This is a genomic window from Desulfonatronum sp. SC1 (assembly GCF_003046795.1).
In the GTDB taxonomy this organism is placed as follows: domain Bacteria; phylum Desulfobacterota; class Desulfovibrionia; order Desulfovibrionales; family Desulfonatronaceae; genus Desulfonatronum.
In genome coordinates this window covers 1-113,900 of sequence record NZ_PZKN01000004.1, presented here as the reverse complement: position 1 = coordinate 113,900, position 113,900 = coordinate 1, and the positions used below count along the sequence as shown (strand labels likewise).

Annotated in this window: 106 protein-coding genes, 1 tRNA gene and 2 pseudogenes; 49 read left to right on the top strand and 60 right to left on the bottom strand. The window is 57.6% G+C overall.

Annotated features, from left to right (window positions below):
- Positions 1-115: 115 nt before the first annotated feature.
- The 6 genes from C6366_RS03545 to C6366_RS19215 all read left to right on the top strand — a co-directional run bounded on the left by C6366_RS03545 (position 116) and on the right by C6366_RS19215 (position 7,758).
- Positions 116-1,600, top strand: coding sequence for a GGDEF domain-containing protein (locus tag C6366_RS03545; RefSeq protein ID WP_107735965.1), 1,485 nt, complete (start codon positions 116-118; stop codon positions 1,598-1,600).
- 41 nt (positions 1,601-1,641) lie between these two features.
- The gene (locus C6366_RS03540) at positions 1,642-1,986 is read left to right on the top strand and encodes a hypothetical protein (RefSeq protein ID WP_107735964.1); all 345 of its coding nucleotides are present in this window, start codon (positions 1,642-1,644) and stop codon (positions 1,984-1,986) included.
- 105 nt (positions 1,987-2,091) lie between these two features.
- A complete protein-coding gene (locus tag C6366_RS03535) occupies positions 2,092-4,692 on the top strand; it encodes a PAS domain S-box protein (RefSeq protein WP_158269627.1) in 2,601 nt (866 codons plus the stop codon).
- A gap of 25 nt (positions 4,693-4,717) precedes the next feature.
- Positions 4,718-6,427 carry an FAD-dependent oxidoreductase gene (locus C6366_RS03530; protein WP_107735962.1) on the top strand — a complete coding sequence of 570 codons (1,710 nt, stop codon included), beginning with the start codon at positions 4,718-4,720 and terminating at the stop codon, positions 6,425-6,427.
- Positions 6,428-6,463: 36 nt separating this feature from the next.
- Positions 6,464-7,558 carry a YhcG family protein gene (locus C6366_RS03525; RefSeq protein WP_107735961.1) on the top strand — a complete coding sequence of 365 codons (1,095 nt, stop codon included), beginning with the start codon at positions 6,464-6,466 and terminating at the stop codon, positions 7,556-7,558.
- The gene (locus C6366_RS19215; RefSeq protein ID WP_146164761.1) at positions 7,555-7,758 is read left to right on the top strand and encodes a hypothetical protein; all 204 of its coding nucleotides are present in this window, start codon (positions 7,555-7,557) and stop codon (positions 7,756-7,758) included. The genes C6366_RS03525 and C6366_RS19215 overlap by 4 nt, the downstream gene beginning before the upstream one ends.
- Before the next feature lie 60 nt (positions 7,759-7,818).
- Here the strand turns inward: C6366_RS19215 and C6366_RS03520 are convergent, their stop codons facing one another.
- From C6366_RS03520 to C6366_RS03495, 8 genes are all read right to left on the bottom strand, one after another.
- Entirely contained in the window at positions 7,819-8,460 is a 642-nt protein-coding gene (locus tag C6366_RS03520; protein ID WP_107735960.1) for a flavodoxin family protein, read from the bottom strand.
- Positions 8,461-8,545: 85 nt separating this feature from the next.
- Complete coding sequence (locus C6366_RS03515) at positions 8,546-9,277, bottom strand: NYN domain-containing protein (RefSeq protein ID WP_107735959.1); 732 nt, start codon at positions 9,275-9,277, stop codon at positions 8,546-8,548.
- A gap of 32 nt (positions 9,278-9,309) precedes the next feature.
- Positions 9,310-9,660, bottom strand: a complete 351-nt coding sequence (locus C6366_RS03510) for an addiction module antidote protein (RefSeq protein WP_107735958.1) — start codon at positions 9,658-9,660, stop codon at positions 9,310-9,312.
- Positions 9,661-9,668: 8 nt separating this feature from the next.
- Positions 9,669-9,959 (bottom strand): type II toxin-antitoxin system RelE/ParE family toxin, encoded by a 291-nt coding sequence (locus tag C6366_RS03505; protein ID WP_107735957.1) that lies wholly within the window; start codon positions 9,957-9,959, stop codon positions 9,669-9,671.
- A 108-nt stretch (positions 9,960-10,067) separates the two neighbouring features.
- Positions 10,068-11,624 (bottom strand): RNA-directed DNA polymerase, encoded by a 1,557-nt coding sequence (locus tag C6366_RS19210; RefSeq protein WP_146164760.1) that lies wholly within the window; start codon positions 11,622-11,624, stop codon positions 10,068-10,070.
- A gap of 73 nt (positions 11,625-11,697) precedes the next feature.
- Positions 11,698-12,105, bottom strand: a complete 408-nt coding sequence (locus tag C6366_RS19205) for a hypothetical protein (RefSeq protein WP_146164759.1) — start codon at positions 12,103-12,105, stop codon at positions 11,698-11,700.
- A complete protein-coding gene (locus C6366_RS19200) occupies positions 12,098-12,520 on the bottom strand; it encodes a hypothetical protein (protein WP_146164758.1) in 423 nt (140 codons plus the stop codon). Before C6366_RS19200 ends, C6366_RS19205 begins: the two co-directional genes overlap by 8 nt.
- Positions 12,521-12,777: 257 nt before the next feature.
- Positions 12,778-13,386, bottom strand: coding sequence for a DUF4145 domain-containing protein (locus tag C6366_RS03495; protein ID WP_107735955.1), 609 nt, complete (start codon positions 13,384-13,386; stop codon positions 12,778-12,780).
- Between the two features lie 921 nt (positions 13,387-14,307).
- Here C6366_RS03495 and C6366_RS03490 point away from each other — a divergent pair.
- The 6 genes from C6366_RS03490 (at position 14,308) to C6366_RS03470 (ending at position 19,822) form a co-directional block, all read left to right on the top strand.
- Complete coding sequence (locus tag C6366_RS03490) at positions 14,308-15,495, top strand: integron integrase (RefSeq protein WP_107735954.1); 1,188 nt, start codon at positions 14,308-14,310, stop codon at positions 15,493-15,495.
- 71 nt (positions 15,496-15,566) lie between these two features.
- Positions 15,567-15,740: a hypothetical protein gene (locus C6366_RS19510; protein ID WP_158269626.1), complete on the top strand. Its 174-nt coding sequence runs from the start codon at positions 15,567-15,569 to the stop codon at positions 15,738-15,740.
- A 226-nt stretch (positions 15,741-15,966) separates the two neighbouring features.
- Positions 15,967-17,253: an ATP-binding protein gene (locus tag C6366_RS03485; protein ID WP_031388242.1), complete on the top strand. Its 1,287-nt coding sequence runs from the start codon at positions 15,967-15,969 to the stop codon at positions 17,251-17,253.
- Positions 17,254-17,310: 57 nt separating this feature from the next.
- Complete coding sequence (locus C6366_RS03480; RefSeq protein WP_158269625.1) at positions 17,311-17,595, top strand: Uma2 family endonuclease; 285 nt, start codon at positions 17,311-17,313, stop codon at positions 17,593-17,595.
- 10 nt (positions 17,596-17,605) lie between these two features.
- Complete coding sequence (gene thrC, locus C6366_RS03475) at positions 17,606-19,069, top strand: threonine synthase (RefSeq protein WP_199221415.1); 1,464 nt, start codon at positions 17,606-17,608, stop codon at positions 19,067-19,069.
- Positions 19,070-19,072: 3 nt separating this feature from the next.
- Positions 19,073-19,822 (top strand): TlyA family RNA methyltransferase, encoded by a 750-nt coding sequence (locus C6366_RS03470; RefSeq protein ID WP_107735952.1) that lies wholly within the window; start codon positions 19,073-19,075, stop codon positions 19,820-19,822.
- A gap of 94 nt (positions 19,823-19,916) precedes the next feature.
- Here C6366_RS03470 and C6366_RS20585 read toward each other — a convergent pair whose 3' ends face one another.
- A complete protein-coding gene (locus C6366_RS20585; RefSeq protein WP_306460419.1) occupies positions 19,917-20,630 on the bottom strand; it encodes a RidA family protein in 714 nt (237 codons plus the stop codon).
- A 204-nt stretch (positions 20,631-20,834) separates the two neighbouring features.
- On the opposite strand from C6366_RS20585, the gene C6366_RS03460 reads away from it, so the two are divergent.
- Entirely contained in the window at positions 20,835-21,128 is a 294-nt protein-coding gene (locus tag C6366_RS03460) for a hypothetical protein (protein ID WP_107735951.1), read from the top strand.
- 164 nt (positions 21,129-21,292) lie between these two features.
- On the opposite strand, the gene C6366_RS03455 is transcribed toward C6366_RS03460, so the two are convergent.
- Positions 21,293-22,693 (bottom strand): hypothetical protein, encoded by a 1,401-nt coding sequence (locus C6366_RS03455; protein ID WP_107735950.1) that lies wholly within the window; start codon positions 22,691-22,693, stop codon positions 21,293-21,295.
- Positions 22,694-22,796: 103 nt separating this feature from the next.
- Here C6366_RS03455 and pgm point away from each other — a divergent pair, with 103 nt between their 5' ends.
- From pgm to C6366_RS03435, 4 genes are all read left to right on the top strand, one after another.
- Complete coding sequence (gene pgm, locus C6366_RS03450) at positions 22,797-24,449, top strand: phosphoglucomutase (alpha-D-glucose-1,6-bisphosphate-dependent) (RefSeq protein ID WP_107735949.1); 1,653 nt, start codon at positions 22,797-22,799, stop codon at positions 24,447-24,449.
- Positions 24,450-26,090, top strand: a complete 1,641-nt coding sequence (locus tag C6366_RS03445) for a radical SAM protein (protein ID WP_199221414.1) — start codon at positions 24,450-24,452, stop codon at positions 26,088-26,090.
- A 171-nt stretch (positions 26,091-26,261) separates the two neighbouring features.
- Positions 26,262-26,825, top strand: coding sequence for a chemotaxis protein CheD (locus C6366_RS03440; RefSeq protein WP_107735948.1), 564 nt, complete (start codon positions 26,262-26,264; stop codon positions 26,823-26,825).
- Positions 26,822-27,883, top strand: coding sequence for a chemotaxis response regulator protein-glutamate methylesterase (locus tag C6366_RS03435; RefSeq protein WP_107735947.1), 1,062 nt, complete (start codon positions 26,822-26,824; stop codon positions 27,881-27,883). The genes C6366_RS03440 and C6366_RS03435 overlap by 4 nt, the downstream gene beginning before the upstream one ends.
- On the opposite strand, the gene C6366_RS03430 is transcribed toward C6366_RS03435, so the two are convergent.
- The gene (locus C6366_RS03430; protein ID WP_107735946.1) at positions 27,837-28,490 is read right to left on the bottom strand and encodes a class IV adenylate cyclase; all 654 of its coding nucleotides are present in this window, start codon (positions 28,488-28,490) and stop codon (positions 27,837-27,839) included. The two genes, C6366_RS03435 and C6366_RS03430, sit on opposite strands and share 47 nt — an antisense overlap.
- 71 nt (positions 28,491-28,561) lie before the next feature.
- Here C6366_RS03430 and C6366_RS03425 point away from each other — a divergent pair, with 71 nt between their 5' ends.
- The 4 genes from C6366_RS03425 to aat all read left to right on the top strand — a co-directional run bounded on the left by C6366_RS03425 (position 28,562) and on the right by aat (position 33,430).
- A complete protein-coding gene (locus C6366_RS03425; protein WP_107735945.1) occupies positions 28,562-29,914 on the top strand; it encodes a tetratricopeptide repeat protein in 1,353 nt (450 codons plus the stop codon).
- 113 nt (positions 29,915-30,027) lie between these two features.
- Positions 30,028-30,342 (top strand): ATP-dependent Clp protease adapter ClpS, encoded by a 315-nt coding sequence (gene clpS / locus C6366_RS03420; protein WP_107735944.1) that lies wholly within the window; start codon positions 30,028-30,030, stop codon positions 30,340-30,342.
- 4 nt (positions 30,343-30,346) lie between these two features.
- Positions 30,347-32,623 carry an ATP-dependent Clp protease ATP-binding subunit ClpA gene (clpA, locus tag C6366_RS03415; protein ID WP_107735943.1) on the top strand — a complete coding sequence of 759 codons (2,277 nt, stop codon included), beginning with the start codon at positions 30,347-30,349 and terminating at the stop codon, positions 32,621-32,623.
- A 123-nt stretch (positions 32,624-32,746) separates the two neighbouring features.
- The gene (gene aat / locus C6366_RS03410; protein ID WP_107736009.1) at positions 32,747-33,430 is read left to right on the top strand and encodes a leucyl/phenylalanyl-tRNA--protein transferase; all 684 of its coding nucleotides are present in this window, start codon (positions 32,747-32,749) and stop codon (positions 33,428-33,430) included.
- A 118-nt stretch (positions 33,431-33,548) separates the two neighbouring features.
- On the opposite strand, the gene C6366_RS03405 is transcribed toward aat, so the two are convergent.
- Positions 33,549-34,046 (bottom strand): hypothetical protein, encoded by a 498-nt coding sequence (locus tag C6366_RS03405; protein WP_107735942.1) that lies wholly within the window; start codon positions 34,044-34,046, stop codon positions 33,549-33,551.
- Between the two features lie 170 nt (positions 34,047-34,216).
- Between C6366_RS03405 and uvrB the strand changes: the two genes are divergently transcribed.
- The 3 genes from uvrB to ligA are packed head-to-tail and all read left to right on the top strand — an operon-like array spanning position 34,217 to position 39,077.
- Positions 34,217-36,262 (top strand): excinuclease ABC subunit UvrB, encoded by a 2,046-nt coding sequence (gene uvrB, locus C6366_RS03400; RefSeq protein ID WP_107735941.1) that lies wholly within the window; start codon positions 34,217-34,219, stop codon positions 36,260-36,262.
- On the top strand, positions 36,262-37,020 hold the full coding sequence (locus C6366_RS03395; protein ID WP_107735940.1) for a hypothetical protein: 759 nt from the start codon (positions 36,262-36,264) through the stop codon (positions 37,018-37,020). Before uvrB ends, C6366_RS03395 begins: the two co-directional genes overlap by 1 nt.
- Positions 37,017-39,077, top strand: coding sequence for an NAD-dependent DNA ligase LigA (gene ligA / locus C6366_RS03390; protein WP_233248378.1), 2,061 nt, complete (start codon positions 37,017-37,019; stop codon positions 39,075-39,077). Before C6366_RS03395 ends, ligA begins: the two co-directional genes overlap by 4 nt.
- 13 nt (positions 39,078-39,090) lie before the next feature.
- Here ligA and C6366_RS03385 read toward each other — a convergent pair whose 3' ends face one another.
- Both C6366_RS03385 and C6366_RS03380 read right to left on the bottom strand, forming a co-directional pair.
- Positions 39,091-40,962, bottom strand: a complete 1,872-nt coding sequence (locus C6366_RS03385) for a YgiQ family radical SAM protein (RefSeq protein WP_233248377.1) — start codon at positions 40,960-40,962, stop codon at positions 39,091-39,093.
- A gap of 98 nt (positions 40,963-41,060) precedes the next feature.
- The gene (locus C6366_RS03380; protein ID WP_199221413.1) at positions 41,061-41,540 is read right to left on the bottom strand and encodes a nucleoside deaminase; all 480 of its coding nucleotides are present in this window, start codon (positions 41,538-41,540) and stop codon (positions 41,061-41,063) included.
- Positions 41,541-41,761: 221 nt separating this feature from the next.
- Here C6366_RS03380 and C6366_RS03375 point away from each other — a divergent pair, with 221 nt between their 5' ends.
- On the top strand, positions 41,762-42,838 hold the full coding sequence (locus C6366_RS03375) for an aminotransferase class I/II-fold pyridoxal phosphate-dependent enzyme (RefSeq protein WP_233248376.1): 1,077 nt from the start codon (positions 41,762-41,764) through the stop codon (positions 42,836-42,838).
- A gap of 314 nt (positions 42,839-43,152) precedes the next feature.
- Here C6366_RS03375 and C6366_RS03370 read toward each other — a convergent pair whose 3' ends face one another.
- From C6366_RS03370 to C6366_RS03365, 3 genes are all read right to left on the bottom strand, one after another.
- Positions 43,153-45,522, bottom strand: coding sequence for a PAS domain S-box protein (locus C6366_RS03370; protein ID WP_158269624.1), 2,370 nt, complete (start codon positions 45,520-45,522; stop codon positions 43,153-43,155).
- 189 nt (positions 45,523-45,711) lie between these two features.
- Positions 45,712-45,891, bottom strand: a complete 180-nt coding sequence (locus tag C6366_RS19195) for a hypothetical protein (RefSeq protein WP_146164757.1) — start codon at positions 45,889-45,891, stop codon at positions 45,712-45,714.
- A gap of 92 nt (positions 45,892-45,983) precedes the next feature.
- Positions 45,984-47,969: a S9 family peptidase gene (locus C6366_RS03365; protein WP_158269623.1), complete on the bottom strand. Its 1,986-nt coding sequence runs from the start codon at positions 47,967-47,969 to the stop codon at positions 45,984-45,986.
- Between the two features lie 36 nt (positions 47,970-48,005).
- On the opposite strand from C6366_RS03365, the gene C6366_RS19505 reads away from it, so the two are divergent.
- The 3 genes from C6366_RS19505 (at position 48,006) to C6366_RS03355 (ending at position 50,179) form a co-directional block, all read left to right on the top strand.
- Positions 48,006-48,311 carry a hypothetical protein gene (locus C6366_RS19505; RefSeq protein WP_158269622.1) on the top strand — a complete coding sequence of 102 codons (306 nt, stop codon included), beginning with the start codon at positions 48,006-48,008 and terminating at the stop codon, positions 48,309-48,311.
- Positions 48,312-48,474: 163 nt separating this feature from the next.
- Positions 48,475-49,632 (top strand): methionine adenosyltransferase, encoded by a 1,158-nt coding sequence (gene metK, locus C6366_RS03360; RefSeq protein WP_107735936.1) that lies wholly within the window; start codon positions 48,475-48,477, stop codon positions 49,630-49,632.
- 118 nt (positions 49,633-49,750) lie between these two features.
- Positions 49,751-50,179 carry a lysozyme inhibitor LprI family protein gene (locus tag C6366_RS03355; RefSeq protein ID WP_158269621.1) on the top strand — a complete coding sequence of 143 codons (429 nt, stop codon included), beginning with the start codon at positions 49,751-49,753 and terminating at the stop codon, positions 50,177-50,179.
- A 200-nt stretch (positions 50,180-50,379) separates the two neighbouring features.
- Here the strand turns inward: C6366_RS03355 and C6366_RS20635 are convergent, their stop codons facing one another.
- On the bottom strand, positions 50,380-50,631 hold the full coding sequence (locus tag C6366_RS20635; RefSeq protein ID WP_368731476.1) for a DUF4087 domain-containing protein: 252 nt from the start codon (positions 50,629-50,631) through the stop codon (positions 50,380-50,382).
- A gap of 148 nt (positions 50,632-50,779) precedes the next feature.
- Here C6366_RS20635 and C6366_RS03345 point away from each other — a divergent pair, with 148 nt between their 5' ends.
- The gene (locus tag C6366_RS03345; protein WP_107735933.1) at positions 50,780-51,661 is read left to right on the top strand and encodes a hypothetical protein; all 882 of its coding nucleotides are present in this window, start codon (positions 50,780-50,782) and stop codon (positions 51,659-51,661) included.
- A gap of 1,511 nt (positions 51,662-53,172) precedes the next feature.
- Here the strand turns inward: C6366_RS03345 and C6366_RS03330 are convergent.
- From C6366_RS03330 to C6366_RS03315, 4 genes are all read right to left on the bottom strand, one after another.
- Positions 53,173-54,417, bottom strand: a complete 1,245-nt coding sequence (locus tag C6366_RS03330; protein WP_107735932.1) for a DUF3089 domain-containing protein — start codon at positions 54,415-54,417, stop codon at positions 53,173-53,175.
- A 353-nt stretch (positions 54,418-54,770) separates the two neighbouring features.
- On the bottom strand, positions 54,771-55,238 hold the full coding sequence (locus C6366_RS03325; RefSeq protein WP_107735931.1) for a DUF1566 domain-containing protein: 468 nt from the start codon (positions 55,236-55,238) through the stop codon (positions 54,771-54,773).
- 189 nt (positions 55,239-55,427) lie between these two features.
- Entirely contained in the window at positions 55,428-55,640 is a 213-nt protein-coding gene (locus tag C6366_RS19500; RefSeq protein ID WP_107735930.1) for a hypothetical protein, read from the bottom strand.
- A gap of 85 nt (positions 55,641-55,725) precedes the next feature.
- On the bottom strand, positions 55,726-56,133 hold the full coding sequence (locus C6366_RS03315) for a pentapeptide repeat-containing protein (RefSeq protein ID WP_107735929.1): 408 nt from the start codon (positions 56,131-56,133) through the stop codon (positions 55,726-55,728).
- Positions 56,134-56,477: 344 nt separating this feature from the next.
- Between C6366_RS03315 and C6366_RS19495 the strand changes: the two genes are divergently transcribed.
- The 3 genes from C6366_RS19495 to C6366_RS03300 are packed head-to-tail and all read left to right on the top strand — an operon-like array spanning position 56,478 to position 58,374.
- Positions 56,478-56,615 carry a hypothetical protein gene (locus tag C6366_RS19495; protein ID WP_158269620.1) on the top strand — a complete coding sequence of 46 codons (138 nt, stop codon included), beginning with the start codon at positions 56,478-56,480 and terminating at the stop codon, positions 56,613-56,615.
- Positions 56,596-57,069: a LexA family transcriptional regulator gene (locus C6366_RS03305; RefSeq protein WP_107735927.1), complete on the top strand. Its 474-nt coding sequence runs from the start codon at positions 56,596-56,598 to the stop codon at positions 57,067-57,069. Before C6366_RS19495 ends, C6366_RS03305 begins: the two co-directional genes overlap by 20 nt.
- A 9-nt stretch (positions 57,070-57,078) precedes the next feature.
- Positions 57,079-58,374, top strand: coding sequence for a Y-family DNA polymerase (locus C6366_RS03300; protein WP_233248375.1), 1,296 nt, complete (start codon positions 57,079-57,081; stop codon positions 58,372-58,374).
- A 202-nt stretch (positions 58,375-58,576) separates the two neighbouring features.
- On the opposite strand, the gene C6366_RS03295 is transcribed toward C6366_RS03300, so the two are convergent.
- From C6366_RS03295 to C6366_RS03250, 11 genes and pseudogenes are all read right to left on the bottom strand, one after another.
- On the bottom strand, positions 58,577-58,858 hold the full coding sequence (locus tag C6366_RS03295; RefSeq protein ID WP_107735926.1) for a hypothetical protein: 282 nt from the start codon (positions 58,856-58,858) through the stop codon (positions 58,577-58,579).
- 438 nt (positions 58,859-59,296) lie between these two features.
- On the bottom strand, positions 59,297-62,374 hold the full coding sequence (locus C6366_RS20630; protein ID WP_368731475.1) for a PAS domain S-box protein: 3,078 nt from the start codon (positions 62,372-62,374) through the stop codon (positions 59,297-59,299).
- A gap of 33 nt (positions 62,375-62,407) precedes the next feature.
- A pseudogene (locus C6366_RS20625) lies at positions 62,408-63,043 on the bottom strand (PAS domain-containing protein); the annotation flags it as partial.
- 384 nt (positions 63,044-63,427) lie between these two features.
- Positions 63,428-63,514, bottom strand: a tRNA-Leu gene (locus C6366_RS03285).
- An 81-nt stretch (positions 63,515-63,595) separates the two neighbouring features.
- On the bottom strand, positions 63,596-65,581 hold the full coding sequence (gene tkt / locus C6366_RS03280; RefSeq protein WP_107735924.1) for a transketolase: 1,986 nt from the start codon (positions 65,579-65,581) through the stop codon (positions 63,596-63,598).
- Positions 65,582-65,597: 16 nt separating this feature from the next.
- Positions 65,598-66,047, bottom strand: a complete 450-nt coding sequence (gene rpiB, locus C6366_RS03275; RefSeq protein WP_107735923.1) for a ribose 5-phosphate isomerase B — start codon at positions 66,045-66,047, stop codon at positions 65,598-65,600.
- Between the two features lie 24 nt (positions 66,048-66,071).
- Positions 66,072-66,464: a hypothetical protein gene (locus C6366_RS03270; RefSeq protein WP_146164755.1), complete on the bottom strand. Its 393-nt coding sequence runs from the start codon at positions 66,462-66,464 to the stop codon at positions 66,072-66,074.
- A 95-nt stretch (positions 66,465-66,559) separates the two neighbouring features.
- The gene (locus C6366_RS03265) at positions 66,560-67,360 is read right to left on the bottom strand and encodes a hypothetical protein (protein ID WP_107735921.1); all 801 of its coding nucleotides are present in this window, start codon (positions 67,358-67,360) and stop codon (positions 66,560-66,562) included.
- Positions 67,361-67,391: 31 nt separating this feature from the next.
- The gene (locus tag C6366_RS03260) at positions 67,392-69,101 is read right to left on the bottom strand and encodes a tetratricopeptide repeat protein (protein WP_107735920.1); all 1,710 of its coding nucleotides are present in this window, start codon (positions 69,099-69,101) and stop codon (positions 67,392-67,394) included.
- A gap of 92 nt (positions 69,102-69,193) precedes the next feature.
- Positions 69,194-69,967 carry a hypothetical protein gene (locus C6366_RS03255; RefSeq protein WP_199221411.1) on the bottom strand — a complete coding sequence of 258 codons (774 nt, stop codon included), beginning with the start codon at positions 69,965-69,967 and terminating at the stop codon, positions 69,194-69,196.
- A complete protein-coding gene (locus C6366_RS03250; RefSeq protein ID WP_107735919.1) occupies positions 69,951-71,126 on the bottom strand; it encodes an RNA polymerase sigma factor RpoD/SigA in 1,176 nt (391 codons plus the stop codon). Before C6366_RS03250 ends, C6366_RS03255 begins: the two co-directional genes overlap by 17 nt.
- Before the next feature lie 275 nt (positions 71,127-71,401).
- Between C6366_RS03250 and C6366_RS03245 the strand changes: the two genes are divergently transcribed.
- The 8 genes from C6366_RS03245 to C6366_RS03215 all read left to right on the top strand — a co-directional run bounded on the left by C6366_RS03245 (position 71,402) and on the right by C6366_RS03215 (position 79,017).
- Entirely contained in the window at positions 71,402-73,849 is a 2,448-nt protein-coding gene (locus tag C6366_RS03245) for a homocysteine S-methyltransferase family protein (RefSeq protein ID WP_107735918.1), read from the top strand.
- A gap of 37 nt (positions 73,850-73,886) precedes the next feature.
- On the top strand, positions 73,887-74,378 hold the full coding sequence (locus tag C6366_RS03240; RefSeq protein WP_158269619.1) for a TlpA disulfide reductase family protein: 492 nt from the start codon (positions 73,887-73,889) through the stop codon (positions 74,376-74,378).
- On the top strand, positions 74,375-74,851 hold the full coding sequence (locus tag C6366_RS03235; RefSeq protein ID WP_107735916.1) for an N-acetyltransferase: 477 nt from the start codon (positions 74,375-74,377) through the stop codon (positions 74,849-74,851). The genes C6366_RS03240 and C6366_RS03235 overlap by 4 nt, the downstream gene beginning before the upstream one ends.
- A gap of 40 nt (positions 74,852-74,891) precedes the next feature.
- On the top strand, positions 74,892-75,419 hold the full coding sequence (gene hpt, locus C6366_RS03230) for a hypoxanthine phosphoribosyltransferase (protein ID WP_107735915.1): 528 nt from the start codon (positions 74,892-74,894) through the stop codon (positions 75,417-75,419).
- Positions 75,420-75,526: 107 nt separating this feature from the next.
- A complete protein-coding gene (locus tag C6366_RS03225; protein ID WP_107736003.1) occupies positions 75,527-76,375 on the top strand; it encodes a DUF3426 domain-containing protein in 849 nt (282 codons plus the stop codon).
- Positions 76,376-76,489: 114 nt separating this feature from the next.
- Entirely contained in the window at positions 76,490-77,848 is a 1,359-nt protein-coding gene (gene radA / locus C6366_RS03220) for a DNA repair protein RadA (RefSeq protein ID WP_107735914.1), read from the top strand.
- Positions 77,849-78,101: 253 nt separating this feature from the next.
- Entirely contained in the window at positions 78,102-78,512 is a 411-nt protein-coding gene (locus tag C6366_RS19190; RefSeq protein WP_146164754.1) for a DUF6144 family protein, read from the top strand.
- Between the two features lie 85 nt (positions 78,513-78,597).
- Positions 78,598-79,017 (top strand): DUF4019 domain-containing protein, encoded by a 420-nt coding sequence (locus tag C6366_RS03215; protein ID WP_107735913.1) that lies wholly within the window; start codon positions 78,598-78,600, stop codon positions 79,015-79,017.
- Positions 79,018-79,084: 67 nt separating this feature from the next.
- On the opposite strand, the gene C6366_RS03210 is transcribed toward C6366_RS03215, so the two are convergent.
- The 5 genes from C6366_RS03210 to C6366_RS03190 all read right to left on the bottom strand — a co-directional run bounded on the left by C6366_RS03210 (position 79,085) and on the right by C6366_RS03190 (position 85,208).
- Positions 79,085-79,951 (bottom strand): transposase, encoded by an 867-nt coding sequence (locus tag C6366_RS03210; RefSeq protein WP_107735912.1) that lies wholly within the window; start codon positions 79,949-79,951, stop codon positions 79,085-79,087.
- 76 nt (positions 79,952-80,027) lie between these two features.
- Positions 80,028-80,810 carry a class D beta-lactamase gene (blaOXA, locus tag C6366_RS03205; protein WP_107735911.1) on the bottom strand — a complete coding sequence of 261 codons (783 nt, stop codon included), beginning with the start codon at positions 80,808-80,810 and terminating at the stop codon, positions 80,028-80,030.
- A 139-nt stretch (positions 80,811-80,949) separates the two neighbouring features.
- Complete coding sequence (locus C6366_RS03200) at positions 80,950-81,492, bottom strand: class IV adenylate cyclase (protein ID WP_107735910.1); 543 nt, start codon at positions 81,490-81,492, stop codon at positions 80,950-80,952.
- Positions 81,493-82,293: 801 nt separating this feature from the next.
- The gene (locus tag C6366_RS03195) at positions 82,294-83,697 is read right to left on the bottom strand and encodes a sigma-54 dependent transcriptional regulator (RefSeq protein ID WP_107735909.1); all 1,404 of its coding nucleotides are present in this window, start codon (positions 83,695-83,697) and stop codon (positions 82,294-82,296) included.
- Between the two features lie 14 nt (positions 83,698-83,711).
- The gene (locus C6366_RS03190; RefSeq protein ID WP_107735908.1) at positions 83,712-85,208 is read right to left on the bottom strand and encodes an ATP-binding protein; all 1,497 of its coding nucleotides are present in this window, start codon (positions 85,206-85,208) and stop codon (positions 83,712-83,714) included.
- A gap of 261 nt (positions 85,209-85,469) precedes the next feature.
- On the opposite strand from C6366_RS03190, the gene C6366_RS03185 reads away from it, so the two are divergent.
- Complete coding sequence (locus C6366_RS03185; RefSeq protein WP_158269618.1) at positions 85,470-85,868, top strand: DUF4168 domain-containing protein; 399 nt, start codon at positions 85,470-85,472, stop codon at positions 85,866-85,868.
- 696 nt (positions 85,869-86,564) lie between these two features.
- On the opposite strand, the gene C6366_RS03175 is transcribed toward C6366_RS03185, so the two are convergent.
- From C6366_RS03175 to C6366_RS03160, 4 genes are all read right to left on the bottom strand, one after another.
- Positions 86,565-86,909: a tRNA-binding protein gene (locus tag C6366_RS03175; protein WP_107735905.1), complete on the bottom strand. Its 345-nt coding sequence runs from the start codon at positions 86,907-86,909 to the stop codon at positions 86,565-86,567.
- Between the two features lies 1 nt (position 86,910).
- Positions 86,911-87,120, bottom strand: coding sequence for a 2-hydroxymuconate tautomerase family protein (locus C6366_RS03170; protein WP_107735904.1), 210 nt, complete (start codon positions 87,118-87,120; stop codon positions 86,911-86,913).
- Between the two features lie 113 nt (positions 87,121-87,233).
- The gene (locus tag C6366_RS03165) at positions 87,234-87,818 is read right to left on the bottom strand and encodes a 4Fe-4S dicluster domain-containing protein (RefSeq protein ID WP_107735903.1); all 585 of its coding nucleotides are present in this window, start codon (positions 87,816-87,818) and stop codon (positions 87,234-87,236) included.
- Positions 87,811-88,890 (bottom strand): FAD-dependent oxidoreductase, encoded by a 1,080-nt coding sequence (locus tag C6366_RS03160; RefSeq protein ID WP_107735902.1) that lies wholly within the window; start codon positions 88,888-88,890, stop codon positions 87,811-87,813. The genes C6366_RS03165 and C6366_RS03160 overlap by 8 nt, the downstream gene beginning before the upstream one ends.
- A 205-nt stretch (positions 88,891-89,095) precedes the next feature.
- Here C6366_RS03160 and C6366_RS03155 point away from each other — a divergent pair, with 205 nt between their 5' ends.
- Together C6366_RS03155 and C6366_RS03150 are read left to right on the top strand one after the other, a co-directional pair.
- Positions 89,096-89,413, top strand: coding sequence for a carboxymuconolactone decarboxylase family protein (locus C6366_RS03155; protein WP_107735901.1), 318 nt, complete (start codon positions 89,096-89,098; stop codon positions 89,411-89,413).
- A gap of 28 nt (positions 89,414-89,441) precedes the next feature.
- Positions 89,442-90,794, top strand: a complete 1,353-nt coding sequence (locus tag C6366_RS03150; RefSeq protein ID WP_107735900.1) for an NAD(P)/FAD-dependent oxidoreductase — start codon at positions 89,442-89,444, stop codon at positions 90,792-90,794.
- Positions 90,795-91,079: 285 nt separating this feature from the next.
- Here C6366_RS03150 and C6366_RS03145 read toward each other — a convergent pair whose 3' ends face one another.
- Positions 91,080-91,604 carry a type 1 glutamine amidotransferase domain-containing protein gene (locus C6366_RS03145; RefSeq protein ID WP_107735899.1) on the bottom strand — a complete coding sequence of 175 codons (525 nt, stop codon included), beginning with the start codon at positions 91,602-91,604 and terminating at the stop codon, positions 91,080-91,082.
- A 137-nt stretch (positions 91,605-91,741) separates the two neighbouring features.
- On the opposite strand from C6366_RS03145, the gene C6366_RS03140 reads away from it, so the two are divergent.
- Positions 91,742-93,706, top strand: coding sequence for an ABC-F family ATP-binding cassette domain-containing protein (locus C6366_RS03140; protein WP_107735898.1), 1,965 nt, complete (start codon positions 91,742-91,744; stop codon positions 93,704-93,706).
- Between the two features lie 52 nt (positions 93,707-93,758).
- Here the strand turns inward: C6366_RS03140 and C6366_RS03135 are convergent, their stop codons facing one another.
- From C6366_RS03135 to hisS, 6 genes are read right to left on the bottom strand one after another with little or no spacing between them, the layout of a single operon-like run.
- Complete coding sequence (locus tag C6366_RS03135) at positions 93,759-95,090, bottom strand: RsmB/NOP family class I SAM-dependent RNA methyltransferase (protein ID WP_107735897.1); 1,332 nt, start codon at positions 95,088-95,090, stop codon at positions 93,759-93,761.
- 9 nt (positions 95,091-95,099) lie between these two features.
- Positions 95,100-95,939 (bottom strand): DUF116 domain-containing protein, encoded by an 840-nt coding sequence (locus C6366_RS03130; protein ID WP_107735896.1) that lies wholly within the window; start codon positions 95,937-95,939, stop codon positions 95,100-95,102.
- Positions 95,939-97,060, bottom strand: a complete 1,122-nt coding sequence (gene fmt, locus C6366_RS03125; protein WP_107735895.1) for a methionyl-tRNA formyltransferase — start codon at positions 97,058-97,060, stop codon at positions 95,939-95,941. The genes C6366_RS03130 and fmt overlap by 1 nt, the downstream gene beginning before the upstream one ends.
- Positions 97,042-97,545, bottom strand: coding sequence for a peptide deformylase (gene def / locus C6366_RS03120; protein ID WP_107735894.1), 504 nt, complete (start codon positions 97,543-97,545; stop codon positions 97,042-97,044). Before def ends, fmt begins: the two co-directional genes overlap by 19 nt.
- Positions 97,546-97,554: 9 nt before the next feature.
- Positions 97,555-99,354 carry an aspartate--tRNA ligase gene (gene aspS, locus C6366_RS03115; protein WP_107735893.1) on the bottom strand — a complete coding sequence of 600 codons (1,800 nt, stop codon included), beginning with the start codon at positions 99,352-99,354 and terminating at the stop codon, positions 97,555-97,557.
- Between the two features lie 47 nt (positions 99,355-99,401).
- On the bottom strand, positions 99,402-100,664 hold the full coding sequence (hisS, locus tag C6366_RS03110; protein WP_107735892.1) for a histidine--tRNA ligase: 1,263 nt from the start codon (positions 100,662-100,664) through the stop codon (positions 99,402-99,404).
- Positions 100,665-100,930: 266 nt separating this feature from the next.
- On the opposite strand from hisS, the gene C6366_RS03105 reads away from it, so the two are divergent.
- Genes C6366_RS03105 through C6366_RS03095 form a run of 3 tightly spaced genes read left to right on the top strand, consistent with a single transcriptional unit; the run spans position 100,931 to position 104,011 of the window.
- Positions 100,931-101,668: a molybdopterin-guanine dinucleotide biosynthesis protein MobB gene (locus C6366_RS03105; protein WP_158269617.1), complete on the top strand. Its 738-nt coding sequence runs from the start codon at positions 100,931-100,933 to the stop codon at positions 101,666-101,668.
- Entirely contained in the window at positions 101,665-102,957 is a 1,293-nt protein-coding gene (gene glp, locus C6366_RS03100; RefSeq protein ID WP_107735890.1) for a gephyrin-like molybdotransferase Glp, read from the top strand. Before C6366_RS03105 ends, glp begins: the two co-directional genes overlap by 4 nt.
- A 58-nt stretch (positions 102,958-103,015) precedes the next feature.
- A complete protein-coding gene (locus C6366_RS03095) occupies positions 103,016-104,011 on the top strand; it encodes a carbamate kinase (protein WP_107735889.1) in 996 nt (331 codons plus the stop codon).
- Positions 104,012-104,215: 204 nt separating this feature from the next.
- Here the strand turns inward: C6366_RS03095 and C6366_RS03090 are convergent, their stop codons facing one another.
- From C6366_RS03090 to C6366_RS03080, 3 genes are read right to left on the bottom strand one after another with little or no spacing between them, the layout of a single operon-like run.
- The gene (locus C6366_RS03090) at positions 104,216-104,668 is read right to left on the bottom strand and encodes an Hsp20/alpha crystallin family protein (RefSeq protein WP_107735888.1); all 453 of its coding nucleotides are present in this window, start codon (positions 104,666-104,668) and stop codon (positions 104,216-104,218) included.
- A gap of 51 nt (positions 104,669-104,719) precedes the next feature.
- The gene (locus C6366_RS03085; protein WP_107735887.1) at positions 104,720-105,088 is read right to left on the bottom strand and encodes an Hsp20/alpha crystallin family protein; all 369 of its coding nucleotides are present in this window, start codon (positions 105,086-105,088) and stop codon (positions 104,720-104,722) included.
- Between the two features lie 16 nt (positions 105,089-105,104).
- Positions 105,105-105,521, bottom strand: coding sequence for an Hsp20/alpha crystallin family protein (locus tag C6366_RS03080; protein ID WP_107735886.1), 417 nt, complete (start codon positions 105,519-105,521; stop codon positions 105,105-105,107).
- A 281-nt stretch (positions 105,522-105,802) separates the two neighbouring features.
- On the opposite strand from C6366_RS03080, the gene C6366_RS03075 reads away from it, so the two are divergent.
- The gene (locus tag C6366_RS03075) at positions 105,803-106,351 is read left to right on the top strand and encodes a class I SAM-dependent methyltransferase (RefSeq protein ID WP_107735885.1); all 549 of its coding nucleotides are present in this window, start codon (positions 105,803-105,805) and stop codon (positions 106,349-106,351) included.
- 15 nt (positions 106,352-106,366) lie between these two features.
- On the opposite strand, the gene tmk is transcribed toward C6366_RS03075, so the two are convergent.
- The gene (gene tmk / locus C6366_RS03070; RefSeq protein WP_107735884.1) at positions 106,367-107,017 is read right to left on the bottom strand and encodes a dTMP kinase; all 651 of its coding nucleotides are present in this window, start codon (positions 107,015-107,017) and stop codon (positions 106,367-106,369) included.
- A gap of 172 nt (positions 107,018-107,189) precedes the next feature.
- Here tmk and C6366_RS03065 point away from each other — a divergent pair, with 172 nt between their 5' ends.
- Positions 107,190-109,010, top strand: a complete 1,821-nt coding sequence (locus C6366_RS03065) for a hypothetical protein (RefSeq protein WP_146164753.1) — start codon at positions 107,190-107,192, stop codon at positions 109,008-109,010.
- Between the two features lie 135 nt (positions 109,011-109,145).
- Here C6366_RS03065 and C6366_RS19185 read toward each other — a convergent pair whose 3' ends face one another.
- The 7 genes and pseudogenes from C6366_RS19185 to C6366_RS03030 form a co-directional block, all read right to left on the bottom strand.
- Entirely contained in the window at positions 109,146-109,478 is a 333-nt protein-coding gene (locus tag C6366_RS19185; protein ID WP_146164752.1) for a hypothetical protein, read from the bottom strand.
- Positions 109,479-109,487: 9 nt separating this feature from the next.
- The gene (locus C6366_RS03055; protein ID WP_107735881.1) at positions 109,488-109,910 is read right to left on the bottom strand and encodes a hypothetical protein; all 423 of its coding nucleotides are present in this window, start codon (positions 109,908-109,910) and stop codon (positions 109,488-109,490) included.
- A 200-nt stretch (positions 109,911-110,110) separates the two neighbouring features.
- A pseudogene (locus C6366_RS20620) lies at positions 110,111-110,362 on the bottom strand (DUF1566 domain-containing protein); the annotation flags it as partial.
- Positions 110,363-110,374: 12 nt separating this feature from the next.
- Positions 110,375-110,560: a hypothetical protein gene (locus C6366_RS03045; protein WP_107735879.1), complete on the bottom strand. Its 186-nt coding sequence runs from the start codon at positions 110,558-110,560 to the stop codon at positions 110,375-110,377.
- Between the two features lie 55 nt (positions 110,561-110,615).
- Entirely contained in the window at positions 110,616-111,458 is an 843-nt protein-coding gene (locus C6366_RS03040) for an SDR family oxidoreductase (RefSeq protein WP_107735878.1), read from the bottom strand.
- A gap of 82 nt (positions 111,459-111,540) precedes the next feature.
- A complete protein-coding gene (locus C6366_RS03035) occupies positions 111,541-112,122 on the bottom strand; it encodes a pentapeptide repeat-containing protein (RefSeq protein WP_158269616.1) in 582 nt (193 codons plus the stop codon).
- 268 nt (positions 112,123-112,390) lie between these two features.
- Complete coding sequence (locus C6366_RS03030) at positions 112,391-113,587, bottom strand: hypothetical protein (protein ID WP_107735876.1); 1,197 nt, start codon at positions 113,585-113,587, stop codon at positions 112,391-112,393.
- Between the last annotated feature and the right edge of the window lie 313 nt (positions 113,588-113,900).

Sequence of the window (113,900 nt, the reverse complement as noted above, 5' to 3'; positions counted from 1 at the left end):
AGAACTTTTTTCAACTTTTCTTCAACCGATCTTCTGAACCATCCGTCCTCTTGGCTTCGCTTTTGCAAAAGCTCCTGGCAGAAACACTTCGTTTCTCAACCAGGAGTAAAGCAAAATGCTAATGAGCACCCCGCAAAGCCAATTCAGCATCCTCTCCGCTGGTCTGAGCCCAAGGCAGGAAGAGGATATCCAGGCCATCCTCGGTCCGGATTATTCCTTGGAACGATACCAGCCTTCAGGGAAGAACAAATCGACCAACACTAGACAGCGGCTTATGACCCTGATTTCCTGGAAAGGGGTCAACGCGCGGATTTCCGCTTTTCAACGCGGAGAGTTTCAGGAAGACGACGCGCCTCCTCGGGTGTTGATCCTGGACTCCGAAGTGGCCCAGGCCGACCTGGAGCGGGTCGTGGATGCCGGTTTCGCGGCTGTTTTACGCTACCCCTTCGAGTCGGAGCGGGTCAGGGAGCTTGTGAGGGATTTTCAAGAATCACAAGGATTGTACAAAGACCTGTTCCACATGGCCCGGGAAATCTGCCTGGAACGAGAAATCCTGTCTCGCCAGGCGGACTTGCTGCAATTTTTTAACAAGATCCTGACTAACGCCAGCTTTTCCTTGGACTCTGTGGAGATTCTGCATCAAGCCTATCAGGATCTGCAAATACTGCTTCCGGTCAAGGGCGTGGACGCGATATTCTGGCAGAAGAGCCGGGAACAACAGATGGAAGCGGAACTGTTCATTCACGAATATTCAGGAAAGGTCATTCAAGACAAAATGATCGGGTTTCTACTGGAGAATGCGGCAAAATACGCCGATGAGTCAATGGATAGTTATCACGTCAACTTTATGTCCAAAATGGACGGCGACGAGAAATTGATGGAAATTCGCGACGAGGATGTCCTCGTATTGCCTTTGCGCTTCGGAGGCAAAAGCTTCGGCTGCATCAGCATCGCCTCGGAAAGAATTGCCCGGTTGGGCCGAGATCGACTGCAGACCATCCTGGCTGCCGTGAACCATCTGGCCCTGGCCCTGCGGAATGCGCTGCTGTACCGGGAAATGCGCACTCGAGCAGACCGGGACGCCTTGACCCGCTTGCCCAATCGTCATTTTTTTGACGAACGACTGGTCCAGGAACTCAAACGCCATCAGCGTTACCGCAATCCCCTGTCTTTGATGGTCATGGACCTGGACCATTTCAAACGGATCAACGACACCTTTGGCCACCAGGCCGGAGACATGGTCCTGCGGGACGTCGGGCGCTTGCTGCAGGACATGCTGCGCAGCTCCGATCTCGCGGCCAGGTACGGAGGAGAAGAGTTCGTGCTGCTGCTCTCCCATACCACGGAAGAGCAGGCTTGGGTTCTGGCCGAACGCATCCGCGATGCCATTGCCAAACGTCGTTTCAATTTCAAGGGAAAATTCTTCAGGGTCACCGTAAGCATCGGCATTGCCTCCCTGGAAACAGGCCTTTTCGGGCAAAACGTCGATCTCTTCGCCGAAGCCGACGCCGCACTGTACCGGGCCAAGGCCGGCGGACGAAATATGGTCTGTTTGGCCGGCGAGGAGGACGACGAGGAGCCGTGCCGGAAATACGCTTGATCTGGTGACCACACCCTCAGAATGATCCGCCACGGAATCAATTGAACGGACTCACCCTTGGAAAGGGGGAGTCCGTTTTTGTGTTTATGGCTGACCAGGCATGGCTGGTCAGCCATAAACCGCTTGGAAAGTCCGGCGTGGTTCGGGATTGCGGGCCTTGTCGCTTCAAGGTATCCATGTATATTTTCCACTCGCATACCTTCAGCTCCCGACACAAAAAACAGCCATGCCCGACACCACCCCTCGACCTGATCCAGCGTTTCCCCTTGCACCGTGAGGTGTATAACTCCTCGGACTGCTTCGATATTTCCTCTGCAATGCTCTTGCGCAACGTATCGACCGAAGAAACGCTGGTTTTGGCCGGACTTGGTCTGGAAATCGGATGATAACGGTTTTACAGAAACGTGGAAGGGGGATTTGGCGAGGGGCGATTCCTGGAGTCGCGTGCCAAAAGATTGGGTACACCTATGGCAAAGACGATCGAAAGAGAAATGAGCGTGTTGCGTAGGCTGGCCGAGGAGCGCTTGGCTGAATCGGGTCGATCCTTCGAGGAGTTTTCTCCGGATCAGGTCAAGGCGCTTGTGCATGACTACCATGTGCGCCAGATCGAGTTGGAACTGCAAAACGAGGAGCTTCGAGACGCCCAGGTGAGGTTGCGCGTCGCCAGGGACCGGTACGCCAAATTTTTCAACGAGGCTCCCGTCGGATACCTGACCATTACGAGGCGCGGCGTGATCAAGGAAACCAACGCGACGTTCGCGACCATGGTCGGGCTTTCTCCAGACCAGCTTTTCGGCAAGGCGTTGTCGGATTTTTTGCTTCCCGAAGATCGCCCGTCGTTTTATGGCCGGTTCAAGGCCTTTTTCAAAATGCCCGAAGGCAAGCAGCTGGATTTTTCTCTGACCGGAAAAGACAAGCCGATCAATGTCAGGTGTATTGGGAGAATGGAGCATGATCCCAGGGACCAGCCTGACGCTGAAGATATCGAAAGTCTGATGCTCGTGATCACCGACGTTACCGAGCAGGCCAAGCTTGAAGAGCAATTACGGGCCAAGGAGACGTTCCTGAACGGCCTTTTCGAAACCATCCCCATGCCTGTTTTCTACAAGGACAGGCATGGGCGATACCAGGGATTCAACAAGGCTTTCGAAGACTTTTTCGGTAAAAGCAAGGACCAACTGGTCGGCAAGACCGTCTTCGACATCAGTCCGCCGGAACTGGCGCGGCTGTACCATGCCAAGGACGCCGAACTGTTCGAGAAGCCTGGCGTCCAGGTCTACGAGGCCCAGGTCACGGATGCGCGGGGCGGGGCGCATGACGTGGTCTTTCACAAGGCCGCTCTGGTCGACGAGTGGGGATCGGTGTCCGGTTTGGTCGGGACCGTCCAGAACGTTACGGAGCTAAAGCTCGTGGAAATGTATCGAGGGCTTTCCGTCGACGTGCTGGCCATTTTGAATGCGACAACGGAATTCTCCGAGTCCATCCGGCGCGTCCTCCTGGCCGTGAAGCAGGCCTCCGGCTGCGATGCAGTGGGGATTCGCCTGCAAGACCAGGGCGACTACCCTTACTACGAGCAGGCTGGGTTTTCCGAAGATTTTCTACTCATGGAAAATTCTTTGATCGCCCATGACGAGCAGGGGGGCATTTGCCGCGATCCCGATGGGGCGATCAAACTGGAATGCACCTGCGGCCTGGTCATTTCCGGAAAGGTCGATCCGCGGGAGAATTCCATGTTCACTCCCGGCGGAAGCTGCTGGACAAATGATGCCTTCCCGATACTCGACCTCTCAGCCGCTGATGATCCGCGCCTGAACCCGCGCAACCGTTGTATTCATGACGGTTATTCCTCCGTGGCCTTGATTCCTATTCGAAAAAGCCAGGAGATAGTCGGCCTGTTGCAACTCAACCACCGCGCCCCGGGCAAGTTCAATCCGGATCTGATCGCCATTTTGGAGGGGATTGCCAGCCATATCGGGGAAGCGCTGTTTCGCAAGAAAATCGAGAAGGATCTGCAGGAGAGCGAGGAGCGCTACCGTCTTCTCTCCGACCTGACCATGGAAGGGGTGGTGCTGCACAAAGGCGGCATTGTCAGGGATGTGAACGTGGCCATGGAAAAAAGCCTGGGATATGGGCGGGAGGAACTGCTCGGAAAAAATCTTCTGGAGCTGATTATCCACGAAGAGGACAGGGAGAATGTCCGCGAGAACATTGTCAAGGATTACGCGGCCCCATATATTGTCAGGTGCGTCAAGAAGAACGGAGAGGTCATTTTTACGGAAATCGAGGCCCGGAATTTTGAAGCGCAGGGCGAGCTGCTGCGCGTGGCCGCGATACGGGACGTCACCGAAAGAAAAAAAGGCGAGAACGCCCTCTTGGAGTCCCGAGAACGGCTGCGACAGGCCCTTGCCGAAAAGGACAGATTCTTCTCGATCATTGCCCACGACCTCAAATCCCCCATGTCCGGCCTGCTCTCGCTGTCACGGATGTTCGCCGAGGATGCCGAAAACTGGACGCTTAAGGAATTGCGGGAAATATCCGGCAACTTGCATAAAAGCGCCGAAAGGGTGTTTGATTTGCTGGAGAACCTGCTTGAATGGGCGCGGATGCAGCAAGGGCTGATCGAGTATGCGCCGAGGGAATGCCGATTGACGGATATTGTTGATGCCAACATGCATTTTTTGACATCGGTGGCGGAGCAAAAAGACATCGTCTTGTCGAGCCATGTTTCCAAGGACTTGACCGCGTGGCTGGACCCGTCAATGATCAGCACCGTGCTGCGGAACCTTTTGAGCAATGCGATCAAGTTCACGAAGAGAGAGGGGAAGGTGGAAGTTCGAGCCGAGCGCCAAGGATCGCGGATCGAGGTCAGCGTGCATGACGACGGCATCGGCATGGACCAGAAAATGCTGTCTAGGCTTTTTTCGCTGGACCAGAGAACGGCCCGGCCCGGCACCGAAGGCGAGAGCAGCACGGGGCTCGGGTTGATGCTCTGCAAGGATTTCGTCGAAAAGCATGGTGGGGAAATCCGGGTGGAGAGCCGGTCGGGGCAGGGAACGGGTGTGTTTTTCACGTTGCCGGTTGACCGGCAATAACCTTTGTCATGAAAGGAATAAAACCATGAATGTTGTGATCATCGGCGGAGTGGCGTTGGGGCCCAAGGCGGCGTGTCGGTTGAAGCGGCTGATGCCGGACGCCCGGGTGACCATCATCGATCAGGGGGCCAGGGTCTCCTACGGCGGGTGCGGCATTCCGTATTATGTTTCCGGGGACGTCAGCGACGTCAAGGAATTGCAGGCCACCAGCTTTCACATGATCCGCGACCCGAAATTCTTTCACGAGGCCAAGGGCGTGGACGTCCTGACCCGGAAGCGGGCCGAGCGCATCGATCGCGGGGCCAAGGTCGTTCATGCCCGTGACCTGGAATCCGGGGAAAGTACGACGTTTGCCTACGACAAGCTGGTCCTGGCCACGGGCAGCCGTCCGCGCAGGCCGGATCTGCCCGGAGTGGACCTGGACGGAATTTTCGTCGTGTCCAACCTGGAAGAGGCCGAGGGCATCCGCTCCCGGGTGGAGGCGGGCAAGGTAGGTAAGGCCGTGGTGGTCGGGGCCGGGTTCATCGGTCTGGAAATCGCCGAAGCGCTTTCAGACATGTGGGGCGTGGAGACCACGGTGGTGGAAATCGCGGATCAGATCCTGCCCGGCTTTGTCAGCCGCGAGCTGGCCCGGATGGCCCAGCATCACATGCGGGAGCAGGGGGTGAGCTTCCGGTTGTCGGCCACGGTCAAAGGGTTTGCCGGAGACAAGGGCGTGGAGCGGGTGCTGCTGGACGGGGAGGAACTGGAAGCGGATCTGGTGATCCTCTCCGTGGGCGTGATTCCCAATTCCGAGCTGGCCCGGGATGCCGGGCTGGACGTGTCGCCCCGGGGCGGCGTCATCGTGGATACCCATCTGCGGACCTCGGATCCGGACATTTACGCCGGGGGCAACTGCGTCCAGGTGACCAATCTGGTCACGGGCCAACCCGGATATTACCCCTTGGGTTCCCTGGCCAACCGCCAGGGCCGGGTGATCGGCACCAACCTGGCCGGCGGCGACGCCGAGTTCCCCGGGGCCGTGGGCAGCTTCGCGGTCAAGCTGTTCGAAATTTCCGTGGCCGGAGCCGGGTTGTGTCCGGAAGCGGCTCGGCGGGCCGGGCTGGACCCCGTCCACTCCCATGTCGTCCAGTCGGACCGGGCCCATTTTTTCCCGGACAACGAATTGATGCACCTGGAGATGGTCGTGGAAAAGAGCGGCCCTCAAAAAGGCCGGGTTCTGGGCGTGCAGGGGCTGTGCGCCAAGGGAGACGGTCTGGTGGGCCGGGTCGGGGCCGTGGCCGCGGTTCTGGGCGACCATCCGCATGTTTCCGTGATCGGCAATCTGGAATATCCCTACTCGCCGCCATTTTCCTCGGCCATGGACATCATCAATGCCGCGGCCAACGCGGCGGAAAACATCCTGGAAGGGCGCTGCGCCTCCATGACCGTCTCCGAGTTCGCCCGGCTCTGGGCCGACCCCCTTCGCAACTTCCAGGTCCTGGATTGCCGCGGACCCGCCAATGCCCAACCGTTCCTGGAAAAGCACCCAGACGTCTGGATGAACATCCCCCAGGACGAATTGCGGGTCAGGCTGGATGAAGTACCCCGGGACAAGCCGCTGGTCCTGGTCTGCAACGCCGGAGGCCGCTCCTACGAAGCCCAGATCACCCTGAAGGAGGCCGGTATCGAGGACGCCCTGAATCTGCAAGGGGGCGTGGCGGCGATACGCAAGAGCGGGATGGACGAGGTGTAGCGGTCCGGTGAAACACCTTGCAAAGGTGGTTCCGACGTGAGCGAAAAAAACGTTGCCTTGACCCAACCCCCTGAAGGCTACTTCGACTGGCTGGCGGAACTGAAAAACCGCATCCATGCGGCCCAGCAACGTGCCACTCTGGCGGTCAACCGCGAACTTGTCCTGCTTTACTGGCAGATCGGCCGCGATATTCTGGCCCGGCAGGCCAAGCAGGGCTGGGGGGCCAAGGTCATTGACCGACTGGCCCACGACTTGCGTAACGCCTTTCCGGAGATGAAGGGCTTTTCTCCCCGAAACCTCAAGTATATGCGGGCCTTTGCCGAGGCGTGGCCGGAACCGGAATTTGTGCAGCAGGCTGCTGCACAATTGCCGTGGTTCCATCTCTGCACCCTGATCGACAAACTGGCAACCCGCGAGGAGAGGGACTGGTATCTCGCCAAGGCCGTTGAACACGCCTGGTCGCGAAATGTGCTGGTAATGCAGATCGAAACCCGCCTGCTGGAACGCCAGGGCAAGGCGCTGACCAACTTCGACCAGCGTCTGCCAAAGCCGCAATCCGATCTTGCCCGAGAGTCGCTGAAAGACCCGTATCGATTCGACTTTCTCGGACTGACCGACGAAGCCCAGGAGCGGGCCGTTGAATCAACATTGGTGCAGCACGTCACGCAATTCCTGCTGGAATTGGGCGCGGGATTCGCCTTTGTCGGCCGTCAGGTGCTGCTTGATGTCGGCGGCGACGAGTTTTTCATCGACCTGCTCTTCTATCACCTCAAGTTGCGCTGCTATGTGGTGATCGAACTCAAGGCCGGGAAATTCAAGCCGGAGCACTTGGGGCAACTGGGTTTTTACCTGACCGCCATTGATGCCCAGGTAAAAAGCGAACAGGACAACCCCACCATCGGTTTGTTGCTCTGCAAGAGCAAGAACAAGGTGGTGGCGGAGTACGCCCTGCGTGACAACGCTCAACCGCTGGGTATCGCGGAATATAAACTCCTGGAGTCCTTGCCGGAACCCTTGCGGACCAATCTGCCGAGCATTGAGCAGATTGAGCAGGAACTTGAGGGGAAGCATGATACTGACCGCCGAAGACAAGCGGATGCTGGGAGAGTTGAGGGCGGAAAAACGGCGTGAGCGCCAAAAAGGTGTTCAAACTTCTGGATAAGGTGCGTGACTGCGAATCCAAGGAGCGTCGTACCGGAGTTTATGATGCACCGCGGGAAATTCTGAGGAGCGAACACGTTCTGGAAAGGCGACCAGCCCGTTCTGAACGACAAACTCTGAAAAAAGCGCCTTGGTTATCGGTCGAACGATCTGCTCACCTGCCGGTGTGAAACGACAGCGAAACACCGGTCAGAGTGCAGCAGGAAGGTTAGCAATTTGCATTTCATCTTTTAGGTTAATGATTTCGCCAAGTCCTTGCCGAACATAAATGCTTTTTCCAGTGATTCAGTATCCTCTTTAACCTTTCCCTTATCGAAAATCCTGAATACGGCTTGCTCCCTAATTACTTGATATCCGAGCGCTTCAATTGGGGTTCTCATTGCTTCAAGGGTAAATCCCATATCCTTCACATTTTCTTGTTCGCATACCGCGACCAAGACCGCTTTTCGGTCTTGATCGGCAAACTTACTCGACCAAGCTCTGGGACGGGTATTTTTAAAATTGTAAAAGCAGTAAAGCCGGTCAATAAACGCTTTCATCCATGAAGTAATGTTATAATTGTGAGTCGGTGAAACAAGAACAAGCCCTTTTGAAGTAATGATCTGGCTGTAGATTAAAGACATCCCATCATTTAAACCTGTACATATTTTATCTTTTCTGCACTTCTCACAACCGATGCAACCTTGAAAATAAATATCTCTCAATTGAATTAAGCTGCATTCGATGTTTTCCTGCTTAACACCTTTAAGCACTTGTCTCATTAACACATCTGAATTCCCATTTCTTCTTGGGCTGCCAGCAACTCCTAAAACTATATTTTCTGGTATTAAGTTTTCAGTATTTGCTTTGATTATTGAACTCAACATTTTCATGGTTTGTCCTATAGCCTGCTAATGTGGAGTTCTGCGGAAACCGCGTCGTTTGCGGGTTCCGCAGAAACGATTTGTTGGAAAAATATTATTTTTTATGGTCCCTGATGTACATAACTGAGTTGTCATTTTTAGTTTGAATTTCGAATAAATCACAGACTCTTATAAGGTCACCAAGTTTTTTATATCCATAATTTATTGGTGAAAAAGACGTGTTATTTGAAATATACTGTCCAACTCGGCCAAGATGAGACCAACCATCTTCTCCTGCCGACTGTTCTACTGCTGTTCTCAATAATTTAACTAAACCAGCATCTTGACGTAGTTCATTTCTTGACTTCTTAGAATTTACCTTCTCTAATTGCTTTAACCCCTCATTTTCTGCGGGCTCAAGATTCTCTGTAAAAATAAATTGAGAACATGCTTTTACAAAAGGCAATGGTGTTTTTTTCTCACCAAAACCATAGACAGTTATGCCGTTTGACAATATTCTCATAACGAGTGGAGTAAAGTCACTATCACTTGTCATGAGCGCAAATGCGTCAAGTTTCTGCGTATATAATAAATCCATTGCGTCTATTATCATTGCAGCATCTGTAGCATTTTTTCCTGAAGTATATGCGAACTGCTGAATTGGTTTTATTGCATGCGGATGAAGTTTCTCCTCCCATCCTTTCATATTTTCACTTTTCCAATTCCCATAGGCGTGTCTAATATTTACTTTTCCATATTTCGACAACTCATCTATGACACCTTCTATTGATTTGTGGCTAACGTTGTCGCAGTCGATAAGCAACGCAATTTTATTATCTTGTGTCATTTGACTCCTTTCTTTCATTCCAACGCCAGATCTCAACCGCGCGAGGTGCGAGCGACGGTTGGAGCGTCTTGTTGGGCATGATTTGGGATATGCACCGCTTCCGCATGCAACTTCAAACCCAGCGCTGCCATGACTTTCAGGATTGTGTCGAACCCGGGAGTTCGTTCTCCAGAAAGCGCCTTGTATAGGCTTTCACGGGACACGCCTGCGTCGCGCGCTACTTGCGACATACCTTTTGCACGGGCAATGTCACCAAGAGCTTTTGCTATGAACGCGGCGTCACCGTTTGCCTCCTCTAGGCAGGCTTCCAGATATGCAGCCATTTCTTCAGGGGTACGGAGATGTTCAGCAACATCGTAGCGGGAGGTGACTGTCTTTTTCATGGGATATCCTACAGATTACGGGCAACGCGTAGAGCTGTCTTGATGTCTCCTGTCTGGCTACTTTTATCACCACCAGCTAACAGGATCACCAGCTCACGCCCTTGCTGTTTGTAATACACACGGTAACCAGGGCCATAATTGATTCGTAACTCGGAGACACCTTCTCCTACGGGCTCGTCATCCCCCGCATTCCCAGCAGCCAACCGTTCAACTCTCGCCAGAACACGGGCACGCGCCCGAATATCGCGCAGTCCGTCAAGCCACTTGGCATAAACGTCCGTTTTGCGAATCTCCATCATCCTTCTCGGATGTATCCTCCTGGCTACACTTTGTCAATCAAGCCTTTGGCCCAACGTTGCGATAACCGGCGCGCAGTTTGCGCGTCCGTGTATATTGTCTTGTTATCTTTATATTTTCCATATTTCAATATTGTTGTTTTTTAACTCTTTTAAGAAATTGTCTTTTAAAACACTTTTCGGCAATACTTCATAGAGGAATATCCAGTTTTTTTCCTGCTCCCTTTCGGTGTTTAACACTATTTCATTTGCCTTATCCCGAAATAGATTGGTGGGATTTCCAGATTCTTTTAGATATTTATAAGCGATTGTCATTGCAATGCAATCATTGGTCTCAAGTATTTTATGCTGTTTTTCTATTTCAATGTCAATTTTTACAGAGTGTTTTAGAGCAAAGTAAAAAGAAAAAGCAATGCCGTCACCACGCCCTGTACTTATAGCCCTCGACATTAAAACATCTAAAAATTCCAACAGTAATTCTTTGGTCTCGTCTGCCATTGAAAAAACATACTCTTCCAGTAGCGGCAGTAGATAGAAATTATTTACTGAATAGAACATTATGCTTTTAACATATAAGCGTCGTGCTCTCTTAGAGAGTTTCTTTTTCGACAAGACCTTTATTGCGTAGTTGAGAACTGCTGAATCATCGTATTGCTTTGACAATGCGAAAGCGTAGTCTAGGTAAGATTTTACAGAATTAAAACCGATTTCGTCTTTGTTAGGGAAATAATATTGTGTTAAAGTATTTATCCAACCTACATGAGATAAATTTTCAGTTTTAACAATTTTTGTTTTTTTAGCATTTAAAGATAGTTCGAATTTCTTAAGTTCGATATCAAGTTGTCTCAAAAACAATTTAGCATCTTCTTCACTCGAAGCAAAATATTCATAATCATCTATATGTCTTACGAAATTCTTAAACCCGGAAACTTCTAAGCATCTATCAACGTTAGTTAGAATTATTTCTGAAATTATGTTAGATGTGTGAGGACCTATAAGTAAGCCGTTCGTTTCTCCATTCTTTGAATTCCTAACTGCTTCATCCAAGTCGTTGCACCACAGGTCTCCTATTTCATTAGGACATGCATCATTATATTTTTTGCAATGGAGGCCTTTGGCCTTATTCTTTTTTTGGGATGTGCACTGATGAACCTTTGACCAAGATGTACCTCTAATCGCCCAAGGCAGAGAGTGTGAATAAATGCTTGGAAAACAAGTAGAAATATCTGCAGATACAACGTATTCAGAGGCTAGGAGATAATCTAAAATGTTTTCTTCTTTATTATATTTATCAAAGCCAGAATAATTCATGTTAAAAATATTCTTTTTGCCTTGTATTTTTCGAACATGGCAATAATTATGCTTTCTTTCTAGCTTTCCTACTATTTTGTTTATATCCTCCCAATTTGCTAGTATTTTTTTGCATAAATTCCAGTGCGCTTTTGGGTGTGGAATTGATATTAATCGTGAAGAATTTGTATTCTTTGTTGCCCAGTAATCAACTGCGGCATATGGTTTTGTCTTGTCAAGTTTTTTGTTCTTTAAGTAGTTATAAATATGTTCAGAAGTGAAGCATGGAGGCAGTTTTTCGGAGAACATTCCATAACCCAACAAAGCCTCAAATACATAACTGCTGTCGGTTAAATCAGTATATGCCAACTTTTCCATATATTGTAACTTTGAGAAGATAACGGCCTGCATCACAGGCGCGAGTTTACGAGCGTCCTTGTGAATGTCGATGTTAGGTGGTTATGGCGCGATTAACAACTTTGCTCACACCTTTAACTCTTCTATTTAGGTCTTTTGCATCAATAGCTAATATCCTTGCTTCAGGAAGAGTGAAGGTGTTTCCTGCTTCTTTTTTTGGATATAAACACATGTTTCTATCGATTGACGCTATAATTATAGAAACCCTCTTAACACCATGCTCAATTCCCACTCGCTTTGATGCAGCGAGAAACTGGTTGATTTTAGCCATGTGACTCATGGAGTATGTTACACCAACATGAGAACACACAGCCCCTCCCAGTGACTCGAAGGCGTGATAGGAATAAAATGCAGATGCTTCTTGATGTGCCTGCTCTGCTAATTTCGCTGATGCATCAATAGACCTTTCAGCAACTCTCAAGTAAGCGTCTTTTTCATCCATAATGCAAATGCTCTGAATAACTGGTTATGCCATTATGACGTATTGCTCTATATAAACCTGTATCAAATTCCATTTGCTCTTTCCAAAATGATTTCTTGATTGGAAATATTCTTGGAAGGTACAATGTCTCAACGTAAAAATCCTCAAGAACCTCTGACATTGTTACTATAGCTCGGTACTCGCTTCTAAAACTGCCGCTTACTAAAAGATTTACTCCTTCATCGGCAGAACTATATTTCCAGCCCCTTCCAAAAGGAAGTGCAACGACATCCTTAATAATTGAAATGTCGGTCAATTTTGAATGAAGTTCTTTATCCATGTAAGTGAGGTTGTCTTTGGCAATTTTCCTAATCGAATCAGGTAATCGATCTCTATGAATATCAAATTTAGAGAATTCTGATGGTGGAGCATACATGTCTAATTATTCCTCACCTAACGGGCCGGGGCTGACCGGCTTCGGCCTGTTCTGGAGCAAGCTCGCTTGCGGAAGGACAGGCCGAAGTCCGGTCCAGTCGGTTGTTCTCGACGCGGCATCCGCGGCGAGGGCAACCGACTGGACGCAGTCAGCACCGGCCCGTTCCCGCGACGCGGATGCGTCGCGGGAACGCCTAGCTCACCGGAATAATGCTAGCGCAGCGAGTATTTTGTCCGGTGTAGCTATTTGTTATGCATTTACTCAGCTTCATCGGGGTTTGGCACCATGCTTGGAAACTCGTAGATGAACCGAAGAAGCATCTCTGTGAAGGCAACTAATTCCTTTGCATCAGTTTCTTGCATTACTGCAATTTCGTGCGTTGCCTCATTACCTTTTTTTCGAATGTGATCAACCCAATGTTTTCCGTTAGGAGGTGTATACCCTTTGCCAGATAAATAATTGACATACTCGATAAAACGTAGTCCCTCGTTTGCGCCTTGCTCGACAGCAATATTCATTAGCATTTTCCTGCAAAGTAAAACCGCAGCCGTAAAGCAACTTTGACTAGTGCACTTCCTTGCTTCTTCATAAAGTGAATTCAGAACTTCCGGTACATTGTTGACGGAGTTACCAAGCGATGGGGAGGGGAAACGGCCGCTATACTCCGAAAAAAAGGTTGGCCCTTGGCAATTAGGGCAAATGTAAATTCCCCCGACTTGCTGGCCACTAGCATCTTGATGTTGACCCAGTTTGTAACCGCGGTCAGAAGAAACACGGTGACTACAGTAACCGCAAACATAAGTTAGGTTTTCTATGGCCTGGAGCTGTTTCCATCCACGTTGTTTTGGATCAAAAAATGGTCGCATGTTCTTCCTTTACCTTGCATAACGGGCCGGGGCTGACCGGCTTCGGCCTGTGCTGGAGCAAGCTCGCTTGCGGAAGGACAGGCCGAAGTCTGGTCCAGCCGGTTGTTATCGACGCGGCTTCCGCGGCGAGGGCAAACGGATGGACGCAGTCAGCCCCGGCCTGTTCCCGCGACGCGGAAGCGTCGCGGGAACAGTGTTATTATGCGGAACTCACAAAAATCCGCCCCCCAAAATTCCAGGCCTTAACACCTGCTGATTTGGCAAGCACTTTTTGAAAAAATGGTCATCATTTGCCATGTTATTTCAATGTGTTAAAAAATGCCTGTCTAATTCTTCTTGACTCCGAGGTCAGCTTTATGCTTTGTGCTGAAGTTAGCTTTATGCGGCAGCCATATAATCACCACAAGGACGGGGCATAAAGCCAACCTTGGAGGAAATGATGGATGAAACCGTGATCACTTTTGACGACTGGGAGAAGGTCTTGAAGGCCAGTGTCCCACCGGAGCGTTATCACGCATAGTGGGAAGGCATCGTCAAATTCCGGTACTGGCTTAGCAGTCCGTTGAAAAACTCCCAATTGCTGCGTCGCCGCAAAAAGTTCAAACTCTCACGTATGAATAAATACGCTTCGACCTTGATTCGATTGCCAGGACGGCAAGTCGAAAATGTGGCGAAGCCACAGCCCGCAGGGGCCGGACACAGGACGTGTCCGGATAGCTTTTTTTGCTCCTTGCACTTGGGGTTTTTGAACGGACTGCCGGATAAGGACTTTTTCAACACTCAGTTAGGGAAATCGATAACGTACCAAATGCTGAAGCCATTAAACGACATTTGGAGTGGAAGCAATCGTATCTGGCTCCTGATCGTTTCGCGGTCCGTCGAGAGGCGCTGCGCTGGTATTACCAGGAAGGGCGCAAGCGAATGAAACAGGAAAAGGTGCCATCGCCGGGGAAAACAGAACCCGGCGATGATGATCGAGGCTCGAGAACAAACCCTCCTCTCAAGAAAGAAAAGAGCCCGACCCTGCCGCCCCCCTCAGGGAATCAGCTTCCGGAAACCGTCCGGAAGATCGGCGATTACCGCGTATACTCCATGAACGACGTGCCCACGGACGGAGCCCGGGATCTGGGCGGGCCGGAGTGGGAGCGGGCTCTGGTCCGACGAATCCGGGAAAAGAACCTGGCGTGGAACAGCGAGAAAACATATCGGTCATGGTGCAGGCGGTTCATGTCGTCCGTCAGCGACAAGCAGCTTTCCGAGCTGGATCATCGTGATGTTCGCGACTGGTTGTCCGATCTGGCGGTCAAGGAGCGGGTGGCGGTCGCGACGCAGGCCCAGGCGTTGAATGCCGTGGTTTTCTTTTTTCGGGAAGTCCTGGAGCGCGACCCTGGGGATTTCAGCGATTTTTCGCGGGCACGGCGCGGGCGGAAGGTGCCCACGGTCTTGTCGTCGGTGGAGTGCATGCGGCTTTTCGATGCCATGGACGGGACCAACCGCCTGATGGCGGAATTGATGTACGCGGCGGGGTTGCGGTTGACCGAGCTGTTGCGGCTGCGGGTGAAGGACGTTGATCTGGAACGCCTCCAGCTTTCGGTGCAATTTGGCAAGGGGAGCAAGAGCAGGTACACGATGATTCCCCCACAGCTCGTGGAACCGCTGCGAGCGCATCGCGAGCGGTTGCGAGTCCTGCACGATAAAGACCGTGAAGCCGGTCTGCCCGGCGTGGAACTGCCAGGAGCGCTGGAGCGCAAATGGCCCAAGTCAGGTGAGAAATTTACCTGGTTCTGGTTTTGGCCCTCGCGTAATCTTATGCGGGACCATCGCAACGGTATCATCCGTCGGCACCATGTGCTGGATGCGACGTTTCAGAAAGCGATCCGGCTGGCCGCGGAGAAAGCACGGATCGACAAGCGCGTGACGCCCCACACGCTGCGCCACAGCTTTGCCACGCATCTTCTGGCCAGCGGAACGGGCATCCGGGATCTTCAAGACCTGCTGGGCCATGCGGACATTTCGACGACCCAAATCTACCTGCACACAGCACAGCACACGGGCATCGGGATCAAAAGTCCGTATGAACTTGTCGCGGGTCTTGCAAGTTCGGGATGATGAACTGGAACGCACGGCCAAACTCAGCTTGATTCTGCATGCCATGAGCCGTCAAATAAGGAGCAAACAGCATGGGCCAACCCCAACCCATATCCCCATTAACAGCCCGGGACTATCTCGCCTGGGAAGTGGAGCAGGCGGGCAAGCATGAATATTATTACGGCGAAGTCTTTGCCAAGAAAAATAAACCTGGCACCATTCTCACTATGAACGGGGATCTTTCCGCAAAGACAAAGATAACCTGAAGGCATGATCGTTGATGGGGGAAGCAGCTTTCCGAGCAGCCAGCCGCCAAATTTCCGCTGCCGCCCAATGTGCTGAACCGCGGAACATTCTCTCCGCGCCGCATTTATCCGAATGATTCAGAGCCCAGAGCAAACCCGGCGAGCGTGTCAACGCCATGTGACCACTTATGTCCTTGACAGAAAGCATGCAATCTTTCATTTTTGTCCTTCCAGAAAAGGATGAAACGTGAAACAGCTTTTCAAGAAAATCATCACGGACTTTCAGGAGTCGAAAATCAAGCCGACTGTTCCCCGGGACATGAAAATCCCCCTGGAGTCCGGAAAGGTCGTTTCCCTGGTCGGGGTCAGGCGCAGCGGCAAGACTTCACTCCTGTACCAGATTATTGAGTCCTTGCGGGAACAGGTTGATCCAACCAGCATCGTGTACGTGAATTTCGAGGACGACCGGCTTTTTCCGCTGGAACTGCCGCATCTGGACGCCCTCGTGGAAGCTTATTACGAGATTTATCCATACAATAGGGACCACAAGGTCTGGCTTTTCCTGGATGAGATCCAGAATGTCCGGAATTGGGAACTTTTTGTGCGCCGCATTTACGATACCATGAACCTGGAAATCTTCATCACGGGCTCATCCTCCAAGCTGCTGGGCGCTGACCTTTCCACTGCTTTGCGGGGCCGGACCATCACCTACGAGGTCTTTCCCTTCTCGTTCAAGGAGTATCTGCGCGCCCGAGGCATTGAGATCACCCCGCATTCGTCCAGATCATCAAGCTTTGCGGCCAATGCCTTTGAGGACTACATCCTCCACGGGGGCTTTGCCGAGACCATTGCCGCCACGTCGGACGTCAGGACGCGGACCCTGTCGGACTACGCGGACCTGATCATCTACAAGGACATTGTGGAGCGCCACGGCATCAAGAACCTCGCCCTGATGAAGCACCTCGTCAAATACTGCTTGACGAACATGGCCACCAGCGCCAGCATGAACAGGCTTTTCAATGATTTTAAATCCCAGGGCTTCAAGGTCGGCAAGGACACGCTGTTCGAGTATTTTTCCTACCTGAGTGACGCGTATGCCGTGTTCAGCGTGCCGGTATTCAGGAATTCCGTGCGGGAAGAGCAGCGCAACCCGAAAAAAATCTATGCCGTGGACAACGGGTTCAAGTCCATCTTTGATGCCTCTCTGTCCCCGGATTACGGGAGGCTCTACGAGAATGCGACGTTTCTGCACCTGCGTCGCCATACCAGGGAGGTGTACTACTTTCTTCAGCAGCAGGAAGTGGATTTTTATTGCCGGATCCAGGGCCGTCGGGTCATTGCCAATGTCTGCCTCGACCTGCACGCCCCGGATACGCGCAAAAGAGAGCTGAACGGCCTTGCCGAAGCCCTGGCATACTTCGACTCCGACCAGGGATGGCTGCTGACCAGGAGCCACGAAGAAACCGTGATCCATGACGGCAGAACCATCACCATCCTTCCCTTGTGGAAATGGCTGGTGGAGGGTGAGGTTTGAAGATGGGAAGGCGGCCTAGCATCGACCCGGCGAACACTTCCAGCGCCGGATATGACCATGATTATCGGGAAGGTGCTTTCGCCTTCCACCGAAGCCTCTGGCCGGGGGGAGAAGTTTGCCACGTATCGCCTGATTTCATCCTTGCGGGAATATGTGCTGATCGATCCGGAGCGTTTGGCCGTGGAGGTTTATCGGCGTACGGTTGAGGGCGTCTGGACCTTGCGCGATGTGCCGACTGAAAAGCCGTTGCATTTGGACAGTTTGAAGCTGGAGATCGCCTGGCAGCGGGTGTTCCGGAACGTGGCGGAGGAGGGGGAGTGTTTTTCAACAATCAAACCATAGAGCCGATATCATGAACACAATGCTCGATCAGTTTCCGTCCCGTCGGGGGCGGATGGAATATGTTTGTCTGGGCTGCGGGGCCCGGCTGGATATTGATGAATTGTATTACACCTGCCCGGAGTGCAGCGAGGTTTTGCTGCTGGAAGACCTGGACTTCGACGAACTGCGGCAAACGAAGCCCGGGCAGTGGCGGGAGACCTTTGATTTGCGGGCCGCCACCAGGCGTCCGGAACTCAAGGGCATCTTTCGGTTCTACGAACTGATGGCCCCGGTGCTGGAGCCCGAGGACATCATCTGGCTGGGGGACGGCAATACGCCGATCATTCCCGCGTCTCCGGCCCTGGCCAAGCATGTGGGCCAGGAGCTGGCCTTCAAGAACGACGGGCAGAATCCCAGCGCTTCCTTCAAGGACCGGGGCATGGCCTGCGCCTTCAGCTATCTCAAGGCCCTGATCCGGCGGCATGGCTGGGACCAGGTGCTCACGGTCTGCGCCTCCACCGGGGACACTTCCGCGGCCGCGGCCCTGTACGCCGCCTATGTTGGCGGGGCCGTGAAGAGCGTGGTCCTGCTGCCCCAGGGCAAGGTCACCCCGCAGCAATTGGCCCAGCCCCTGGGCAGCGGGGCCGTGGTCCTGGAGCTGCCCGGCGTGTTCGACGACTGCATGAAGGTGGTGGAGCATCTGGCCGAGAACTACCGGGTGGCCCTGCTCAATTCCAAGAACGCCTGGCGTATCCTGGGCCAGGAGTCCTATGCCTTTGAGGTGGCCCAGCATTACGGCTGGGACGTGGCGGACAAGGCGGTGTTCGTGCCCATCGGCAACGCGGGCAACGTCACGGCGATCATGAGCGGTTTTCTGAAGCTGCGGAGTCTGGGCATCATCGAGAAGTTGCCCCGGATTTTCGGAGTCCAGTCGGCTCACGCCGACCCGGTATTTCGGTATTATCACGAATCTGATCCGGCCAGGCGGGCGTATCATCCCGTGACCGTCCGGGCCAGCGTGGCCCAGGCGGCGATGATCGGCAATCCGGTCTCCTTTCCCCGTGTGCGCCACCTGGTGGACCGGTACGAGCAGGCCGGCGGGCCGGGACTGTTCCATGTGGTCCAGGTGGAGGAACAGGCCGTGATCGAGGGCATGCTCTTGGCCAACCGCCACGGCCACATTGCCTGCACCCAGGGCGGGGAATGTCTGGCCGGGCTGTTGCGGGCCCGGGAGCTGGGCCTGATGCAAGCCGGGGAAACTGCGGTGCTGGACGCCACGGCCCACGCCCTGAAGTTCATCGGGTTCCAGGAAATGTACTTCGAGAACAGCTTCCCGCCGGAATACGGGATTACGCCCAAAGAGGAACTGATGAACGCGCCGCGACGGGTTCTGTCCCCGGAGGTCAAGGCCGAACTTCCGGCCCAGGAGTTCACGGTCCAGGCGGCCCAGGCCGTGGCGGGCGTGCTCGGCTTGCAGGTCAGGGAGCGAGGGTAGGCTTTGCCGGCCAAGGTTCGGGCCGACCAGGTCCTGGTGGAGCAGGGCCTGGTCGAAAGCCGGGAACAGGCCAAGCGGCTGATCATGGCCGGGCGCGTGACCTTGGTGCATGGCGGTTCAACCCGGCCAGTGGACAAGCCGGGACATGCGTTGCCCTTGGACGCGGAACTGCGCATTGCTCCAGGGGAGCGGTTCGTCAGCCGGGGAGGAGAGAAGCTGCTTACGGCCCTGGAAACCTTTGACCTGAATGTTTCCGGGCTGGTCGCCCTGGACGTGGGCGCGTCCACCGGCGGATTCACGGATTGCCTCCTGCAGCACGGCGCGGCCAAGGTCTACGCCGTGGACGTGGGGCGGGGTCAACTCCACTGGAAGCTGCGCCAGGATCCCCGGGTGGTCAATCTGGAAGGGGTGAACTTTCGCCATGCCGGGCCGGATCTGCTGCCCGGGCCCGTGGATCTGATCGTCGCGGACTGCTCTTTCATTTCGCTGCGGCTGATCCTGCCCGCCTGCCTGCAATTCCGCAAACCGACCACGGAAATCATCGCCCTGATCAAGCCTCAGTTCGAAGCCGGACCCGGGGCCGGGACCAAGGGCGTGATCCGCGACCCGGAGGTCCGGGAAAGGGTGGTCGCGGGTGTCCGCTCCCATGCCGAAGAGGTGTTGGGACTGACCTGCCTGGGGATCGTCCCGTCCGGGATTCTGGGACCCAAGGGCAACCAGGAATACCTGGCTCGCTTCGGATCGCGACGGTGAGCGCCGGGTGCGTGGGAATCGGCCTGGGGCTCACGCGAAGCTGCGAAGCTTTCTGAACCTAAGCGTCTTCGCGCCTTTGCGTGAGCCGAATACGCTACTCCTGTATTTCCGCGATCAACTCGATCTCCACCAAGGCGTCCAGGGGCAGTTTGGCCACCTGGAACGTGGACCGGGCCGGATGGTCGGAGGTGAAGAATTCGCCGTAAACTCCGTTCATCGCGGCGAAGTCGTTCATGTCCTTGAGCAGGACCGTGGCCTTGACCACTTGCTCCAGGTCGGAGCCGGCCGCTTTCAGCACGGCCCGGGCGTTGGTCAGCACCTGTCGGGTCTGCTCCGCGATGCCGCCGGGCACGAACTGCATGGTTTGCGGGTCCAGGGGCAGTTGGCCGGAGAGAAAGAGCAGGTTGCCGGTGCGCACGGCCTGGGAATAGGGGCCGATGGCTTTGGGCGCGTCGGGAGTGGCGATGCAGTGCTTCATGTGGGGCTCCTCGAAGGTTTCGGAAGATGGTTTGGTTGCGGGGATCAGAGCGGGCGATAAATCGGTTCGGACGGCCGGGAGTGGATCGCGATTGCGGACGTGGTCTCTCCAGGAATTCAGCGGAGCGCAACATCCCTTGCCCTGGAGCAGGGCCTTTCGTGACGCCCCGCCGCTGACGGGATCCTGCATCAAGCGACAATTATAGCGAACATTCTCCACATCCCAGACAATTTCCGGACAACGCGGCAGATAGCCGTGCTTGCGATGGGATTCCATGCATTGGTCCGTGAGACAACACCAGCCGCACCCGACGCAGGGTTTAGTCGGCATGGAAAACGCTCCCCCGGACGTTGATCGTCGTGATGATCCCGAGTGGACAATGCCGGGAGGAGGCAGGGCTGTTGCTGGTGGACACGATGCGGCTCTCAAAATGAGTGTTGTGAGGGACTGAAGTGTTGAGTATGCGCCTGTTTCGTGAAAACATCCAGCACCCAAACAACATAACCGGTTCACGCCGAAAAAGGAGTCGCCTCGATGGATCAGCAGGAAATCGTTCGCGTTTTTGAGGAATTTTTTGAGAAGTACAAGAAAACCGAAGGGGATCGGAGTTCCTGGTCCGCGCACTGGACCGAGCAAATGCCCTCCGGGGCCTCGGTGGAGGTGAACATGACCAAGTGTCCCAAGGGAACAACGTTCAAGGTCTTTAAGAACGGTTCCAAGCTGGGAGAGATCAGTGGGTGGGATGCGTTTTTTGCGGAGATGGAGCGGATGGTCGGAGAAGACTGGGACCCGGAGACGTTTTTCGGCTCCATGCGTGATTTTTCGTGAACAGGTTGCTTAGCTGATTGCTGAAAAAGACCTTTGTCGGCAGTCCGTTCAAAAACCCCAAGTGCAAGGAGCAATAAAAGCTCAAGGTCGAAGCGTATTTACTGATACGTGAGAGTTTGAACTTTTTGCAACGACGCAGCAATTGGGAGTTTATCAACGGACTGTCAGACCAGCACGTCCCGTTCCTCGGGAAGTAAGGCCAGGGCTAGTTGCATTTCCTGCTCGAAGCGGTTCTGGACCGCGGAGCGCACGGCCTGGGTGGAGCCGGTGAATCGGGTTTTCCGCTCGCTGTAGATGGCCTGGATCAGGTCGCTCTCCCGAGGAGGGCCGTTGGCGGAAACGTTATCCAGGGCGCGTTGGAAGATGTTTGCGGCTCCGTTGACGCCGTGCTGCACCGCCGTGCTCCAGAGTACTTCGCGCAGGGCCGGGGAAGCCTGGTTCGGATCGATGCCGGTGCGGCGATTTATCAGGTTGGCCGCGGGATCGTAGTAAGTTTTCTGGGTGAAGGCGTGCTGCAACCCGGCGAACCGTTCCGGGTTTTCGCGGTGGATTCGCTTCCATTCCGCGGGCATGGCTCCGGTGCGGCCTTTGGTGTTGGCTGGCCCCGCCTCACGTAGCCGCTTTGCCCATTGAGGGGCCTCGGAGTCCAGGAACTTGAGAAAGGCGTCCATCCCGCCCATCCTGGAGGACAACTGGTATGTCCCGTAGCAGGTGCCGCCCCGGCGATCATAGCCGATGGCGTTCGGGCGATTGGCGGACTCGAACCGGGCCGCCAGAATCCCGGGCTGGGACTGTGAAATGCTTTCCTCCGTTGGGACGGCATCCAACGTTCCTGTACGCCCGGCATGCAGTCGCTCGGTCGGTGTCGCGTGGCCGGGGTGGGCCGGGCCCAAATCCCTGCGTGTTGAATGGTCAATTTTTTGGCGCAAGCCATCCGCTGAATACTGGGGCGTATAAGCGGAAATGGCCCGGCGCAGGGTGGACGGGTTCGCGAGCGACGGCTTGGGGGAAGAGGGCGGTTGCTCCACCGCGGACTGGATCAGAGCGACCAGGGCCGCCGGGGAGCCGATCAGGGAACTTGCCGCGGGGGTTTGCGTGGAGCCGGTGACGTGGTTGATCAACTGGGAGAGGGGATCAGGGCCGCCAGTTCCTGGAGCGCCGGTTCCGTTCAGCATTGGGGCGAGAGAGTTCAGCACGGTCTTTTGCAGTGATTCCGGAATGTGTTCCGAGACTGTTTTCGAGATCGACTCCGGGAGTATTCCCGGGAGTTTTCCCGCAGGTGCTTCCGGGGCGGCATGTGTCGAGGCGTCTTTTCGGCTCATGTGCGACAAGGGAGATTGGCCCATCAAAAGTTGCGTTGTTGGGTCGGCGGATGGTCCACCCTTCTGTTGGGGAAGGTCACCTATGGATTGAATGGCCGAGGCGTTCAAGGACATCTTGAGCATCTCGGCCAAAAAGTCGGCGTTCTGACGCTGCTCCGATCCCGGCGATTGCCCTGAGAGCGGGGACGGGGTGTGCTGTTGGCCGGGGAAGAGCAAAGGCGGCCAGGGTTGATTGACGATCATCTCCTCATCCTTGGTTGTGAAATGTTCCCTGAAGTTCTACAAAAATCGGGCCAGCCGTTGTTGGCGTCGTCTTTTTTCCCTTTTAATAATTCCAGGAGGCTCCATGCCCGTTCATCCTTTGGCCGGAAAAATCGCTCCTCAAAACATGCTCCCTAATATTCCCCGCGCCCTTTCCCGGTACTACACTCTGGAGCCGGACCCGAGTCGTGCCGAGGAACGAGTGGCCTTCGGCACCTCGGGACATCGCGGCGTGGCCGAGGCGTGCTCCTTCAACGAGGCGCACATCCTGGCCGTGGCGCAGGCGGTCTGTGAGTACCGGGCCGGGGCCGGAATAACCGGGCCGCTGTTTCTGGGCATGGACACCCACGCCCTGTCCGAGGCGGCTCTGGCCACGGCCCTGGAGGTGTTCGCGGCCAACGACGTTCAGGTCATGATTCAGAAAGGGTTGGGCTACACTCCCACCCCGGTGATTTCCCACGCGATTTTGACCTTCAATCGGGACCATGCCGGAATTCGGGCCGACGGGGTGGTGATCACGCCCAGCCATAATCCTCCGGAACATGGCGGATTCAAATACAATCCGTCCCACGGCGGCCCGGCGGACACGGACGTGACCAAGGTCGTGGAGAATCGGGCCAACGAACTGCTGGAGCAGAATCTGCGCGGCGTGAAGCGCGTGTCCCTTGCGCGGGCTTTGGCCGCAAAGACCGTCCAGGAATATGATTATATCGCGCCGTATATCGCGGACCTGGCCAATGTGGTGGACATGGAAGCCATTGCCCGGGCCAAGCCTCGACTGGGCGTGGATCCCATGGGCGGTTCGGGGATCGCCTTCTGGGCGCCCCTGGCCGAGCGCTATGGCCTGGACCTGACCGTGGTGAACACGGACCTGGACCCGCGCTTCGCCTTCATGCCCCTGGACAAGGACGGGGTGATCCGCATGGATTGCTCTTCTCCCTATGCCATGGCCAGGCTGCTGGACCAAAAGGACCGCTTCGACCTCTGCTTCGGCAACGACCCGGATTATGACCGCCACGGCATCGTCACCCCGGCGGGGTTGATGAATCCGAACCACTATTTGGCCGCGGCCGCGGCCTATCTCTTCGCCCATCGTCCGCAATGGAGCCCCAAGGCGCGAGTGGGCAAGACCGTGGTTACCAGCTCCATGTTGGACCGGGTGGCCGCATCCATGGGCCGGGAGGTGCACGAAGTCCCCGTGGGCTTCAAATGGTTCGTGCCGGGCTTGCTGGACGGCAGCCTGGGGCTGGGCTGCGAGGAAAGCGCCGGAGCGTCGTTTTTGCGAAAGGACGGCACGGTCTGGACCACGGACAAGGATGGGCTGGTCATGGATCTCCTGGCCGCGGAAATGCTGGCCGTGACCGGTAAGACGCCTCAGGAGTTGTACGACGAACTGGCGGACAATCTGGGTCGTCCGGTCTATGAGCGGCGTTCGGCCCCGGCGGATCTGGCCCGGAAAAAAGCCTTCAAATCCATGACTCCGGAAATGGTCCGGGCGGACACCCTGGCCGGAGAGCCGATCACGGCCGTGCTGACCAACGCCCCGGGCAACGATGCCTCCATCGGAGGGCTGAAGGTGGTCGCGGCCAACGGCTGGTTCGCGGCCCGGCCGTCGGGAACCGAGGACATCTACAAGATCTACATCGAAAGCTTCCGCGACCAGGCCCACCTGGAGCAATTGGCGGAAGAGGCCCAGGCCCTGGTGGACGCCGCGTTCCAGGCGGCCGGGGCGATCTGATTGCCTTCCATCCTTTTCATCCACCCCCCGGTGGCCAAAGCTTGCGAACCGCCGGGAGGCATTGCCGCGTTGGTCGGAACCCTGGAGCGGGCCGGGGTGGAGTGCGGAGTTCTGGATCTGAATCTGGAAGGGCTGGAGGGACTGATGCGCGGCGAGGTGGCTGGGGAGGACCCCTGGACCCGGCGGGCCGTGCGCCACCGGGACCGGAACCTCGACGCGATCCGCCGTAAGGAGACCTATGACTCGCCGGATCGCTACTCGCGGGTGGTCGCGGATCTGAATCGCCTTGTGGAGCGATCCGTTCCGGACGTTCCAGGCTCGGGCATCCGGATTTCCCTGGCCAACTATCAGGATGATCGGCTGGCTCCCACGCGAACCCGGGATCTGCTCCGGGCCGCGGAAATACCGGAAGCCAATCCCTTTATACCGGTTCTCGCGCCCCGGCTGATCCGGACCATGGAGACGTTTCAGCCCGATGCCGTGGGTATTTCCCTGAACTACCTGAGTCAGGCCCTGTGCGCCTTCGCCTTGATCGGATTCATCCGTCGCCGCTGGCCGGATACGGCGATTCTTTTGGGCGGTGGGCTGGTCACCTCGTGGGCCGGGAGACTGGCCAAAGCAGATGGACGACTGACGGGTTGTGAGCTGAAGCCGGCGAGCGACTCTGTGGCCGGGGCGACCTCGGAATTCACCTTAAAGGGCACCTTGGGTACTCTGGGTGCTCTTTTCTCCGGACTGGTGGATGCGGTGATTTCCGGGCCTGGGGAAGCCCCGCTGCTTCAATGGCTCGACAAGGCCGCACTCGGGAAGGTTCCATCCGGACTCCCAAAATATGGTCTTTTTCCCTTGAAGAATTATTTCGCGCCGGGGCTGATTCTGCCCTATGCCGCTTCCCGAGGGTGCTACTGGAACCGATGCGCCTTTTGCCCGGAACCGGCGGAGGGCAACCGGTACGCCCCAGTGGGTCGTGGCCGGGTGGTGGGTGACCTGCGGACCTTAGCCGAAGGACATCGGCCCGTGCTGCTGCATCTGGTGGACAACGCCCTGAGCCCGGCCCTGCTGGACGAACTGATCCGCACTCCGCCAGGGCCTCCCTGGTATGGGTTTGTCCGCTTTTTCCCGCGTCTCGCGGACCCGGAGTACTGCCGCGCCCTGCGTCGGGCCGGTTGCGTGATGCTCAAGCTGGGGCTGGAGTCCGGCAGTCAGGCCGTCCTGGACCGGGAAAACAAGGGCGTGAACCTGGACTTGGCCGAGCGGGTTCTGGAAAACTTGCGCTTGGCCGGGATCGCCCGCTACGTTTATCTGCTCTTCGGTACGCCCTCTGAGTCCGAGTACGAGGCACGGGCTACGTTGAAATTCACCGTCCGGAACAGCCACGCCATCAGCTTTCTGAATCTGGCCTTGTTCAATCTGCCGTTGGCCGGACGGGGACGAGCCGGATTGGAGGTTTTGCCCTACGATGACGACCTTTCCCTGTATGCCGGCTTTCGGCATCCCAAAGGCTGGGATCGGCATTTGGTGCGCCGATTTCTGGATCGGGAATTCCGGCGCCACCCTGCCGTGGCCGCGATTCTGCGCCGCGACCCTCCCGTGTTCACCTCCAACCACGCCCCTTTTTTTGGGGATTGTTCGGATACGTGAACCGATCCTGGGCTTGCCGATGCGAAGGGTATTTTTTTTGCGAATTGATAGCCTTGAAAAAGTCGGGTAGCTTTGAGGTGCGCCGCGATGTTTCTTGCCGTATCCACCTTGCGGTGATGTCGGTGTAGCGAGTATCCTTCCGCGCATGAGGGGAAGGGCAAGGTACAATATATGACGGATTTTTCGAACTATCCGGTTTTTCATCTCCATATCGGTGAATGCTTCCTGTCCAAGGATCCGACGCTGGTCTGCACGGTACTGGGCTCCTGCGTCGCGGTATCCTTTTATCAGCCAGCCATTCGCCTGGGTGGCATTTTTCACGCCCTGCTGCCGGATTCAGCGGAGCACAACGACGAGCATATCGCCAAGCAACCCTGTCGGTTCGTGAACCATTCCATCCAGAACATCCTGTCGGCGGTGGAACGCCATGGAGGGCGACGCAAGGACATTCAGATCAAGGTCTTCGGCGGCGCGGAACTGTTTGGGTTCACCGGAGGTAAAAGTTCCTCCGCGGGCAGCGTCGGTCGCAAGAACGTCCAAATGGCGATCATGGAATTGGAGCGGGCCGGGTTGCGCGTTTTGGCCTCGGATGTCGGCGGCCCCGTGGGGCGAAAATTGTATTTCTTGAGTCACACGGGCGAGGTGTGGATCAAGCGGATCAAACGGTCAGTTTTTCCGGATGATCGAGCAGTCTGCTCCCGTTCAACGATCCAGCAAAACGAGTTAAAGCGATGAAACAAAAAATCAAGGTGCTGATTGTGGACGATTCCGCCTTGGTTCGGCAGGCGCTGATCGAACTGCTTGCCTCGGATCCGGGCATCGAGGTGGTCGGGGCCGCCGGGGACCCGTACGCCGCGGTGGAACGGATGAAAGAGATCGTTCCGGATGTGATCACTCTGGACGTGGAAATGCCGCGTATGGACGGGCTGACTTTTCTGCGCAAGATTATGGCCCAACATCCGATCCCGGTGATCATCTGCTCTACGCTGACCGAACAGGGTGCTGAGACCACCCTCAAGGCTTTGGAATACGGGGCCGTGGAGATTATCCAGAAGCCCAAGATCGGAACCAAGAAGTTTTTCGAGGAGTCCCGGATCAGGATTTGCGACGCGGTGAAAGCCGCGGCCAGCGCTAAGTTGCGGGTGTACACGCCGGTCATTGTCAAACCCAAGCTGACCGCGGACGCCGTGATTCCCCTGAGCCAACAGCCCAAGGCCATGGTCAAGACCACGGAAAAGGTCGTGGTGGTGGGAGCGTCCACTGGTGGAACCGAGGCCTTGCGCATCCTTCTCGAGGCCTTGCCCATGGATTGCCCGGCCATCGCCGTGGTCCAGCACATGCCGGAGAATTTCACCGCGGCCTTTTCCAAGCGCCTGGACGGGATCTGCCGGGTCACGGTCCGGGAGGCCCAGGACGGCGACACCATGCTCCGCGGACAAGCCTTGATCGCGCCTGGAAACAGGCACATGCTGCTCAAGCGCAGCGGGGCAAAATATTATGTGGAAATCAAGGACGGGCCGTTGGTTTCCCGGCACAGGCCCTCGGTGGACGTGCTGTTCCGCTCCGCGGCCCGGTATGCCGGGGCCAACGCGGTGGGCGTGATCATGACCGGGATGGGGGATGACGGGGCCAAGGGCATGCGCGAATTGTTCGACGCCGGGGCTCATACCGTGGCCCAGGACGAGCAGACCAGTATCGTGTTCGGGATGCCCAACGAGGCCATCAAGCTGGGCGGAGTGCGCAAGGTCATGCCCCTGGGAAGTCTGGCCGGAGAAATACAGCGTATGGGGTAGGGTCATTGCCGGCCTCCCGCATCGCGGCCTTGGCGGCGGTGCGTTGCGTCTCGGAAAAAAGAAACCTATCCTGTTCCGAAACGCCCAGGGCCTGACAGTGGTCCTTGTACAGTTGAACATAGTTCCCGGTTGACGGCTCCAGCTTGTCCAGGCCGAGTCGACGGGCGGTGAGCTCTATGGACTCCGGCGTCCCCTCAAGCTCCACGACTTGGGTGAAGGGCAACGTATCCAGGCAGATGGTACATGATTGCCACTGCCATGTCGCCCGGATCTTCTCATATCGAAATACGATGACATACCCCAACATCTCCAGAATTATTCGCATCGATTTCGGGTCGTCGACCTTTGTCTCCAGTTCTTCAAGCACCTTGAATCGTGCTTCAAAGGCTTGTGAGGCATCCGGCTTCTTTTTCGCCGTCAGCGTTGCCCCGTCCGCTTGCCGCAATCGAAGCAGGGTGTTCGCGGCCCGAAGTCGCCGGTCCGGAGTGTCGAACAGCCAATTTTCCTCGAAATGGTTGGCGCAAAACGTCGCCCTCGCATCCACGAGTCGCTCGCAGACGCTTTGCAGGTTCGGATTTAAGTATTTTACTTCAATTTCAAGGGGCATGCGTTGATCCTTTGTTCAGCGACCGCGTCGCTTGGCGCTGGTTGAGCGTTTGTCTTTCAAGGAGGTTCTCGATGTATGAGAATCAGCTGGCCGCGGTTCAGCTACTCAAGAAATACGAGGTGGTGATCAAGGATTTTGTTCTGGATCAGCGTGGGTATTGTCTTGTTTTTACCGATGATACCATTGCGGTGAAAATTCTGCGCAATACATTTTCCAGCCACCTTCAGTTGAAGGACTGCATGCGGTTCGCGCTGCGCGAGGAGGAATTGCTTAAAGACACCCGCCGGATCATCGACATCAAGGGCAAGCCGCTTTTTTTTATAGAGCGCGTCGTCAACAGCCGCAGCAACAATCAGTTGATCAAGTTTTTGAAGGTTACGTATCCGGAATCCCATATCATCCTGATGACCACGGAAGCAGATCGTAATCTTTTGGTTTATTTGCACGAGATTGGGGCCGACAATTTTATTGTCAAGCCGGTTTCCGTGAATACGCTGGTCGAGAAGATCGCTCTGACCATCCGCCCCCAAGGACAGTTGCCCAAACTGGTGGGGCAGGGCAAGGACCTGATTCAAAAGGGAGACTATGACAAAGCCCTGGAAGTGGTGGAAAAGATTCTGGAGATCAAGCCTAACAGTTCCGCGGCCCTGATGATCCGGGGAGACGCCTTTCTTCGGCAGGGGCGGGACGACGAAGCCCTGCAAGCTTATCTCCAAGCGGCCCAGCATGCCAAGATGTATTTGGAGCCGTTAAAAAAGATCGTTGATTATTTTCGGGAAAAGAACGACGTTGGGGCTCAACTGGAATATCTGGAAAAGCTGGAACGCCTCAGCCCGATGAACATGGACCGCAAGATCGAGATCGGCGAACTGCACTTGGACCAGGGGAATACGGAGGAAGCCGATACGTACTTCAAGGAGGCCGTGAAGATTTCCAACAAGCAGGCCAAGGATATGATCGATCACGTCAAACTGACCGTGGCCGAGGCCTGCATGAAAAAGGACGCGTCTCTGGCCGAAAAGTATTTTCGTGAGATTTTGGAAGGTAAGTCCACCTTGACCCAGTCCGACGTCCATGTTTTCAACAGGCTGGGCATCGCCTTGCGCAAGCAGGGCAAGTGGGAGCAGGCCGTCAAGGAATTCAAGAAGGTGCTCAACGTGGCCTCCGACGCGGAGATCGTTCACTACAACATCGGCATGGCCTACATGGAAGGCGGCCGATTCTGGGACGCCCACGATGCGTTTGAGAAGGCGATGAAGATTAGCAAAATCAATATGTTCTCCAACGATATCACCGCGTTCAATATTGGGGTGGCCATGCAGCAAGTTCGGAAAAAGCAAGAGGCCCTGGAATTGTACCTCCGGGTCAAGGATCTGAATCCGGACTTTCCCGGAATTGACAAGCGTATCGCGGATGTTAGTTAGGAAACGAGGTAGCCCAAAGGAATCCGGAATATCCTGTTCCGTTCGCGGCGAATGACGGCGGGTTCTCGGATTCTCTTTTTTATCGAATGGATCGTTGAATAAAGGATGAACCGTTGAACGTGGAAATTTCCGATCCCCGGATCGAGGGAGACATTGAGGTTGATGACCTTCTGGAGCAACCGAAGCGATACAAGGTCTTGTTGCACAATGACGATTACACGACCATGGAATTCGTCGTGCATGTTCTGAAGGTGATCTTTGGAAAGAATGAGAACGAGGCCGCCGCGATCATGCTTAAGGTGCATCAGGATGGCGTGGGACTCTGCGGCGTTTACACCGCGGAAATCGCCGAGGCCAAGGTGGCTTTGGTTCGGCACATGGCCAGAAAGAATGGTTTTCCACTGAAATGTACCATGGAAGAGGAATAGATATATGGTGAGCAAGGAATTGCAACGCTCGTTTTTGGTCGCCGTGCGCGAAGCCAGGGTCCGCAACCATGAGTTTTTGACCCTGGAGCACTTGCTGTACGCAATGATCCGGAACTCTACGGCCAAGGACATCCTGGAGCATTGCGGCGTGGAGTTGGTCAAGCTGAAGGGGCAGTTGGAGCGGTTTTTTTTAGATCACATGCAGATCATGCCGGCGGGCGGAATGACCGAGGTTGTCCAGACTCCCAGCCTGCAACGAGTCATTCAGCGGGCTATTTTGCATGTCCAGTCCTCGGGCAAGGTCGAGGTCAGCGTGGGCGATGTCCTGGCTTCCATTTGTCAGGAACAGGAGTCCTACGCCAATTACTTTCTGCAATCCTATGGCGTGGATCGACTGGATATTCTGGAATACATCTCCCACGGCGTTCCAACCCACGACCATCAGGGACAGCCTGAGGACGAGTCCTGCACGCAGTGCCGAACCCAGAGTCAGAAACAGAAGAAAGAATCGTTTCTGGAGCAGTTCACCGTCGATTTGGTGGCCAAGGCCAAGAACGGCGAGATCGATCCTTTGGTGGGCCGAAAGCTGGAGCTGCTCCGGACCATGCAGATCCTGGCCAGGAGGCGCAAGAACAATCCCATTTACGTAGGCGACCCCGGCGTGGGCAAAACCGCCCTGGCCGAAGGTTTGGCGTTGCGCATCGCCGAAGGGGACGTGCCGGAGTATCTGGGCAAGGCCAAGGTGTACGCCCTGGACATGGGCGCGGTGTTGGCCGGGACCAAGTACCGCGGCGATTTTGAAGCCCGGATCAAGGGCGTACTCAAGGAATTGGAGTCCGTTCCGGACGCGATCCTGTTTATTGACGAAATTCACACCATCGTAGGGGCTGGGGCCACCAGCAGCGGGAGCATGGACGCTTCCAACCTGCTCAAGCCGGCCCTGGCCTCGGGTAAGCTGCGCTGCATCGGCTCCACCACTTACGAGGAGTTCAAAAATCATTTTGAAAAGGACCGAGCACTTTCACGCCGCTTTCAGAAAGTAGAGATCCCCGAGCCCAGCCGGGACGAGACCCTGCAGATATTGCAAGGGCTGCGTCCGTACTACGAAGATCATCACGGGGTGCGCTACGCGCCAAACTCCCTGGAGGCCGCGGTGGACCTCTCCATGCGCCACATCAACGAGCGGTTTTTGCCGGACAAGGCCATCGACGTGATCGACGAGGCCGGCGCGGTATTCAAGCTCAATCCCAAGAGTCGCAAGAAAAACCTGATCCGTCCGCTGGAAATGGAACAGGTCGTGGCCCGGATGGCCCGAATCCCCGAAACACGGGTCTCGGCCTCGGACAAAAGCCAACTTCAGGAACTGGAAGGGCGGTTGAAGGAAGTTATTTTTGGGCAAAACGAAGCCGTGGAGAGTCTGGCCCGGGCCATCAAGCGCTCACGAGCCGGACTGGGAGCGGAAAACAAGCCCACCGGCAGCTTCCTGCTCACCGGGCCCACGGGAGTGGGAAAGACTGAACTGGCTCGGCAGGTGGCCCAAATCCTGAACGTTAATTTTTTGCGCTTTGATATGAGCGAGTACATGGAAAAGCACGCTGTGGCCCGGCTGATCGGCGCGCCTCCAGGCTACATCGGCTTCGAGCAGGGCGGCCTGCTTACGGACGCCATCCGCAAGCACCCGCACACCGTGCTTTTGCTGGACGAGATCGAGAAGGCCCACCCGGACCTGTTCAACATCCTGTTGCAGGTCATGGACTACGCCACCTTGACCGACAACGCCGGACGCAAGGCCGACTTCCGGAACACCATCCTCCTGATGACCTCCAACGCCGGGGCCCAGGACATGTGCGCCACGAGCATCGGGTTCGGCGAGCCCGGCAAAGACGATCGGAGCCATCTGAGCAAAAAGGCCGTGGAAAAGCTGTTCTCCCCGGAGTTCCGCAACCGGCTGGACGCCACCATCTGCTTCCACTCCCTGACCACCGAGGTCATGGAAAAAATCGTGACCAAATTCGTGGAGGAGCTGAACACGCAGCTTAAGGACAAAAAGGTGGTCGTCACCCTGACCCCGCAAGCTCTAACTTGGCTCGCGGAACGCGGCTTTGACCAGTCCTTCGGGGCCAGACCACTGGGCCGCTTGATTCAAACCTCCATCAAGGACCCCTTGACCGACGAAATCCTGTTCGGTCGATTGCTCAAGGGCGGCACGGTGCGGGTGGATGCTCCCGTTTCGGATCAAGATCGAGGCGAGGACGAAGCCTTGGTGTTTGAATTTGCCTGACCGGCTCGTATTCGACTCCGGTACGAGGGCCGAGCCATGCTTGTGGCTCGGCCCTTTCGCATTGAGGCGCGACTTTTCCCGCTAATCGCCCAAGGCCCTACTGAGGTTTTTCCCTTTTCGATCATGCCCGTCCATGCGTTGCATCCCCAGATCATCTTCCCCCCGGTGGAGCAAGCCGAACCGGACGGATTGCTTGCCGTGGGCGGGGACTTGTCCTCGGAGCGGTTGCTGCATGCCTACAGTAAAGGAATCTTCCCCTGGTACGGCCCCGGTTCGCCGATTCTCTGGTGGTCGCCGGATCCCCGCCTGGTTCTTTTTCCGGAGGAACTGCACGTCTCCCGCAGCCTGCGCAAGGTTTTGCGCAGGGAACCATTTCAGGTTTCCTTTGACCGGGCTTTTCCCGCGGTGATCGGCCATTGCGCCGCCGCTTCCAGGCCGGATGGCCCGGGAACGTGGCTGGTGCCGGAAATGCGGCTAGCCTACATGCTGTTGCATGAGGTCGGCCTGGCGCATTCCGTGGAGGTCTGGGAGGACGGAGAACTGGTCGGAGGGCTGTACGGCGTGGCCCTGGGCCGCGTTTTTTTCGGCGAATCCATGTTTCACTTGCGTCCGAACGCGTCCAAAGTCGCTCTGATTCATCTTGTTCAGCGATTGCGACGCTGGGATTTCCGGCTCCTGGACTGCCAGCAGACCACGGCGCACATGCAACGCTTCGGCGCTCGGGAAATCCGCCGCGGGCAGTTCATGGCCATCCTGGAAGAGGCCACGGTCCAACCGACCATTTTCGGTCGGTGGACGGAGGGGTGATGTCGGGTGGAGAGGTTTGTAGGGGCGGACCTGTGTGTCCGCCCATCATGGCCTGAAGTGATGACGGCCTACCCACCGGGGCGGACACACAGGTCCGCCCCTACATTTTTGCCTCCCATCAGGCGGCTTCCCGCCCGTTGGCCTCCATCAGTGGCTCATGCTGGCTGAGGTCGTACAGACCGTGTACCGGGAAGGGCAGGGTGAATTGGGGAACGGTTTCCAGGCGGATTCGGCCCACGCTTTTGCCTTCGGGAACGTCGGACAGGGCGGCCAGCCCCTTGGGGATGGGGAAGTCCAGGGCGCAGGCCGAGATGGAGGCCAGCTTTTCCCCGTAGCGTTGTTGCAGGTAGGCGACCACCTGGTCCCGCTCCTCGGGGGTGAAGGCCTCCAGGAGTACTTTTTTGCTGTTCTCGTGGGGAATCGGGGTGTCCGCCTGCATTGGTTCCCCCAACAGGTGGTCCCAGTCGTAGGCGTCCATTTCCTCTGGCTTCCAGCCGACCCGATACAGATGCACTTCGACGTTGCGTCGCCCTTTGAAGCTTTTGATGGCCATGGTTATGACGTGAGCCCGGGGGACCGCCGGTTCTTTTTCAGGACAAAGAATGTTCAGTTCCATGTGGTTCCTCTCTTAACGCGTACGCGGCAGTGGTTTTTATCGGGCAAGGTGACAGCCTTGCGGGAAAGCTCTAAACTGCGACCGTTCGGCTCGCGGCGTCAACTCGCCGATGGGTTGAAAATGATCGTGAATCCAACCATTTTTCTTATCATCCTACGCCACGTACCGCAATGACGACCTCTTCCGGCCCTTCGCCAACAACTCCTTTTGAACTGATCAGCCCATACAAACCCCAAGGCGACCAGCCCCAGGCCATCGATGCCCTGGTGGCCGGGGTTCAGTCCGGTGAGGCGCACCAAGTTTTGCTGGGCGTGACCGGGTCGGGCAAAACCTTCACCATGGCCCAGGTTGTTGCCCGGTTGGGGCGTCCGGCTCTGGTCATGGCCCCGAACAAGACCCTGGCCGCGCAGCTTTTCAACGAGTTCAAGGAGCTGTTCCCCAACAACGCCGTGGAGTATTTCGTCAGTTATTACGACTATTACCAGCCCGAAGCCTATTTACCGCACAGCGACACCTACATCGAGAAGGATTCCTCCATCAACGAGGAGATCGACAAGCTGCGCCATGCCGCGACCCATGCCCTGCTCACCCGGCGGGACGTGCTCATCGTGGCCTCGGTGTCCTGCATCTACGGTCTGGGATCGCCGGAATACTACGCCAAGATGGTCATTCCCATCGAGGCCGGGCAACGGCTGACCATGGACGACCTGCTGGGCCGCCTGGTGGAGGTGCTCTACGAGCGCAACGATATTGACTTCCACCGGGGCACCTTTCGGGTCCGGGGCGACAGCTTGGACATCATCCCGGCCTATAGCCACGAGCGGGCCCTGCGGCTGGAATTTTTCGGCGATGAACTGGAGACCATCCACGAGATCGATCCCCTGACCGGGGAAACCCATTGTCAAATCCAGAAGACCGTGATCTTTCCGGCCAGCCATTATGTTTCGGATAAGGAGAACCTGTTGCGGGCCATGGCGGACATCCGGGGCGAACTCGGGGAGCGGTTGCGGCTGCTCAAGGCCGAGAACAGGCTGGTGGAGGCCCAACGTCTAGAACAGCGGACCATGCTGGACCTGGAGATGATCGAGGAGCTGGGCTACTGCACGGGGATCGAGAACTACTCCCGGCATCTGGACGGCCGCCGGGCCGGACAGCCTCCGGCCTGTCTGCTGGATTACTTTCCCAGGGATTTCCTGCTGTTTCTGGACGAATCCCACATCACCGTGCCCCAGATCGGCGGCATGTACCACGGCGACCAGTCCCGCAAGAAAACCCTGGTGGAATTTGGCTTCCGCCTGCCTTCGGCCCTGGACAACCGGCCGCTGAGCATCCAGGAATTCTGGGAACGGGTGGGGCAGGTGGTTTACGTCTCTGCCACTCCAGGACCTTATGAACTGGAGCAGAGCAACGGCACGGTGGAGCAGATCATCCGGCCCACCGGCCTGGTGGACCCGGAGGTGGAGGTCCGTCCGGTGCGGGGGCAGATGGACGACCTGCTGGCCGAATGCAAGCTGCGCGAACAACGGGGCGAGCGGGTTCTGGTGACCACCTTGACCAAGCGTATGGCCGAGGATCTGACCGAGTACCTGCAAAACATGGGCATGAGTGCCCGGTATATGCATTCGGACATCGACACCCTGGAGCGGGTGGCCATCATCCAGGCTTTGCGCAAGGGCGAATTCACCGTGCTGGTGGGTATCAACCTGCTCCGGGAGGGGCTGGACCTGCCCGAAGTCTCCCTGGTGGCCATCCTGGACGCGGACAAGGAAGGGTTTCTGCGCTCGTTTCGCTCCTTGATCCAGACCTTTGGCCGGGCCGCCCGCAATGTTCAAGGCCGGGTGATTCTCTACGCGGACAAAACTACGCGCTCCATGGCCGAAGCCATTGACGAGACGTCCCGCCGTCGCCAGGTCCAGCAGGAGTTCAACGCGGCCCACGGCATCGTCCCGACCACGATCATCAAGGGCATGGACAACATCCTCGGCCATATCTATGCCGAGGCCAAGGACAAGGACCAGTCCGGAACCTTTCGTGAAGTCGGGGGCAGATACGGAGACGCAAACCTCTCCCCCAAGGACATGGCCCGCCGGATCAAAAGCCTGGAACGGGAAATGCGCACAGCGGCCAAGGAACTGGAATTCGAACGCGCCGCGGCCCTGCGCGACGAAGTGGCTTTGCTGCGGCGCAAGATGCTGGACGGTGGGGAAGGGAGTTGATGTACCTTCCTGAGTTTGAGTCGAACAGTTCACCCGTGGTCATCATCCTGCATTACGGTCGACTCGAGGTGACCCGGCGTCTGCATCGACAGTTGCTTGGCAGCGATCCCGGTTGGCGGGAACGGATCATGGTTCTGGACAACCATGCTCCGGAGCCCTATCCGCAAGCCTGGCGGCGGCTGGACGAAAACCTGTTCTGGGCCGGGGCCCTGGATTACGTCCTGCATCTGGGCCGGGAAAACGGGTGGTCCCATGTCTGGTTCCTGAACAACGACGCTTTTTTCATCTCCAGGCCGCCCTTTCTGGAGCGGGCCTGGCAACGGCTCCGGCGCATGGAGCGGAGCATCGGCCCGGTGGGCATCTACTCTCCGGCATTCGAGCACCATCCGTATCATCCTCAGATGGTCGCCGATACGGCCCGGGCCTATCGCCGCGCCACCGTGGTGGACGGCGTGGCTCCCTTGATCAGCCTGGAGTGCTGGCAAGCCCTGGGCGGATTGGATTGCGCCGACAACCCTCGCGGTTACGGGGTGGATCTGTGGTTTTCCCTGCGAGCTTCCCAAGCGGGATGGCCGGTGGTCGTGGATCATCAGGTCCGGATGCGCCACGTGTATCATTCCGCGGCCAGGGACGTGCCAGGATTTCTTGAGGCCGCCGCGCGTCGGGAACGGGATTTTTTTTCGGCGCGTCTGGGTCCAAACCATGTCGAAATTCTGCGCCAAGCCCAAATCACTTTCATTGATGAGGATCGACTGTGACGTCATCTGATCACGACCCCGGCAAGCGCATGTACGAACTCGCCGCGCTGATCCGCCACCACGACCACCGGTACTACGTGCTGGACGATCCGGAGATCGACGATGCGGAGTACGACGCGTTGTTTCGGGAACTGCGGACTTTGGAAGAGCGGCATCCCGAGTTGGCGGACTTGGATTCGCCCACGAAGCGCGTCGGCGGTGAAGCGTCGCGGGCTTTCCGACCCTTTGTTCATTCCCTGCCCATGTACAGTCTGGACAACGCCTTTGCCCTGGAGGAATGGCTGGCCTTCGTGGCTCGTCTGGCCAAGGCGCTGCCCGGAGAGGATTTGGCCTTTTGTGTTGATCCCAAGCTGGACGGCTTGGCCGTGGAAGTGGTGTACGAGCAAGGACGCTTCCTTCGGGCCGGAACCAGAGGAGACGGCGTCACTGGCGAGGACGTCAGCACGAATCTACGCACGGTGCGTAATCTGCCGCTGCGGCTCAACACACGAGCAGGGAGGTTGAAGCTGCCGGATTTACTGGAAGTGCGCGGCGAGGTGATCATGCGCCGCGAGGACTTTGCGCGGCTGAATCGGGAACAGGCTGATGCCGGGCGCAAAACCTTCGCCAATCCGCGCAATGCCGCGGCTGGTTCGGTGCGCCAGTTGGCCCCGAGGATTACGGCGGAGCGGCCGCTTCGTTTTTACGCCTATGGCGTGGGGCTGGTGGAGTGGCCGGAGGGCACGACGGGCTGGTCCACGCAGCAAGACATTCTGGACGGCTTGCGGGCTTTGGGATTTTCCGTGCCGGAGCATTCCCGGCTTTGTTCCGACCCGGCGGACGTGGAGCGCCATTACGCCGACGTGGCCCGGCTTCGCGAAACCCTGGCCTATGAAATCGACGGAGTGGTGGCCAAAGTCAACGACCTGGAACAGCAACGCCGCCTGGGGGCCACGGCCCGGGCCCCACGCTGGGCTCTGGCCTGGAAATTCCCGGCCGGCCGGGCCGTGACCCGGTTGCTGGACATTCAGATTCAGGTGGGCAGGACCGGAGTTCTGACGCCGGTGGCCGTGCTGGAGCCGGTGGCCCTGTCCGGGGTCACGGTGTCCCGGGCCACGCTGCACAACGAGGACGAAATCCGGTCCAAGGACTTGCGGCTGGGCGACATGGTCGTGGTCCAGCGGGCCGGGGACGTGATTCCCGAGGTGGTCGGCCCTGTGGTGGAAGAGCGCACGGGAGGGGAACATGAGTTCACCTTTCCCCATGTCTGCCCGGCCTGCGCTACCCCGGCTGTACGCCTGCCCGGGGAGGCGGCCTGGCGTTGCCAGAACCTGGCCTGCCCGGCGCTGTTGCGGGAAAGCCTGGTTTATTTCACGTCCAAGGCCGGGCTGGATGTGGAGGGCCTGGGCCGAAAATGGGTGGAGGTTCTGGTGGACAAGGGCCTGATCCATACTCCGGCGGACATCTTTCGGCTTCGGGAAGAGCACTTGCTGACCCTGGACCGGATGGGGCCCAAGCTTGCCGGGAACATTCTCACTTCCATCGCCCAGGCCAGGGATCGGGCGGACCTGGCGACGTTGGTCCGCGCTTTGGGCATCCGCCATGTGGGAGCGCAGACGGCCCGGATTTTGGCGGACCATTTTCCGGACCTGGACGCTCTGGGCCGGGCTGATGGGGAAGCGTTGCAACGGCTCCCGGACATCGGCCCCGAGGTGGCCGCCTCCATCCATGGCTTTTTCACCAATCCTGACAACCAACGTCTTTTGGGCGAACTGCGCGAGTTGGGCCTTTGGCCAAGCGCCGGGGATCAGGAGAGAGCGGCTCGGAAGCCGGATTCCCCGTTCGTCGGCAAACGGGTCTTGTTCACCGGAACTCTGCCCGAAATGTCTCGCTCCCAGGCCCAGAAGCTGGTGGAACAGGCCGGAGGAACGGTGGTCGGGGCGATTTCCAAAAAGGTGGATTTTGTCGTTGTCGGAGGCGAGCCCGGGTCCAAGCTGGTCAAAGCTCGGGAGTTGGGGCTGACGGTTCTGGACGGGGCGGAGTTTTCGCGGATGGTGGACCGGGGCGACGAGGAGTGAAAAGCCTTGGTGCTCAGCCGCGTCCTTCACCATTGGGCTGTTTCCGTTTTCGCGGTCGAGGCCGGGATTGGGAATGGGGCTGGGGTTCGACCAGCATCCGATGTTGGGCCAGACGCTGGGCGTCGGTCCGGGCCACGAACAACGGGTGGCCCTGCTGATCCTTTCCGGCGTGGTACATGGCCGAGGCCATGGTGCCGGGAGTCGGCACGAAGCATTGGACCTGTTGCGGTCGCCAGCCTTTGCGGCGCAGCCAGTCCGCCAGGGCGGCCATGTCCTGGGTCGTGCATCCGGGGAAGGCGCTCATCAGGTAGGGCACGACGAACTGCTGTTTGTCCGCCTGGGCGGATTGGTGCTGGAACAGATTCAGAAACTGCTCGAACACCTTGAAGCCGGGCTTGCGCATCAGGTGGAGCACCTTGTCGGAGGCGTGTTCCGGAGCCAGTTTGAGCTGTCCGCCCACGAACCGACGAATCAAGTGATCAGCGGCTTGCGGGTCCTGCAAAAGCAGGTCGTAGCGCACTCCGCTGGCCACCCGAACGTGCCGCACCTCCGATAGATGGCTGACTTCCTCAAGCATGGCCAAAATCGCCTGCTGGTCAACGCGGAAATGGCGGCAAATCGTCGGATGCAGACAACTGGCCCGACGACAGGGGCTTGGTTTCCCGTCCCATCCTTCCTCCCCAGTCTTTTTTTTTCCATCATCCAGGGTACAAACGGCCCGCCACATGTTCGCGCTGGGGCCACCCACATCGCTGATCACGCCTTTCCAGTCCGGCGTTGCGCTCATCCGTTCAACCTCTTCCAGAATGGAGCGTTTGCTCCGGGAGCTGATCCGTCGGCCCTGGTGCAGGGCCAAGGAGCAGAACGAGCAGCCGCCTCCGCAGCCGCGATGGGTGGTGACGCTGGAGGCGATCATCTCCGCGGCGGGAATCGGCTTGTCATGGGACGGATGGGCGCGGCGGGCGAACGGCAGCCCGTAGAGCGCGTCCATTTCCGCTTCCGAGAGCGGGGCCGCTGGTGGGGTGAGCACCAGAAGCCGGTCCCCGATTCGGTGCAGGGCCGTATCCCGGCCCTGGTGGACATGCTTTTCCAGCATCACGGTGGCTTGCAACAGGGCGTCCGGTGAGGCCTGGATAGCCTCATGGGAAGGCAGCTCCAATGTGGAAGGGAGCGGAGGAAGTTCTTCCGGGCGGCAGGCGAAGGCCGCGCCGGGGAGCCGAAGCAGGGTATGGACGTCCGGCCGGTTTACGTCAGAGGGAGAGGAGGGAGCAGAGGGAGAGCCTGAAGTGTCGCCCTGATCCACATGCTGCGTCAGGCACTGAGCCAGATCCAGGATGCCGCGTTCGGCCATGCCGTACAGCAGCAGATCAGCTTTGCTGTCCAGGAGGATGGAGCGGCGGATCTTGTCCGTCCAGAAATCGTAGTGGGCGATCCGCCGCAGGGAGGCCTCGATGCCTCCCAGGGCCACGAAAAGTCCGGGAAAGGCCCGGCGCAACAGGTTGGTGTAGACGATGCACGCCCTGTTCGGCCGAGCTCCGGCACCCCCTCCCGGGGTATAGGCGTCGTCCCGGCGGATCTTGCGAAACGCGGTGTAGTGGGCCAGCATGGAGTCCAGTGCCCCGGCCCCGACCCCGGCAAAGAGCCGGGGACGCCCCATTCGCTGGATGTCTTCCAGGGTGTCCCAGCCCGGCTGGGCCACGATCCCCACCCGAAATCCATGGGCCGTCAGCCACCGGCCCAAAAGGGGCACGCCGAAGGACGGATGGTCGACGTAGGCGTCCCCGCTGACCAGCAGCACGTCCAACTCGTCCCACCCCAAGGCATCCATTTCCGCGCGGCTCATGGGCAGGAACTCCGGCTGAGGCCGCGGCATGGGACACGTCATGAGGTTTCCTGCAAAGTTGAGGGCTGTAGGTTTTCGATGGTCGGCGCGGGTTTCTTGCCTGCGGGATGCATAAACTCCGATTCTGGGCGCTTTCTCCGTCAGTACTCGATCTTGTCTTCCTTGGCTTCCCAGTCCGCGAAGGCCTTCCCGGCCTCCTCCGGCAACAGATTGACCATGGGAATGGCGCGTTTTCCAGGAGGAGCGTCCAACTCCTGATAAATGAAGGCGTCGTCAAAGCCAATGGCGGCCGCGTCGTTTTTGGTGTTGCCGTAGTAGATTTTTTCCAGGCGAGCCCAATAAATCGCACCCAGACACATGGGACAGGGTTCGCAGGACGTGAAGAGCGTGCAGCCTGACAGGTCGAACGTGCTCAGTTTCCGACAAGCCTGTCTGATGGCGTTGATTTCGGCATGGGCCGTCGGGTCGTTGTCGCTGGTGACGCTGTTGGAGGCTTGGGCGATGATCTCGCCGTGCTTCACGATCACGGCCGCGAACGGCCCGCCGCCTTGCCGGACGCTTTCCCTGGACAGCCTGATGGCTTCGCGCATGAAGCTCGCAAGTGCGTGGTCTGGAGACATGGACAGTTCCTTTTACGGGTTGGCTGACAAGGCGAAACCGGATATCCTCGAAACGTATTGCTGGTGTGGTCTTGATCGTCGTGTGAGGCCCCGAGTGGCCGGGCGTGATGGCCGGACGTATCGCCCAGAAGAGATGTTCGAATAGACGAAACCAGTCGAAAAAACAAATTATTTAGGATCAAAATGCCATGTATTTGAGACCTTTTCGTTTGGAGCGGTATTTGGCCAAATACGAATTTACGGCTCCGTACCTGATGTGTTCCTCGGACAGCGAAAGCATGTCCGTTGGAGACTTGCTGGCCATGGAACCGGACGCTTCGCGGCGTTTCCAGGAACTCTGGCTGGGCTATACGGAATCGCTGGGCAGTCCGGAGCTGCGGCGGGAAATCGCGGCGCTGTACGACACGGCATCCCCGGAGCAGGTGCTGGTTCATGCCGGGGCGGAAGAGGCGATCTTCAACTTCATGCACGTCGTCCTCAAGCCGGGGGATCACGTGGTCGTGCAGGCGCCGTATTATCAGTCCCTGGGAGAAGTGGCCCTGGGCATCGGCGCTCACGTCTCCCCATGGCGCGGCGATCCAAAACAGGGCTGGGCCTTGGAGATTGACGACCTCACGGAGTTATTGTCGCCGCGCACCAAACTGGTGGTGGTCAATTTTCCGCACAACCCGACGGGCTTTTTGCCGACCGAGGCATTTGCCCGGGAATTGGCCGCGCTGTCCAGGCAGCACGGATTCATCATCTTCGCCGATGAGGTCTACCGGGGGCTGGAGCTTGATCCTCGCCTTCAACTGTCCGGCTTCGTGGATCTGGACGAGCGGGCCGTTTCCTTGGGCGTGATGTCCAAGACCTATGGTTTGGCCGGATTGCGCATCGGCTGGATCGCCACCCGTGACCGGGAACTCTACGATCAAATGGCGGCCTTCAAGGACTATACCACCATCTGCAACAGCGCTCCCAGCGAGTTCCTGGCGACTTTGGCCCTGCGCAACGCCGCGCGACTGATTCAGCGCAACCGGAAAATCGTTCACGCCAACCTGGATGCCCTGGACGATTTTTTCGCGGACCATGCCCGCTGGTTCGACTGGCGGCGCCCCTTGGCCGGCACGGTGGCCTTTCCCCGTCTGAAAGAGGCTGACGTGGACACGTTCTGCGCCGACCTGGTGGAGCGGGCCGGAGTGCTGTTGCTTCCGGGGACGCTGTATGAGCCTGGGCTGAATCACGTCCGCGTCGGCTTCGGCCGCCGCGACCTTTCCCAAGCCCTGAACCAACTGGCCGCGTATTTGGCCGAAAGCTGAAGCCCATCCCCGAAGGGGTCTAGCCTTGATGGGCTTGGCGCTCGAGCCACCGTCAAGGGGGCGAAGAGAGCCTCCGGACACTACATGGCTCTGGGGGCAATTCCACAGTCAACGTCGAAGAACCAAACTCTTCAACCATCTCAGGGGAGAGCTTGATCCTTGTGTCTTTCAGGATTGCAGCGGCCAGGGCCTAACAGCAGCATATTGCCTGTGCGGGTGATGCCGAGGGTTGCCCAGGTTATTTTCGGGGGTGGATTGGGTTGGGCATCTGTTTGGTTATGGGGTTGCAGTTACTGGCGAATATCTCGGTGTGGTTATGCCTTTTCGTTGGAGACCGCCCGCTCCAACACCTTCGCCAAATCCTCCATTTTTGCCGGCTTGCCCAGATAGTCGTCCATCCCGGCCTCAAGGAACTTCTCCCGGTCCCCGAGCATGGCGTAGGCGGTCAGGGCGATGATGGGGATTCGTCGGGAGGGCTGAGGGCTGAAACCTGAAACCTGAGGGTCGGAGCTCTGACTTTTGACTCCTGACTCCTGACTTCTGATTCTTCTTGTCGCCTCCACTCCATTCATGACCGGCATCTGCACGTCCATCAGGATCACGTCGAAGTCTTGCGCTGCGAGCAGGTCCAAGGCCTGCTGCCCGTCCTCGGCCAGGGTCACGGTATGTCCGGCCCTTTCCAGCAGTTTTATCGCGGGAAAAGAGCTTGACGGCTCATCTTCCGCCAAGAGGATGCGCAAATTCTGTTTGGCTTTGGTCACCTGCTTTGATCCTTGTTCAGCGGCAATGCCCACTCCCTCGGGCAGCTTGAAGGGTAGAAGCACTTGCACTGTGGTTCCTTCGCCGACAGTGCTGGCCAGGGAAATTTTCCCGCCCATCAAATCAACGAGCCTTTTGACAATAACCAGTCCGAGGCCAGCACCCTGGAAACTGCGGGTGTAGGATTCCTCCACCTGAAAGAATGGATCAAAGAGGTATTTTGCTTTGTCTTGAGGTATGCCGATGCCCGTATCCGCAATGGTGAACAGCACATTGGCGCTTTCATCCCTGTCGGATGTCAACAAGGTCATTTCAACGCGGATATGTCCCTTGTCGGTGAATTTCAGGGCGTTGCCGACCAGGTTGAAGAGAATCTGCCTGACTCGCGCCTCGTCTCCGACAAGCTTGGGTGGTAAGGCGGGGTCGATGCTGCAATCGAGTTCCACTCCCTTGGTTCTGGCATTGAAGGTGAAAAGACCGGAAACGGAATCGGCAAGCTCCTGGACCATGAACTCGGCCTCATGGATCGTCATCTTGCCCGCCTCCACCCTGGAAAGATCCAGGATGTCCGACAGCAGCCTGGTTAACCGATCCGCCGAGGATGTGCATAGCTGGACGTATTTTCTTTGATCGGCATTCAGGGTCGTAGCTTCCAAGAGCTGCATCATGCCCACGATCCCGTTGATGGGTGTGCGTATCTCATGGCTCATGTTGGCCAGGAATTCACTCTTAGCCTGGTTGGCGGTCTCGGCCTGTTCCTTGGCCAAGAGCAGAGCGTGTTCGGCTTGTTTTCGCTCGGTGATGTCCCTGAATTCAACCACGCGAACCAGCTTCCCCTTGTAGGGAATATTTCTCGCTTCCAGGCGCACGGGATATTCTTCGCCATTCTTGCGTACCCCAAATGCTTCATAGGGCTTCTCATAGCCGGCGATAATATTGTTCATCACCAGTTCACGGGACTGCTGTGCGATCAATAGAAGTCCATCCATCCCGATAAGCTCATCATAGCTAAACTCGGTGATCTCCGAGAGCCCCTGGTTGCACTCCAGGATGATGCCTTTGTCGTGGATGGTAATGCCGCCAAATGATGCATTGTGCAGAGCCTTGAAGCGCTCCTCGCTTTCCTGCAGGGCCTCCTCGACTCGCTTCTTCCCTGTAACATCCTGGAAAATGCAATGCGTCCTCAAAAAACGGCCTTGGTCGTCACGTTGGATTTTGCCGCTGAAGTAGACAAGAATTGTCGATCCATCCTTTTTGACCATCTCGAATTCAACGCCCAGGATTTCGCCCACAGCTTTGAATTTGGGGAAATTCTCCTTGAAGTGATCCCTCCAGTCCGGATGCAGGATGTCGCCAAAGTTCTTGCCGACAAGTTCTTCACGGTTGTAACCAAGTACATCCAAAAAGGTCTGGTTGATGTCCAAGAAATTGCCCTGCTCGTCCAGGGATTGATAGGGCATAGGGGCGTTCGTGAACATCAACCGAAAACGATCTTCGCTCTCCTTCTTGGCCTGCTCGGCGGTTTTCCGCGGGGAAAAGTCCGTGACAAATCCATGAAGGCGCGTGATGTCCCCTTTTTCATCTCGAACCAAGTGGACCGATTCCGAGGTCCAGAACGTTGAACCGTCTTTGCGCTGATGGAGGGCTTCAAAATCCTTTACCGTCTCACTGGCATCGAAGCATTCGAACAACCGGCGTCGATCCGCCGGGTCGGCGTATATCATCGTAGTGATGTCCGTGACGGATTCGATCATTTCTTGGGCAGACTTGTACCCATACATGCCCGCCATTGCAGGGTTGACAGAAAGAAACCGCCCCTCCGGCGTGGACGTGAAAATGCCGATGGGCGCGTCCATCAGGATGTCGTGGGGGGCCTCAAATACTGCTTGGGTTGAGGGTGTTTCAGGGGCTTGCTTCTGGGACATCAAGGACTCCTGGGGCGGTGGGGCGACGGATTGGCTGCAAGCAGAGTGGCCAAGTGCGGCTGGCTTAGCCATGTTTTCGCTTAAAAGCATGCGCAGTTTGTTAATTTACCGCAAACTTTCTCCTTCTTTCCATCTTTGGCAACAAGGTCAAGCCCAAGTTTAGATCTGAGTCCTTAGCCGGGGAAGCCCTCAAGATCCAAGGGTTTCACCGGCCAATTGCCATGCTTGGAATGCTTGGAACAGCCTTTCTGCTTTTTTATAGTCGTTCACGTCGTCATGACCCAAGACACCACCCACGCGCCAGACCTTATCCTTTCTGGAGCTGCACGCATCGGAAACGGCTGGGGAAGACAAGGTTGTCATGGACATGCTTTCGCTGCTTGGTAAGCGCGTCCTTCAGGTCGTCGGTCAGATCGTCGGTCATGGAAATCCAGTTGAATTCAATGGGCCTTGTCGCCGAATCAGGGATTTGCGGTTATAGCCCCACCTCCCGTCCATTGATCCGCCCAGTCCAGAACGGTCCGATACCACAGGACGCTGTTCTGGGGCGACAGGACCCAGTGGTTCTCGTCAGGGAGATAGAGGAGTCTGGCTGGAATGTCGCGCAGCCTGGCCGCATTGAAGGCGCTGAATCCCTGGGATTCGGGAACCCGGTAGTCGCGGCCCCCGTGGATGACCAGGAGGGGCGCTGTCCAGTTCTGGACGAATCGGTGCGGAGACGCGGCATAGCTGCGTTGCGCAATTGGATTGTCCCTGTCCCAGAACGGCCCGCCAAATTCGGAGTTGACGAAAAAGATTTCTTCCGTTTCCAGGTACATTGATTCCAGGTTGAAAATGCCGTCATGGGCCACCAGCGCCTTGAAACGATTGTCGTGGTTACCCGCAAGCCAATAGACGGAATAACCGCCAAAACTCGGCCCCACCGCGACCAGGCGGTTGCTGTCCACCCATGGCTCCGTGGCCACATCGTCGATGGCCGCCAGGAGATCCTGCATGGGCAGGCCGCCCCAATCTCCCAGAACGGCTTCCTTCCACTGCTGCCCGAATCCCGGAGTACCTCTGCGATTGGGTCCGACGACCACGTAGCCTCTCGCGGCCAGAGTCTGAAGATTCCACCGGTAAGACCAGGAGTGGTCCACGGAAACTTCCGGCCCGCCTATGCAGTAGAGCTTGGCGGGATAGGTTTTTTGAGGGTCGAAATCCGGCGGCAAGACGACCAGGACGAGCATCTTCCGGTTGTCAGCGGTTTTCACCCAACGCTCCCGAACCTCGCCAAGGACAAAGGACGACGGAAAGTCGTCGTTGACGCGGGAGATGTCGGCCAACTCCTGATTGGTCGTATCCAGGCGGAAAACCTCTCCTGGTCGGGACAGGGTTGATTTGACCGCGACAATGGCGTTATCCGCGCTGACCAGTTGGGAGAAGGTCTGTTTGCCTTCGGTCAACGGGACGATCTCCCGGCTGGAGAGATCAAGGCGGTAGATCTGGGTTGAAGCGTGGCGCAGACTTGTAAAAAAGATGGCGGCACTGTCCGTGGACCAGCTAAAATCTTCGACGTCCTGGTCAAAGCCCGTTGTCAGGTCAGCGATGGTCTCTGAAAACAGATCCAGCACCAGCAGCCTGTTCTTGTCCGCTTCGTAGCCGTTCCGCTCCATACTCAACCAGGCAATACGTTTTCCGTCTGGAGAGAATTCCGGGTTGACGTCGTATCCGACTCCGGTGCTCAACGTCCTGGTTTGGCCGGTATCCAGGCTGTAGAGCATGATCCGCGAATTCGTGGACAAGGCGTAGGCCTTGCCATCAGTGCTTCGAGCGGAATAGGCGACGGACCTGCCGTCAGGGCTCCAGGAGGCCTGCTCCATTCCGCCGAAGGGCCTGAACGGGGACTCCAGCCCCAAACCCCGCATGATGTCCACGTGCTCCCCCAGTCCCGCATCGGAATACGCGGCCAGATGGAGATGGCTGAAGGATTCAATCCAGGTATCCCAGTGGCGGTACATCAATTCGTTCACGATCCTCGCGTGGGCCTTGTCCAGACCGGCGAACAGATCGTCATGCCCGGCTTTGGAGGGGACAGGGCTGGAAAAGAGGATGTTTTCCCGTGTCGGCGAGTACCTGAACCCCGTGACTTCGGCTGGGATGTCGGTGAGCCGCCTACGACCTGAGCCGTCAGGGTTCATTTCCCAGATTTGCCCCTGATGCAGAAAGCCAATCCGATTCCCGTCGGGTCTCCACTCCCCATGGCCGTCGTTGCCGTCCTCAGGCGAAATGCGCCGCCTATTGCTCCCGTCCATGTCGGTTACATAGAGGTGACTCCGGCCGACATTGTCCTCCAGGTTGTAATGCTTGACCGAGAACAGCACCTGGGATCCGTCCGGAGAAATCCGGGGATCGGAAACCCGTCCAATCTCCCACAGAGCTTCCGGGGTGAGCAGGTTCGCGGCCATGCTGTTCTGTTTTGAAATCGCCGTTGCCGGGAATATGTGGAAAAAGCCGAAAAATATGATGATGGCAGCGAAACCATGGCGTATCCATCCCCGAGTGGTTATTTTCTGATCATGCATGTTGACATTTCCTCCATGAGAATTTTGTCCGCGAGTTGGCCGTCCATCGAAGTGAAATGGAGCTTGGCAGGGATTGGTATCTGGTATCGTCCGGCAAGAGTTTGGGAGTTGACACGTTTGGGCAAAAGCAATATCAGACCCTCCAGCGCCGAGTTGATCTCAGCTTGCGGGGCGCTTAACAAGTACCAGCTAAAGCGAGATACCCCTATCCCGCCTTGGCTTTAAGCTGAGCGGGCTTTTTTTTGTCCGTGGTTCGATCGTCGCCGATTTAATCTACAACTTGCAGGGCGACTCAGAAATACTGCTAAAGCGTTGGCCCGCCGATTTCGCTCCCAGTGGCCGCCAAACGCGCAGCCAATTCACCAAGGAGCGAAGGAGGTGCGCCCTCATGCCATCCGTTTCTTCCACACGTTCCCACCTGTTCACGTCCGAATCCGTATCCGAAGGACACCCCGACAAGCTCGCCGATCGGATTTCCGATCGTATCCTGGACGAATTCCTGTCCCGTGACCCTCATGCCAGGGTTGCTTGCGAGACGCTACTGGCCGACCAGTGCGTTGTCGTTGCTGGTGAATTCAAAGCCACTTCCGAAGTATTTCAGCAAGTCCAAGCCATGACTGAATCACTGGTTCGCCAGGTTGTCCGGGATACGGGGTATCGCGACTCAAATACCGGCATTGATCCTGAAGCCTGCGAAATTCAGGTCCGCTTTAACGGTCAGTCCCGAGACATCAACCAGGGGGTCGACCGGGAGGACGGAGTGCTCGGAGCCGGAGACCAGGGCATGATGTTCGGCTATGCCTGCGACGAGACGCCTGAACTGATGCCTGCTCCTATAATCTTTGCGCATCGATTGGTCCAACGGCAGGCCGAACTCCGAAAAAGCGGCACCATTGCCTGGCTGGGACCAGACGCAAAGTCACAGGTTTCCTTTCGCTACGTCGACGGCAAGCCCGTTCATGTTGAGACCGTGGTCCTGTCGACCCAGCATGATGACAACGTCAGCATGGATGAGCTTCGGGCATCCGTCCTGGAACGGATCATCAAGCCCGTCATCCCCGAGAGCCACCGTTCACCGGATTTTAAGTGCCTGATCAATCCTACCGGGCGGTTCGTGACCGGTGGCCCCAAGGGTGATACCGGATTAACTGGTCGCAAGATCATTGTGGACACTTACGGAGGTGCGGCACCGCATGGCGGCGGTGCATTCTCCGGGAAAGATCCCAGCAAGGTGGATCGTTCCGCTGCGTATATGGCCCGCTTTCTGTCCAAGACCGTCGTATCCAGGGGCTGGGCCAAAAAATGCCTGACCCAGATTTCCTATGCCATTGGTGTGGCCAAACCAGTTAGCTGCCTGGTCAAAACCTCCGGTGCGGGGGAGCTGCCGGATCAAGAAATTGAGCGACTGCTCCAGGAAGAATTCGATTTGACGCCTGCCGGAATCATCGACAAGCTCAAATTGTTGCGTCCCCTCTATTATCCAACGGCGGCCTATGGACATTTTGGACGTGACGACCTGGACCTGCCGTGGGAAAAGGTGAGCTGATCGAGCCGATCCTTGTGAAAGTCGCCATGAAAGCAAAAGATCGGACGTTCATTTACTGAGGCAAGTGGATGAAAAACACTCATGCAGCATGATAAATAATTCCGAAGGACTGAAGAGGATGCCTGTTTACCGTTATATAATTTTCCCCGTATTGCTTTCATTCCTGCTTTTTTTTCCAGAAAATCATGGTATGATCGTCTTGGCCCAGACGCAGATGGAAATGAATGTCGATGCCTGTGAGACTTACAAAGATGCCGAGGGTATCATGGAAGATACGTATCTCCGTATTCTTTCTGAATACCAAGATGACGAAGTCTTTATAGAAAAATTCAAGGCTGCCCAGTCCGCCTGGATGGTTTTTCGCGATGCGCATTTATCGGCCTTGTTTCCAGAAGAAGACACATATGCTGAGTACGGTTCCATGTATCCGTTGTGCAGGTGTAATGTTTTGAGAAAAATGACGGATTACAGAGTTGAAATGCTGAAGATGTGGGAAGATGGAGCGGAAGAAGGAGATCTCTGCGTTGGAAGTGTCAGGTTGAAGTAGATCGGTTTTTTCATCGACGACCTGATAGTGCATGCATGGCTGGCATTGCTGCGTTTTCTAAAAAATGAAGACGAATTCGACAATGCCAGCTGTAATTTTCCGTTCATTCCAGCAATTCGCAATTTCTCGGAGTTTTGGAGACATATGACAATCCTGCAAAGACAAAGGGGTTAACAGTTGAATAACTCCAAATTGCTGCGTCACCGCAAAAAATTCAAACTCTCACGTATGAATAAATACGCTTCGACCTTGATTTTTTTTTGTTCCTTGCACTTGGGGTTTTTGAACGGACTGGTTGTGGTTGCCGTGACTTCGCCCTGGAGTTTTGCTTCAAACTCCATGTCCACACAACCGTATCCGTAATTCCCAACATTTGTCGTCACCCATTGGCTCGGAGCAAAGACCGGCCAGTCCCACTCCTGGTCCAACTGGTATCCGCTCTGGGTAGATATGGTCCATTCCTCAATGACGCTCCTGCCAACGACTTTGACGGATTTTGCGGGAGTATGTTAAATTCACTGGATAATAAAATGATTCCGCTGTAGAGATGCGGACTCCAAGTCACCAGATCCATTCCATTACAGCTAACAGGAGGCAGGCATGAAAACCGTGTTGACGTTCGTTCTATTTTTTTTCCTTGCAGGCTTGGCTTTTGCCCAGGACCAGGGCATCACCAGCGAGCTGCACGGGAATAATGTCGGCAAGATTGTCTGGGCCAAAGAGCGGATTACGTTCAAAGAGCAGGATCGCATCCCGCTGGCCGATGTTTTTGCGGCGGATGAACCGATCTACGGCCGCGTCTATCTGCCCAAGTCTCTGGTCCGGCTGGGAGCCGACGAGGACGGCGGCAGATGTCCCAACCCGGCGAGCCAATACCGGATTAAGATCCTGATCAACGGCGAATCCAGGGGCGTGCTCAACGAGCAATGGTTTGAAAGCGACAGCTGGACCACTGTGCAAGTCACACCAAGACTTGCTCCCGGCGATGATGGGGACCGGCAGAACCGCGGGGTTACAGATACATGGACCGCAATGGTCAATGAACTGCCGGACGGCGATCACGGGGTGGCCTTTGAGTTCTGGGGCGGTCCCGAGGATTGCGAAATCATGTTCGCCCAGGGTGGTTTCACCCTGAGCAAGGCCGGAGATGTCACGGCGACGCTGGGAATTCTGCCCGAGGCGAAGATGACCGATCCCCAGCTCAGCCAGGAAATGATCCAGGCGGTCAAGGACCAGGGCTGGACCAACGAATACCCCGTGGATGTCGTGATCATCGAGCCGGAATGGCGGCTGATCCGCGACCTTCTGGGCAATATCATCCGCCGCGAAATCAACACCCATGTGGTACTCAAGAAGAATGCGGACGGCTCCTGCCGGGCCAACGACATTTCCTTCACTCAGCAGCATCTTGGGGGAAACCAGTTTGGGAAGACCGAGTTCTACGGCCTGGGCCTGCGCAGCTATCCCGTGGCTTGTCCGTAAAGATCAGGGGGGATGTGTTTTAGCCCTACAGCAGGGACTTCTCCCAGGGTCAGGAGTTTTGCCTTACCCTCGAAGTTGAACCGAGACTTCCAAAGCTTGGAGCCTGTCGGCTTCACTCGAGGTAGAGGCCGTTGCCGTTGTACTTCTTGTATGACTTCCGGGTGACGGTTAGGTTCCGTATTGCTTTGTCGGGTAGGGGCATGCGGGTATCCTTTAGTAACATTTTGAATTGCATGTTTCTTGGAGAAGAATGGGGTATCGTTCGTACCCAAAGGGCAGTGTGTGGCGCCGATACCACGGGAAGTACCCCTCAAATCCCCCGGATGCCAAAGGACAAAAAAGACGAGGCCGGACAAACCGTTCAGCCTCGTCTTTTTTGATTTTATTAACCTTTTTTTACTGAGCTGGTCGCGCTCAAGTTGTTTTCTGGCTGGTCCGGGTTTCTGGCGACTCGATGGTCGACTCGATGAAGGACGCTGGGATTCTGGATGGGGGTATGCTGGTCGTGGATTGTGTCCACCACCCGGCCCGATTGATTGCCCTCCACGTGTGTCCCATCGCCACAACCAGGATAAAGTCAGACTCAATGGTGAAGATGATTGAATAGGGGAAGTTCGGTGCGAGGCAGCGCCTAAAGGGCGGATGAAATACTCGAAAAAGGAAGGGCGTCTGCCGAATATGCTCAATCTGTGTCTCGACCGCCTCACGGAACAGGCGACTGAGATCATTCTTGCATTCCTTGTAATACTCAATGGCCGCAAGGAAATCCACACGAGCGTATGGATCAAAGTGAATGCTGGTCACTTGATGAGCCGATCGGCCTCAGCAAAGACCTCTAGCGCAGAAACTGTTTGCCGCTTCCCCTCTTTGTATTCCGCGTAGAGCCGTTCATCTTCCTCAACTCACGCGAGATCAATGTCACCAAGGACTTCACTTCCCAAGGAACTGAGCAAACGGTCGGCAAGAAATGCGCGTTCCGTATCCGGCAGCTCAGCGTCTCACGCTCGATCCACTCAATGACTGCTGTCATCAGTCATCAGTCATCAGTTGCCTCCGATAAAAAATCTTGAAATCACAATACTGTATTACTGCGGCGGTGGAATATCGCCGTTGCCAAGTGGGGATGGTTCAGTTCTGATTGACACATTGGCGTCTTGTTCCAGATGATCGTGGGCATAATCGCGTCGTGTAGGGGCAGGCCTTGCGCCTGCCCTTCGCTCATATCAACATGGCGGCACGGCTGATCGTTTGTTCGTCGATGCACCTCGTTGCCCGCCCACCAAGGGCGGCCGCGAGGGCCGCCCCTACATTTGCGGCGAATTTTCACGGCAACAAAATGTGTCAACCAATTTTCCTGACAAGATGAACCATCCCGCCAAGTGCAAAAAAATAATCATTTAGAGTGTAGCAATCGGTGCATTGCTTTTGTTAAACAATAATAGATAGGATGCTATATACATATTTATGTTTTTACTTATTGAAATTGTCCCTCCAGTTTCGTGGCATCTACCTTAGTAGACTGTCCATTTTTTGGTGGCCACTTCATATCGGCCTATGTAATAGGATGCAATCCTGTCGATGACATTCAGTTCAAGGTTGAAAAAGAAGAAACTATAATCATAGTTGTGATACCAGCCCGGCAGCAAATTGTACGGTGCATTGAGATTTTGGTAATTCCCTGGTTTCGGCAGGGCGGTCGGGTCAATTACTAACGCGCCCTGATTGTTTTGTGCGCCTGTGAAGTTAGCGATCACTACGGCATCAACATCGACGCCCCCGATTAAATATTTTTTCCAGGTAGGCCAAACCTGGCCTTCTGCAAGTCGTCCGCCCGGAGGAGGCCCCAGTTGGGGATTAACGGGCGGCTGAAATTTATAGAAGAGAGCTCCGAGATTTTCTGTTGCGGGAACGGCAGTGGTCTCCATTTCATTCGGACCGCTTGCAGCCCAGGTTAGCGGATTAACGCTGTAAGCATTCGCTTGCACGATTCCGGTCGGCGAAGGACCGGTTTGTGAAAAATCACCTGGATTCTGCTGCGTGTTGTAAGTGATGATGCATCCGGTCTGTACCCTGCTGCTGCAGATGCCGAGTTGCGACAGAGCGGGGTAGTTTGATATATCATCGGCCGTGATAGACCAGCCGATCACGTAAGCGGCAACGAGTCTTTCGCGAAGTGTGGCATCTGAGAACCGCCTCTGTAAAAGCATAAGCAACAGGTTCGAACCTTGGCTGTGGCCTGCGAGAATAAATGGGCGAGGGTTATTCTTAGCGTCTTTGTTGTAATGCGACAGGAAATAGTCGAATGCGTCTTCTACATCTCTGTATGCGATTTCCAAAGCCATGGTCGCAGCCGCTCTGTTTGCTTCATTTGTTTTCCACAGCAGCGCCTCCAGAACGTTGAAACCAGCCGCTTGCTGAAAATAAGGCACATAAAGATTTGTGCCTGCTTTGTGAAAAACGCTTGATTTGGAAGCGACTTGAGTACTAATGCTCGGATCGGCTTGGGCCTGCCCGATGGTCTGGTTCCAAATCGGAGAATATACAGAACTATTGCTTTTTATATCCGGGAAGTAGGTTGTGGGATACAGGAAGAACACGTCCACAGCATGTGACGCGTTTTTCGGTAGAGTCTGCCAGTTTGTCGAAATAGAATACTTATTGGCGCCTGTTTCATTCGAAGATGCGTTCAAGGCAATAAGTGAATTCAGCACTACCAGCATAATAATCGTTTTAATCCAAATCTTCATGATTTTCATTGTTGATTCTCCCCTGGGTTAAGCATTTCTGATGCAGTAGCGCAACGTATTTTTGTATAATTAATTTTTTTTATTTAAAATTTCCTCCATTCAAGTTATCGTGAAAAAGCACCCAACCGGTGGAGGATGTCATAGCCAAGAATAAAGTGCAAGAGCCCATGCCGAGAACAAAGTTGAGGCCACCAAAGAGACATTGACCAGCCAGCCGGGTCGGCATCATTTTTTTCATGTTGTATGATTCAGGCACCGGTGATTTCCAATTGCATGGGGAGAGCCTATGCAAACGCATTTTGCTACTTCAACGGCATGTGTTTGGTGTTGAAAGACCAAATAACCCAAAGCTCCAAAGCATCTCACTGGCTGGCGCGGACGGGCCAAACGCCGAAGGCGCGGTGTCTGCTGACGTTGCCCCAGTCGCCATTGGACATGTTAATGGTACCCGCATAATCCGGAAACCTTACGTTCGTCTCACTTGACCAGTAGAGGGTCGATTGGACATCGGTGAAGGGATGTCCGCCACTCATTGCATGGTATATAGCATCAATCTCACCAATGCTCGGCAGCCTCCAGCCGCCAATTCCGGAGATACTGAAAGAGCTGAACCTGGTGAAGGTTTCATTCCAAGTCAACTCTCCAAGTGGATTGGCACTCTTGGTCCACATCAGTCCCGTCACCGTATCCGTATCCGTATCCGTAACCGTCCCGTTCCCATTGTCCACGAACCTCTCAGCCTGGGCTTCGCTTGTAATGACCAGCCAGGTCATGCAGAGCATGAAGGTCATGGCTGATGTTGTGAAAAGCTTTCTCCACATTTTCCGCATGGCGATACTTATTTTCGTATGGTTGAGGGAAAGAGCCTAATAAATGTGGCAATCAAGGCCACAGCTTGCGGATTTAGTCAATCCCGACTTATGAACATCCTCATTCCACTGCGGGCAATTGAAATCTCGTTTTTCCTGCATGAGACAAACGTGTTTATCAAGCATACATTGGTCGAGACAGCGTACATGTCAAAAACATCGCTCTTCACATCTTTTGTGCCAACTATTGCAGTTCGCCAAGATGCTGCTGAATGTCTCGTTGCAACATTTGTTGCAGACGAACAGTTCTGAGCAGCCGTGGATGCAATCGATGTAGGTGCCTCTCTCGGCGGCGTGAATGTTTAGCGTTGCGATGAACAACAAGGCCAGGGCCAGGGTCGCGGTCAGAATGATTTTTCGCATTTTCAATTTCTTCTTGTGGGTTGATGTCATGTTTTTATACGGTTTTTTCGCATGCATACAGAGGCCAAATTGGTTGTAATTTAGTCTAATAGCATGTCCCCCCAGGAGAGCATTCATCATAACAACCCCCAATGGAAGGAGTGGCACATGTGAGTTCATTATTAAACCAGGATTTAGCTCCGCTGAAATTGGCCCCGTCCAGGGTTGCGCCGTTCAGGTTGGCGCCCTGCAAGTCCGCCTGAACAAAACTGGAGCCAGTGAGGTTGGAGTTGCTCAAGTTGGCGTTTTTCAGGTTGGCTTTGTAAAAATTGTGCCCGCTCAGGTTTTTTCCGCTCAAGTCAGCTCCGCTCAAGTCGCATGAGGGGCAATGCCGAATTTTCAGCAGTTGCTCCAGGTGGTTGTCATTCCAGGCCCCGGCCTGGCCCATGAAGAGCAGGCAAGCCAATGCCGCCATTGCCGCTGCTCCCAAAATCTTTCTGCTCCAGATGTTCATGATATTCCGCCTTGGTTGGATGTTATTGATGTTTTACTGTCAGCACGATCCATGCCAGAGCAAAAATAGTACAATTTCAGTATGTTGAAAAAATATGCCAACCAATCAAGCCTCTGTTATTTGCGCCCATTTCGTTGGCACTGTCAACGCTTCTGGCAAGCATCACAGCGCCCTCATGCTGTTTGCTTATCACGCAGGGGTGGTGTGACTTCTGGGATGGATGTGAATATCAGGGTGCAGTTGGTGGGGCAATGAGGTTGGATGATCCAGCGCAAGCTTGTCCTTGGATCACTTTGCCTGGAGCCCGTCAGCCGCCTCATACTATGAACGGGAGCAACTCCCACGTGGACACCGAGAACCGCAAAGATCACTTCATCGTCCTCTACCTGAAGAATGCTTTGCTCTGTTTTCCCTGCCTGCAAACCATTGCCGCGCCTCTCGATGATCGCTACGATCATCCCCATGTCTCACGAAAATGCTGACACGTTGCGACAGGTTCCTCTGTCCAATGACTTGGCCCTGATTTCCGGCGTTGCCAAAGGTCTGGATGTCGAACTGCCGCTGTATTTGTCGCCTGTGACGGCGGGCTTTCCGTCTCCAGCCGATGATTTCCTGGAAAAGCGGCTGGACCTGAACGATTACCTGGTGAAGAACCCGGCGGCCACGTATCTGGTCCGGGCCACCGGCGATTCCATGCAAGGCGTGGGCATCCATGACGGGGACGTGCTGGTCGTGGACAAGTCCGCCGAAGTCACGGACGGGAAGGTGGTCATCGCCATTGTCTACGGTGAATTCACGGTCAAGACGTTGAAGCGGCGGAACGGGCACGCCTTTCTGGTCCCCGCCAATGCCGAATATCCCGAGATCGAACTCACGCCCGAGATGGACTGCGAGGTCTGGGGCGTCGTGACGAGCGTGATCCGCAAGATGCCCTGAATACGAGCCATGAAACAACTCAAGACCATGCCGCCCTCGACCTTCTTCGCCCTGCTGGACTGCAACAACTTCTACGCATCCTGCGAGCGGGCGTTCAATCCCAAGCTGCGAGGCAAGCCCATCGTTGTGCTGTCCAACAACGACGGCTGCGTGATTGCCCGCTCCAACGAGGCCAAGGCCCTGGACATTCCCATGGGCGCACCGGCGTTCACGTTTCAGCCTCTGTTTCGAAAGCACGGCGTCCACGTCTTTTCCTCCAACTTCGCCCTCTACGGCGACATGTCCCGCCGAGTGATGGATACGGTTTCCCGGTTCACCCCGGACATGGAAATCTACTCCATCGACGAGGCGTTCCTGCGCCTGGACCGGATGCACGACCATCCCCTGGACCTGGCTCGAAAGATCAGGGCCACGGTCATGCAATGGACCGGCATCCCTGTATCCATTGGCATCGGCCCGACAAAGACCCTGGCCAAGATCGCCAATCGGGTGGCCAAGAAACAGCCGGAACATGGTGGCTCGTTCAGTCTTGTGGACTATCCGGGTCAGGAACGGATTCTGGCGGGGATTGAGATCGAGGACGTCTGGGGGATCGGACGGCAGTACAGCAAGAAGCTGCGCGAATTCGGGATTCGCGACGCCCTGCAATTCAGCAAGTTGGACAAAGACTGGGTCAAAAAGCGGATGACGGTAAACGGGATGCATACCCTTCTGGAACTCCAGGGCATCCCCTGCATCCCCCTGGAACAGACCGTGGCCACGCCCAAGAGCATCGTTTGCTCGCGGACCTTTGCCAAGGCTGTTACGGACAAGGACAAATTGGCGGAATTGATCTCCGGCTACGCGGCCAGGACCGCAGAGCGCCTACGCGGCCAGAAATGCGTGGCGGGGCAACTTCAGGTGTTCGTGCTCACGGACCGCTTCCGGCTGGACAGGCCGCAGTACAGCAACGCGGCCACCGTCTCCCTGGCCGTGCCGTCAAGCCATACGTCGGACTTGATCCGAGCTGCCCGGAGGGTTTTGGAACAAATATTCAAGCCGGGCTACGAGTACCGCAAAGCCGGAGTGATGGTCTTCGGGATCGAGAAGGAACAGGGTCGCAGGCTGAACCTGTTCGAACCGTCGCCTGAGGAGAGGGCGCGGAGCAAGGCCGTGATGGACACCATGGACCGGGTAAACGCCAAGTGGGGAGCCATGACCATGCGCTTGGCGGCGGAAGGGACGGGGCAGCGGTGGGTGATGCGGCAGGCGCGTTTGAGCCCGCGGTTCACGACGGATTGGAGAGAGTTGCCGAAGGTTTTGTGAAATCCGGCTGGCTGGATCAGTACTCCGAAGGATCAAGAGGCCGCAAAGTATCCGGGTACAGCGCCTTCCACTCAGGGTGGTTGTTCCGGAGATTCCAGCCGATGCAACCCTCGATGTGCTTGCGCATCTTGGCGTCCACCTCGGTTTCGGCAAAGAATGCCGATTGACATCTTGCCGAAAGAACACTTTACACCGTACGGCCTCACTCACGAATGCAGCCCCAGCCGGAAACGGGGTCGTATACCTTTCCTGTTTTGACCAAGGTCTCGAAAGGCTGGTCGCCGATATAACCGCGCAGCCCTATCGGGTCTTTCGGGTCAATGAGCATATACATCTTGTGCAGGAAAACGAAATGATCCATGCAACGATGATTTCCAATTGCATGGGGAGGTCCTATGCAAACGCATTTTGCTACATCAGCAGCATGAGACGGGGCACAGAACGAACCTAGAACGAGAGCGGCAAGGAAAAGCATTTTTTTCATGATGTCTCCTTATGAGATGTTGTCAGCGGTTGAAAATGTGGTGAGTGGTATCGGTTGATTTTTTTCAGTCTCAAACCCCTCAAGTCGTGGCACTTCTGGGGAGAGTGGGCAATCCCTATTGAGTAACCATGCGGGTTGTCAATGCCTAAACCGGAGATTGATCGTGGAAGCCCTGGCATATTTGTTATCGTTCAAGCAAAAACATCAAGATCGTACCAGTACGTGGCATAGCCGTTGACGATCCACCGGATGCGCCAGGTTCAGATTTTTTTTTGCAAATTTCTCTTTCGTCATCCCGGCCTTCTTCCAGGGTCTGGCTGCGGTGTACTGCTTGCGGGATATGCCGAGGATGGCCCAGGGCTTTTCGGGGGGAGATTCGGGGTTAGGCATGGTTTTTGGGTAATGGGTTTGCCGTCCCTGGCGATTATCTCGGTGCTGTTATGCCTTCTCTTTGGATACCACCCGCTCCAGCACCTTCGTCAAATCCTCCATCTTCACCGGCTTGCCCAGGTAGTCGTCCATTCCGACAGCCAGAAACTTCTCCCGGTCTCCGAGCATGGCATAGGCGGTCAGGGCGATGATGGGAATTCTGGAATGCTGGGATCCTGGAATGCTGGAATTCTTCTCATCCTCTAACCTTCTAATCTCCTGCGTCGCCTCCACCCCGTTCAGCACCGGCATCTGCACGTCCATCAGGATCACGTCGAAGTCCTGTGCCGCGAGCAAGTTCAACGCTTGTTGCCCGTCCTCGGCCAGGGTCACGGTGTGCCCGGCCTTTTCCAGGAGTTTTCTCGTGGGAAAAGAGCTTGACTCTTCATCCTCGGCCAGGAGGATGCGCAGGCTCTGTTTGGTTTCGGTTTGCCGCCTTGGTCCTTGCTCGGTGGGAATGCTCACTCCCTCGGGGAGTTTGAAGGGCAGGAGCACCTGCACCGTGGTCCCTTTGCCGAGAGTGCTGGCCAGGGAAACACTCCCACCCATCAGGTCCACGAGGCGCTTGACGATGGAAAGCCCTAGCCCAGCGCCCTGATAGGATCGGGTGTAGGAGCCGTCCACCTGGGCAAACGGTTTGAACAGGCCATCCAATTTGTCCTCGGGAATTCCGATGCCGGTATCGGATACGGTCAAAAGGATGCGGCATTCGCTCGGCCTTTCGGAGGACATGGAGGTCATTTCTACCTTGACGCTGCCCTTGTTCGTGAATTTCAAGGCATTGCCCGTCAGGTTGAAGAGAATCTGCCTGACCCGCGCCTCGTCGCCGATAAGCCGTGTTGGGATGTCCGGATCAATGAAGCATTCGAGATGGATGCCCTTGTCCCTGGTCACAACCTGGAACAGGTCGGATACGGAATCAGCCAGCTCCTGGACCACGAACTCGGACTCATGGATCGTCATTTTGCCCGCCTCGACCCTGGACAGGTCAAGGATGTCGGAAAGCAGCCTGGTCAATCGGTTGGCCGAACCCTTGGCCATCTGCACATACTTTTTTTGCTCTCCATCCAGAGATGTCGTTTCCAGGAGTTGCATCATGCCCATCATTCCGTTGATGGGCGTACGGATTTCATGGCTCATGTTGGCCAGGAATTCGGACTTGGCCTGATTGGCGGCTTCGGCATGCTCCTTGGCCTGGATCAGGGCTTGTTCGATCTGTTTAAGCTCGGTCAGGTCGATATCGATGCAAAACAATTCTGGCGGCTGGTTGGGTCTCTGGACAATTGCATGGCTGGAATAGACCTGGATACGCGACCCGTCCTTCCGCTTCAGATGGAGTTCCGCCGCTGGAATTGAGATTCCGGTTTCAGACATGGATTTGATTTCTCGAACAACATCAGGTCGCATTTCGTCTGGAATAATCAGATCCAAAAGATTCTTTCCAATGGCTTCATCGGATGAAAATCCATAGAACATCTCAGATGCTTTATTCCAGAAGAGCGTTTTACCGTCCATTCCATATCCCTGAACCGCGACGGTGGGGACATGTTCAAAAAGATTGCGGAAACGCGCTTCGCTCTCACGAAGCGCCTCTTCGGCATGCATGCGGTCGGTAATGTCGGCAAAAATACAGGCGAACTGACCAGATGACGGTCTGAATGCCGTAGCCACGAAATGTTTTTGCAGCGCTACTGAAAAATTGTCGAAAACGACCGGCTCTCCTGTCAGAGCCACTTGTCCGTACGTCTTGATCCAGTGATCTTCAGTTTCAGGCAAGACATCCAGGACGGTTTTGCCTATAATGTCATCGCCTTTTAGTCCTGTAGCCCTCTCAAAAGCTGGATTCACGGCCAGGAATCGATAGTTCGCGGGCTCACCCGACTCATCGCAGATGATTTCATGCAGGGCAAAGCCGTCCAGCATTTCGCGGAATAGCATCTGATACTGCTCTTCCGCCCGTTTGCGCTCCGTAATGTCCTCAAAGGCGGCATAGACCTGAAAGGGCTTTGTTTCTCCAGGTTGGAACAGGGGAGTAGCAGTGATGGATAGCCAGACGTGAGCATTCTTGTCTGGATGAAACACCCCCCGGACAACAGGCCCAACGGTCTCGCCTGTGCGCAACGCGATCATGGCCGGATGATCCGTGCCTGGAACCGCTGTGCCGTCTTGCTTGATCATTCTCCAGCGCGGGTCCATGGATGTTTTGCCCTGCATCTGGTCCAAGGTGAGGCCAAGAATGCGCTCAGCCGCGGGGTTGGCCGAAATGATGGCGCCGTCGACTGCCTGGTAAATGACCCCCTGGGCCATGGTTTCGAAGAGACGGCGGTGTTTTTCCTCGCTTGCCCGGAGGGCTTCCTCTGCTCGTCTGCGATCGGTGATGTCCTCGGCAGCGCAAACCACGTACTCGACATCGCCCTGGCCATCCATTTTCGGCGTTTTGATGATGGATAGCAGCCGTTGCTCCCCTGCTGCATTGGGTACCCATTCTTCAGTGCGAATCTGCTGGCCCTTGGAAAAGACGTCTCTATTGCCTTGTCGACAGACTTCAACCACGTTTTGCGGTAAAAACTCATACATGTCTTTCTTGGCGATCTCTTTTGGGGAAAAACCCAGAAAGTCCGCATGGGCCTTGTTGACAGCCCCGTATGATTGTTCGCCTGACAGATACCATACTTGCGTTTGAATGTTGTCCAGAAGGATGCGCTGCTGCTCCTTGCTTTTGCGAAGCTTTTCCTCCGCTAATTTGAGGTCTGTAATATCCAGGGCAAAACCGATGGTGCCGATGATCTCTCCATTCTCGTTGAAATAAGGCAACTTTTCGGTCAGGCTCCAACCTTTCTGACCAGAGGATTTCATATGCCGTTCAGCGATATGGTGTATTGGATTCCCTTCCGCGATGACCCTGTCGTCGTCGCCACGGTACTTTTCAGCTATTTCCCGAGGGTGGACGTCAAAGTCGCTTTTTCCTTTCAAAGCGTCCAGTTCTATGCCGACAAGATCACAAAAAGCCTTGTTGGCATGAACGTACTTGCCGTCGGCATCTTTGCGCCAGACCATGGCGGGGACGGCATCCAAGATCGTGGACAACTCCTTGCGGGTCGTTTCCAGCTCAATCTCAGCCAGTTTTTGCTGTGAAATATCCGTGAGGACACCAACAATGCCAACGGCAGCGCCGTTCTTGACCAGCGGGCGGCTTGAGGTGCGCACCCAGAGGGTTTGGTCCGTTTTTGGACAGAGTCTGAATTCATCGGGTTCCAACCTGCCCTGCAGAAGATTTCGCCAAGCGTTTTTGACCAAAGGGAGGTCCCTGGGATCAATAAGTTCGAGAAAAATCCGGCCAAGTAATTCAGTGGCACTGTCCCCGAAGATATTCCTTGCGGAGGGACTGAGGTAGGTGATCCGGCCATCCATATCAATGGAAAAAACGACGTCATTAATGTTCTCTAAAAGGTCCTGGTGCTGCTGTTCGATCTGCTTGCGCTGGGTGATGTCGGTAATGAAACCCTGGTACTGGATGATCTTTCCATCAGAGTCGCGCATGCCCCGTCCGCTTCGTGAGACCCAGATCAATGAGCCGTCCCGGCGGACCATCCGGAACTCTTGATCCTTGACTTCACCGTGTTCTTCGACAAGACGCTTGAATGTTTCTCGATCGGCAGGGTCGGCATAGAGCTGCCCGCCGATGTCCACGATCGATGAGATGAGTTCTTCCGGGGTATCATAACCGAGCATCTTGGCCATTGTTGGATTGGCTGCAAGAAACCGCCCCTAAGGCGTGGACGTGAAGATGCCGATGGGCGCGTTCATCAGGATGTCGCGGGAGTTGGGGAAACTTGCTTGAGCGGGAAGTGTTTCGTGGGATTGCTTTTGGGCCATGCGGGGCTCCAGGGGCAGTGAGGGTTTGCAAGCAGGGCGGGCCAGGGGGGCTGCCCAATATTAACGCCTACAAGCATACGGACTATTCATTCTGTGACAAATTCGCTCTTCTTCCTCCATTCTCGACTACAAGGTCAAGCATGGGTTCAAAATGAGCCTTTTTTCGGTTTCGGCAAGTGTTCCGAAAGGTTAGATAATAGATGCGTGAGAAAAACAGAACAAAAAAAGGGCTTACAGTTTTCACTGTAAGCCCTTAAATTTTCTTGGTGCCGAGGGTCGGAATCGAACCGACACGGGGTTTCCCCCGCTGGATTTTGAGTCCAGTGCGTCTACCAGTTTCACCACCCCGGCATAAAGAGAGGCATCTAGCTTGGGAGTGGTATGCCTGTCAAGCTTGAAGGCGTTTGTTACCCATTGGTTCCCGTTTGACGGCTATGCGTATTTCGCTTGAATGATCGAGACGAGGTGTTCAGGGGTGAAGCCGTATTTTTTGGCCAATGCGCTCGCTGGGGCGGAGTCGCCGAAGTGATCCAGGCCCAGGACGATGCCGTCGAGGCCGACGTATTTGTACCAGGGATCGGAGCGGCCGGCTTCAACGGCGACGCGTTTTTGAATTCGGGGCGGCAGGATTTCGTCCTTGTAGGCCTGGGGCTGTTCCTCGAACAGCTCCAGACAGGGGGCGCTGACCACCCGGATTTTCTGGTCCGGAAGCATTTTGGCCGCTTCCAGGGCGAGGTGCACTTCGGAGCCGGTGGCAATGATCAGCATTTCCGGGGAGCCGTCGGCGGGGTCGTGCAGGACGTAGGCACCGCGGCGAGCGCCTTTGGCTGTTTGGGGGAATGCCTCCGGAGCCAGGACCGGGAGATCCTGGCGGGTGAAGAGCAGGGCGGATGGGCGCTTGTCCTGGGTCAGGGCGACTTCCATCATGATCCGGCTTTCCACGACGTCCGCCGGGCGCATCACCAGGAGATTGGGAATCAGGCGCAGGGACCAGGCGTGCTCCACGGGCTGGTGCGTCGGGCCGTCTTCCCCGACGTAGAAGGAGTCGTGGGTGTAGACGTGCAGGACCGGGAGGTTCTGGATGGCGGACATGCGTACGGCATTGCGCTGGTAGTCGGAAAAGACCAGGAAGGTCGCGCCGAAACCCACCAGGCCGCTGTGCAGGGCGATGCCGTTGAGGATGGCGCCCATGGGGAATTCCCGCACGCCGAAGCTGAGGTTGCGCCCGGTGGGGTTGTCCGTGCCGAAGACGCCGGTGGTGTCCCGGAACTTGGTCGTCTGGTTGGAGGGGTCCAGGTCCGCCGAACCGCCCACCAGATTCGGCAACTGGGCGATCAGTTCGTTCAGGCATTGGCCGAAGGCTTTGCGCGTGGAGACCTTTTTCGTGACGTCCAATTCCGGCCACGTGAAGGAACGATGGGAGGGCGGGGTGACGTGTTGATCCCAGGTCCGGGCAAAGGCGGCGTCCGTGGTCTTCTTTTTCTGGACATGCCGTTTCCAGGCGTCGACTTCCTTGGCCAGTTCCGGAAAGCGGGCTCGGAAGTGGTCCAGGGCGTCCTGGGGCAGGTGAAAGGTTTCTTCCTCCGGCAGACCGAGTTTGCGCTTGGTGGCCTTGATTTCGTCCGGGCTGAGCGGCGCGCCGTGGGTTTCGAAGTCCCCTTCCATGGAGGCCGTGCCCTTGGCGATAACCGTGTGGCCGATGATCAGGGTGGGGCGGGCGGTTTCGGCCTTGGCCCGGCGGATGGCTTCTCGGATCTGGTCGTGATCGTGGCCGTCAACTTCCTGAACGTCCCAGCAAAACGCCTCAAAGAGCTTGCGGTAGTCCGTGCAGTCGGATCGGTTGGTGGGCCCGGAGAGCTGAATCTGGTTGCTGTCGTAGAACACGATCAGCTTGCCCAGCCCCCAGTGTCCGGCCAGACTGGCCGCGCCCAGGGCCACCGGTTCCTGCATGTCGCCGTCCGAAGCCAGAACATAGGTGGAGTGGTCCACAACGTCCGTGCCGAGGCGGGCGGCCAGCATGCGCTCCGCTACGGCCATGCCCACGCCCATGGCCAGGCCCTGGCCCAGGGGGCCGGTGGTGGCTTCCACACCGGGGGTCATGTGTTCTTCGGGGTGGCCCGGAGTTCGGCTGCCCAGCTGGCGGAAATCTTGAAGATCCTGGATGTTCAGGTGCCCGACCAGGGCCAGCAGGCCGTAGAGCAGCATGGACTCGTGCCCGGCGGAAAGCACGAAGCGATCCCGGTTGAACCAGGCCGGGTCCCGGGGATCGTGGCGCAGGAACTCATGGAACAGGACATAAGCCATATCCGCGGATGACATGGGGCCCCCGGGATGGCCGGAATTGGCCTTGCGGGTGGCGTCCATGACCAGTCCCTTGATGACGTTGACGGCGCGTTGATTCGGTTCGGTGGTGTTCATGTGGGGCGATCCTTTCTTATGAATTGGCGTTCAGGGTTTCGATCTGCTTGATGCGGCGCTGGTGGCGCTCACCTTCAAAGTCAGAGGCCAAAAACACGTCGACGATGCTTTTGGCCAACTCGTCGCCCAGGACCCGCGAGCCCAGGCAGAGTACGTTGGCGTCGTTGTGCGCTCGGGTCATCCGGGCGAGGTATTCATTGGTGCACAGGGCCGCGCGGATGCCGGGAAAGCGGTTGGCGGCCATGCTCATGCCCATGCCCGTGCCGCAGATCAGGATGCCGGGATGTCCAGAGGTCAGGACTTCCCGGCAGACATCGCCGGCTACGAGAGGGTAGTCGCAAGACTCCTTGGAGCGTGCTCCCAAGTCCTTGATCTCGAAGCCCGTTTCTTGCAGATGGCGTGTGACGGCGGTTTTGAGATCAAATCCAGCATGGTCGGAACCGATGACGACCGTAGGTGACGACATATGTTTCTCCTTGCTCAGTTTGGGTCATGTAGTGGTCGATGTGGTTGATGAATCGGTGGACAATTTCCATTTTCGGACGCGGCGACCGACGTATTCGGCTCGCTCTTCCTTCAGCCGCGTCTTCAGGTAATCGATCTCATCCAGCAGAAAAGCGATCTGCTTGATGGCCAGTTCCTTCTCGTCGAAGATGTTCAATTCCTGATCGTTCTTGGCCAACTCCAAACCGGCTCCGGCGGCTTCGATCATGCCCAGGGCATGGTACTCCTGGCGCAACCGCTTGCGCAGCTGCGCGATTTCCCAGTTACGCAGCGTAAGCAGGAACAGCCAAGTCAGTTCGCTGCCAAGGACTTTCAGACCCAGCCAGAACGAACGGTGCAACGGAATGTTCGTGGCGTCGGGGGAGGTCGTGGTCGTCATGTTGCTCTCCATTGTGAGCAGTTTCGGTCTGCTTTTGTATTCCTTGTGGGTCATGAGGCGACCGAAAGGTCGCGGTTCGGCTCAATCCGTTGAGCTCAATTGGGGACGGTCCATACGGTGGAACCGGGGGGCACGTCCAGTCGCAGGTCTTCGCCCCGCCACGGCTCGACGTCGGTTTCCAGGCGCTGGACGCGGATCACCGCGGACTGTTCTTCCTGGATCAGGCTGATGCGACGCGGCCTGGACGGCGCGTCGCTTTCCCACTGGTTCACGGACACGGTCCAGCCTCCGTGGTCCGGACCGCGTAAGGACACTGGCCGTCCGTCGAAGGCCAGGGCCAGAGTCAGGGACGTGGAATGCCCGGTCACGTGGAATTCCAGCGTATCGTCGACCAGACGGACGGCCTCATATTCCAAAGGGACGAGAGTCCGCCAACATCCGAGAAAGATCTGAGCCAGGGTGTCCAGGCGTACCGGCATGAACAGCCCCGTGGACCGTGCACCGTCCTGAACATTGTCCGCGACGTAGGCCTCCCTGGACGCTGGAAGGTACCCGAGCCACCCGCCGCGGTCCTCCCGCCAGTGGGCCAGCATGGCGCCCACGCCGGCCTGAACGTCCAAGCGGATGGGGAAGTCCGTTCGACCCCACATGGAAACAATGAATCGGGAGTGCCGGTCAGGAGCGGAGAAGTTGACGCTGGCCCGCAGGGAGAAATCCTGGGGGTGACAGTCCTGAACGAATGAAGCCTGGAACAACGACCAGACGGCCGAGATTCGATCCGGATCGTCATATCCGGGCGGCGGCTTCGGGCCGCAAGCGCTCAGCAGGGCAAAAGCGGTCAAAGTCAGAAGCAATCGTGGCCAAATTCCCGAAACGACGCGGAAGACATAAATCATGAGGGGCGGCCCTCTTGACGCGGATCGACTCTCAAAGCGCGTTCAACTTTTGCCGTATCGCGTCAGGGTCTTCGGGCTGAAAGCGCAGGGCGTTGCGGTAGCCCTTGCGGGCTTCGGCGGTTTTTCCGAGGGCCGCGGCGATGTCGCCGTAATGTTCCCAGATGGTCGGATCGTCGGCCATGATCTCCACAGCGGACTTAATGTGTCGCCAGGCTAGGTCCAGGTTACCCAGCTTGAAATTCACCCAGGCCAGGGAGTCGATGATATGGCCGCTGCCTGGCTTGAGTTGCAGGGAGCGTTCGATGAGCACCAGGGCCCGCTCCAGATCGCGCTCCTCCTCGGACAAGGTGTAGCCGATGAAGTTCAGGGCTTCGGCATGGTCCGGATCCAGGACGATGATCTCCTCCATGGTCCGCAGGGCGTCTTCGCGTCGTTCCATCTGCTCCTGAAGAAAGCCCAGGCGATAGAGCACGTCCGTGTCTCCGGGCCACTTTTGACGAGCGATCTCCAGCAAGTCCGAGGCTTGGGAGGTTTCGTCCTCGCCCAGCAGTATCTCGGCTTCCAGCAGGAGAAAATCACTCATGTTCGGAAACAAGTCTTGCCCTTCCCGAGCCAGTAGCCGGGCGTCCTCATGGCGATCCAGTTGCAGTAGCAGGTAGCCTTGAAAGCTCAGCGCCCGGGCGTAATGCGGATGGTCCACCGGAATCCTGCCCAGGTAAAACAGGGCTTGCTCCGGATCATTGTCACCGTCGTAGGCGACCAAAGCGCGGTAGAAGTCGGCTTCCGGGAAGCCGTTTTCGTCGGGCAGGGCATCGAGCACGGCCCCGGCTTCCTGGAACAGGTTCTCCCGGATGAAGAGCAACGCGGCTTCCAGGGTGAAGCTCTCTCGCCCTTCTTGACCCAGAGCAAAGGAAAGCGCCTTGTCCGGTTGGTTCAGCTTGATGTTTACCTGGATCATGCGCAGCAGGATTTCCTCCGCGTCCGGGCGGATATCGAGAATGCGACGGTAGGTCTCCTCGGCTTGAACCAGATCGCCTTCGCTTTCATACAAAAAAGCCAGTTCGGCCATGGCCTCCAGAAATTTGGGGTCTTGTTTCAGGGCTTTTTTCAGGTATTCTTCAGTCTGCCGGACCAACCCGAGCCCGGAGTTGCTTCTGGCCAGCAACAACAACAACTCCGCGGTCCGCTCTGATTCAGGGATGACCTGGAGTACGTCCGCGGCTTGGGAAAAGCGGGAATACTGCAAGAGCAGGGCGGCCATGCTCCGACGCATGCCCCAATCCCGAGGGTGGCGTCGCAGGTATTCGTCCATGGTCGCGATGGCTTCCTCAACCATGTCGTCGGCAAGGTAGGCGTTGACCAGGGCGGAGGGCAGGGTCTGGTTTTCGGGGAATGACTCCATGGAGCGGCGCAAAGCCGCCCTAGCTTCGGCGTTCCGGCCTTCCCGCCAGTAAGAGTTGGCCAGTTCCATGGTTAAAAAAGGCGAAGGATCGAGAGCCAAGGCCCGAGACAAGGCTTCACGGGCGCCTTCCTGCTCGTCCGTGCGGGCCAGGTCCTGGGCTTCCAGGTAGGCCAGCACGGCCTGGGCCGAGGGCGTCAGTTCGTGTTCCGGGTCGGCGATGATCGCGGACGGGAAGGGTTCCGGAGTGAATTCAACCTTCGGGGCGCATGCGGTCATGGAAAAGGCGAAGGCCAGGCCGAACAGCAAGAAAAGACGCTTCAGCGGCGAATGGTCGGTCACGGAAATAAGTCCTTGTTACGGAGCGTTTGTCGAAGCGGATTGGAGCGCGAAGGTCCGTAAAGGGGAACGCTCGATCCGAGTGGGCGCGGTGGTCAGTTCGTCGCGGACATGGCCCGGCCCTGGGATGGGCAATGTCGCTGCAAGACCGAATACAGTCGGTTGCCGAGATGCAGCCCCAGCTCGATGAACTCTGGGCCGAAGGTCTTTCCGACCTCGGTGCGAAACGTGTTCGAGATCCCCCGAATACGTTCGACACCCTCCGGAAACTTGGCCAGGATCTCCCGCATGCACCATTCCTCGTAGTCGCAGATTTCCCAGAGCGTGGTGCCGAAGTTGTCCGGCCCCCACCGAAATTTGTCCGCGTCGTACAAGCAGGCCGCCAGCATCTCCTCCTGGTGGTCCGACGAGTTTTCCCGCGGACGGAAGGCTTCGTGGTTGCGGATGGCGAAGGCTATCATTTCCTTGTCCCTGTCCGTCAAGGGGAAGTTGGCCAAAATTTGAAAGGAAACTTCGGCTCCCCGGAGGGCGTGTTCGGGCTCCAGACGACAGATGTCGTGCTGCAGTCCGCTGAGCTGAGCCAAAAGGCACAGATGTCTGGCCTGATCCATGCCCCAGGGTCGGGCTTCTGCAAGGGCGATGGCTCCGGCTTCCACGGAGACCTTTTTTGCATGGTCGATTCCGTGGCCGTAGTCGTCGGCGAGAAAGGGCAGGACGTCCTCGGCGCACCGAACAACCAGAGGGTGATCGAAAAACAGTTCCTTGGAAAAGGCCAGTTCCGGCGCGAACCGGTCGTAAAATTGTGGAGGAGGTTGCATCCCAGCCAGATTTTTGGCTTCCAGTTTCATCAGCTCAAGTTCTTTCAACATGGTCGTCCGTTCCTTTGTCAGTAGCGGTTGCCAAGCTATGCGAAAAATTATCCCTGATTTTATCGATCAAACGGGCTTCGATCTGACGGACCCGTTCCCGGGTGATGTTGTATTTTTCTCCGATTTCACGAAGCGTCACGGGCTCTTCGTTCATCAGACGCTGTTCCAGGACGTCCCGTTCCTTGTCGTTGAGCGCGGGGATCATTTTCTGGATTTGGCTCTTGAGCAGGATGACCATTTCTTCTTCAGCCAGGAGGTCGTCCACGGGTGTGCTCAGGGCGGGCAGCATGTCCATGCGGGTCATGCTGGTGTCTTCGGAAAACGGGGCGTCCAGGGACATGTCCGAACTGCCCAGCCGCTGGTCCATCTCCGTGATGTCCTGTTCGCTGACGTTGAGGCTCTTGGACAGGGAAGCCGTGCTGGCGTCAAAACCCTGATTTTGCAAGCGTTGCCGCTCCTTGCCAAGGTTGTAGAAGAGCTTGCGCTGGGTCTGGGTCGTGCCGACCTTGACCATGCGCCAGTTGTCCATGATGAACTTGAGAATATAGGCTTTGATCCAGAATGAAGCGTAGTAGGAAAACTTGATGCCCCGTTCCGGGTCGAACTTCTGTAAGGCCTTCATCAGGCCGACGTTGCCTTCCTGGATCAGGTCCAAGATATTTTGCATCCAGCTGCGTTGAAAGTCCATGGCGATGCGGACCACGAGACGCAGGTGGGATGAGATCAGTCGAAACGCGGCCTTGGTGTCGTTTTGCTCTCGGTATTGGCGAATCAGGGTGAACTCTTCATCCGGCTTGAGCATCGGAAAGCGGTTCACTTCGCGCAGATAGAGCTGCAACGAATCTCGGATCGCAGGGGAGGAGGGCGTCAGGGAAAGGTCGATGGGGCCAGGGGCGTCGGTGATATCGGGTGCGTCGTCAAGGGCGGCGTTTGATTCGCCCTCAAGCCCTCCTTTGGGTTTTGTCTCGGGATGAATATCGGATTCGATATCCAGTTCGACTTCGGGGTCGACCGGGTCTTGTGTCAAGTCGTCGGTCAAGTCGGTCGCCAAATCGTCCGCCAGGTCGTCTGATGGTTCGGCGTGGCGGAAACCCTGCTTCCGTTGGGATGAACCCCTGGAAGCAGTCGCGGTCGCGGCGACTCGAGTCTTTTGCTTCATGCGGAAAGTATCCGGTTGCTCGGTCCGTTCGGGTGGGAGCGCATCGGGTGCGGGTGATCCGCGGCGGGTGAAACGAAGGGTTCCGGTGGCTTTGGTCCCACGGTCATGATCGGCGATCCTATATTTTTTATTTGTCCTTTTCAATGTTTTTCAGTAAGCGTTTCTTTTTCGGGGTAACGTCTCGATAAAGCGAGGCTTCACCGAGTCGGGGGATAATCTCGCGTGGCCTCGACATAACGCTTATCTTTATGAGTTGAAATCGGAGCGAAATCATAATGAGTCAAAAGGTCAGGGAACTGATTCAATCCGGAAAAATACTCCTGTTCGACGGGGCCATGGGAACGCAGCTTCAGGCCCGTGGACTGCAACCCGGCCAATCGCCGGAAGAGTTCGGAGACCGCAATCCGGAGGTGATCGCCCGGATCCATGAGGATTATCTGAACGCCGGGGCGATGTTTTTGACCACGAACACCTTCGGCGGGACGCGGTTCAAGCTGCCTCCTGGTCTCGACCCGCGGTCCTTCAACCGCAAGATGGCTGAAACGGCCCGGAGCGCTGCCGGTGTCAAGGGGTTCGTGGCCGGCAGCGTCGGTCCCACCGGTGAACTGCTGGCGCCGTTGGGCAAGATCGGCTTTTCCGAGCTGGTGGACGCCTTCTCGGAACAGATCGCCGGACTGGCCCAGGGCGGAGCGGACCTGATCCAGATCGAGACCCAGTTCGACCTGGGCGAGATCCGGGCAGCCGTCGTGGCGGCCCGCCAAGTTTGCGACCTTCCCTTGGCCGTGTCCATGACCTTTGAGTCCGGTTCCAGCTTGACCGGCACCTCGCCGCTGACCTTTCTGGACACCATGCAGAACCTCGGGGTGGACCTGATCGGGACCAATTGCAGTCTCGGTCCCGAGGGCCTGGAGGAGATCATCCGGGCCATGCTGCCCCGGGCGACCACACCGCTTTTGGTCCAGCCCAACGCCGGACTGCCGGTGTTGGAGAACGGAAAAACGGTGTTTCCGCTGCAACCCCAACCCTTCGCCGAACGGATGCTTCGTTTTCCGGCTTTGGGCGTCCAGAGCGTCGGGGGGTGTTGCGGCACCAGTCCGGACCATATTCGAGCCATGGCCCAGGCCTTGCGGGACGTGGACGTCGCTCCGCTCGAGGCCCGTAATGTGACCGGAGGACCGGATCTGATCCTGACCTCCAGGGCCGTCTCGGTTTGCATCGGACCTCGGGAGCCGTTGGTGATCATCGGCGAGCGGATCAATCCCACGGGCAAGAAGCAGTTGACGGCCCAGTTTCAGGCCGGGGAGCACGGTCTGGCCCTGGACATGGCCGGTCAGCAGATCGCCCAGGGAGCAAGGGTGCTGGACGTCAACGTCGGCGCTCCCATGGTCGATGAAACCATCCTGCTGCCGGATCTCGTCTCCATCTTGACCGCCCGTTTTCCCACGCCCTTGAGCATCGACTCCAGCAAGCCGGAAGCCATTGAAGCGGCCTTGCGCCAGTATCCGGGGTCGCCGCTGGTGAACTCCATCAGCGGGGAGAGCGGCCGGATGGAAGCGTTGGGGCCGCTATGTCGGACGTATGGCGCGCCGTTCATCCTGTTGCCCCTGGCCGGAAGCGACCTGCCAGAAACCGCGTCCCAGCGGCTAAAAATCATCGAGAACCTGTTGCGTCGGGCCGAGGACCTCGGGATCCCCCGGCGCTTGATCATGGTGGACGCCCTGGCTCTGACGGTCTCTTCCAAGCCGGAGTCCGCGAAGCATTGCTTGCAAACCATTCGGGCCTGTCGGGAAGAATGGAACCTGCCCACGGTGGTCGGTCTTTCCAATATTTCCTTTGGCCTGCCTGCCCGGGAACTACTTAACAGCACGTTTCTGGCCATGGCCATGGCCCACGGCCTCTGCGCGGTCATTGCCCATCCAGGGGCGCGGCGTGTACAGGAGATATTGGCCGCCGGGGAAGTCCTGCTGGCCCGGGACGCTCAGGCCAAGAGCTTTGTCGGCGGCTACGCCGATTGGAGCGGTGGGGGAACCGGCTCCGCGGTCACAGGCCTGGGCGGTCCAGCTGCAAAACCCGCGCTGACCCTTGGAGAAGCGGTGATCCAAGGCGACAAGGACCGGATTCTGGACCTCCTGGAAACGGCCTTGCAAGGCGGGGCCCAGCCTGGTGTCCTGTTGGACGAGGAACTGATTCCGGCGATCATGGAAGTGGGGCGGCGGTATGAAACACGAGAATTTTTTCTGCCCCAACTGATTCTTTCCGCGGAGACCATGCAGCGGGCCTTCGACCGGTTGACGCCCCTGCTTCGGTTGAACGCCGGGGACGCGCAACGAGCCCGGATCGTCATGGCCACGGTGGAAGGGGACATCCACGACATCGGCAAGAACATCGTCTGCCTGATGCTGCGCAACATGGGCTTCGAGGTCCACGATCTGGGCAAGGACGTACCTGCCGAGGTCATTGTCAGGGCCGCCCAGGACAAACAGGCTGGGCTTATCGGCCTGTCAGCGCTGATGACCACGACCATGGTCCGCATGGAGGACACGGTCCGCATGGTCAATGAACTCGGCCTGTCCACCAAGGTCATGGTGGGCGGGGCCGTGGTCACCGAGCACTTCGCGCAATCCATCGGCGCGGACGGCTACGCCCCGGACGCCGTGGCCGCGGTTCGCCTGGCCGCCAAGTTGCTTGGAGAGAATGGCCGGAGCCCGCTCGAGGCCTCTTGATCGCGGCTGTTCGTTGTTTCGCCATGAGGGAGTTGGCATGAAAAAGATAATTCTTCCCATACTCCTGTTGCTGGTCTTGGTTGCCTTGGCTCCGTTTCGGGCCTGCTGGGCCAATGAGGCCGATGGGGCCGATGATTTGCCGGTGATGGACGCTTTGGGTTTTGCCGATTTTTTGCGTGATCAAAGAGGCAAGGTGGTGGTCGTGGATTTTTGGGCCACGTGGTGCGGTCCGTGCCGCAAAAAGCTGCCGGCGCTGATGGCGTGCCGGGATAGCTTTTCCGAGGATGAGGTGGCCATGCTCGGCATTTCCCTGGACTTCAACCCCGGAACGTTGCGCAGTTTTCTCAAGGTCAATCAATTGAACTACCCAATCTTCCTTGCCGACGACGGCCTGAGCGCCGAACTGGGCATACAGGCCATTCCCTTGCTGCATGTCTACGACCCCCTCGGAGCGTTGGTGATCGTCGAGGAAGGCCTGACATCACCCGAAACACTGTGCCAGGACGTTGGCCGCTTGATCGCCCCATGACCGAACCCTCCGCGATTTACATCCGTAAGGCCCGGATTCAGGACGTCCGTACCATCCATGGCATGCTGATGGACTGTTCCAAACAAGGCCTGTTGTTGCCGCGCTCCTATAATCAACTCTACAGCCATTTGCGGGACTTTTTCGTCCTGGCCCCGAGTCAGGGCGGCGCGATTCTCGGATGCTGCGCCTTGAGCATCGCCTGGGAGGATTTGGCCGAAGTCCGCTCCCTGGCCGTGGCCTCGGAATGCCGAGGGCTGGGCTGGGGGCGACGGTTGGTGGAAGCGTGTCTGAGCGACGCCATTACCCTTGGCATTTACCGGGTTTTCACCTTGACCTACCAAGCGTCTTTTTTCGAACGAATCGGGTTTCAGGTGGTCAGCAAGGACAATCTGCCTCAGAAGGTTTGGGCCGATTGTCTGCACTGCCCCAAGTTTCCGGACTGCGACGAAATCGCCATGGCCATAGATATGTAGTCCCAAACCTTATCACAAGAATATCTTGTGCGAGCACTCCATGACCACATCCATGCAACTGATCATTGACGCTGAGGCCATTGCCAAACGAATCCGGGAACTTGGAGCGAAAATTTCCGAAAAATATGGCGACGAGCCACTGGTCATGGTCTGCGTCCTCAAGGGGGCGTTCATCTTTTTCGCCGACTTGGTTCGAGCCATGACCATCGAGCCGGAAGTAGATTTTGTTCGATTGGCCAGTTACGGTGCGCAGACATCGCGCAAAGAGCGGATTCTCTTCAGCAAGGACATGGAGCTTTCCGTACAGGACAAGCACGTGCTGGTGGTGGACGACATCGTGGATACCGGCCACTCCGCCCTGTATTTACTGAATGTGTTGCGGATGCGCGGCGCGAAAAGTTTGCGTGTCTGCGCATTAATCGACAAGCGGGAACGGCGGGAAGTCGACGTGGCCGTGGATTTCGCGGGGTTCGTGCTTTCCGAGGGCTTCGTCATCGGCTACGGGCTGGATTACGCGGAACGCTACCGTCATCTTCCCGCAGTCTATACCTTGAACGCGGATACCTGATAGAGAAACGGCGCGCCTTCCGGGATGCTGGCCCGTTGGCCCCTTTTTGCAAGTGAGCCGGCGCGGGAATAACTCGGGATGATCAGAGAAACATGAGGGGAAAAAAGATGTTGATCCAATGTCCCAACTGCGACACGAAATACAATTTAAATGAAGCCGCTATTGGCCCGGGTGGATCGAAGGTCAGGTGCATCCGCTGCGATCATGTCTTTTTCGTCGCCCCGCCGGGGGCGGATTCCTCGCAATCATCGCAGGGCCAAGGCCAAGCTCGGAAGACCGGTCTGGACCAGGAACTGAAGGAGGATTTCGACTGGCTGGATGAGGTGGAGCAGGAGGACAACAGCGGGATTAAACGCGGCAAGGACGGGTACTCCATTGAAATCCAAGCCTCTGAAGAGCCGAAGAACAGGACCATGACCTATGTCGTGGTTGGTCTTGTGGTCGCGATCATCCTCATGGCGTCGTTTCTGTATGTACAACGGACGCTGGGCCCCGTTTCGTCCTGGTTCGGTGGATCGTCGGAGTCCGAGATGGTGGCGGAACCGAAAGTGCTGGGCCCGGACGACGTACACCTGATCTCCTTGCAGAACGTGCGCCAGTATTTTGTCAGTAACGAAAAAATTGGCCAGTTATTCGTTATTGAGGGCAAGGCGCGCAACGATTTCCCCGAGCCCATGGAACTGTTTCGCATTGAAGCCAGTTTGTTCGACGCCGCCGGACAGGTCGTGGAGCGCAATGAATTCCTGGCCGGAAACTCCGTATCCCTCTTTCAGCTTCAAATCCTTTCAGAGCAGGAATTGGAAGCGGCCTTGAGCGCCCGGGTCGGCATCCTGACAAATAACACCAACATTCGGCCCGGAATGGACGTCCAGTTCATGGTCGTTTTTTCCAATCCCCCGGACACCGTTCAGGAGTACGGATTGAAAGTCATCGGCGCCCAGCATCCGCCCAGGTAGGTGTTCGTTCTTTTTTTCGGATAACGTCCTCCGTAGTAGGGTACGGCGCGCCGTGCCCCTACGGAGGGCAATGCCATTTGTCGACCGAATGCTTAACCCGTCCCGCCCTCACCGATGAAAACTCCCTCCGGCCTTTACATCTGCAACGACTGCGGGGCCCGGTCCCCCAGGTGGCAGGGACAGTGTCCGCAGTGTAAGGCGTGGAACACGCTCCAGGAAGCTCCGAAATCCTCTCCCGGCCGCCGTGACATCCGCCCCGTTGCCTCTCCCGTCAGTCTGACCGAAGGCGGCGACGCTCCGGTTGTGGCGTGGGCAACCGGGCTTTCCGGACTGGATGAGGTTCTGGGCGGTGGTTTGATGCCCGGGGCGTCCATGTTGGTGGGGGGAGAGCCGGGGATCGGCAAATCCACGCTGCTCTTGCAACTGGCCGCCCAGGCGGCGGGGAGCGGCAGGCGGGTGGTCTATGTTTCCGGCGAGGAATCCCTGGGCCAGATCAAGGCCCGGGCCCAGCGGCTGGGCGCCCTGATTCCCGGATTGGAAGCCCTGAGTACGAACCGGGTCGAGGACGTGCTGGCCATGCTTGGGTCCGGAAAGCAGCCGGCCCTTTTGGTCGTGGACTCGGTTCAGACCGTGTCATCGGAAGAGTCCGACGGCCTGCCCGGCAGCGTCAGCCAGGTCCGCACCGTGGCTATCCGCTTGGTGGAGAGCTGCAAGCAGTTGAACTGCTGTCTGATTCTGGTTGGACACGTGACCAAGGACGGCTCCATCGCCGGCCCCAAGCTTCTGGAGCACATGGTGGACACGGTGCTCTCCCTGGAGGGGGATCGCCAGCATATGTTCCGGTTGCTGCGGGTGCAGAAGAACCGCTTCGGCCCCAGCAACGAACTGCTGGTGTTCCAGATGGAGCAACGCGGTTTGACCGTGGTTCCGGACCCTTCCACATATTTCCTGGGCGACCGGGACCCCAGCTTGAGCGGTACGGCCCTGGTCATGGCCCTGGACGGCTACCGGCCCTTTGCCGTGGAGGTCCAGGCCCTGGCCACCAAGAGCTTCCTGCCCATGCCCCGCCGGACGGTCCTGGGCTTTGACGCCAATCGCCTGCACCTGCTTTTGGCCGTGTTGGAAAAGCGCCTGCGACTGCCTCTGGGCCAGTTCGACATCTATACCAAGATCGGCGGCGGCCTGCGCCTCCAGGACCCCGGCCTGGACCTGGGCGTGGTGGCCGCCGTGCTGTCGTCCTTTCTGGACAAGCCCTTGCCCGAACGGGCCGTACTCTGGGGAGAGGTGGACCTCAACGGCCAAGTCCGTCCGGTCCTGGGCCAAGACGTTCGCGATCGCCAAGCCCGACGCCTGAGCTATACCCCCATCCTTACTCCTCGTGGTACCGACGCCCCTCAGGGCGTGGCCAATATCGGCGAGCTGGCCAGGCTCCTGTTCGGAAACGCCGGTCCTGCCAACCCCAGACCCGATTAGGGACTTTTTTCACTCTGCACGAAGACATTCAACGAGCCGCGATCATTGCTAAATTGTTGTTATCCGCTCCTGTGTCATTGTTGGCGCTACTATGAGAGTTATGAGCTTGGTACAAAAAGTTATTTTACGCCAAGCTCCGGCATGGAAATGGCCATTTTCGCGAAGGCGAAAAATCGGCGATGGCTTGGGTTGTGAACTTTTTTACATAGTATTTTTTTATATTTATCAGAATTGATCATGGAGGTTTTATTGCATGGGCGTTTGGGTTAAAGAGATGTTGCGTAATTTGGATGAAAGTGTAGACCTTTCTATTCGCATCAAAATAATGGAAGCTTGCGGCGAGAAGTGCCCGTATACACATCTAACAGATGATAGGCTTTATGTAATAAAAGAATCATCAAAAGATGAATGCGATTTTTTAAAAAAAATATGTGATGAATGGCGACTGAAAAAAGAAGGTGAGAATTATTATGTTATTTTTGATAAGTGTTACTGTCCTTTAGTTAATGATGATCTTCATGGTGCTTCAAGCACATTGTGTTATTGTACGCTTGGAAATATAAAGAGAAAGTTTGCAATTGGGCTTGATCGAAAAATTGATGTAATTATGGAAAGCAACATTCTTTCTGGCGGCAAAGAATGTCGTTTCCTTATTAAAATATAGACAATTATCCGAATTTCTTGTGCTGATCAGAAAATAACATCTCCCTGGCAAAACTGTTCATTCGTTACCCATTAAGGAGCCTTCCATGAAGACTAATACACTGCTCGCTATCGCTCTCTATCTGTTTCTCGCAGGTACTGCGTACGCACAAGACCCGAATGCTGTTTCCAAGGCCGAGGCCTCGGCGGTTCAGTGGCTCAAACTTATGGACTCTGCTGACTACTCCGCGACCTGGGATCAAGCCGCCGGGTTGTTCAAGGCGGCAGTCCCCAAGGCGGACTGGGAAAGCGCGATTCGGGGCGTGAGAGCTCCACTGGGCGAAGTCATGTCGCGAAAGGTCAAGTCAGCCCAGTTTACACGGTCGCTGCCAGGCGCTCCGGACGGTGAATATGTCGTCATCCAGTTCGAAACTCGGTTCGCGAACAAGGCTGCTGCCGTGGAAACGGTGACGCCGATGAAAGATGAGGACGGATACTGGCGGGTATCTGGTTATTATATCAAGTAATGCGCACTGACGCCCAGCAACGGTTCGGATCGGTTCTTGCCGCTGCGCTGGCAGTCCTAATTTGGGGTCAGGTCTTGTTTTTTGATGTATTTCGTTCTTTTTTGATGATCCTGCTGACAGTGGCATAATGAAGTCCGAGATGCGCTGCAATCGACTGCTGGGAGTAGCCGTGCTCAATGTGTCCCGCCGCAATGGCCTTGTTTCGGTGCGGCTTTGACTGCCCTCCCGGGAAAAGCTTTTCCAGTGGAGGTCGCAGCGCAAAACGTTGAACCCTTGGGATTTCGGTGAATCCGGTTTTCTTCTGGAGAAATGGAAAGAGCTTTTCCAGGAATGGTTCCTCCCCCAAGAGACATTGCCCAACGAGCTTCTTCCAGGGTGACTCCTCGCTGATCCCCGCAAGAACGAACCTTTGGTACTCCAGTTGCGCCTGTTTCCGGTCATTTCCGAATTGGGCAAGAATCCAGTCCGTTGAGAGGAAGTCCGACTTTTTCTTCAACCCGGCGGTGGCGCAATAACTGGACCATGGGTACTCCTTGGGATGCCGCGCCATCCCGGCCCGAACCGGATTAAGGACGACATAGCGGCACAACTCCAACAGGTGGGAGTCCTTGTCAACCACAATGGATTTGAACCGCCCTTGAAAGACATGCCCGGTCCTTGCGTGGTTCCGGTTGAGTTTCTGGGTGTAGATCCCGTTCAGCTGCCGCATGCCCTGCGAGAGATTTCCATCCGGTGTCTCGATCAGGAGGTGATAGTGGTTGCCCATAAGGCAATAACCATGGCAAATCCAATTGTAGCGCTCAACCAGATCGGCAAGGATGGAGAGAAACAACCACCGGTCGTCGTCACCCAGAAAAATCTCTGATCGAGCATTCCCCCGAGCAGTCACATGATAGAGAGCCCCGGGAAACTCAATCCGAAGTGGTCTAGCCATGTAATCGACTTACCTCAAAGAAAATTAAAATACAAGACCTGACCCCAATCCCTGGTTGAATGATGGGTTGGGTGTCTCAAAATACGCCGAGCGCTTTAAGGCTGGCCTTTCCAAGCTCGACACGCTTAGTTGCATCTGAGGCTTCCCGAATGTCGATATTCAACGCATAGGCATAATCCCGACCATTCTTACTTACCCATCCAACCCACCAGCCGACACCAGGATTAGGGAAGTTTTCCCAGCCCGTCTTTCCGTAGAGCGTGGAATGATCTCTTTGTTCAAGCTGGATCGCGTCGCGCACAGCCTCTTGTTTGTCTTGCGGAAACGGCAATGTCCCTTGCGCCAATCGATTGAGAAACAGAGTTTGTTCCACAGCGCTGATCTTCAGGGGGCCGACCAACCAAAATCTATCGATGACCGTCCCGATCTCACCATTTCCGTAGTCGATTGCTCCAACTGCATCTCGCATGCGCGCAAGCCCGATACGTCGGGCGAGTTCCTGATAAATCGCTATGTTTGACAGAGTAATGGCTTCACGCAGGTTCATGTCTTTTTCCCACGCCTTGACGGGCTGAGGCCTCCCGCCGTAGGGGAGAACTTCATCGACATCCTTAGCGGCCCCAGCCGACAACCCGATGAGAAGGTTTGCAACCTTGAACGTGGAAGCCGGAATGAACTGTGTGTATGCGCGTTCTCGATTGTGACCCACAAGCTGCTCAGCAGCAACATCATAAAGGACGAACGTCCCTGTTACGCCTGCATCACGAAACAGTTGGCCAACGTGGGGACTATCTTGCCAGTCAAGGGCGTACGCTTGGCAAGAGAACAAGAATATGAAGCCGGTTACTATAAATCTCATACAAAACCCTTCTTATGTGATGAGTGAATTATCGATTGCATGGCGTACGCCCAATCGCGGCGCCGACCCGCGAGCACGGCGGATGGGAGCAGGCCGAAGGCCTGGTCACAGCCGGAACGCCGAGCGTGAGCTGCGGCCCTTAGGCCGTCGGGTCCACGCTATTGTTGGGCTCCAAGTCGACCAGCAGATCCACATACGCCCCAGCGACTAAATCCGACGCCTCAATGCCAAGCTCAGACATCAGCCTGTCCGCGATAGTGCGCCCTTCCGCTTCGGTCTGCTCTGGCCGGAGCACAACCTCAAGCTCAATGAACCGTCCAAGCCCTGCTACGTCGTCCAGGTGGATTCTTGCTTGCTCTGCAAAGAACAGCGTACGCCTCTTCTTAACCACTGCACGAACACCAAGCGCGGCCGCCAACGCCGCCTTGAGAGAATGGGGCTCGCTTGTAGGGGAGCGGATATAGGTTGATTGCTTGGGCCCAAGTGAATCCGGCCGGTCATACTCGATCAACTCCCCCATGCCGTCGCCGAACTCCCGGAGCTTGAGTCGCCCCCGCGGCACATGGAAGAACGTGTCCTCCTGCTCGATCAGCACGGATGGGCCCTCTGCGAGGCGGGCGGCTATGCGCCCCTGCGACACAACGTCGCGCGAGCGCGCCTTGATCTCAACATTGCGTGCCACTGAATCCTCCAATCTTTGCAACCGCCCAATCGCGGCGCTGACCCGCGAGCACGTCGAGATGGGAGCAGGCCGAAGGCCTGGTCACAGCTGGCGCGCGCAGTCGCCGGGAACAAGTGATTCTACAGTTTCCGGATAACTCCAAGATTCAGGTGATGGAGTCTGCCGCTAATTTTCCAGAAATCGTCGGATCAGGTTCATCGGGAACCCCAGCTTCCAAATAAACCAACTGTCAATTCAGGTAGAACAATTGGCATGGATTGGGCAAATATTTAGCAGACTTCTTCTGCATATCATGTCAAAAATGAAGGTTATCCGGAAGACGGGAGATTCCAGATGGAGGCCATTCCTGCCGAATTACAATCCAAATACAAGGCGTATTTACTGAACAAGGCGGTCCCGGAAAGCGAACAGGGGGCATACCTGAGATTGCTTCGCTATTATCTCTGGAGAGGGGTCAAATTTGTTTTTGGTTCTTAAGTATTCTATTTCTCTCCGAATCCACCCATCTCCAAAGCGCCTTTTCCTCCTTCAGCCTGGACTGAAGCCGGAGCAAGGAAAGGGTCCAAGGAAAGGGTCAAGGATGCTGCTGACCGTGCTGTAGGTCCATATTCCAAATGTCTGCGCGATACAAGAAAGCGTATCGCCGTCACCGCCGATCCGGACCGGCGGTGACGGTCAGGTCGGGAGAAAGTCCTTCTGACTATGAACACCCTACTTGTCAGAGTCGTCCATTGATGTAGCCGGAAGCCCTTTTTCGCGGGAATTGGCCGAATCGGCGGTGAACAAGGCAGCATTGCCTGGTCATCCCTGTTCGAGCTTGCGGTAGAGCGTGCGGCGGTGGATGTCGAGGATGGCGGCGGCGCGGCGTTTGTTGCCGTGTACCGCGTCCAGGACGTGGCGAATGTAGTGGTGTTCGGCCTGGGCCAGGGTGGGCAGGTGTTCGCCGTCCGCGGCCATGGCCGTCAATAACGGAGCCGATTGCAGGGCCGGCTGGCCGCCGTTGTCCCTGATCCGGCTGGGAAGGTGCGCGGGCAGAATGGTGGTCCCGTCGCAGAAGGTCACGGCACGTTCCATGGCGTTTCGCAGTTCGCGCACGTTGCCGGGGAATGGGTAATTTTTGAGGATATCCAGGGTTTTTGGTTCAAATCCATGGATGTTTTTGTCCACCTGGATGCTGAATCGACGCAGGAAACGACCGGCCAGCAGTTCCAGGTCGTCGCCGCGTTCCCGCAAAGGCGGGAGTCTGAGGGTGAAGGTCTCCAAGCGGAAAAAGAGATCCTCGCGAAATCTTCCGGCCTCGACCTCCTGCTCCAGGTCGCGGTGGGTGGCGGCCACGGTGCGCACGTCGACCTGCTCCTCCTTGTCCGCTCCCACGGGACGAATTTTGCCGTCCTGGAGAATACGCAACAGTTTGGCTTGCAGGAAGAGCGGCATTTCCGAGATTTCGTCCAAAAACAGGGTGCCGCCCTCGGCTTCGGCGAACAACCCCCGCCGGGCCTTGCCCGCGCCGGTGAAGGCACCGGCCTTGTGGCCGAAAAATTCGCTTTCCAGCAACTGCTCCGGGATGCCGGCGCAGTTCACGGCCTGAAGCGCCCCTTTCCGCCGCGGGCTGGCCGCATGCACCGCCCTGGCCACCAATTCCTTGCCCGTTCCCGACTCCCCCAGGATCAGCACCGGTCCATCGGCTTGGGACACGCGGTTGATCTGATCGAACAGGCCGCGCATGGCCGGGCTTTGACCGACCATGCCGTGAAACGCGTCCTGGCTCAGATAATCCCGGATGCGTTGAATCTCCTGGCGCAACGCCCTGTTTTCCATTATTCGGGCCACCGTCAGGGTGAAATGATCCAGATCCAGCGGCTTGGTCAGGAAATCCTCGGCCCCGGCCTTGAGCGCCTCCACGGCCTTGGAAATGCTTCCAAAGGCCGTGATCAAGAGAAAATCCGGAGAGTTATCCTTCTCTTCGCTTTTGATCCGTCGCAACAGTTCCAGGCCATCCATCCCCGGCAATCGCAGATCACTGACCACCAACTCCGGTCGCCATTCCTGGATTACGGCCAGGGCCTTTTCAGCATTGTCCACCCAGTGGGCGGTCAGGTCGTGGTCGTCCAGTTCCTGGATCAGGAGCTGTCCGAAAGATTGATCGTCCTCAACGACCAGCACCTTGTTGCCGCCGACACCCTGCTCTGTTTGGCGTGGAGCCATGCTCAGCTCTCCTTTTAACCCTGGGTCGTGGGCTGGTGGTCAACGGGCAGCCAGATGCGAAAGAACGCTCCCCCCAGCCGGCTCTTGCCAAAATCGATGCTCCCTTCGTGGTCCCGAAGAATACCGTGGACCACGGCCAAACCCAGCCCGGTACCATGGCCTACGCTTTTTGTCGTGAAGAACGGTTCAAACAGCTTGGATTCTATATCCTCTGGAATGCCTGGACCATCGTCGTCCACCTGCATCCACGCTTGGTCGTTCTCTCTGCCCCAGGAGACGACGACTCGCCCGCCGGTGGCGGACTGGACCGCGTTGCGGATCAGGTTGACCAAGGCCTGCTCCATGCGCACCGCGTCCAGGTTGATCCGAAGCGTTTCCTTTGCCTCGTTCAAGGGAAAGGATGGTTCCAAGTGAACCCGGTGTTTCTCGGCTTCCTCGCTTGCCGCGGACAGAGCGGAGCGGATCAGTTGGACCAAACTGGTCGGCTTTTTGCGCAACGCGTGGCCACGACTGAAGTCCAGAAGTTGGCGGATGATGTGCTCCATGCGGTCCACTTCCCGGCGTACGTCGCGAAGCGTCTCCACGATCTCGGCGTCCAGGCCGGCCTTGCGCAGGGCGCGCTGCGCCTTGCCGCTGACGACGCTTAAGGGCGTCCCCAGTTCATGGGCCACGCCGGCGGCCAGTTGTCCGATGGCGGCCAGTTTTTCGGCCTGACGCAATTGGGCCTGCAATTGGATCTGTCTGATGCGCCGTTCTCGGAGTTCTGCCTTGGCCTCTTCAATGGTATCCAGCATCCGATTGAATTGCCGGCCGATGGTCACGATTTCCTTCGGTCCGTGGGGGTGAAGGCGATGGTCTCGATCCCCCTGGGTCACTCTGGAGATGCTGTTTCCCAGGCTGGAGAGGTGACGGCCCAGGGCGCGGTGATGCCCGAAGAGAACGAGCCCGGACATGCCCAGCAACCCCAAGCCCAACCCCAACGCGACGCGAGCGCGAAGAGCCCGGACATCCTCCTGGATGTCGCTTTTTCGCCGGGTCAGTTGGAGCAGGCCGTTGACCTTGCCGCCGGAGTCGCTCAGCGGGACGAAGTATGAGAAAACCTCTCGCCCGGCCACGTGTCCGTACTCCCCGCGCTGCTCGCCGTCCGTGGCCAACTCGGTCAGCCGCTCCTGCTCCGGTGTCGGTTCGCTTCGCCCGGCCGAGGCGATCAGGCGCCCCTGCCGATCATACACATACGCACTGTAGACCCTGCCAATGGAAAAGGCGGATTCCACCGCCCGCAGCACGCTGCCTTGACGGTCCAACTCCATGGAATGGCTCAGCGGCAACTGAAGCGCCCTGGCCACCAGTTCCAGATCCTTTTGCATCCGGTGCTCGATATTCCGCTCCACGAGCTGCAGGAGCAGGTAACCGGTCAGCCCCATGGCCAGGGCCAAGGGCAGGATAACGGAAATGACCAGGGCAGTACGCAGACTGAAGTAGTCGGACAACGCCGGGATACGATGGAGCATGGTCCTCCTTGCGTGGATAGGGATGAAGTTGCACATGTGACTTATTTATACATGCCAAGAGGACGCACTTCAAGTTTGATCACGTTGAACGTTGTTTCCGTTTCGTTCGACAAGAGGCGTCAATATCTTGTATTATATTTATATTTTGAATTTTTTGTGATTGGGAGGGAGACTGTTTCGGTTCTGGCACGGTGCATGCTTAAAGAGGGATGATGCCGCTTGATGACCTTGCGGCTCAAATTTATTCGGAGGTTTTTGACGATGAAGAAGTTTTTTTTGCTGCTGACTGGATCAACTCTCGCATGCTTGCTCGTTTTGGCCTTGAGCGTGGGCGTTCACGCCCAGACCGGTCAAGCCGAGGGACAGCCGATGATGCAGCAGCCGGGAACCGCGGCTCAATTCAGTGATGCCGAGCTTCAAAAAGTTGCGACCGCATATCTTGAAATTCATGAGATTCGCATGGAATTGCAGGAATCCCTGGCCGAGGTGGCCGATCCGGAGTCCGCCCAGCGAATGCAGGAAGAAGCGGGGGCGGCCATGGTCCAGGCCGTCCAGGAGAGTGGGTTGGACGTGGACACGTATAATCAGGTCATGCAGGAAGTGCAGATGAACTCCGGATTGCAGGAAAAACTGGCGTCCAAGCTGGATCAAATGCAGTAGGTATGCTGGCGTAACGCCTGAATACTAAGGGGAAATGATGTTCGCGAAAAAGACCGTGCTCTTACTGATACTGGCAATGGGGATGTTGTTGGGGACCGCGTGCGGTCCTGAACCGGAAGAATACGAGCCACCGGCCAGGCCAGGGGAAAGTCCTCCTGGGTACGAACAGCCAACTGGGCAGGAACGTCCGTTGATGCAGCCTGAAGCTTCACCTGAAGCGCCAATGGGAGAGCCTGGGTCAGAGCAGAACTTGCAAACCGATGGACAAGGCCGGGAGCAAGGCGTGCCGTTTGACGCGCAGCCGACGCAATAGCGTCGAGCCGATAAGTCGTGGGGCGGATTCCGGATCTCGCACCGAGAGACCGAGTGCGGGAACGACCCATTCACATGGCGGATGGTGAACCATAACCATAAAACCATCTTCGTCGAAACAACGCCCCATGTTGTTGTTTCGTCGCATAAAACGCACGAGGGCCGGTCGATGCATCGACCGGCCCTCGTGCGTTTTACTGCTCGGCAATGTCTGAATTATTTCCCGACTGCGTGGAAGGTATCGTTTCACTCAAATGAATCAGTGCAAGATCATGGATTCTCGGCAAAAAATTAACGATGCCGGATATTTCGATATATTGAGTTTGTTTGCCTTGCGTAGAGATCGGCATTGGCTGGGTGCATGTGAGCCTTGCATTGCAACACTCAACCCAGCCTGGCCCCGTTGGGCACGGGCTTGTCCGGCACGGCCAGGATCACCCCGCCGTCCGGGCGGTAGAAGCCGGTCAGCAGGAACTCGGAACGCATCGGGCCGATCTGTTTGGCCGGGAAGTTGGTCACCCCGACCACCTGTCGGCCGATGAGGTCTTCCGGCGCGTAGTGGTCCGTGACCTGGGCGCTGGTCCGCTTGCGGCCGATTTCCGGGCCGAAATCCACCTCCACGATATAGGCCGGCTTGCGGGCTTCGGGAAAAGGTTGGGCGTCCACCACCGTGCCAACGCGGATCTCCACCCGTTCGAAATCCTGCCAGGAAATGGTCTCCTCGGCCATTTCACGCCTCCTTCTGTTTGCGGCGCAGGGCGGTGACCGGTTCCCCGCCGATGCCCCAGTTGTCCGTCTCCACCTCGTCGACGACCACTACCGTGGTCCGCGGGTTCTTGCCCAGCACGTCGGCCAACAACTCGGTGACACCCCGGATCAGCAGGGCTTTCTGCTCCGGGGTAGCTCCTTCCTTGGTAATTTTGATGTTCACGTACGGCATGGTTTACTCCTAATTTCCATATGATCGTTGATTGTTCCCACGCTCCAGCGTGGGAACGATCAGACACAAACAGGGCATGAATCCGCGTTTGGGAGGCATCAGTCAAGAAGCGTTCAACTGCCCTGATCTTCCTCCTTTTCCGCCGTGCCTGCCGCATAACCTTCCACGCTGACGGACTTCTTCATGGCCCGTAGGCCGACCTGGGTGCCGAAGCGTTCCGGGTGCATGTGGGACTGGACGATGCCCTCGGCTACCCGCTGACGCAGTTCGGCCTCGATTATTTCCGGGGAGCCGAAAAGGATGGCCCCGCAGGGACAGATTTCCACGCAGGCCGGCGTCATGCCCTTGGCGCGGCGTTCGGCGCAGAGATCGCATTTGGCCACGGGATTGGGGCCGGTGCGGGAATGGGAGATGGCGGCAAAGGGGCAGACCGAGAGGCAGACCATGCAGCCCACGCAGGTTTTGGGCTGGAGGATGACCGCGCCTTCGTCGTCCTGGTAAAAGGCGTTCACGTTGCAGGCCTTGAGACAGGCCGGGTTGGCGCAGTGGTGGCAGCTGATGGGCACGGTGATCCCGTCGCTGGTCCGGGTCATGTGGATTCGGGGCTGGCCGTACAAATATCCGCAGACCGCCTCGCAGCTTTCGCAGCCGATGCACAGGTTGTAGTCGATGTACAGGGTTTTCTTGGACTTAGACATCGGCCACCTCCTTCCCGAAGGCCGTGTCCTCCGATTCTCCCGTTGATTCCCCCGAGTCCGGAGGGTGAGCCTTGATCCAGCCGTCCAGGGATTCCGCGGCCTTCAGGCCGCTGAGAATGGCCCGACCGATTTTTGATGGCCCGGTGAGCACATCCCCGGCCACGAAGACGCCGTCGAACTTGGTCATCTGCAACCAGCCTTTGCCGTCCTTGGAAATGTCCTCCAGGCGCAGTTCGCGGGGAAAGGGATTGGTGGGCACCTCGCCGATGGCCGCCACCACCAGGTCCACGTCCAGCTCCCGCGGTTCTTCGCCTTGGGTGAAAACCAGCCGCTGGGCCCGCTTCTCGCCGACAATCCGTAGCGGCGTGGCCCGCTCCACCCAGCGCACTCCGCGCTGACGCAGCAGTTTGATTTCCATCCGTCCGGCCGGGGCTTCGTCCACCGTCTTGCGGTAGAGCAGGGTGATTTCATCGGCCCCCAGGCGGAGACAGCTTTGGACCACGTCCACCGCGGACAATCCCGCGCCGATTACCGCCACACGTCGCCCTTCGACCTTGGGGGGCGCGACAAGGGGCATTTGGGCCGGGGATTGGGTCATCTTGCAGGCCCGCAATGGGAAGAGAAATTCCAGGGACGTATAGACCCCGGCCAGGTCTTCGCCGGGGATGTTCAGTCGTCGCGGACGCCAACTGCCGGTGCAGATCAATACGGCCGCGCATTCGTGGAGTAGTTCGGACAGACTGACCATTTCGTCCACGAATTCATCGCCGGACTCGCATACTTTGTCCTGGGTGCAGATCTTCGTGCAGAAATGGAACCGTATGCCGTACTCTTCGGCCAGCTTTTCAGCGGCATCCTCGATGCGCCGAGCCGGAATCCGGAAGCCGGGAATCCCGAAGACCAGCAGTCCCCCGGCCTTGGGCAACTTGTCGTAGACATGCACCTCATATCCGGCGCAGGCCAGCCAGCCGGCCGCGGACAACCCGGCCGGCCCGGACCCGACCACCGCCGCCTTCAACCCGTTGGGCGGAGGCGGCGCGGAACAGAGAAACGCGTAGTTCATGGTGTTCATGAGCGTTGATCCTTTGGGGAAAACAGCGATACAGGCCTCATTAAAAATGAAAAGGAGGTTGCTGGATAACCTACTCCTTCTTTGCTAGATTGCAAGGCTGACGGCGTTATTGCGCGGCGAACGGTTCGGGCGGCATGGCGTGCGCCATGTACGAGGAGCGTTGATCGTCCGTTGCACCGGAAATTCAACCTCGAAGGAGATGCATATGTCCAAGGATAAATTGCCGAAGAATTTTCAGAAATTGCAGCAGAATCACCCCGAGTTCATGGCCGCGGTGGGCAATCTGGGCAAGGCCGTGCGCGAGGCCGGTCCGCTGGATGAGAAGACCATCAACCTGCTCCAGATGGCCGCCGCCGCGGCCCTGCGCATGGAAGGGGCGGTGCACAGCCACGCTCGCCGGGCCATGTCCGCCGGGGCCACGGAAGCGGAGGTACGCCACGCCCTGATCGTGCTCACCTCGACCATCGGCTTCCCGGCAGTGGCCACGGCCACGAGCTGGGTCAACGACGTGAGTGAAGATTAGCAATCCGAAAACCGAATCTGGAGGCAAGATGCAACGGCACGACGTGATCGTCGTCGGCTCCGGAACGGCCGGCTATACCGCGGCCCATGCCTGCCGCAAGGCCGGAAAGAGCGTTCTGGTGGTGGACAAGCGGCCCTTTGGCGGAACCTGCGCCATGCGCGGTTGCCAGCCCAAGAAGATCCTGGTGGCCGCGATTCAGGCCGTGCATGGGGCCAACGCCCTGCACGGGCAGGGCGTGGCCGGAGAAAGCCGCCTGGATTGGCCTTCCCTGATGCGCTTCAAGCGCGACTTCACCGATGCCGTGCCCCAGGGTTCGGAGCGGGGCTTTCTCGATGCCGGGATGGCCACGGCCCACGGCCTGGCCACGTTCACCGGCCCCCGGCGGCTGCGGATCGGAGAAGAGGAGCATGAAGCCGAACACGTCGTCATCGCCGCCGGGGCCGTGCCCAGAAAACTGGATATACCCGGCGGCGAGCTGCTGCTGGACAGCGACGCCTTCCTGGAACTCAACGCGCTTCCGGAAAGCATCGCCTTCGTGGGCGGCGGATTTGTCTGCTTTGAATTCGCCTTCATCTGCGCCCTGGCCGGGGTGCGCACGACGGTCATCCATCGCGGCGACCGTTTTCTGCGCAATTTCGACCCGGACCTGGTCGCCTTGCTCGTGGAGGCCGGCAAGGCGCGAGGGATCGAGTTTTTGTCCGAAACCATGGTCAACGCGGTGCGCAAGGACGGCCAGGGCCTCCTGCTCGACCTTGCCGGATCAGGCCCGACCTCCCTGCACGTTCACAAAGCCGTGGCCGCCGCCGGGCGCGTGCCGGACCTGGACGGGCTGGGGCTGGACGTTGCCGGAGTCAGCGTGAGCCCGACGGGGGTTGGCGTGAACGCCTTCATGCAAAGCGTTTCCAACCCTGCTGTGTATGCCGTGGGCGACGCGGCGGACACGCCGTACGCCCTGGCCACCACCGCGGACATGGAGGCCGAGACCGCGGCGATCAACATTCTCCAGGGCAACACCACCCAGGCGGACCACGCGGCCGTCCCCAGTGTCGTGTTTTCCGTTCCGCCCCTGGCCACCGTGGGCATGAGCGAGGAGCAGGCCCGCCAGGCCTCGGAAGAACAAGGCTTCATGCTCACCGTGAACACCGGCGACGCCACGGGCTGGATGACCTCTCGGCGCATCGGCCAGAAGCACGCGGCCTACAAGGTCATTTTGAATCAGGACGCCGGAACGATCCTGGGCGCGCACCTGCTGGGCCACAACGCCGAGGAGATGATCAACGTCCTGGCCCTGGCCATCAAGTTCGGACTGACCAGAACACAGCTCAAAAGTCTGCTCTGGGCCTACCCGACCCACGTTTCGGACATCAAGTACATGATTTGATGAGCATCTCTTGGAGAGGGGGGGGAGGATCTGTTGAAGATTGAAGAAATGAACCGCCCGCTTCGCTCAGGACGCAGAGGCCGCCAAGAAGAGTTTTTTGCCTTCCGCCGGAAAGATGCGGAAGGCAAAAGGCTCACGGCCTGACGGCGATTTCCGGTTTCCGCCGAAGGGGGGCAATGTTTTTGGAAAGCAGTTTTTTCCCTGCTTTCCAAAATCTTTTCCTTGGCGTTCCTGGCGTCCTGAGCGACCTTCGGGAGCGGGCGGTTCATTGTAAGCCTTGAACGATCAGCCCCGGGCCAAGGCCGCGACCACCGCGCGCATGAAGGCCGGCAGGTCGTCCGGGGTGCGGCTGGTGATCAGAACTCCGTCCTCCACGACCTCCTGGTCCACCCAGTTCGCTCCGGCATGGATCAGGTCGTCCTTGATAGCGAAATACGAGGTCACGGTGCGGCCCTGAAGGATCTTGGCCGAGGCCAGCATCCAGCCGGCATGGCAGATGGCGGCCACGACCTTGTCCTGGTTGGTCAGTTCCCGAACCAGCGAAACCATGGCCGGATCGCGGCGCATGAAATCCGGGGCGTAGCCGCCGGGAATGACCAGCCCGGCGAACTCCGCCGGGTTCAGATCCTTGGCCGCGGCCGTGCTCTTGGCCGTGGTTCCGACCTTGCTGGAATAGACCACCCCGGCCTTGGCACCCACCACCTCCACGTGAGCCCCGGTTTCCAGAAGCCGGTAGTAGGGGTAGATGTATTCGTAATCATTAAACAATTCAGCAACCATGATCATGACCTTCTTGCCGGACAGTTCCATGTTATCCTCCAGTATCACCGCGCGAACGCGGGCTGCGGTTGCGTAACGGTTCTTCCAATTCACCCCAGGGTATCCCAAAACGAGACGGGCCGCAAAATTCAACCTTCAACCATCAACTTTTTACCTTTACTCTCTCCATGTCCAAACTCACCATACATGCCCTGACCAAGTCCTACGGCGGTCGGGATATTTTCAAGGATTTCAATCTGGAAATCGTCGGCGGAACCCGCCTGGCGGTGGTCGGCGCCAACGGCGCGGGCAAATCCACCTTACTGCGCATTCTGGCCGGGGAATCCAATCCCGACAGCGGCCGGGTGATTTTTTCAACCGGCGCGCGTCTGGGGTATGTGGCCCAGGAACTGGACGCGGGCGACCTGGAGCGCTGGCTGTTGCCCTGGGTCATGGACGCCTTGCCGTCCTGGGCCGGGTTCTGGCATCGCTGGGAAGACGCGGTCCAGCGCCGGGATGAAGCAGTCTTGAAGATTCTGGCCGAGGAACAGACCGTGTTGGAGCACCAACTCGGTTACAGCCCGGAACACCGGGCCAAGACCATCCTGTGCGGCCTGGGTTTTACCGAGGCCGATCTGGGCAAGCCCCTGCAAGCCCTGAGCGGCGGCTGGCGGGAGCGGGCCAAGCTGGCCCGGGTGCTCACCGCCGGGGCGGACGTGCTGCTTTTGGACGAGCCCACCAACCACCTGGATCTTGAGGCCGTGACCTGGCTGGAGGAGTATCTGCTCGGGTTTGACGGCGTCCTGATCTTCGTGGCCCACGACCGGGTCTTTCTGGACAAGGTGGCCACCCAGACCCTGTATTTGGGCGAAGCCAAGCCTATTCTCCGTCCCGGCACGTTTTCCGAATTCCTGGCCTGGCGGGAGGAAATGGAGCAGCAGTGGGAGCGTCAGGCCGCGGCCATTGATGACAAGATTCGTCACCAGGCCGTGTTTATCGACCGTTTCCGGTTCAAGGCCAGCAAGGCCCGGCAGGCCCAGAGCAAATTGAAGAGCACGGACAAGCTGCGGAAGGAGCTGGATGAACTCCGGGAGCAGCGCCCGGAGGTCCGGGCCAAGACCCTGTCCTTCTCCCTGCCGGAACCCAGCCGGGGGGATCAGACGGTTTTGGCCGCCGCTGACCTCGGCTTCGCCTTTGACGATGGCCGACCGCTCTGGCCGCCGCTGACCTTTCAGCTCTACCGGGGACAGAAGGTGGCCCTGGTCGGCCCCAACGGCGCGGGCAAGACCACGCTGCTCAAGCTGATCAGCGGGGATCTGGCGCCCAAAGCGGGGCGGATCAAGGTCGGCCCGAATACGGTCATGGGCTATTTCAGCCAGCACCAGACCGAAATTCTCAATCCGAAAACCTCGGTCCTGTCCGAAATGCGTCGTCTGGCCGGTCCCAAGGCCAGCCATTACGAGGTCTGCTCCATTCTCGGGTTGTTTCTGCTGGGCGAGGAATATTGGGAACGCCCGGTGTCCAGCCTCAGCGGCGGAGAGAAGAGTCGCCTGCTGCTTGCCTCCCTGTTCGCGGCCCGGGCCAACTTCCTGGTCCTGGACGAGCCCACCAACCACCTGGATCTGGAAAGCCGGGAAGCCTTGATTCGCGCCCTGGAGGAATACACCGGGACCCTGATCTTCGTGGCCCACGACCGCCGTCTGCTGGCCGAGGCGGCTCAAGAGGTCTGGGCCGTGGGGCCGGAGGGGCTGCACGTGTTTTCTCGCGGGTACGAAGAGTACGAGGAGCATCGCCGCGCGACCCTCTCCGAATGCCTTGTGGAAAAGCCGACCCAGGTCGGCAAGGTCTCACGCCAGGATGAAAAGGAACGCCGCCGGGCCGAGGCTGAGCGCCGCAACGCGCTTTCCCGCAAGCTCAAGCCGTTGAAAGCCGAATACGCCCGGGCCGAGTCCGAACTGGAAACGGTCTTGACCCGCCAGAGCGACCTGGAAACGATCCTGGCTGATCCGAAAACCTATGCCCAAAGCGACGAATTTACCCGCTTGAGCAAGGAATACCATGAAGTGGAGCAACAGGCCGAACGTTTGATGCTTCGACTGGAAGAGCTGGAAGGCGAGATCGGGGAAGTGGAAGGGGCCGTGGTGGATTCTTGAGTGATTCCGACAGGGATTCCGCCAAGTTGCTCCAACCCCGCGCCGCGCCGATTCATTCGCTCGTTCTCTCCAGCACCGCTCCCCAGAAAAACTCCCTGCCCGGTGAATCCGGCGGAGTGGCGTATTGGCTCGTCAGCGCGAAGTCGTGGCGACTGTCGAGAAAGTGGTCGATCCTCTCCTGATTTTCCGCGGGGTTGAGCGTGCAGGTGATGTAGATGATGCGCCCGCCCGGGGGCAGACTCGCGGCCGCTTGCTGGAGGATGCGGTCCTGGAGGGCGATCAGGGGCGGGATGTCCCTGGGGGTGCGCTTCCACTTGCTGTCCGGGCGTCGGGCCAGGACGCCGAGGCCGGAGCAGGGCGCGTCCAGCAGGATGGTTCGGGGGTGCTCCTTCCAGGGCGACGGTGCGTCGGCCCGGGCCAGGACCACGGGGATGGGGGGCAGGTTCAGGCGGCGGAGTTCCTGGACGAGGCCGCGCAGGCGGACCGCGTTGGGATCGCTCGCCCATACTTGGCATTGGGCCCGTTCCAGAAGATACGCGGTCTTCCCGCCTCTCCCCGCGCAGGCGTCCCAGACCGGCTCCGGCCAGGAGCCCGCGCCAAAGGCATGCAAAATCCGTTGCGCTTCCAGGCTTTGCCGGGAGATTGCCCCGTTTTGGATATCCTCGGTCAGGTCCGGAAACGCTCGGCGGGCCGTTTCCCGGGAACAAGCGATGCTCAGAGGATCGAGAATTTCCAGTTCCGAGGCAAAGGCCTCAATCTGACGGACCAGGGCGTCCCGCCTGGGATGCAGCGGGTTGAGTCGCAGCCCCAAAGGAGCAGGCGCGGACTGGGCCTCGGCCAGCCTGGAAGCCGTGTCCAGGCCGTAGCCGTCAATCCACAGATCAACGATCCAAAGCGGCAGGGAATGGTAGCGGGAGAGGAACGTTCGTTGGTCAGTCCGCTCATTTGGCGCGTCCTGGCGATAGAAATCCGGGTCAAGCAGGGCCTCGGACTGTTCAAAAACCCAGGTCATCCAGGCCGAAGCCACCTTGGCCAGGCCGCCTCCCCACTTCTTGCGAACCCGGTTGGTCAGCCAGGATCTGGTGGCGAACTCCGGAATCCGCTCCAGAAAAAGTGCCTCATATCCGGCCAGTTCCAGGGCCGTCCGACACTGGGGCGGCAGGTTGCCGGGCTTGCGCAGGAACCGGTCCAGACAAAAGGCCAGCCTGCCCTTGTGGCGCAGATACCCGTAACATAACTCCGACGCCAAGTTGGCGTCCCGGATGTCCAGCTTGCGCTCACGGATCTGGCCGTCCAAGGCAAACTGCGCGTCCTCGCCCCGCATGATCCGGCCCAGGGCGGCCAGGGCCGCGAGGCGGGCCGGGGGGATGGTTGGTTGGGGCATGTTATGGCGTCAGCTTCGCGCCGGTTCGGCCAAAAAGCGTTGCAGGGCGGCTTCGATGTTTGGCAGGTCCACCAGGGTGTCCAGGCAGGGGCCGAAGGGGCGTTGGTTGAGGACGCCGTAGACCGGAATGGGGTAGGTGTCCTGGATGCCGCTGGAGAGATCCCGGGCACAGGCCACGGCGATGATCAGCCTGGGCTTGTTCTGGACCACGATCCGTCGGGCGATGGTACCGCCCGTGGCGATGGCGATGCGGATGCCGTAGGTCTCCGCCAGGCCGATCAGTCCGTCCAGAGGGCATTCTCCACAACGTTTGCAGTGGTTGATGTCGTAGGTCAAGCGTCGGGGGCAGCGGGAATTTTGCAGGCAGTGGGGCAGCAGAAGGAGTATTTCGTGGGGCTGGAACCGGCCTCGTTCCGAGGTCACCAGCTCGTTGTTCACCTTGATGAAGGACAGTCGGATGTCGTCCCTGGGAATGTTGAACAGCCGCCCCAGAAGGGTCATCAGGGGCAGAAAGAGCTTGATGGTGATCCCTCGAAACCGCGAACTGAGGGGAAAGCTGCGGCCCAAAAGAATGTTCAGGACCATGCCGATGGAGGACCACAGGATCATGGCCCCCAGGGCCAGCAGGGCGACGGCCAGCAGACCTGATGCGAAAGGATGGATGTTTTGCAGGCCGATGAAGGGGATCACCCACAAGAAGGCCAGGATCAGACAAAGCAGGAACGACGTGGCCAGTATCAGGCCGATGAACAGCCGCTTTCCGGGATTGGAGGCCTTTTCCAGGAATTCCGGGTCCAGGTCCGGTTTCCGATCCTGTTTTTGGGGCGGCTCAAGCGGCTTCAGGGGCATCAGGATTCCTCGGGTGGGGGCCCGTCCGACCCGTCCGGTTCGTTCAGCCCCAGGCAAAGACGGTCGCCAGGGCAAAATTGGCGCAGATAGCCGCAGCGAAAAGCCTGAGCGTCCATGCGCTTGGCGTCGGACGGATGGAAATGGCGCACCAGATAGGCCTTGTCCCGGCAGGCAATGGCCAGCATGTCGCCGTGCATGTCGATGAACGTGCCGGGTTCGGGCTTGCCCGCATCCTGAGGTGCGTCGACCGCGGATTTGCTGGCCAGGGGCTCGCCGATCTGGCCGGGATGTACGGCGACCTTGCGTTTGGTCTGGTTTTCTCCAGGCAAAAAGAAATAGGCTCCGGGCCAGGGATGCATGGCCCGGATGTGGTCATGAACGACCCGGGCCGGCTGGTTCCAGTCGATCAGTCCCATGTCCTTGGTCAGCCGGGGGGCGTAGGTGGCCAAGGAGTGATCCTGTTCCAAGGCGACCAGTGTGCCGGCCCGGTGTCGAGCCAGGGTTTCCAGCAACAGCCTGCCGCCCTGAGCGGCCAGGTTGTCGTGCAGGGTCTGGGCCGTGTCGTTGATGTCGATGCCCATGGCCCGCTGCAAGAGGATCGGCCCGGTATCCATGCCTTTGGCCATGCGCATGATGGTGATCCCGGTGGCCGGGTCCCCGGCCAGCAGCGCGGCCTGGATGGGCGAAGCGCCCCGGTAACGCGGCAGCAGGGAGGCGTGAACGTTCAGGCAGCCGTGAATGGGCAGGTTGAGCAACGTCTCGGGAAAGATCAGGCCGTAGGCCGCGACGATGAAGAAGTCGGCCTGAAAAGCCTCCAATGCTGCAACCACCGCCGGGTCTTTGAGGGTTTCCGGCTGCAGAACCGGATAGCCCGTCTTCAAGGCTGCTTCCTTCACCGCGGACGGTTTGCAGGTCCGGCCCCGGCCGCAGGGGCGGTCCGGCTGGGTGACAACGGCCAGGATACGTACTTGTTGATCCGTACTCAGGTCGTCCAATATCCGGGCGGCAAAAGGCGGGGTGCCGAAATATACCACCTGCAACGGGTAGCCGGTATCGGGTGACGTCCCATGGGCAGAAATGGGCGCGGAAAAGGTGAGGGGCGTCAATGCTTCTTGAGCCATTTTTTCAACTTCTGCTCGTAGAGTGAGCGTTTCAGACGGCTGATCTTGTCGATGAAGAGCACGCCGTCCAGGTGGTCCAGTTCGTGTTGGAGGCAGATGGCCAGCATGCCGTCCACCTCCACCTCCACGGGCTGGCCGTCCAGGTTCAGGGCCTGCAACCGGACGCGCTCGGCCCGCTGGACCTTGCTCCGGTAGTTCATGACGCTCAGGCATCCCTCGCTGGATTCCACTTGCCCCTGGGCCTCGACGATCCGGGGGTTGACGAAAACCAGCGGCTCCTCGCGCTTGTCCGGACCGGTCACGTCCACCACGATCAACCGGCACGATTCGCCCACCTGGGGAGCGGCCAGACCGAGGCCCTCCTTGTGGTACATGGTCTCCAGCATGTCCTCGGCCAGTTGGCGGATTTCCGGGGTGATGGTCTCGATTTCCGCCGCGGTCTTGGCCAGAATCGGGTCCGGGTATGTCAGTACGGGACGAATCATCAGCCGAACCTACTTTACCGCTTCCCGGGCCTTCAATCCCAACTCGCGCAACTGGACGTTGGACACGGGCGAAGGGGCCTGGGTCATCAGGCACGAGGCCTTCTGGGTTTTGGGGAAGGCGATCACGTCCCGGATGGAGGCCGATCCGGTCATCAACATCACCAGCCGATCCAGGCCAAAGGCGATCCCGGCATGGGGCGGGGCGCCGAAATCCAGGGCCTTGAGCAGGAACCCGAACTGCCCACGGGCCTCTTCTTCGTCGATGCCCAGGGCCGCGAACATCCGTTCCTGCAGGGCCGCGGAATGGATGCGCACCGATCCGCCGCCGATCTCGTAGCCGTTCAGACACAGGTCATAGGCCTTGGCCAGGGCCTCGCCGGGCCGATCAGCCAGGAGTCCTTCATGGCCGTCCTGGGGGCTGGTGAAGGGATGGTGCCGGGCCACCCAGCGTTGGGCGTCCGGATCGTGCTCCAGAAGCGGAAAGTCCGTGATCCAGACCGGTTGAAAGCTGGTTTCGTCCACCAGGTTGAACCGCTGGGCCAGTTCCAGGCGCAGGTTGCCCAAAGCCGCGTTGACCACATCCGGGGAGGCGGCCTGGAAAAAGACGATGTCGCCCTCCTTCAGTCCCAGGGCCGCGGTCAGCCCGGCTCGTTCTTCCGGCGAAAGGAACTTGGCGATGGGCGATTGCCACTCGTCGGCCTTGATCTTGATCCAGGCCAGGCCCTGAGCACCGTAAATCTTCACGAATTCCGTCAACTGGTCGATGTCGTTGCGGGACAGGGTTGATCCCCCGGGCAGGACCAGGGCCTTGACCAGCTTGGCCGAGGCGAAAAGCTTGAACTGGGAACCGTGGACGATGTCCGTCACGTCGTGCAGCAACAGCTCGAAGCGGATGTCCGGCTTGTCCACCCCATAGGCGCCCATGGCTTGGTCGTAGGTCAGGCGGGGAAACGGGTCGGGCAGGTCGATGTCCAGGGACTCCTTGAACACCTGGCGAATCATCCGCTCGGCTAGATCCATGACCTGGGCCTGATCCACGAAAGACAGCTCCAGGTCGATCTGGGTGAACTCCGGCTGACGGTCGGCCCGCAAATCCTCGTCGCGGAAACAGCGCACGATTTGATAGTAGCGGTCCATGCCCGCGACCATGAACAATTGCTTGAAGAGCTGCGGCGACTGGGGCAGGGCGTAGAACGAGCCCGGATTCATGCGGCTGGGGACCAGGAAGTCCCGCGCGCCCTCGGGGGTGCTCTTGGTCAGGATCGGGGTTTCCAGTTCCAGGAAGCCTTCCTGGTTCAGAAAACTCCGGAAGGCCTGGGTGGCCTTGTGCCGCAGAATCAGATTACGGGTGCACTGGGGACGGCGCAGATCCAGATAGCGGTACTCCAGGCGGGTGGACTCGGTGACCTCCACCCGGTCCTCAATGGGAAAAGGCGGGGTCTTGGCGCTGTTGAGCAGCTTCCAGGCCCGGACCTCCACTTCCACGTCTCCGGTAGGCAGAGCCGGGTTGCGCATGCCTTCGGGCCGGGCGCGGACCACGCCCTGAATGGCCAGGACGTATTCGGAGCGCAGGACGTGGGCCCGGGCATGGGCCTCGGCGTTGATCTCCGGGTTGAACACCACCTGGGTCCGTCCGTGCAGGTCGCGCAGGTCGATGAAGATCAGCCCGCCGTGGTCCCGGCGAAACTGGACCCAGCCCATCAGGCAGACCTCCCGGTCAGTGTCGTCAATCCGCAGTTGAGAGCAATGATGGCTGCGTCGCCAATCGCCCAGGGCCTCGCATTCGCGCTGTGATGTGGTTTCGGTCATGGGAAGGAAATCCTTACGAAAGATGGTATCATTACTAAAGTTATCGGCTAATTGCCGCCCGCCATCCGGCTCAGCAGGTTCCCCGGCAGATCCGCTTCGGACACGGTATATTGTTCGCCGTCGCGCATGTCCTTGACCGCTACGGTGCACTGAGCCGCCCCGTCCTCGTCCAGCATCAGCGCGAAGCGGGCCCCGGCCTTGTTCGCCGAGCGCATCTGGCTTTTCAGGCTGCGGAAGGCGTAGGGGAACTCCACGGAAAAACGTTGGCCGCGCAGAACCTGGGCGATCTCCAGGGCTTTTTCCAGAAGGGTGTCGGCATGCACGGCTATGTACACGTCCACTCCCGTATCCAGCTGTTCAGGGGCCAGCATGGCCAGACGCTCCAGGCCGCAGGCAAAGCCGATGCCCGGTACGTCCGGGCCGCCGAGCTGACTGACCAAGCCGTCGTAGCGTCCGCCCCCGGCCACCGAGGACTGCGCGCCGATGCCCGTGGAGACCACTTCAAAGGTCGTGCGCTGGTAGTAGTCCAGGCCGCGGACCAGCAGGGGATTGAGCGTGACCTGGAGCCGGGAGCGGCCCAGCAGGTCCATCACGGCACCGAAGTGCACCCGGCAGGAATCGCAGTTATGGTCCGTGATCACCGGAGCCCCCGTGGTCAAGGCCTTGCATCCGGGAACCTTGCAGTCCAGCACGCGCAGGGGATTGGTGGTCATCCGCCGCTGGCAGTCCTCGCACAGGCCCGTCTGGTCCACGTCCCGGAGATAGTCTTCCAGGGCGGCCCGAAATGTTGGTCGGCAGGCGGCGCAACCCAGGCTGTTGAGCTGGTACTCCAGGTCGGTCAGGCCGATTTCCGAGAGAAAGCGGTGGAGCATGAACAGCATGTCCACGTCCACGAGGTGGGAGGCTGATCCCAGTATTTCGACGTTGATCTGATGAAACTGGCGCTGGCGGCCCATCTGCGGGCGCTCGTAGCGGAACATGGGCCCCAGGGTAAAGAACTTGAGCACCTCGTCCTGGCGCAGCAGCTTGTGCTGGATACAGGCCCGCAGCACTCCGGCGGTGGCCTCGGGCCGCAGCGTCATGGAGCGGCCCTTGCGGTCCGGGAAGGAGTACATTTCCTTCTGGACCACGTCGGTCTCGTCACCGATGCCCCGCACGAAGAGTTCCGTGTACTCGATGATCGGCGTACGCAATTCCCGACAGCCGTATCCGGCGAACACGTCCCGGGCCGTGGATTCTATGGAGGTGAACAGGTCGCTTTTGGGCGGAAAAAGGTCCACGAATCCTTTGCCGCTTTGAATCATGGTCATTAGTGTTTCCTTGAGGGTGGGAACAATAAAAGCAGGCCGACATAAGCAGGCTGATGGGTCGGCCAGTGTGCCGGAGTGATGGGCGGTCCTTGCCCGAACCCGCCACCAGCATCTCAAAAAGCGAAACTGAATTTTTTAGCGCAATCAAGGTAGCCTGTCAAAACGCGCCCATTGGCTTGTTTGCCCGAGAAATCGTTTCTGCTATCCTCGACGGATCAAGCGGGGCGAAGAAATTTGAGAAGGAACAAACCAAAGGAGACGTTAGCATGACCACGCGAGCCATGGGCTTCGTCGGTTTTCATAAATCCGGCAAAACAACCTTGGTGACCCAGGTTGCCAAACAGTTGCGCGACCAGGGGCACAGGGTGGGGATCATCAAAAGCAGCCATCATCTCTTTGATCTGGGTGCGATGGATACGGGCAGGCTGGCCGGGACCGGATGCCCCGTGGCCGGGATCAATCCGGACCAGACCATGCTTCTGCTGCCCAAGGCCATGCCGGTGATGGCAGCCTGGTCCCTGTTGGACGCGGACATTCTCCTGGTGGAAGGGGGGAAAAAGATGAACTTCCTGCCCAGGATAATTCTGCCGCGAATCGAGCCCGATTCTGGGGACGATCCCGCCGCTCTGGCAGACGGTCTGGCCTTGGCCGTCTGGGAGCAAGAAAGATCGACGGGCCTGCCCGTTTGCGCAACCGTGGAGGATGTCGCGGATTTGGTGCTGCGGCGCGGGTTTTTACTCCCGGCGCTGAATTGCGGGGCGTGCGGACGGGAGGACTGCGGGGAGCTGGCCCGGGACATGGTGGCCGGAAGGGCCGTTCCCGAGGATTGCAAGGCCGTTGAGGACTCTTTTTCCGTGCGCGTCAACGGTGTTCCCCTGGGCATGAATCCTTTCGTGGCCAGGGTCATGGCCTCGACCCTGCGGGGCATGTTGTGTCAGCTCAAGGGCTACGCGCCAGGGGCCATTGACGTTCATCTCGGTCCGGCACCGGGAGGGACGTCATGAAGGAATCGTTTTTTCAGGTCGTTTCCATCTCCCGGTTCGTCGAGGCCCTGAAGACCTTTCCCCGCACCGCGACCCTGGAGCGGGAAACCGCCGAAGCCTTCGGCATGGTCCTGGCCGAGCCCGTGGTCGCGGCCGAGGATCTGCCCTTGATGCACCGTTCCTGCGTGGACGGCTACGCGGTGCGGGCCGCGGACACTTTCGGGGTCTCGGAGTCCAACCCCACCTACTTGGACCTGGCCTTTTCCGTGGCCATCGAAACCCCGACCGATGCGGCCTTGGAACCGGGAACCTGCGCCCGGATCACCACTGGCGGGTGTCTGCCCCAGGGCGCGGACGCCGTGGTCATGGTCGAGCAGACCCTGGAAATGGGGGGGCAAGGAACATCGGATTCCGTGGGCGAGCTGGGCGGCGCGACCATTGAGGTCCACAAATCCCTGTCCCCCTGGGACAACGTGATGCTGCGCGGCGAGGACGTCCAGGCCGGAGAAACCCTGCTCCAACCCGGCACGCGCCTGGACGGGGCTCGGATCGGCCTGCTGGCGGCCCTGGGGTATTCGCGGGTCAGGGTGTATGCGCCGGTCACCGTGGGCATCCTCTCCACCGGCGACGAGGTGGTGGCCGTGGATCAGCCGGTGCGTCCCGGACTGGTCCGGGACGTCAATTCCCACACCCTCGCGGCCCTGGCCCAAGCCGTCGGGGCCAGAGCCGTTCGCCTCGGACTGGTCCGTGACGACCTGCAAACCCTGACCGCGGCCCTGGAAAAGGGGCTTACGGAGTGCGACGTGGTTCTGGTGTCCGGCGGCAGCTCCGTGGGAACCAGGGATCATTCCCTGGAAGCCCTGGAACGGCTGCCCGGCGGGGAAATCCTGGCCCACGGCGTGGCCATGAGTCCCGGCAAGCCGACGATTCTGGCCCGGACGGAAACGGACTCCGGTCTCAAGGCGGTTCTCGGCCTGCCCGGCCAGGTGGCCAGCGCCCAGGTGGTGATGCAGGTCCTTGTCCTGCCCTTCCTGGCCCATCTTCAAGGCCTGGATCAGGCCTTTGACCTCGGCCCGCTGGAGACAGTTCCGGCCCGCCTGTCCCGGAACGTGGCCTCCCGGCAAGGCCGCACGGACTTTGTCCGCGTCGCCCTGAACCGGGACGCGGACGGCGGCCTCACGGCCACTCCGGTCCTGGGCAAATCCGGCCTGCTGAAAACCCTGCTCCAGGCCCAGGGGCTGATGGAAATTCCGGAGAACCGGGAAGGATTCACCGCCGGAACCGAGGTCATGGTTCGGCCGCTGGTTTGAGGTGTGAGACGCTGATCGCAATCCTTCATCCTGTTCAAGAAATGAGAGAATTTGAACCATGCCGAACTCCAATCTGGTAGTCATTGCCGTGGGCGGCAATTCGTTGATCAGCGAAAAGGAAAAGGTCTCGGTGGAGGATCAGTACGAGGCCATCCGGGAGACCGTGCGCCATGTCGCCGATGTCATTGAAGCCGGCCGCCAGGTTTGCGTCACCCACGGCAACGGCCCCCAGGTGGGCTTTATCCTGCGGCGCTCGGAGATCGCCCGAAAAGTGGCCGGGATGCATCCCGTGCCGCTGTCTTCTTGCGTGGCGGACACCCAGGGCGCCATTGGCTGGCAGATCCAGCAGGCCTTGAGCAATGAATTGCGCCGTCGCGGCCTGGGTGCGACCAACCGCGGCATGGCCGTGAGCGTGGTCACCCAGGTTCTGGTGGATGTGGACGACCCGGCTTTTGCCGACCCGGACAAGTTCGTGGGCGAAATTTTTCAGGAGGCGGACCTGCCGGTTTTGCGCGAGGAGTATCCGCACTGGGTGCTCAAGCCGGACCAGGGCCGGGGATGGCGGCGGGTCGTACCCAGCCCCAGGCCGCTGGAGATCGTTGAATTGCCCGTGATCCGATCCTTGCTGGAACAGGGCTTCAACGTGGTGGCCGTGGGAGGCGGAGGGGTGCCGGTGGTTCGCGGCGAGGACGGAGAGCTGCGCGGAGTGGCCGCGGTCATTGACAAGGATCTGGCCACCGGCCTGCTGGCCACGGCCCTGGGCGCGGATCTGCTGGTGGTTTCCACGGCCGTGCCCAAGGTCAGCCTCAACTACGGAACTCCGGACCAAACGGACCTGGACGACGTCACGGTGGAGGATATGCGGACCTACCTAGCCCAGGGTCATTTCCCTCCCGGAAGCATGGGGCCGAAGATCGCGGCGGCCATTGATTTTCTGGTCAAGGGAGGCAAGGAGGTGATCATCACCAGCCCGGATAATCTGAAAAACGCCCTGGAGTCCGGCGGCGGGACGCGCATCTTTCTGGATCGTTTTCAGGTCAGGCAACCGTCGTAGGGGCGGCCCTGGCGGCCGCCTTGGATGGGCGCGGCAACGCGGAGCAGCAGTAATATGCTCTGGCATTTCATGTAATTGCGTAGAGCCAGGGCAGGCGCGAGGCCTGCCCCTACGGTTATTTTTCAAAATGCGCCCAAAGAAAAAGCCCGCGCCGGAAGTTCCAGCACGGGCTTTTGATTGATCGAATGGGGTCGGGAAAGCGGTTCAGCTTTCGATGGAAATGCGCCTGGTCTGGGCCTTTTCGCTTTTGGGCAGGGTGACTTTCAGCACCCCGTTCTTGAACTTGGCCGTGACCTTGTCGGACTGGACTTCCGTCGGCAAGGGGATGGAGCGGCTGAATCTGCCGTAGGAGCATTCCCTGTGTACGGCGTTTTCCTTTTTCTCTTCTCGTTCCTCTTTCTTCTCGCCGCGCAGAACCAGATAGTTGTTTTCAACGTGCAGTTCCACATCCTCAGCCGCCAAGCCCGGCAGTTCGGCATTGACCAGCACGGCCTGTTCGGTTTCGGAGACGTCCACCGCGGGCATCATTTTTTCAAACGATCCCCTGGCCGGAAATGGAGTCGAGAAAAAAGGCTCCATCATGCTGAACAGATCCGGTTGTCGCGCTCTCTCGACGTTGCCTTTGGGCCGCATCGCGGGAAAGAAACGATTCAACATGGAATACACCTCCTCATGTGATCATCTCTGAAGAATTGCCATTGCTTGTAATTATTCCAACTCAACCTGAATCTTGCGGGGTAGGGATTTCTCCGCCTTGGGCAGATGCAGTTCCAGAACACCGTTCTTCAGGGTCGCCTTGATCCTTTCCCGGTCCACGATATGCGACAGGGTGAAGGCCCGGGTGTATTCCACATTGCCGAATTCCACGTGAATCCGGTTCTCGTTGGTCACCCCCTGGTAGGCGGACTTGCCGCCGATGCGCAGTTCGTCGTCCGAGAGGTCGATGACCAGGTCTTCCTTGCGCACCCCTGGCATATCCACATAGATGAAGAATCCGTCGCCGGTTTCCAGGATGTCGGTGGCCGGCTTCATCCTCGGCAGTCCCTTGGCTTCGGTTTGGGCGATATCCTTGCTCATGGTTCTCCTCCTGTGACTAATTCATGCTGTCGATGGAAATCTTGCGGGGCTTGGTGTCCTCGGTCTTGGGCAGCCGAATTTCCAAGAGACCGTTCTTGGCCACGGCCTTGACCTTGTCCACGTCCACCGGAGAGTTGACGTTCACCACCCGCTGAAAATTCCCCGTGGGGCGCTCCTGGCGGAAGTACTTGCCTTTTTCGATCTTCCGCTCGCCCTTGATCACCAGGGTCGAATCCGTAAAGGTTAGGTCGATGTCCTCCACGCTGACCCCGGGAATTTCGCAGCGCACGTACAGAGCGTCCGCGTCCTCGCTGATGTTCAGCGGAGGATAGGCGACTCTGCGTTGGCTGATGTTCAACGGGCCCCACAGCTCGTTGAAAACCCTGTCGAAATTGTCCATGCCGCCGTAGAAGGGACTCATGTCGATAACCATGCTATATACCTCCTTGTGCAAGATGAGTGTTGCCTTACGGTTTTCTATCTAAACATGGGAAAGAGGCTGTCAAGATAATGACGAGAAAATTTTTCGTCAAAAACAGCAAATTATTTTCTGGAGTTGCAGATGATTGCAAGTCTTTTGTTGCTGCGACATGAAGTGTCCGACAAAGTTGGCACAGTCGGCACAGTCGGCACAGTCGGCACATCCGACACACCCGACGCATCCGGCGGTTGAGCGCGGGGCACGAAATTGAAGAGTGAAGAAAGGGAGGCGCGATGAGCCATGAACGGCAAGGCCCGCCATCCGGGTTGCTGCAATCCTGGACACTTCTGCTTGACCAGAACCGCATCCCCGGGCCGGTTCTGGACCTGGCCTGCGGTGACGGGCGCAACGGGATATTCGCGGCCCGACACGGCCTGGAGGTGATTTGCTGCGACCGCTCCCGGCCAGACCTGCGACGGGCGCGGCGGGAGGCCGGGGTCCAGGGTGTGCGGATCAGGTTGTGGTGGACGGATCTGGAGGCAGCGGACAGAGCGCCGTTGCCGGAAAATACCTTCGGCGCGGTGCTGGTCTTTCGGTATCTGCACAGGCCGTTGATCCCGGAAATACGTCGGGCCGTACGCCCTGGCGGATACGTGATCTACGAGACCTTCACCGTGGACCAGCCCAAGTTCGGCCCCCCGCGCAATCCGGATCACCTGCTCAAACCGGGAGAGTTGGAGGAGTGGTTCAGGGACTGGGAGGTGCTGCATCGGTTCGAGGGCGTCCTCAACGACCCGGACCGGGCAATGGCCCGGATCGTGGCCCGGAAACCGAGCGATTGACGCCGGTTTCGAGGCTTACAGCAGATGCTCGGCGATTCCCAGCCTGGAGCACACCATCGGCCAAACCCGCCCAAAGACCTCTTCCGGGTCGCCTTGCGCCGGAATCACGGCGTAGCGGTCCGGATTATCCGCGGCCAAAGTCAGGTAGCCGTCCCGGATGCGTTGGTGGAAGGCCGTCTCTTCGGCCTCGAACCGGCCTTCGCTTTCGGTTTGGCCTTGGTCCGCGTTGCGGGTTCGGGCCCGGTTCAGGCCGGTTTCCACGGGCAGGTCCAGGATCAGGGTCAGATCGGGCAGGCAGCCGTCCACGGCCACGGCGTTGAGCCGGTGGATCAGGGACACGTCCAGGCCCCGCCCGTAGCCTTGATACGCCACGGTGGAGTCCGTGAAGCGGTCGCAGAGTACCACCGTGCCAGCGGCCAGGGCCGGGCGGATGACCTCGGCCACGTGCTGGGTCCGGTCGGCCAGGTACAGGAACAATTCGCTCAGCGGCGTCAGCCCGTCGCCTTCCCGGCCCAGTAGCAAGGCCCGCAACCGGCTCCCCAGGTCGCAGCCTCCCGGCTGCCGCGTCCAGAGCGCCGGAACGCCTCGCTGTTGGAGATGGTCGAACGTCATCCGGCTCTGCGTACTCTTGCCGCTGCCCTCGATGCCTTCAAAGGTGATGAACATGGTTTATCCGGTTAAAGCTTGATATCTGGTTGAACGATGGCTATTCATTGAAAAGAATGTTGTAACGGGACAAACGCATTATGACGAGCATGACCTTGAAACGTCAACAACCATCCTGAATCATGGCGCGCAAAGCAGGCTGACCCAGCGCTTGACACAAGCACCTTAACCAATGACCCCACCCATCACCCCACATGAAGATTTCGTGGGCGATCTTCTGAAACGGCTCGAGCAACGAGGATGGCTACTCGGAAATGACGCCGATGGACTCAACCTCGCGCAGCGTATCGAACGTCTTCTGGGACGGATTCTTGCCGGTTGTCCCGCTGACCGGCACGTCGGCCTCAAGCCTTTGCCCGACTGGTTGGTAAACACCTTCCGGGACGACGGCGACAAGCACGGCGGCAGCGAGCCGCTGAAATCCTATCTCAACCACTCCGAAGCCTGGCACGACATCCTGGACAGCATGGTCTTGTGGCTGAACTACGACCAGCTTCAGGCGGCGTCCTTGGAAATAGACCGGGTTTTTTTCGACCAGCAGCGATCCGTGTTGAGGAAGAACATGTTTTACAGTTATCTTGCCGAAAAGGAATACGTTTTCTGGGAGGAAAACCCTGTTTTTCAAAAAGGTTCTGATTGCATGGCCATGCCGCTGCGTCATCGGCTGGCCATGGCCGGGACTTTTTGTCTGGAAAATTTCGGGACCAACGCCCATCGCGAGGCTTGTTTTGAGTTGCTCCAAGACAACAAGAAAACCAGCAGAATACCGGATGCCTTTCTGCGCCTTCACGAGGAAGCATGTACCGATCCACTCAAGACCCATGTCGTGGTGGTTTCCGGTGATACCACGCTCTTTTTTTCCTTGCACGATTTTTTTCATGACCCTCGAAAGGCGGCCTGGCAAGATGGCTTCCCCTGTCTGGAAAACAATTCCGTTCAGGAACTGATCGAATTCTTTCGGGCCACTTTCATCAAGGGGAACGCCGCATCATTCCCGGCCAGCCATTTCAGACACGAAAAACTGATGCAACCTGGTTTCGTGAAATCGCTGGCCATGATCTACTGGCGGAACAAGCTGCGAGATCATCTGGCTCAGAAGGAACGAAATCCTCGAAATCGACCTCCTGTCCAGCGGCTTGCGGACGAAGACCAGGCAGGCGGCCAGCCGCGGACGTACCACAGTCGCCTGATTCTTGAAAAAATTCCACTCAACGCCAAGGTGTCCCTGGAGTTTGCTCCAGAGTCAGGGCCCTCGGCTCCAGGGTTTGTTTGCCGCATGGGAGGGCTGAAAGACAGGTACCTGCTGCTCATCGTCCCCTCGTCGGAGCAAGCCCGGTGTGAGGCGGCTACTCGCGAAACGCTGATTTTTCGCTTCTCTATTCCACATAAGCACCAGGACCAGCGTTTCTATGCCTGTACATGCAGCCTCAGGCACGTCAAGCCGGTATCTACAAACACCACCGCTTTGGTCGTGGAGCCCATCCAGGACGTTTTTCCCCTGGATCGGAAACACCCTCGCGTGGCCGCGGACCTTTTGCCGATGCAGTCCGCTCACATCCACCTCGGGCTTGCAGGGCTGCCGGAGAATGTGGAAACTCTGGCCGAATCCGGGGAGCCCGTGGCCCTTTATTCCGGGATATCCTCGTCAACCTGGCTGGAAGACATTTCAGCCGGAGGCGCGTGTCTCACGGTCAACTCGATCAGCGTACGAGAAACGGTCATGGCGGTGTACGCCTCTGGGTGCTCTCCATCCGGCGTGCTTCATTTTCGCCGGACTTCCAGCAAGCGCAACAGCTCAGACGTTCTACTTTCCTTTCGACTTGTCAGCTTACGACAGGGCGAGGACGCCTTGCGCGCCGGATTGCAGTTCCAGGCCGAGGCCGTCCGATCCAAATCCGGAAAGCTGAGCTGGTGGCCAATCCAAGACCTGGGTTGTCACGAGTTGAGCCGGATAATTTTCGCCGCGTTGCTCAGACGTCGCGATGCATTCTAGCCCGGAATGAGTATCCCATGTCCATGCGCCCCCTGGTCTGGGATTGATGGTGAATACCACCGAACCGTCCATCACTAGTTTCACGGAAGGCGGCTGTCTGACGTATACCACTCCGCATGGGGCAATGGCCGGGAATCAGTCTCGAAAGTGGCAATTGGATGGATGGTTGCCGTTTCTGACATTCTGCCACATCCACATGCATCCGGACTTGCATGATTCCCGCTCCATGCCGTAGTAGTACCATCCATCGCATCCGGTCCGGCACATCTGATAGGCGTCCGATAATGAGTATTCGCACGGAGGCGGTGCTGCCTGGGCATGGGATTCACGCGGCTGGAACACGTCGAAAAATGCCTGCAAAGCAGAATTCTGAAATCTGTATGCAGATGCCGAGTCATGATAAAAATTCGTCATCAAGATTCCTGCGCCAAAACCAACGAGGATAACTACCAGCACGATTTTTTTCATCTTTTCCTCTCACTTTTTGCAGAAGCCGTATTGATTGTCCTTGATGGGAAGTGCAACTGTCCCTGCTTTCCAGCAAATATCCCATGATGTATTTCCAGACAAAGGAGTAAAATTGGAAATTCCGTCCGTGTCACCTCCCTGGATCGTAACCGGCCTGATTTGCAGCCATTCACTTTGATGACTATTGCTCACATATATTCTCCCAGTCAGACCGGAAGGAACATAGTGCATGAAATCCAGGGATAAGGTTTCTTTGGGATTCAAACCAATGGTCATGGCCAGTTCACTGTGGTCCGTGCCGGGCGCCACGCCATACCCATCGACAAATACGAGATGATCCGTCGGATTGCTGATCGTTGCCTCAAATGCTGATGCATGGGAAGCGCCCAGAAAAAGTATCGTCATTAAAAAAATCAATGCCTTGTTTCTCATCTCCACCTCCATTTTCGTTGAGTGACAGGAAGCCGAATACATTCTGTTGCCGATTCTTTTCGTCGCATCCAATCTCTTGCCTCTGCCAACCGCCAGGGCATGGGGCTAAATCGCAAATATGGGCCTCGGAGGCTGCGCCTTGGACAGCCTCATCTCGCCAAAAAGCCCAGTATTCAGAACAACCAAAGCTCCCAAGCACCTCACTGTACGTTGCGGACCGGCCAGGCGAGGAAGTTGTAGAACCTGAGGTACTCGCCCATGCTGCCGTCACTCATATGCACGCTCCACGCGCGGTAGTCCGAGGCGGCCTCGCTGGACCAGTAGAGGCGCGAATGGTCCCCGGTGAATGGATGTCCGCCCTGCATTGCACGGTATAAGTCACCGAGTTCTTCCTTGCTCGGCAGACGCCAGCCGTCAATACCGGAGATGCTGAAAGAGTCTGCCGCTGCAGTCGCTTCAGGCCATTAAATTTCGGCGAACGGGGCGGAATGCTTGGTCCACATCAGATTGGTCACCGTATCCGTGACCGTCCCGTTCCCATTGTCCACGAACCGCTGGGCCTGGGCTTGGCCGGTCATGACCAGTCCGGTCAGGCAGAGCATGAAGGTCAGGGCCGCTGTTGTGAAAATCTTGCTCCACATTTTCCTCATGACGTTCCTCCTTGGTTGAAAGAAGTTTGCTTGGACTACAATTTCTCGTACATCATCACTGCTGCATTGCCGCCGCCTTGCGAAAAGTTGCCAGATTCATCTCCTTGACGGCCTGCAAGAAGGCTTCAACGCCATCGGCATTGCCCGCGCAAATGTTTTTATACAGCTCACGCGCATCGTCATTGACGGGGATAACCTCCTGCCCGTTTTGGATGCCGTCGAGAATCTCGTTTCCGGACTGATCTATGTCAATAGCATTGGGAGGTTGGGGCAGGTCGAAATTCAGTGAATAATCAAGGCCCCGGTAAAAGATGTTCGTCGCGACCGCTCCGGGGCAGATGACCGAGACCTTGATATTTTTTTCCTCGAGTTCATATCTGAGGCACCGGGCAAAACCGTAAACAGCGTATTTACTGGCGACGTAGACCGTCTGATAGGGGAGCGGAGATATGCCCGCAACCGATGAAGTGATCAGAATGTGACCGCTTTTCTGTTTCAGAAGATGAGGAAGCATGGCATGGACGCAGTTGGCGACTCCGAACACGTTCACGTCGAAAATGGTGTTCCAGTCCTCGCGTTGCGTGACGTCGGCGTAGGGGAGGGCGTAACCCACGCCGGCATTGCAGAACAGATAATCCACCGGACCGCGGGCGGCCACATAGTCCATATAGTCGGTCACGGCCTTTTCTTCACGGACATCGAGCACCTGCGCATGCACTTTGTCCCCATACTGCCGTAGTGACACGGCGGCCTCGGCGATATGCGCCGCGGTTCGGCTTGACAGAAACACCTCGGCCCCGCTCTCCAGGAGTTTCCTGGCCAGTCCCAGTCCGATTCCCGTGGACGCGCCGGTGATGACGGCGACCTTGCTCTGAAAAAAACGCTTTCTTTCTTCCATAGTGATGCTCCTTCCTGATGATTGATGATGAATTCTTCCGACCCGCCCGTCAGTATTTTTTCAGAAGGCGGCTGTCTCACGTTCAATTACAACGCCCCACACTCCCTTCGGCGCATATTCTGCCAGAATACCATGTTGTCCCGGACAGGCTGGCGCCAGCCAGTTCGGCCCTATGAATAGTGGCTCCCTGCAGATTGGCCCCGTCCAGGTTGGCATTGTAACATTTGCATCCGCCTATATCGGCACCTTGCAAATGAGCCCCGGACAGGTTGGCGTCGGACAGGTCGGCTCTGTACAGATTTGCCTTTTTGAGGTTGGCCCCCCTCAAGTCGGCGTCGGACAGGTAGGAGGAGGGCATGTCGGCCCCTTCAAGGTTGGCGACGGACAGGTTGGCTCTGTACAGAATTGCCGATTCAAGGTTGACCCCCCTCAAGTCGGCCCCGGAGAGGTTGATGTGGGGCATGTCGGCCCCTGCAAGGTTAGCCCCCCTCAAGTCGGCCCCGGACAGGTTGGCCTTGGATAGATTGCAGCCAGGACAAGAATTTGTCTGCAGCAGTCTGTCCAGGTCCGCTTGCTCAAACGCCCCGGCCCGGCCCATGCCCAGCAGGCAGACCAGGGCAGCCATTGCCGCGGTTGTGAACAGCTTTTTGCTCCAGATGTTCATGAGATGCCTCCGTATCGGTTGAATGTTGATGATGTTGCCATACTGGACAGCACGTTCCATGCCACGTTGAAAGTATTGCAATTTCAAGATATTATTTAAAGTGGTTAAGCAAAACTCGCCAGAGGTTTGCGCCAGGAAAGTTGGCAGCGCCAACATTCCTGGCAATAGTTGTTTGGCTTGGCTTGTCTGACACCTGCCTGTCCAAAGCGCATACAGGGCCGTTCCTGATTTTGCGGTTCGAGAACAAGACCTGATGCGACATTTTCGGCTATTCCCGGGCCTCGGCCTTGATCCTGTCGATTTGAACCAGAATCCGTAGCAGGTACAAAAGGACGAACCCGTTGGAAGCGAGAATAATGCCCACGATCAGGGCGGGAATCATGTTCGAGACAAGCATGGATGTACCGAAAAGCATCGCCAACACGCCCAACGTCAGTTGCGTCGCAAAAAGCCTGACCAGGATGGGCGGCACGGGCTCTCGCGGCTTGTCCGGTTTTTTGAACAACGGGATGAACACTCTTGCGATTGTCGCGGCGCCTCCACAGATATTCAGCACGCCCACGAGCAGCGTGAGCTGGAAAAGCAGGAACCCCGGAATGATGCAGGACACCGTCCCGAGGAACGCAACCACCAGACCCAGGATAAACAACAGCCAGGTCCGCGGAAAAGGGCCGATGGGCGTGCTGCCCAGGGCCATCATCTGGAGGGCGAAGAGCAGCAGTAAAAGCCCCAACTGCGCGCCAGGCGCAAAAGGAAGCAGGCCCAGACTCACAGGAATCAGCAGCAGGCCAAGAAGCACCATGAAAAGGCAGAACAGGAGGATCATGGCCTTGTCAGTTGACAGTTCTCCCTCTCCCCCGCCGGATGCCTGGGCTTCCGGATACATGCGACAGACTTTTTCCAGTGCGCAGGAAAGATAGATGAGTGATAATCCGTACAATATGACGACAACGGCGGTCACTTGCGGGGCAAGGGCTCCGGGGAGCAGGACGATCAGGCCGATCACCATGGACAAGGCATACACCGCCGCGCATCCCAGGATCAGATGATGAAAAACACCCCCATGCTGTTTCCAGGCCCGGTATTTGTCCTTGGAAACAAAGAGCTGCACAAGCAGGGAAAAACCGCCCAGACCGAAACAGATGAACAGCAGAATCCGGGGTGCCTGGCCCAAAATCCCCGGAATAAAACAGGAGACAATCCCCAGGGCCGCGATGAGCAGCCCGATTGCAAGTAGCGGCTTTGAGCGCCGTGCTTCACCGAAAGGGGTTTTTCCCAAGACAATGATCTGCAAGGCGAAAAGAACCAGAAACAGGCCGTACAGACCGTTCTCGTAGTATGGCAGCAGCCCTTGCTGGACGGGGAAAAGCAGGATGCCGGCCAGCAATGCGATCAATCCCGCCGTGATCAGGATAACCACTTCAAACGCAAGAGCTGCTTCAGAGAGTAATCCGGATTTTTTCATGGTGCGTCGTCCTTGCAAGAGCTTGGGAGTTTGGTGCAAAAGTTATTTTGCAAACAAAGTTGTTGAAAGTTGATGATTGAAAGTTGATGATTGACAGGAGTTTAACAGATTGAACGTCATTTTTTTTGAAAACGCAAGTGATTTCGGTGTGTTAAGTCGCCAATTCCTGTAAGACCCCACTGCTCACTCCGTAGCCCATGGCCTTCAGTATCTGGGCCTGGGCGTCGCTTGGTTCCTCAAGCTTGCGGGTCGCTTTTCGTGCCCCGGCATTCCAACAAAGACATGAATGGAGTGTGCGCATCTGCTGCATTGT

Coding starts and splice junctions, on each gene's coding strand:
- C6366_RS03190 (WP_107735908.1), bottom strand. CDS start 85,208: ATGCTCCATCGTATCCCGGCGTTGTCCGACTACTTCAGTCTGCGTACT.
- thrC (WP_199221415.1), top strand. CDS start 17,606: ATGAACACAATGCTCGATCAGTTTCCGTCCCGTCGGGGGCGGATGGAA.
- C6366_RS03090 (WP_107735888.1), bottom strand. CDS start 104,668: ATGTTGAATCGTTTCTTTCCCGCGATGCGGCCCAAAGGCAACGTCGAG.
- C6366_RS03300 (WP_233248375.1), top strand. CDS start 57,079: ATGAAACAACTCAAGACCATGCCGCCCTCGACCTTCTTCGCCCTGCTG.
- C6366_RS03520 (WP_107735960.1), bottom strand. CDS start 8,460: ATGAAAATGTTGAGTTCAATAATCAAAGCAAATACTGAAAACTTAATA.
- C6366_RS19190 (WP_146164754.1), top strand. CDS start 78,102: ATGGGCGTTTGGGTTAAAGAGATGTTGCGTAATTTGGATGAAAGTGTA.
- C6366_RS03195 (WP_107735909.1), bottom strand. CDS start 83,697: ATGGCTCCACGCCAAACAGAGCAGGGTGTCGGCGGCAACAAGGTGCTG.
- C6366_RS03435 (WP_107735947.1), top strand. CDS start 26,822: ATGAAACAAAAAATCAAGGTGCTGATTGTGGACGATTCCGCCTTGGTT.
- aat (WP_107736009.1), top strand. CDS start 32,747: ATGCCCGTCCATGCGTTGCATCCCCAGATCATCTTCCCCCCGGTGGAG.
- C6366_RS03065 (WP_146164753.1), top strand. CDS start 107,190: ATGACCCCACCCATCACCCCACATGAAGATTTCGTGGGCGATCTTCTG.
- C6366_RS03225 (WP_107736003.1), top strand. CDS start 75,527: ATGTTGATCCAATGTCCCAACTGCGACACGAAATACAATTTAAATGAA.
- clpA (WP_107735943.1), top strand. CDS start 30,347: ATGGTGAGCAAGGAATTGCAACGCTCGTTTTTGGTCGCCGTGCGCGAA.
- uvrB (WP_107735941.1), top strand. CDS start 34,217: ATGACGACCTCTTCCGGCCCTTCGCCAACAACTCCTTTTGAACTGATC.
- C6366_RS03250 (WP_107735919.1), bottom strand. CDS start 71,126: ATGAAGCAAAAGACTCGAGTCGCCGCGACCGCGACTGCTTCCAGGGGT.
- C6366_RS03130 (WP_107735896.1), bottom strand. CDS start 95,939: ATGCCCCTGAAGCCGCTTGAGCCGCCCCAAAAACAGGATCGGAAACCG.
- C6366_RS03210 (WP_107735912.1), bottom strand. CDS start 79,951: ATGGCTAGACCACTTCGGATTGAGTTTCCCGGGGCTCTCTATCATGTG.
- C6366_RS19210 (WP_146164760.1), bottom strand. CDS start 11,624: ATGGAAAAGTTGGCATATACTGATTTAACCGACAGCAGTTATGTATTT.
- fmt (WP_107735895.1), bottom strand. CDS start 97,060: ATGGCTCAAGAAGCATTGACGCCCCTCACCTTTTCCGCGCCCATTTCT.
- metK (WP_107735936.1), top strand. CDS start 48,475: ATGCCATCCGTTTCTTCCACACGTTCCCACCTGTTCACGTCCGAATCC.
- C6366_RS20585 (WP_306460419.1), bottom strand. CDS start 20,630: ATGCCGACTAAACCCTGCGTCGGGTGCGGCTGGTGTTGTCTCACGGAC.
- C6366_RS03255 (WP_199221411.1), bottom strand. CDS start 69,967: ATGTTGAAAGAACTTGAGCTGATGAAACTGGAAGCCAAAAATCTGGCT.
- C6366_RS03245 (WP_107735918.1), top strand. CDS start 71,402: ATGAGTCAAAAGGTCAGGGAACTGATTCAATCCGGAAAAATACTCCTG.
- C6366_RS19185 (WP_146164752.1), bottom strand. CDS start 109,478: ATGAAAAAAATCGTGCTGGTAGTTATCCTCGTTGGTTTTGGCGCAGGA.
- C6366_RS03545 (WP_107735965.1), top strand. CDS start 116: ATGCTAATGAGCACCCCGCAAAGCCAATTCAGCATCCTCTCCGCTGGT.
- C6366_RS03385 (WP_233248377.1), bottom strand. CDS start 40,962: ATGACGTGTCCCATGCCGCGGCCTCAGCCGGAGTTCCTGCCCATGAGC.
- hpt (WP_107735915.1), top strand. CDS start 74,892: ATGACCACATCCATGCAACTGATCATTGACGCTGAGGCCATTGCCAAA.
- C6366_RS03045 (WP_107735879.1), bottom strand. CDS start 110,560: ATGAGGAAAATGTGGAGCAAGATTTTCACAACAGCGGCCCTGACCTTC.
- C6366_RS03095 (WP_107735889.1), top strand. CDS start 103,016: ATGCCGAACTCCAATCTGGTAGTCATTGCCGTGGGCGGCAATTCGTTG.
- C6366_RS03145 (WP_107735899.1), bottom strand. CDS start 91,604: ATGGAACTGTCCGGCAAGAAGGTCATGATCATGGTTGCTGAATTGTTT.
- C6366_RS03240 (WP_158269619.1), top strand. CDS start 73,887: ATGAAAAAGATAATTCTTCCCATACTCCTGTTGCTGGTCTTGGTTGCC.
- C6366_RS03430 (WP_107735946.1), bottom strand. CDS start 28,490: ATGCCCCTTGAAATTGAAGTAAAATACTTAAATCCGAACCTGCAAAGC.
- C6366_RS03030 (WP_107735876.1), bottom strand. CDS start 113,587: ATGAAAAAATCCGGATTACTCTCTGAAGCAGCTCTTGCGTTTGAAGTG.
- C6366_RS03080 (WP_107735886.1), bottom strand. CDS start 105,521: ATGGTTATCGACATGAGTCCCTTCTACGGCGGCATGGACAATTTCGAC.
- C6366_RS03535 (WP_158269627.1), top strand. CDS start 2,092: ATGAGCGTGTTGCGTAGGCTGGCCGAGGAGCGCTTGGCTGAATCGGGT.
- C6366_RS03490 (WP_107735954.1), top strand. CDS start 14,308: ATGAAACAGGAAAAGGTGCCATCGCCGGGGAAAACAGAACCCGGCGAT.
- radA (WP_107735914.1), top strand. CDS start 76,490: ATGAAAACTCCCTCCGGCCTTTACATCTGCAACGACTGCGGGGCCCGG.
- C6366_RS03455 (WP_107735950.1), bottom strand. CDS start 22,693: ATGATCGTCAATCAACCCTGGCCGCCTTTGCTCTTCCCCGGCCAACAG.
- C6366_RS03085 (WP_107735887.1), bottom strand. CDS start 105,088: ATGAGCAAGGATATCGCCCAAACCGAAGCCAAGGGACTGCCGAGGATG.
- C6366_RS03185 (WP_158269618.1), top strand. CDS start 85,470: ATGAAGAAGTTTTTTTTGCTGCTGACTGGATCAACTCTCGCATGCTTG.
- C6366_RS03505 (WP_107735957.1), bottom strand. CDS start 9,959: ATGATGGAGATTCGCAAAACGGACGTTTATGCCAAGTGGCTTGACGGA.
- C6366_RS03150 (WP_107735900.1), top strand. CDS start 89,442: ATGCAACGGCACGACGTGATCGTCGTCGGCTCCGGAACGGCCGGCTAT.
- C6366_RS03165 (WP_107735903.1), bottom strand. CDS start 87,818: ATGTCTAAGTCCAAGAAAACCCTGTACATCGACTACAACCTGTGCATC.
- C6366_RS03345 (WP_107735933.1), top strand. CDS start 50,780: ATGAAAACCGTGTTGACGTTCGTTCTATTTTTTTTCCTTGCAGGCTTG.
- C6366_RS19500 (WP_107735930.1), bottom strand. CDS start 55,640: ATGCGAAAAATCATTCTGACCGCGACCCTGGCCCTGGCCTTGTTGTTC.
- C6366_RS03405 (WP_107735942.1), bottom strand. CDS start 34,046: ATGGAACTGAACATTCTTTGTCCTGAAAAAGAACCGGCGGTCCCCCGG.
- C6366_RS03295 (WP_107735926.1), bottom strand. CDS start 58,858: ATGAAAAAAATGCTTTTCCTTGCCGCTCTCGTTCTAGGTTCGTTCTGT.
- C6366_RS03160 (WP_107735902.1), bottom strand. CDS start 88,890: ATGAACACCATGAACTACGCGTTTCTCTGTTCCGCGCCGCCTCCGCCC.
- C6366_RS19205 (WP_146164759.1), bottom strand. CDS start 12,105: ATGGATGAAAAAGACGCTTACTTGAGAGTTGCTGAAAGGTCTATTGAT.
- C6366_RS03105 (WP_158269617.1), top strand. CDS start 100,931: ATGACCACGCGAGCCATGGGCTTCGTCGGTTTTCATAAATCCGGCAAA.
- hisS (WP_107735892.1), bottom strand. CDS start 100,664: ATGACCATGATTCAAAGCGGCAAAGGATTCGTGGACCTTTTTCCGCCC.
- C6366_RS03040 (WP_107735878.1), bottom strand. CDS start 111,458: ATGGAAGAAAGAAAGCGTTTTTTTCAGAGCAAGGTCGCCGTCATCACC.
- tmk (WP_107735884.1), bottom strand. CDS start 107,017: ATGTTCATCACCTTTGAAGGCATCGAGGGCAGCGGCAAGAGTACGCAG.
- C6366_RS03170 (WP_107735904.1), bottom strand. CDS start 87,120: ATGCCGTACGTGAACATCAAAATTACCAAGGAAGGAGCTACCCCGGAG.
- tkt (WP_107735924.1), bottom strand. CDS start 65,581: ATGAACACCACCGAACCGAATCAACGCGCCGTCAACGTCATCAAGGGA.
- blaOXA (WP_107735911.1), bottom strand. CDS start 80,810: ATGAGATTTATAGTAACCGGCTTCATATTCTTGTTCTCTTGCCAAGCG.
- C6366_RS03135 (WP_107735897.1), bottom strand. CDS start 95,090: ATGCCCCAACCAACCATCCCCCCGGCCCGCCTCGCGGCCCTGGCCGCC.
- C6366_RS03530 (WP_107735962.1), top strand. CDS start 4,718: ATGAATGTTGTGATCATCGGCGGAGTGGCGTTGGGGCCCAAGGCGGCG.
- C6366_RS03355 (WP_158269621.1), top strand. CDS start 49,751: ATGCCTGTTTACCGTTATATAATTTTCCCCGTATTGCTTTCATTCCTG.
- C6366_RS03460 (WP_107735951.1), top strand. CDS start 20,835: ATGGATCAGCAGGAAATCGTTCGCGTTTTTGAGGAATTTTTTGAGAAG.
- C6366_RS03325 (WP_107735931.1), bottom strand. CDS start 55,238: ATGCGGAAAATGTGGAGAAAGCTTTTCACAACATCAGCCATGACCTTC.
- C6366_RS03055 (WP_107735881.1), bottom strand. CDS start 109,910: ATGAGAAACAAGGCATTGATTTTTTTAATGACGATACTTTTTCTGGGC.
- C6366_RS03315 (WP_107735929.1), bottom strand. CDS start 56,133: ATGAACATCTGGAGCAGAAAGATTTTGGGAGCAGCGGCAATGGCGGCA.
- C6366_RS03265 (WP_107735921.1), bottom strand. CDS start 67,360: ATGATTTATGTCTTCCGCGTCGTTTCGGGAATTTGGCCACGATTGCTT.
- C6366_RS03235 (WP_107735916.1), top strand. CDS start 74,375: ATGACCGAACCCTCCGCGATTTACATCCGTAAGGCCCGGATTCAGGAC.
- C6366_RS03305 (WP_107735927.1), top strand. CDS start 56,596: ATGTCTCACGAAAATGCTGACACGTTGCGACAGGTTCCTCTGTCCAAT.
- C6366_RS03270 (WP_146164755.1), bottom strand. CDS start 66,464: ATGACGACCACGACCTCCCCCGACGCCACGAACATTCCGTTGCACCGT.
- C6366_RS03440 (WP_107735948.1), top strand. CDS start 26,262: ATGACGGATTTTTCGAACTATCCGGTTTTTCATCTCCATATCGGTGAA.
- C6366_RS03480 (WP_158269625.1), top strand. CDS start 17,311: ATGATTATCGGGAAGGTGCTTTCGCCTTCCACCGAAGCCTCTGGCCGG.
- C6366_RS03380 (WP_199221413.1), bottom strand. CDS start 41,540: ATGTCTCCAGACCACGCACTTGCGAGCTTCATGCGCGAAGCCATCAGG.
- rpiB (WP_107735923.1), bottom strand. CDS start 66,047: ATGTCGTCACCTACGGTCGTCATCGGTTCCGACCATGCTGGATTTGAT.
- C6366_RS19195 (WP_146164757.1), bottom strand. CDS start 45,891: ATGTCCATGACAACCTTGTCTTCCCCAGCCGTTTCCGATGCGTGCAGC.
- C6366_RS03140 (WP_107735898.1), top strand. CDS start 91,742: ATGTCCAAACTCACCATACATGCCCTGACCAAGTCCTACGGCGGTCGG.
- def (WP_107735894.1), bottom strand. CDS start 97,545: ATGATTCGTCCCGTACTGACATACCCGGACCCGATTCTGGCCAAGACC.
- C6366_RS03075 (WP_107735885.1), top strand. CDS start 105,803: ATGAGCCATGAACGGCAAGGCCCGCCATCCGGGTTGCTGCAATCCTGG.
- C6366_RS03510 (WP_107735958.1), bottom strand. CDS start 9,660: ATGAAAAAGACAGTCACCTCCCGCTACGATGTTGCTGAACATCTCCGT.
- C6366_RS03365 (WP_158269623.1), bottom strand. CDS start 47,969: ATGGCCGCGAACCTGCTCACCCCGGAAGCTCTGTGGGAGATTGGACGG.
- C6366_RS03425 (WP_107735945.1), top strand. CDS start 28,562: ATGTATGAGAATCAGCTGGCCGCGGTTCAGCTACTCAAGAAATACGAG.
- C6366_RS03395 (WP_107735940.1), top strand. CDS start 36,262: ATGTACCTTCCTGAGTTTGAGTCGAACAGTTCACCCGTGGTCATCATC.
- C6366_RS03515 (WP_107735959.1), bottom strand. CDS start 9,277: ATGACACAAGATAATAAAATTGCGTTGCTTATCGACTGCGACAACGTT.
- C6366_RS03330 (WP_107735932.1), bottom strand. CDS start 54,417: ATGAAAATCATGAAGATTTGGATTAAAACGATTATTATGCTGGTAGTG.
- C6366_RS03035 (WP_158269616.1), bottom strand. CDS start 112,122: ATGAACATCTGGAGCAAAAAGCTGTTCACAACCGCGGCAATGGCTGCC.
- C6366_RS03175 (WP_107735905.1), bottom strand. CDS start 86,909: ATGGCCGAGGAGACCATTTCCTGGCAGGATTTCGAACGGGTGGAGATC.
- C6366_RS03215 (WP_107735913.1), top strand. CDS start 78,598: ATGAAGACTAATACACTGCTCGCTATCGCTCTCTATCTGTTTCTCGCA.
- pgm (WP_107735949.1), top strand. CDS start 22,797: ATGCCCGTTCATCCTTTGGCCGGAAAAATCGCTCCTCAAAACATGCTC.
- C6366_RS03155 (WP_107735901.1), top strand. CDS start 89,096: ATGTCCAAGGATAAATTGCCGAAGAATTTTCAGAAATTGCAGCAGAAT.
- C6366_RS19510 (WP_158269626.1), top strand. CDS start 15,567: ATGGGCCAACCCCAACCCATATCCCCATTAACAGCCCGGGACTATCTC.
- C6366_RS19200 (WP_146164758.1), bottom strand. CDS start 12,520: ATGTATGCTCCACCATCAGAATTCTCTAAATTTGATATTCATAGAGAT.
- C6366_RS03495 (WP_107735955.1), bottom strand. CDS start 13,386: ATGCGACCATTTTTTGATCCAAAACAACGTGGATGGAAACAGCTCCAG.
- C6366_RS03370 (WP_158269624.1), bottom strand. CDS start 45,522: ATGTCCCAGAAGCAAGCCCCTGAAACACCCTCAACCCAAGCAGTATTT.
- aspS (WP_107735893.1), bottom strand. CDS start 99,354: ATGACCGAAACCACATCACAGCGCGAATGCGAGGCCCTGGGCGATTGG.
- glp (WP_107735890.1), top strand. CDS start 101,665: ATGAAGGAATCGTTTTTTCAGGTCGTTTCCATCTCCCGGTTCGTCGAG.